The sequence below is a fragment of the Streptomyces sp. NPDC050548 genome, from assembly GCF_044457385.1.
In the GTDB taxonomy this organism is placed as follows: domain Bacteria; phylum Actinomycetota; class Actinomycetes; order Streptomycetales; family Streptomycetaceae; genus Streptomyces.
In genome coordinates, this window is record NZ_JBITGV010000011.1 from 1 (window position 1) to 111,824 (window position 111,824).

A 111,824-nucleotide genomic window follows, 5' to 3' on the forward strand; every position below is an offset into this window, starting at 1 on the left:
ATCACCGCGACGCCTGCGGAGAGGTCGAACTCCCCGCCGATCATCAGCAGCGCCACCGGCAGCGCCATGATCCCGATGGTCGACGAACCGTAGAGAATGTTCGCCATCGACGCGCCCTCGCGCACCGGCGGAGCAGCGATCAGGAAGAACACGTACACCGCTGCCGCACCGAGGAAGACACCGACCTCGGGGCGGGCCAACATCCGGATGGCCAGCGTGCGTTCGGCGGTCCGGCCGTCGGTGGGCTTGGGGCCGGGGGCCGGCGGTGAGGTCACCGCCGGCTCGGCGTGCTGGGTCATGCTCATCACCGGGTTCCGTTGGCGGCGTACTTGGCGACGGCTGCGACGTTGGTCTTGTCGACGAAGGCCGGGCCGGTCAGTACGGGCTGCTCACCACCGCCGCTGTAGTTGCCGTTGTTCTTGTAGAGCCACAGCGAGTCGACGGCCAAGTAGCCCTGGAGGTACGGCTGCTGGTCGACCGCGAACTGGATGGTGCCCTTGCTGATGGCGCCCGTCAGGTCCTTGTTGAGGTCGAAGGTGGCGATCTTCGCCTTGCTGCCCGCGTCGGTCACCGACTGCACGGCGGTCAGCGCGAACGGGGCGCCCAGCGCGACCACGTAGTCGATGGCCTTGTCCTGGGTGAGCTTGGCGGTGATCGTCGACTTCACGGACGGCATGTCGGTGCCGTTGACGTTCAGCGTCTCGACGCTGCCGCTGAACGTCTTCTTCACGCCGTCGCAGCGCTGGGTCAGGCCGATGTTGCCCTGCTCCTGGATGACACAGACGACCTTCTTGGCGCCTTCGGTGTTCAGCTTGTTGCCGAGTGCCTCGCCCGCGACCGTCTCGTCCTGGCCGAAGAACTCCAGCAGTCCGAGCTTCTTCCAGTCGCTGAGACCGGAGTTGAGGCCGACCACGGGTATGTTCGCGGACTTCGCCTTGCTGATGACGTCCTTGAGGGCGTCGGGCTTGGCGAGGGTGACCGCGATGCCGTCGACCTTCTGGTCGATCGCGTTCTGCACCAGGTTCGACTGGTTGCCCGCGTTCGGGTCGGCCGAGTAGACCAGCTTGATGTTGTCCTTGTCGGCGGCGGCCTGGGCGCCCTTGCGGACGATGTCCCAGAACGTGTCCCCGGGCGCCTGGTGCGTGACCAGGGCGACCGTCATACGGGGAGTGCTGGCCTTGCCCGCGGAGGCGCCGGAGGTGTCCTCCGTGGACTTCTTGCCGCCCGAGCTGCTGGAGCAGCCGGCGAGGGTCAGTGCCGCTGCCGCGGCGACCGCCACGAAGGGGGCCATTCTGCGCGTACGGGAGTGGGAAGAACGGTCCATCTTTCCTGCACCTCACTGTGCTTCTGGGGAAAGGGAGCAATGATCTCAGAGATCAGGGCTCGGGGCCTGCGCGGCCCCGGGTCGTAGCCGTGAAACACGGCTGTTGCGCTGGGACGGAATCCAATCCCCGGTCGCGCCCGCTGTCAATACTTTGTTAAGACATCATTTCACAAGCAGGTCCGAATGTAAGTACAAACTATTGACAGAGCGCCCCTCGGAGTCCTACACCTGGGAGTCGGCAGGCCCTCGGGACCCGCCCACCCCCCAGTAGCTCAGAGGAGTGCCGCGCATGGCCGAGTCAGCCCAGCCCTTCGATCTCATCACCATGGGTCGTATCGGGGTCGATCTCTACCCGTTGCAGTCCGGCGTGCCGCTGGCGCGGGTGGAGACCTTCGGGAAGTTCCTCGGAGGTTCGGCGAGCAACGTGGCCGTGGCCGCCGCCCGGCTCGGCCGGAACACCGCGGTGATCACCCGCACCGGCGACGATCCCTTCGGCGCGTACCTGCACGAGGCCCTCAAGGACTTCGGAGTGGACGACCGCTGGGTGACCCCGGTCGCGGACTACCCGACCCCCGTCACCTTCTGCGAGATCTTCCCGCCGGACGACTTCCCGCTGTACTTCTACCGGCAGCCCAAGGCCCCCGACCTGGAGATCCGCACCGACGAGCTGGACTACTTCGCGATCCGCGAGGCCCGGGTCTTCTGGATCACCGGCACCGGGCTGAGCGAGGAGCCGAGCCGCTCCGCCACGCTGGCCGCCCTCAAGTCGCGCGACAAGGCGGGCATCACGGTCTTCGACCTCGACTGGCGCCCGATGTTCTGGAAGAACCCGGACGAGGCTCGCCCGTACTACGAGGAGGCGCTGCGCCACACGACGGTCGCGGTGGGCAACCTCGACGAGTGCGAGGTCGCCACCGGCGTCCGCGAGCCCCGCGCCTGCGCCGAGGCGCTGCTGGAGGCGGGCGTGGAGCTGGCCGTCGTCAAGCAGGGCCCCAAGGGTGTGCTGGCCGTGCACCGCGACGGCACGACCGCCGAGGTGCCGCCGGTCCCGGTCGAGGTGCTCAACGGCCTCGGCGCGGGCGACGCGTTCGGCGGCTCGCTGTGCCACGGGCTGCTGTCCGGCTGGGAGTTGGAGAAGACCATGCGGTACGCCAACGCGGCCGGCGCCCTCGTCGCCTCCCGTCTCGCCTGTTCCACCGCGATGCCCACCGAGTCCGAGGTCGAGGACCTGCTCGCCGGCGCGCGCGTGGGCGGCTGACCCCGTGACCGCCCGAGCCACCCCTGAACGGAGTTTCTCTTGAGCATCAGCATCCCCGACCTGGTCACGGTCAGAGCCCGGCATCCCGAGGCGATCGCCGAGGCGGCGGCCCGCCGGGTGCGACGTCCGCTGCTCGGCGACAGCGGCCGTCTGATGATCGTGGCCGCCGACCACCCGGCGCGCGGCGCGCTCGGCGTCGGCGACCGCCGTACGGCCATGGCGAACCGCGCCGACCTGTTGGAACGCCTGTGCATCGCGCTGTCCCGGCCGGGTGTCGACGGGGTGCTCGCCACCGCCGACATACTGGAGGACCTGCTGCTCCTCGGGGTCCTGGACGGCAAGGTCGTGATGGGCTCGATGAACCGCGGCGGGCTGTCCGGCGCCGCGTTCGAGATGGACGACCGGTTCACCGGCCACCGCGCCGAGGACATCGCCCGGCTCCGCTTCGACGCGGGCAAGCTGCTGCTCCGCATCGACTACGGCGACCCGGGCTCGCTGACCACCCTGGAGTCGACGGCACGCGCCATAGACGACATGGCCGCACGCCAACTCCCCCTGTTCGTCGAGCCGTTCATCTCGCGTCGGATCGACGGGAAGGTCCGCAACGACCTGTCCGCCGAGGCCGTGACCCGCTCGATCGCCATCTCCTCGGGTCTGGGCGGTACTTCGGCCTACACCTGGCTGAAGCTGCCCGTCACCGACGACCCGGACGACATGGCCGAGGTCATGGAGACCTCGACGCTGCCCGCCGTGCTGCTCGGTGGTGAGGTCGGCGGCGACCAGGAGGGCGCGTACGAGAAGTGGCGCAAGGCGCTGCGGCTGCCGACCGTCCAGGGCCTGGTCGTGGGCCGTTCCCTGCTGTACCCCGCCGACGGCGGCGTGGAAGCGGCGGTGGACACCGCCGTGGGTCTGTTGTGAACCGGAGGCACACGATGACGAGCGCGTACCACCTCCCCGCCGGAAAGGCCCTGGGCGGCCCCTACGTCGTGGACGTCACCCCCGAGTCGGCGGCCTGGGGCTACTCCAGCCTGCGGGTCCTGGAACTGCCGCCGGGCGGCACGCACACCTTCGACACCGAGGACAGCGAGTGGATCGTCCTCCCACTCACGGGCGGCTGCACGGTCTCCGCATCCGACGACTTCGGCCACGACACCTTCGAACTCGACGGCCGCGAGAGCGTGTTCACCTCCGTGAGCGACTTCGCGTACGTCCCGAGGGACTCCCGTACGACGATCACGTCGGCCGGCGGCGGTCGCTTCGCCCTCAACGGCGCCCGTTGCACCCGCCGGCTGCCCGCCCGCTACGGCCCGGCCTCGTCGGTCCCGGTGGAGCTGCGCGGCACCGGCAACAGCAGCCGTCAGGTCAACAACTTCGGCGCGGCCGGCGTCTTCGAGTGCGACAAGCTCATCGCCGTGGAGGTGATCACGCCCGGCGGGAACTGGTCCTCCTTCCCGCCGCACAAGCACGACGAGCACCGGCCCGGTGAGGAGTCCGTCCTCGAAGAGGTCTACTACTTCGAGTTCGCCGACCACGAGGGCACACCCGGTCTCGGCTACCAGCGCGTGTCCCCGTCCGGGCAGGGCCGTAACACCGACGTCCTGGCCGAAGTCCGGGGCGGGGACGTCGTGTTGATCCCGGACGGCTGGCACGGGCCCTCCATGGCGGTGCCCGGCCACCACATGTACTACCTCAACGTCATGGCGGGTCCCGAGGACGACCGCTCCTGGCTGATCTGCGACCACCCCGATCACGCCTGGGTCCGCGGCACCTGGCCCGAACAGCCCGTCGACCCCCGCCTCCCCCTCTACACGGCACCGGAGAAGTCCTGATGACCACCCCAACCCGCCGCCTGACCGTCGCCCAGGCCCTGGTGCGGTTCCTGTCGGTCCAGTACACCGAACGCGACGGCGTACCGCACCGGTTGATCGCCGGCACCTGGGGCATCTTCGGCCATGGCAACGTTGCCGGACTCGGCCAAGCGTTGCTGGAGGCCGGTGAGGACACGATGCCGTTCCACCAGGGCCGCAACGAACAGGCCATGGTGCACGCGGCAGTCGGTTACGCCCGCCAGCTCGACCGTCTCTCCGCGCAGGCCGTCACCACGTCCATCGGACCGGGCGCCACCAACCTGGTCACGGGCGCCGCGCTCGCCACGATCAACCGCCTGCCGGTCCTGCTCCTCCCCGGCGACTACTTCGCGACCCGCGCCGCCGACCCGCTGCTCCAGCAGCTGGAGCACCCGGTCGAGGCCGACCTCTCGGTCAACGACACGCTGCGCCCGGTCTCCCGCTACTTCGACCGGATCACCCGCCCCGAGGCACTGATCCCGGCCGCCCTGAACGCGATGCGCGTACTGGCCGACCCGGCGGAGACCGGGGCCGTGACTCTGGCTCTCCCGCAGGACGTTCAGGCCGAGGCCTACGACTGGCCGGAGGAGTTCTTCGCCGACCGCGTGTGGCACGTACGGCGGCCCTCGCCGGACGCCTTCGAGCTGGCCGAGGCCGTCGAGGCGATCCGGTCCGCCGAGCGCCCACTGATCGTCGCGGGCGGCGGCATCCACCACAGCCGCGCCGAAGAGGCGCTCAAGGCCCTGGTCGACGCCACCGGCATCCCGGTCGCCTCCACGCAGGCGGGCAAGGGCTCGCTGCGCCACGACCACCCGGCCGACCTGGGCGGCATCGGCCACACCGGTACCGCGGTCAGCGACGACATCGCGCGCGCCGCCGACCTGATCATCGGCGTCGGCACCCGCTACACCGACTTCACGACGGCCTCCAACACGCTCTTCCAGAACCCGGTCGTCCGCTTCGTCAACCTCAACATCACCGCGTTCGACGCCCACAAGCTGGCCGCGAGCACGCTGGTGGCCGACGCGAAGTCCGGTCTGGAAGCGCTGACTTCGAGCCTCGAAGGCCACCGCGTGGACCCCGCCTACGAGGCCGAGTACCGCGCGGGCAAGGAGAGTTGGGAGCGGGTGGTCAGCGCCGCGTTCACCGCTCCCGACGAGAACGCCGTACCGACCCAGACCCAACTCCTCGGCGCCCTCGACGCGGTTGTGGGCGACGACGACGTGGTGATCAACGCGGCCGGTTCGCTCCCCGGCGACCTGCACAAGCTGTGGCGGGCGCGCTCGCCGCGCCAGTACCACCTCGAATACGGCTACTCCTGCATGGGCTACGAGATCCCGGCCGGCATCGGTGTCCAGCAGGCCGCGCCCGACATCGCCGTGTGGTCGCTGGTCGGCGACGGCACCTACCTGATGATGCCGACCGAGATCGTCACGGCCGTCCAGGAGGGCCTGCCGGTCAACCTGGTGCTGATCCAGAACCACGGCTACGCCTCCATCGGCGGCCTCTCCGAGTCGGTCGGCGGCGAGCGCTTCGGCACCGCCTACCGCTACCGGGCCGCCGACGGCACCTTCTCCGGCGACCCGCTCCCGGTCGACCTCGCCGCCAACGCGGCCAGCCTCGGCATGGACGTCCTCCGCCCCAAGACCGTGCGCGAACTGCGCGAGGCGCTGGCCACGGCCCGCGCCTCGGACCGGCCGACCTGCGTCTACGTCGAGACCGACATCGCCACCCCCACCGCTCCCCCGGCCGAGGCCTGGTGGGACGTACCGGTCGCCGAGACCGCCTCGCGCGCATCGGCCGTACAGGCCCGCCAGGAATACGACCGCCAGGTCGTCGACCGTCGCCGCCACCTCTGAACGCCCCTCCCCCGAAAGGCACTTGCACCATGAAGACGATCACCCACTGGATCGACGGCAAGCCCGTCGAGAGCACGTCCGGCCGCTTCGGCCCGGTCTACAACCCGGCGACCGGCGCGCAGGAGAAGCAGGTCGGTTTCGCGACCGTCGACGAGGTGGACGCCGCCGTCGCCTCCGCGAAGGCCGCGTTCGAGAGCTGGGGCACCTCCTCGCTCGCCAAGCGCACCGCGATCCTGTTCAAGTACCGCGAGCTGCTGGACGCGCACCGCGACGAGATCGCCGAACTGATCACCGCCGAGCACGGCAAGGTGCACTCGGACGCGCTCGGCGAGGTCGCGCGCGGCATGGAGATCGTCGAACTCGCCTGCGGCATCAGCGTGCAGCTGAAGGGCGAGCTGTCCACCCAGGTCTCGACCCGCGTGGACGTCGCCTCGATTCGCCAGCCCCTGGGCGTCGTCGCGGGCATCACGCCCTTCAACTTCCCGGCCATGGTGCCGATGTGGATGTTCCCCCTCGCCGTCGCGACCGGCAACACCTTCATCCTCAAGCCGAGCGAGAAGGACCCGTCGGCCTCCTACCGCCTCGCCGAACTCGCCTCCGAGGCGGGACTGCCGCAGGGCGTGCTGAACGTCGTGCAGGGCGACAAGGTGGCCGTCGACCGCATCCTGGAGCACCCGGACATCGAGGCCGTCTCCTTCGTCGGCTCGACGCCGATCGCAAAGTACATCCAGCTCAAGGCGGTTGAGCACGGCAAGCGCGTGCAGGCCCTCGGCGGCGCCAAGAACCACATGCTGGTCCTCCCGGACGCGGACCTGGACTTCGCGGCCGACCAGGCGATCAACGCGGCCTACGGCTCGGCCGGCGAGCGCTGCATGGCCGTCTCCGTCGTGGTCGCGGTCGGCGACACCGGCGACGAGCTGGTGAGCAAGATCGCCGAGCGCGCCGGCAACCTGCGCATCGGTCCCGGCAACGACCCGACCAGCGAGATGGGCCCGCTCATCACCCGCGAGCACCGCGACAAGGTCGCCTCCTACGTCGCTTCGGCCGCGGCCCAGGGCGCCGAGGTCGTCGTCGACGGCACCGGCTTCTCGGTCGAGGGCCACGAGGACGGCTTCTTCCTCGGCGTCTCCCTGCTCGACAAGGTGCCGCTGACGGCGGACGCGTACAAGGACGAGATCTTTGGACCGGTCCTGGTCGTCGTCCGCGCCGAGTCCTACGACGAGGCCATCACCCTGATCAACAGCTCCCGTTGGGGCAACGGCACCGCGATCTTCACCCGGGACGGCGGCGCCGCCCGTCGCTTCCAGATGGAGGTCAAGGCGGGCATGGTCGGCGTGAACGTGCCGATCCCCGTGCCTGTCGGCTATCACTCCTTCGGCGGCTGGAAGGACTCCCTCTTCGGGGACCTCCACATCTACGGCAACGACGGCATCGCCTTCTACACGCAGGGCAAGGTGATCACCACCCGCTGGCCGGACCCGGCCGACGGTGGCATCAACCTCGGCTTCCCCAGCAACTCCTGACGATCCGTCACCCCTTGTGAGGAGGTGCCTTCCGTGGCGAAGACCGGTGGCTACTCACGTGCCGTGACCGGATCCCCGCTCGACGGCCTGCATTTCGCCCTGGACCGCAACAGTCCGGTGCCGCTGTACTACCAGCTCGCGCAGCAGCTGGAGGCGGCGATCGAGCACGGCACCCTCGCGCCGGGCAACCTCCTGGGCAACGAGATCGACCTGTCGGTCCGCCTCGGTCTGTCCCGCCCCACCGTCCGCCAGGCCATCCAATCCCTTGTCGACAAGGGGCTGTTGGTCCGGCGGCGGGGGGTCGGCACCCAGGTGGTGCACAGCCAGGTCAAGAGACCGCTGGAACTCAGCAGCCTCTACGACGACCTGGAGTCGGCCGGGCAGGGACCGACCACGGAGGTGCTGCGCAACGAGGGCGTGCCCGCGACCGCGGATGTCGCGGCGGCCCTCGGGGTCGCGGAGGGCAGCGAGGTCACGCTCCTGGAACGGCTGCGCTCCACGCACGGTCAGCCGGTGGCGTTCCTGTGCAACTACCTTCCGGCCAATCTGCTCGAACTCGACACCGCCCGGCTGGAGTCGACGGGCCTGTACCGGATGCTGCGCACCGCCGGCATCACCCTGCACAGCGCCCACCAGACGATAGGCGCCCGCTCGGCCACCCCCGAGGAGGCTGCCCGGCTCGACGAGAAGGAGAACGCGGCACTGCTCACCATGCAGCGCACGGCGTACGACGACACGGGGCGGCCGGTCGAGTACGGGACGCACATCTACCGGGCGTCCCGGTACGCGTTCGACTTCCAGCTGCTGGTCAGGCCGTGACCTGGACGGCGGAGTCCAGGCGTGCGCGCTGCTCCGCCGTCAGCTCCAGGTCCACGGCCGCGAGGTTCTCCTCCAGTTGGCCGACCGAAGAGGCCCCCGCGAGCGGGACGATCGGCAGCGGACCGCCCAACTGCCAGGCCAGTACTACCTGGTTGACGCTCGCCCCGGTCTCCTTCGCCACCTCCCGCAGCGCGGCGAGGCGGGCGGGGGTGCCCGGGTGGTCGTAGTCGGCGGGCAGGGGTTTGTCCTCGCGGGTGTAGGCGCCGGCCAGCAGGGGTGAGTAGGCGACCAGGGTCAAGTCCGGCTCGGCGCGCAGATAGCCGAGCAGGTCCGGGCCCGCGCTGCCGAGGCTGCCGTCGGGGAAGAGTCCGGACGGTATGTCGGTCCGGGGGCGCAGATAGCTGTGCTGGTACTGAAGGACCTCGTATCCGGGCAGTCCGGCCGCGGCGGCGATCGTACGGGCCCGTTCCACCCGCCAGGCGGCGTGGTTGCTGACGCCGAGGAGGCCTACGGTGCCCTCGGCGACGAGTTCGGCGAATCCCTCGACGGTCTCCTGGAGTGGAACGCTCCGGTCCTCGATGTGGGCGTAGAGCAGGTCGAGTTTGTCGACGCCGAGGCGTTCGCGGCTGCGTTCGGCCGACTCGCGGATGACCTTCGCGGACAGGCCCTCCGGGTTGTCGACGAATCCCGTTCCGGGTGCCAGCGGGCGGGCGCCGAGCTTGGTGGCGATGACGATCTCGTCGCCGATGCCGCGGCTGCGCCGCCACCGGCCGAGCAGTTTCTCGCTCTGGCCGCCCTGGCTTCCGTCGTCCCAGAAGGCGTAGTTGTCGGACGTGTCGATGAAGTTCCCGCCGGCCTCGACATAGCGGTCGAGCACGGCGAAGGAGGTCGCCTCGTCGGTGCGGGAGCCGAACAGCATGGCGCCGAGCGCGAGCACGCTCACCTCGCGGCGGTGGGCCGGATCGGTGCCGATGGTGCGGTACTTCATGATGATCCCTCCCGTTCGCACCCGGTCCTCCGGGCACGAACGGGAGTCTTCCTGTTGAAGCGCACTTCAAGTCAAGGCCCTGCGCGCCTACTTGGCGAACGGCCCGTCCAGCGCCGCCCATTGGAGCAGCATGATGGTCTTGGCGTCGGCGATCTCCCCGGTGCGGATCATCTCCAGGGCGCTGCGGAAGGGCAGTTCGAGGATCTCGATGTCCTCGCCCTCCTCCTGGAGGCCCCCGCCCTCGTGGGTGCGGGTCGAGGGGCCGTAGGAGGCGGCGTAGAAGCCGATGCGTTCGGTGACCGAGCCGGGGCTCATGTAGACGTCGAAGACGTGCTCCACCTCTCCGACGGTGTGCCCGGTCTCCTCGACCACCTCGCGCCGAACGGCCTCCTCCGGGTGTTCGTCCTCGTCGTCGAGGAGGCCGCCCGGGGTCTCGACGAGCATGCCGTCGGGGTGGCCGTTGACGTACACGGGGAAGCGGAACTGGCGGGTGAGCAGGACCGTTTCGCGCTCGGCGTCGTAGAGGAGCAGGGTCGCGCCGTTGCCGCGGTCGTGGGTCTCGCGCTCCTGGGTGGTCCAGGTGCCGTCGGCGTGCCGGAAGTCGAAGGTGGTGGTGCGCTCGACGTACCAGTGGCTGGAGAGCAGTGTCACGTCGCGGACCCTGACCCGGGGGTTGCCGGTCAGGTCGAGGCCGGTGCGGTCCAGGCCGGTGCGGCCCCGGCGGTCGGGGGTGTCGGCGCCCGCGGTCATCGGGTGCCGGCCGAAGAGAAGGAGACGATCGAGTTGTTCATGCCCGACGTGTATCACCCCGGCGTGTGGAACGCATGGCCGAAACCGGTGAGCCGCAAGCCCAACCGATGTGCCGGTTGTGTTGATTCGTCGCCCGACGTCCCGTCCGCTGGGCATGCTGGGAGCATGTCTGAGCACGGTGATCAGGTTCCCGGATACCGGGTGATCAGGATGGAAGCACTGCAGGACGCCCCGGCGGCCGCCCTCGCGGACGTGGAGGCGTGGCAGGCCCGCGAGGCCTACCCGAACGTCCTGGCCGGCGGCGGCCCGGTGTTCGGCGTGGCCGAGGAACTGGATTCCGGTGGCTGGCAGGTCATCTCCCGGTTCGGCAACATGGCTCCGCAGAGCTCCCGCGACACCCTCGCGATGACCTTCCGCCAACGCGCGCGGGAAGCCGGCGACGCGGGCGACACCGCGACCCAGCAGGAGTGGCTGCGGGGGGCCGAGCGGCTGGACTGGGAGAAGGTGGACGAGCTCACGGTGCACGGCCGACGGTTCCGGGTCGTGCGGGCCGACCAGTTCATCCGGATGGGACCCACCGGACCGGAGCCGCCCCGGCCGTCCGACCCCGACCCGGCGAAGGTCGGACACGGCCATGAACTCCCCAGCCGCACCACGGGGTTCGTGATCGACCCGTTCACCGCGACGGGCATGTCCGAGGGCATCCTGCGGATGGAACTGCTGTCGCTGGTCCGCGCCCCGGGCACAGCCCCCGCCCCCGTACGCAAGGACTCGGTGCGCGCCCTGAAGACGCATCCCGGGGGTGTGCTGCTGCCCGCCGAGTTCACCGCGGCGGAGCACGTGGACGGCGGCTGGCAGCCGACGCAGATGACGAACCAGAGCCCGCAGGGGGCGCGGGACACGCTCACCACCTATCTGCGGGTGATGGCTCCGGCCATGGAGCAGCTCGACGAGGAGACACGGGCCGAGTACGCGCGGGCGGCCGACCGGATCGACGCCGAGCGCTGCGACGAGATCGTGATCGACGGGTGCCTGACCCGGATCGTGCGGGTCGAACGGCTCGTCCGCATCGGCCCCGACGGTCCCGAGGGCCCGCGCCCCTCCGACCACGACCCGGAACTGCCGACCGCCGTCCAGGAGGAACAGCTGCGCGCGGAGGGCCTGTTCGACGAGAACCGCGTGGTGAGCGAGGAGGAGGCCGAGCAGCAGCGGGTGGCGGCGGAGCAGGCGAAGGAGTTCCTGCGGCTGTTCGAGGAGCAGCGCCGGAAGCGGGAGGCGGCGGAGGGGTCCTGAGCCCGGGGGTGGGGCCGACCGCGCGGTCGGCCCCACCCTGTCTGTGGCCGGCGTCAGTTCTTGCCGAGCATCTTGTTCATCTGCGTGATCTCGGCACTCTGCGCCGTGATCACACCGGCCGCGAGCGCGGTGGCGGGGCCGTAACTACCGTCCGCCTTCTCGGTCTTGGCCATCGCCACGGCACCCTCGTGGTGCTCGACCATCATGTTGAGGAACATGGTGTCGAACATGGCACCGGAGGCCTTCTCCAGCTTGCCCATGTCCGCGTCGGTCATCATGCCGGGCGTCGAGGACGACATGTCGTGGCCCATGCCGGTCATGTCCTGGGGCACCTTCTCGCCCCACGCCGTGAGCCAGCCGGACATGGTCTTGATCTCGGGGTCCTGTGCGCCCTTGATCTTCGTGGCGAGGCTCTTGACCTGGGCCGAGGAGGCGTGGTCGGCGGCGAGTGAGGCCATCTCCACGGCCTGCCGGTGGTGCTGGATCATCTCCTTCGAGAAGGAGACGTCGGCGGCGTTGTGCCCGCCGGTCTTGGTCTCGCCGCTTCCCTTGCTGTCGCCGTCGTCGCCACAGGCGGCGAGCGTGAGGGCAGCCACCGAGGCGGTGACGGCGAGAGCGACGGTACGACGGGCGAACCCGCGTCGTGCGGTCATGGTGGTACTCCTGGAACTCGAACGGTTGTCTGTGCAGGGCGTGCCGAAGCGCGCGGGCCGCTCTAGATCCGCAGGAGTTGGAGTTCGGAGAGGGAGGGCGGGGCCCGGCCGCCGTCGGGGCCGGCACCGGTCAACGACCCGAGGGTGTCCGGCAGTTGGGCCCAGGCGGCGACATCGGGCACCAGCAGCGGAACCACGGCCGGAGCACCGGCGACGGAGGCCGAGGCGCAGGTCGCGTCCGCGTGGGTCATGTGGCTGCCGCAGTCGCCCGCGTCGTGATCGCACGGGTCCGGCGTCGACGCGCTCTCCCCCGTGGCCGTGGTCATGGCGGTCACGGCGTGCCCCGGCGCGGGATGGGCCAGGGGAACCGGCCCGAGTCCGTGCATGCCCAGCAGGCCGAGAAGCAGCGTGGCCACGAGCATCCCGTAGCGGGGGGGGGGGGGGGGGGGGGGGGCGGGGGGGGGGGGGGGGGGGGGGGGGGCGGCGCCGCCCGCCCCCCCCCCCGCCCCCCGGCCCCCCCCCCCCCCCCCCCCCCCCCCCCCCCCCCCCCCCCCCGCTACGGGATGTCCGGGACGGGCCATGCGGTCACCATACCCTCCCTGGGTATCGTGACCGCACAAGGGGGTCTGCCTACGGTCAGTTCCCCACTGCCGGTGCTTTCGCGCTGCGGTAGGTGGAGATACTCAGCGCGAGCAGCCAATAGCTGAGAATCGCGCCCATGAGAGCGGTGGTGCCCCAGCCGTTCGCCGCGTAGAAATTCGCGGGAGAGTTCCCGAAGAACAGGGACGGCACGAAGGCCAGATTGATGCCGGCCAGGACATAGGCCGACCTGCTGGTCCAGCGCGGCAGGAGTTCCGTGCGGGAAACGGCGAATCCCAGCGCGGTCAGAAAGAACGCGAGCATGAGCCGGGAGATCGACCCGTAGAGAATGTAAGTGCCGCTGACGTCGATCGTCGGGTCGATCGGATGGTCGGCGGCGATGACCGCACCGGCTTCCAGACCGCTGGAGACCAGCGTGACCGTCGTGTAGACCAGCCCGGCGGTGAAAGCCATGGAACCGGCCCACTCGTACGCGGGATTCACGCGTTTCACCAGTTCACGGAAGGCCGTCACGAACACCAGCAAAAACGCCAGCGCGACGATCCCGATCAGCAGCCGGGCCAGAACATTCGCGTCCGGCGGCGGTCCCGAATAGATGAAGTAGAGCGGCACTTCGACGATGAGAGCGACCGCGGCGGCGATTCCCGCACCGCCCGCAAGACGCCTGGCCGACATTTCGTTCATGGTGTCCCCCGGAATGTCCGTGTGGTGGATTCGGTACACCTTGAATCCTGCCGCCGACGGCACACACAGTCCCTGGGCCTGAGGACCGGATCGGGGGTGTTCCTGACGACACCCCCCACACACACCCGCCAATTGATCCCCGACACCACGCCCGGCCGACGCGACGTCAGCGGACCACGGCCTGGCCCGACGGCAAGGGCGGCCACTACCGGGAGAGTTTGATCCTGGGCGAAAGGACTCCGACCCTGAGAATGGTCAAGGGGCCGCTTCGGATTATTTCCGAAACGGCCCCTCACCTGCGACTCCATCGAGTCGGGACGACAGGATTTGAACCTGCGACCCCTTGACCCCCAGTCAAGTGCGCTACCAAGCTGCGCCACGTCCCGTTGCGCTGTCCTGCGGTGAACCGCGTGATCGCGCGAACAGCAGCCTACCCCACGGTCGGGGGTGCGCCGAAGCCGGTGCCGGGCGCGGGACAATCGTCGTATGAGCGACACATCCTCGGACGGTGCGGACGGTACGGGCGGTACGGGCGGTACGGGCGGTACGGGCGGGGTGCGGGACCGGGACGGTGCAGGGCGGGCGCGCAATGCCCGGCCCCGGGACGGGCTCGGGCGGCCGCTGCCCTACGGCGTGGACGGTGTCGCGCGGCAGCCCGAGGGTGTCGTGCGGGCGCCGGAGGAGACCGTCGTCGAGGCGCAGGCGTTGCTCGACGAGGGGAAACCGTTCCACGCGCACGAGGTCTTCGAGGACGCCTGGAAGTCGGGACCGGACGAGGAGCGTGCCCTGTGGCGCGGGCTCGCCCAGCTCGCGGTGGGGCTCACCCACGCGGCCCGGGGGAACGTCACCGGCGGCGCCCGGCTGCTGCGGCGCGGTGCCGGGGGCGTGGAGGAGTGGGCGTCCCTGACCGGGCGGGAGCGGCCGTACGGGATGGATCTCGCGGGGGTCGCCGCCTGGGCGCGCGGGCTCGGCGACGACGTGGAACGGGGCGGCGGGACCGTGGACGCACGGGCGCGGGCGCCCCGGCTGCGCGGGACGTCGTAGCCGGTCCATGCGGTGGGGATGCCATGTCGGTGCCGGTCGGTGTCGGTGCGGTGTACGGACTGTCAGTGGCGTGGGGCAGACTCGGGGGCGTGCGAAAGATTCATGTCATCGGTATCGGCGCGGGCGACCCCGAGCAGCTGACCCTCCAGGCGGTCAGGGTGCTGCGGAGCACCGACGTGTTCTTCATCCTCGACAAGGGTGAGGTGAAGTCCGACCTCACCGGGCTCCGCCGGGACATGCTCGACGCGCACATACCGGAGGGGACGTACCGCCTGATCGAGGCGCGCGACCCGGAGCGGGACCGGAAGGCCGGCGGTACCGCGTACTCCCCGGCGGTCGGCGACTGGCGCAGCGCCCGCGCGGACATCTACGAGCGGCTCATCGTCGAGGAGTTGGGCGAGGATGAGAGCGGCGCGTTCCTGGTGTGGGGGGATCCCTCGCTGTACGACAGCACGCTCGGGATCCTGGAGGAGATCCTGGAGCGGGGCGCGGTGGCCTTCGAGTACGACGTCGTGCCCGGCATCAGCAGTGTCTCTGCGCTCGTGGCCCGGCACCGCACGGGGCTGAACCGAGTGGCCAGGCCGGTGCAGATCACCACGGGGCGGCGGCTGTCCGAGGGGTTCCCGGAGGGGGTGGACGACGTGGTGGTGATGCTCGACGCGCGGCAGACCTTCCGGCAGTACGCCGACCAGGACATCGACATCTACTGGGGCGCCTACATCGGCACCCCGGACGAGATCCTCGCCTCCGGACCGATAGCCGAGGCCGCCCCGCGCATCGAGCGGCTGCGCGCGGAGGCCCGTGAGCGCAAGGGCTGGATCATGGACACGTATCTGCTGCGCCGGCACCCGGCGGCGGAGTAGCGCGCGAGGAAGCAACCCGAGCGGCCCCGCCCACTGTGCGCGGATGGTCCACCGGTGTGAAAGTGACCTCGTGACAGTCGCCGAGGAAACCTCGCTGCCTTCCGCGCAGCAGCCCCCCGTGCTGGACTCGCGCCGCCGCAACGTCGTCTTCGTGACGATCATGCTCGGCATGCTGCTGGCGGCCCTCGACCAGACCATCGTGGGCACGGCCCTGCCGACGATCGTGTCGGACCTGGGCGGTGCCGCGCACATGTCGTGGGTGGTCACCGCCTATCTGCTGGCGGAGACCGTGGCGACCGTGCTGGTCGGCAAGTTCGGTGACCTGTTCGGCCGCAAGGTGGTCTTCCAGGTCTCGGCGATCGTGTTCATCACGGGCTCGTTCCTGTGCGGTCTCGCCACCAACATGACGCTGCTGATCGCCTGGCGCGCGGTGCAGGGCATCGGCGCGGGCGGGCTGATGGTGACGGCGATGGCGCTGATCGCCGACGTCATCCCGCTGCGGGAGCGCGGCAAGTACCAGGGCGCGATCGGTGCGGTGTTCGGTGTGGCCACGGTCATCGGACCGCTGCTGGGCGGCCTGTTCACCGACCATCTGACCTGGCGCTGGGCGTTCTACGTCAACGTGCCCATCGCGATCGTCGTCGTCATCGCGGCGGCCCGCACCATCCCGGTGGTCAAGTCGGCCGTACGGCCCGTGATCGACTATCTCGGCATCGCGCTGGTCGCGGTCGGCGCCAGCTCACTGATCCTGGCGACGAGTTGGGGCGGCAACGAGTACGCGTGGGGTTCGGCGACCATCATCGGCCTGTTCGTGGGCGGCGTCATCGCGCTCGGCCTGTTCTGCTGGGTCGAGACGCGGGCCGCTCAACCCATGCTGCCCATGCGGCTGTTCGGCAACCCGGTGTTCGCGGTCTGCTCGATCCTCAGCTTCATCGTCGGCTTCGCGATGCTCGGCGCGCTGACGTATCTGCCGACCTATCTGCAGTACGTCGACGGCGACTCGGCCACGGTCTCCGGCGTACGGACACTGCCCATGGTGATCGGGCTGCTGATCGCGTCCGTCTTCAGCGGCAACGTGGTCAGCAAGACCGGCCAGTACCGGCTCTTCCCGATCATCGGCTCCGCGGTGATGGGCGTCGGGCTGTATCTGATGTCCCTCATGGGTCCGGGCACCGGCGCGTTCCTGGAGTCGGTGTACATGTTCGTGCTCGGCACCGGCATCGGGCTGTGCATGCAGGTGCTGACGATCGCCGTGCAGAACACCGTCGAGTACACCGACCTCGGTACCGCGACCTCCGGCGTCACCTTCTTCCGTACGCTGGGCAGTTCCTTCGGCACCGCCGTCTTCGGCACGATCTACGCCAACACCCTGGGACCGAACCTCAAGGACGGAATCGCGTCCGCCGCGAGGACGAGTGCGCTGAACCCCGTCGTCATCACCAAGGCGGCGACCAGCCCCGAGGGCCTGCACAAACTGCCGCACGCCGCCGCCGCGCCGATCATCGACGCGTACGCCGACACCATCCAGACGGTGTTCCGGTGGACGGTCCCGGTCGCAGTGATCGGTTTCGTGGTCGCTCTGTTCCTCAAGCAGGTCGAGCTGCGCGACAGCGCGCGGATGGGCTCCACCGACATGGGCGAGGGCTTCGCGTCACCGCGCGGCGCGGACTCGCAACGGCTCCTCGAAGCGGCCGTCGGCAAGGTCATCGGCAGCACGGACCTCGACACCGCCCGCCGGATCATCACGGACTCCGACACCCGCCTGGACATCGCCGGCGCCTGGGCCGTGATGCAGGTCGAACTGTTCGGCAGGATGGTCGGCCACGCCAGCCTCGGCCTGATCGCCGCCCGCCGGCACATGCCCCCGGAGGTGCTCCTCCCGGTCTTCGACCGCATGGTCGAGGAGGGCTACCTCACCCGCGCCGGCAACCTCCTCTCCCACACCGCGGCGGGCGAACGCGAGGCCGAGATCATCGGCAGGGCATGGGGCAACTGGCTGGAGGCCCGGGTCCAGCAGGACATCGGCCGCCCCTCGGGCGCCGACCTCCGCGCCGCGGTCGACACCATCGCCAAGCGCCTCCTGGTGGAGGACCTCAGCTCCGGACTCCCGCAGCGCCCGGCGGAGTTGGCGGAGAGCTCCACCTCCTGAAAACCGGGTGCCGGGCCGGCGGGACGGTGGTCATACTCACGGCATGTCCCCGGCTCCCGTGCGCTTCCACGACCCGCGCGCCACGCTCGCCGACTTCGCGTCGTCGACGCTGGTCCGGTGTCCGCGCTGCGAAGGGATCGCCCACTTCGAGCGGCGCCCGTGCACCCCTCGGGACGCCGACGGTGTGAGCCGTCCGCACACCCGCCTGATCTGCCGGTCCTGTGGCCTGTGCCGGATCAACAGGGGCCCCGGTCTGTGCTCCCGGCCGCCCCTCTGGCTGCAGACGGACACCAGGCACGGGGAGTTGTGGGCGTACAACCTCCAACACCTCGACCTGATCAGGCGGTTCGTCGCCGCCGACCTGCGCGAACGCGCGCCCTGGTACGACACCGGGCAGAAGATGACCCTGGTCGCCCGACTCCCCGCCTGGATCAAGAGCGCCAAGAACCGGGACGAGGTGCTGCGCGCGGTGGACCGTCTCCGGGCCACGGTCATCACCCCGGGCTGAACCCCAGCCGCCCCACCCACTTCAGCACCCCGGCGACATCAGGCACCGCGCGCACACCCTCCGGCAACGGCGGCCGTCCTACGACCACCACCGGGACGCCCGCCTCCCGCGCGGCCGTGAGTTTGGCCGCCGTCGCCGCTCCCCCGCTGTCCTTCGTCACGACCACGTCGATCCGGTGCCGACGCAGCAGCGCCGCCTCGTCGGCCACCGTGAAGGGTCCGCGCGCGAGCAGTACCTCCATGTCCGGTGGCATCGGGGGCTCGGGCGGCTCCACCGACCGTACGACGAAGTGCAGTCGGGACAGGTGGGCAAAGGCGGCGAGGCCCAGGCGGCCGGTGGTGAGGAGGATGCGGTGCCCGAGTCCGGGGAGCATCGCCGCGGCCTCGGGCAGTGAGGCGACCGGGTGCCAGCGGTCTCCGGGGACCGGCCGCCAGCCGGGTCTGCGCAGCACCACGACGGGCAGCCCGGTGTCCGCCGCGGCCCGCGCCGCGTTCGCGGTGATCGACTCGGCGAAGGGGTGCGTGGCGTCGACGACCGCGTCCACGCGCTGTTCCCGCAGCCACTCGGCCAGCCCTTCAGCGCCGCCGAACCCGCCGATCCGTACGTCCCCGGCCAGTGCCCCCGGCCGCGAGACCCGCCCGGCGAGCGAAGTCGTCACCCGGACCTCGGGACGCCGTACCGCCAGCTCGGCGGCCAGTTCGCGTGCCTCGGTGGTGCCACCGAGGATCAGGATGTGCGGGGGCATGGGGCGAGCGTACGAGGTCACGTCAGCGCAGGAGCAACTGCAGGCCGCCGATGATCGTCGCGGCGATCACGAGCTGCTCGAACAGTTTCTGGTTGATGCGGTTCACGGCCCATTTGCCGATCAGCGCACCGGGCACGACGAACGCCGCGAGTGCCGCGTCGAGCAGCAGCGAGTGGCCGTCGATCAGGCCGAGCCCGACGCTGAAGGGCACCTTGGTCACATTGACGATCAGGAAGAAGAAGGCCGAGGTACCGAGGAAGCCAAGCTTCCGGAACCCCGCGGAGAGCAGGTACATCGACATGACCGGGCCGCCGGCGTTGGCGACCATCGTCGTGAACCCGCCGAGCACGCCGTAGGAGCGGGCCTTCACCCGGCCGGACCGGGTGGCCACCGAGTCCGGCTCCTCGTCGGCCTCCGCCTTGCGGCGGCGCCACAAGGTCACTCCGGCCATGAGCAGCAGGATCGCGCCGATCGACGTCCGTACGACCGCGTCGTCGGCCCACACCAGGAACAGGGTCCCGATCACGACTCCCGCCGCGACCGCCGGGAACAGCCGCCACAACGTGGGCCAGTGGGCGTGCCGACGGTAGGTGAGGACGGCGAGGACGTCCCCGACGATCAGGATCGGGAGCAGTACGCCGGTGGAGGCGCGGGCGGGCAGGACGGCCGCGAAGATCGCCAGACTGACCGTGTTGGCCCCGCTCACGGCGGTCTTGGAGAAGCCGACGAGCAGGGCCGCGGCGGCGAGCGCGGCGAATTCCCAGCCGGATATGTGCCAGAGCGTCATCGTGTTCATGCGAGGACCGATCGTATGTCCTTACATCTCCCCGCGTAAGGAGTGTCTCGCCAGGTGGCCCCTGCCGCCGCCACGCCTCTGCGGATCATGACCTCCGCCCGGCGGTGTTAGTTTCTGGCTGTGGCCGACACCCGCGAGCATGTCCTCCCCGGTACCCGCAGCACGATCACCGCACACGAGTGGCCGCACGAGCGCCCGCGGTACGTCGCCCTCGTCGCGCACGGATACGGCGAACACATCGGCCGGTACGCCGGGTTGGCCGCCGTACTGGTGGCGCACGGCGCGGCCGTCCTCGGGCCCGACCACCAGGGTCACGGCGAGTCGGGCGGTGAGCGGGTGCTGATCGGCGACTTCGAGGACGTGGTCACGGACCTGCACTCCGTCGCCGACCTGGCCCGCGCCACGTACCCGGGAGTCCCCCTCGTCCTGATCGGCCACTCCATGGGCGGCCTGATCGCGTCCCGTTTCGCGCAGCGTTACGGCGACGAGCTCGGCGCGCTCGTGCTGTCCGGGCCGGTGATCGGTACCTGGGAGCTGCCGGAGCGGCTGCTCGCCCTCGACGAGATTCCGGACGTCCCGATCAACCCGGCCGCGCTCTCCCGTGACCCGGAGGTCGGTGCGGCCTACGCCGCGGATCCGCTGGTTTGGCACGGTCCAATGAAGCGGCCGACGCTGGAGGCCTTCGCCCGCACCCTGACGACGGTCGCCGACGCGGGTGACATCGGCCGGCTGCCGCTCCTCTGGCTGCACGGCGGTGACGACCGGCTCGTCCCGCTCTCCGGCAGTCGGGTGGGCGTGGAGCGGTTGAGCGGCGGGGAGTTGACCGAGCACGTGTATCCGGGTGCCCGGCACGAGGTGTTCCACGAGACGAACCGGGCGGAGGTCTTCGCAGACCTGATCCGTTTCCTGGACGGCGTGTTGATCGGCCGTACCGGGTCGGCATGAGCGTGCCAAACTGCTCGCACACCCCGTCGGGGTCGTCGTGGAACAGAGTCGAGCAGAGGAGTCTCGCGTGACCGGGACAGAGTCCGCCGCCCAGCGGATCGACACGTCGAAGCCGCATCCGGCCCGGGTGTACGACTGGTTCCTCGGCGGCAAGGACAACTACCCGGTCGACGAGCAACTGGGCCGTCACATCACGGCACTTGACCCGGGCGCCCCGCGCACCGCACGGGCCAACCGCTGGTTCATGCAGCGCGCGACACGGCTGCTCGTCCAGCAGTCGGGCATCCGGCAGTTCCTGGACGTCGGCACCGGGATACCGACCGCGCCCAACCTCCACCAGATCGCCCAGTCCACCGCGCCGGACGCGCGGATCGTGTACGTCGACAACGACCCGATCGTCCTCGCGCACGCGGCGGCGCTGCTGCGCGGCACGCCCGAGGGCGCGACGGAGTACCTCCAGGCCGACGCCCGCGAGCCGCTCAGGATCCTCGAACAGGCCGCCCGCGTCCTGGACTTCGACCGGCCCGTCGCCCTCTCGCTCATCGCCCTGCTGCACTTCATCGCGGACGAGGACGACGCCCACGAACTGGTCGACACGTTGATCGGCGCGCTGGCGCCGGGGAGTTGTCTGGTGTTGTCCGCGATGACCGCCGACTTCGAGCGGGAGAAGGTGGAGCGGGGCATCGCCGCCTACGCGGCGGGCGGGGTGACCCTGGTGGCCCGCTCGCACGCCGAAGTGAGCAGTTTCTTCAAGGGACTTGAGCCGATCGAGCCCGGGATCGTGTCCTTGGCCGACTGGCACTCGGAACTCGCGGAGGGCGAGACCCCGCTCGGCGAGGGACCGATCTCACTGTACGGCGGGATCGGCTTCAAGGCCTGACGGAACGCCCACCGGTACCGCCCCCTCATGACCGCCCCGCCGCAAACACCGCCCGCACCTCCCACCCGCCCCCCTTCACTTGGACCGGTCCGGAGTCACCGCCCCTCGACGAGTTCAGCGACGGCCTGGCAGCGGTCGGCCGCGTCCGGTCCGGTGTCGCGCAGCGCGCCGACCGTGCGCCGCATGGACGCCGGGGCCTCGGTCGTGGCGCGCTCGATGCCCGAGAGCACGGGGGCAAAGTCCGCGGGCCGGCTGGTCGCCATCACGCGGGCCGCCTGGGTCTGCACGAGGATGCCGGTGACGTGGTGGGCGCCGAAGTCGTGCAGGTCGGCGCCGATAGTCGACGACCAGGCCGCCGTACTCCTCGGCGTGGGTCTCCTGATCGCCCCGGTGATCGTGCCGGCCGCTGCGGCCGGGCGGCTCGGCGCTGCCCGCCGGGAACAGCGCCTCGCGGCACTGCGGCTCGCCGGGGCGGCTCCCCGGCGGATCCTCGCCATGACCGGCGTGTAGGCAGCGGCGGTGGGGGCGGCTGCGGCCGGTGATTCGCTGGTCTCGCCCTCGGTCACCGTCCGACTGCTCAGGCATCTCACCGACACGACGACGGCGGCACCCGAACCGGCCCCGCCCGCACCGGCGTTGCGCGAGCCGCTCACCGGCCGCGAGGCGGAGGTCGTCCGGCTGGTCGCGCTCGGCCGGACGAACGCCGAGATCGCCGCCGGGCTGTACGTCTCCCTGTCCACGGTGAAGACACACCTCTCCCGCGTCCAGCTGAAACCGGCCGCGCGGAACCGTGTCGGGATCGCGTCCTGGGCCTGGCAGCACGGTCAGGTGCGGCCCGGTCTCTGAAAGCCCTCAGGCCGAGACGTCCACGGCCGCTTCCGCGTGCGTGACGAAGTCGTCGACCAACCGGTGGAAGAGCGCCGCGAGTTGGCGCAGGTCCTCGGAGGACCAGTCCGCCAGCGCCATCTCCATGCCCTGGCGGCTCACGTCCCGGATGCGGTTGACCGCGGCCAGTCCGCTGTCGGTGAGCTGGATGCGCTGGGCGCGGCCGTCGTCGGGGTCCGGGATGCGGACGACATGGCCGAGTTGCTCCAACTGCCGTAGCTGGCGGGTGACATGGGAGGCCTCCACCGACATCCGGACCGCGAGGACCCCGGGGCGCAGCGGCTCGCTCTCGGCGATGTGGCGCAGGATCGCCACGGCGGCCCGGTCCAGGGGCAGCCCGACCAGTGCCATCAGACGCTCGTGCTGCCGGGCCCGCCCGGCGAGATAGGCGATCCGGGTCAGGACCCGCTCGATCTCGGCCACGTCCTCCGGGACGGGCGCTGTTGCGGGTGGCGGTGTGGACATACATCCACCGTAACAGGTACTTGCCTGAGTTAAGCAAGGTTGAAACGGTTACTTGACTTAAGTAATGCATTTATGGTTGCCTAACTCAAGCAAGTCCAGAGCTGGGGTCACCGAAGCGGAGGTGTCCCCGTCGCGCCGTACGCCGTGGGGACGGAGTATGGCGCCGTCACCGGTCCCGACGGTCGGAGCACTCCCCCCGTCCGCCGCCGGGGCCGGTGACACCCCTCACGCACATGGAAAGCGAGTCCCCTCATGGCCACGATGAAGTCCGTCCAGACCGGTGCCGTCGACAAGATCGACGTGGTGGACGTCGAGCGTCCGGTGCCCGGGCCCAAGGACGCCCTCATGAAGATCCGCGCCTGTGGGATCTGCGGTACCGACACCTTCTTCCTGCACATCGGCGGCGGCCCGTTCGGCGCGGGCGGCGCCATGGTGCCGGTCCCCCTCGGGCACGAGCCGGCCGGTGAGATCGTCGAGGTCGGTGCCGAGGTCGACGGTCTGAAGGCAGGGGACCGGGTGGTCGTCAACCCGCAGGGCTCGCCCTCCGGGATCATCGGCTGCGGCGGCAAGCACGGCGCCATGAGCGACTACCTCCTGCTGGAGGACTGCGAGGTCGGCAAGAGCGTCACCGCGTTCCCCGACACCGTGCCCTTCGACGTCGCCGCCCTCAACGAGCCGATGGCGGTGGCCCGGCACGCCGTGAACCGTTCGGAGGCGAAGCCCGGCGACAAGGTCGTCATCTTCGGTGCCGGCCCCATCGGTCTGGGCGCGGCGATCTGGCTGAAGCTGCGCGGGGTCGAGCACGTCGTCGTCGCCGACGTCATCGCCTCCCGCCTGGAGACCGCGCTCGCGGTCGGCGCGGACGCGGTCATCAACTCCGCCGAGGAGGACGTGACTTCACGCCTCACCGAGCTGCACGGGCAGGCCGCCAACGCGCTCGGCCAGCCGCGCGCCGGCACCGACATCTACATCGACGCCGCCGGTGTCGCCGCCGTCGTCAACACCACGGTCGACTCCGCGAAGTGGGGCGCCAAGCTGGTCATGGTCGCCGTACAGAAGAAGGGCGCCGACATCGACCTCGGCGGGATGCTCCGCAGCGAGCTGACGCTGATCGCCTCGCAGGGCTACCCCACCGAGATCTTCGAGGTCACCCAGGAGATCGTCGAGCACCACGAGCGGTTCGCCAAGCTGATCAGTCACCGGGTGCCCTTCGGCGAGGTCGAGCACGCCTTCGAGCTCGCGCTGACGCCGGGCGCGGCGGAGAAGATCGTCGTCACCTTCGACGAGTAGACGAGCAGCGGACGGCGCGCCGGCCCCACCGCCCCCGGCGGCCACCGGCGCGCGCCCGGCCGCCTCGGACAGGACCCCCACACCATGATCCACCGCCTGCAGCGGGTGCTGCGCCGCCATCCCCGTACCCTCGACCTGGTCCTCGCCGTCGCGCTCCTCGCCTGCGCCTTCCCCGGCAGCATGCTGACGATCCCGGGCCGCGACCTCGAAGTCCCTTGGTGGCCCGGCGTGTTGGTCTCGGGTCTGGCCTCCCTCGCCCTGCTGTGGCGGCGCACCCTGCCGCGCACCACCGTGGTGGTCACCCTCTGCTGCGCGATGGTGGTGGCCGGGATCGGCTACATCGTCACGGTCCTGGTGATCGGGCCGCTCATGGTCGCGCTGCACACGCTGGCCCTGCGTTCCGAGCGGACCACCGCGAACCTCTTCACCGCCGCCGGCATCACCCTGCTGGTGGGCACGGCTCTGATCGTGGGCCCCCACAACGAACCGCTGGTCCTGAAACTGCTCGGCCCGGTCTTCTGGCTGCTGCTGCCCACCTCGCTGGGCACCACGACCCGGCTCCGCGCGGCCTATCCGGAGGCGGTGCAGGCCCGCGCCGAGCACGCGGAACGCACCCGCGAGCAGGAGGCCCGCCACCGTGTCACCGAGGAACGGATGCGGATCGCCCGCGATCTGCACGACGTCGTCGCCCATCACCTCGTCCTGGCCAACCTCCAGGCCGGCACCGTCGTACGGCTGATGCGCAGCCGCCCCGAGGAGGCCGAGCGGATCGCCGGTGAACTCGCGGGCACCACGCTGTCGGCCGTACGCGAACTCAAGGCCACCGTGGGCCTGTTGCGGCACGCGGACGACTCGGAGACACCCTCGGGGCCCGCGCCGGGGCTGGCCCAACTCGCCGAGCTGGCCGCCTCGTTCGAGCCCGCCGGGCTCGTCGTCAGCGTCAGCACGGAGGGCAGGCCGCGGCCGCTGTCCGCCGGTACGGATCTCACGGCGTACCGCATCGTGCAGGAGGCGCTCACCAACGTCACCAAGCACGCGGGCACCGGTTCGGCCGAGGTGCGGCTCAGTTACTCGCGCGACCGGCTGGGCATCACCGTCACCGACCACGGCGGCACGGCACCGCCCTCCTCCCCCGCCACCGGTGGCGGCTACGGAGTCATCGGCATGCGGGAGCGCGCGCTCTCCGCCGGTGGCCGACTCCACGCAGGTCATCGCCCTGAGGGCGGCTTCGAGGTCGTCACCGAACTGCCGTTGCTCCCCCGTTCACCGGCCCACACCCAGAATGTACTTGCGTAACTCAATCAACCTCATTATGGTTGAGTGAGTCAAGCAAGTCAGCTCGTCCCTGATCGTCGCAGCTCGTTCCCGATGGAGGCTCCGCCATGTCCGACGCCCTTGCCCGACCCGCCGAGGCGGGTTCCTCCGCTCCGCCGAGGTCGAATGCCGTCGTCGCGGTGCTGGCCTTCGCGGGAATCGTCGTCTCGCTGATGCAGACGCTGGTCATCCCGATCATTCCGGAGCTGCCGAAGTACCTGAACGCCTCCGCGTCGAACACCGCGTGGGCGGTCACCGCCACCCTGCTGGCCGCAGCCGTGGCCACCCCGGTCGTGGGCCGCCTCGGCGACATGTTCGGCAAGCGCCGGATGCTGCTGACCAGCATCGTGCTGCTGGTGTCCGGCTCGATCGTGTGCGCCCTGGCCGACTCGCTGGTCCCGATGGTCATCGGCCGCGCGCTGCAGGGGCTGGCCGCCGCGGTCGTCCCGCTCGGCATCAGCATCATGCGGGACGTCCTGCCCAGCGACCGGCTGGCCGGCTCCACCGCCCTGATGAGCGCCTCGCTCGGCGTCGGCGGCGCCCTGGGGCTGCCCTCGGCCGCCTTCATCGCGGACCACTACAACTGGCACTCCCTCTTCTGGATCTCCGCCGTCCTCGGCGTCCTGTCCTTCCTGCTGGTCCTGGTGCTGGTGCCCGAGTCCAAGGTCCGCACCGGAGGCCGCTTCGACCTCGTCGGCTCGCTCGGACTCTCCGCCGGACTGGTCTCGCTGCTGCTCGCGATCTCCAAGGGTTCCGACTGGGGCTGGACCAGCGCGACCACCCTGGTCCTCGGTTCCGCAGCCGTCGTGATCCTGCTCTCCTGGGGCTGGTACGAGCTGCGCAGCCCGCAGCCGCTGGTCGACCTGCGCACGACCGCCAAGCCGCAGGTGCTCTTCACCAACCTGGCCTCGATCGCCCTCGGCTTCTCGATGTTCGCGATGTCCCTGGTCCTCCCCCAGCTGCTCCAGCTGCCCACGCAGACCGGCTACGGCCTGGGCAAGTCGATGCTGACGGTCGGCCTGGTGCTGGCCCCGCAGGGCCTGGTCATGATGGCCATGTCCGCGGTGTCTGCGGGCGTCACCAAGGCCAAGGGCCCCAAGGTCACCCTGATGATCGGCGCACTGATCGTGGCCTCCGGCTACGCCCTCAACATCCTGCTGATGTCCGAGGTCTGGCACCTCATCCTGGTCTCCTGCATCATCGGCGCGGGTGTCGGCTTCACCTACGGCGCCCTGCCCGCCCTGATCATGGGCGCGGTCGACCCGTCCCAGACCGGTGCCGCCAACAGCCTCAACACCCTGATGCGGTCCCTGGGCACCAGCTTCGCCAGCGCCATCGCCGGGGTGATCCTGGCCCAGATGACCACCGACTTCGGCGGCTACGCCCTTCCGTCGGAGAACGGCTTCAAGGTGGTCATGGCGATCGGTGCGGGGGCCGCACTGCTGGCCTTCTTCCTCGCGAGCCTGATCCCCAAGGCCCGTGCGGCCGTCGAGGCACCGGCCGACGAGGCGCCGGCCGACTCGGCGCCGGCCGACTCGGCGCCGGCCGACTCGGCGCCGGCCGACTCGGCGCCGACCTCGGCTCCGGAGGTCTCCGAGGCCAAGGCCTGAGGCATTCTGGTTCATCGAGCACACGGCGGTCGCCGCCCCGCACCCAGCGGGACGGCGACCGCCCTCGGCCTGCCCGCGCACCCCGTCGTTCCCCAGCGAGGAGTCCACGATGACGACCCCCAACTCCCGTGACAAAGACGCCGATTCAGCCACCGCACCCGTGGTGCGGCTCGCCGCAGGCGCGGTGCGCGGACGGCTGGAGGACGGGCTCGCGGTCTTCCGCGGCATCCCGTTCGCCGAACCGCCCGTCGGGGACGCGCGCTTCCAGGCACCGCGCCCGGTACGCGCCTGGGACGGTGTGCGCGAGGCCCTCGACTTCGGGCCGCCGCCCCCGCAGGAGTCCGGCATCCAGGGCCGCCGGGGCGTTGTCACGGGGCCGACGGGCGACGACTGGCTGACCGTCAACGTGTGGACGCCCGCGCCCGATCCGGCGGCGCGCCGCCCGGTCATGGTGTGGATCTACGGCGGCGCCTACAAGTTGGGGCACGCGGGCAGCCCCGGCTACGACGCCCAGCACATCGCGCGCGACGGCGATGTCGTGGTCGTGAGCCTCAACTACCGTGTCGGCATCGAGGGGTTCGCGCGCATCGAGGGGGCGCCCGCCAACCGAGGGCTGCTCGACCAGGTGGCCGCACTGGAGTGGGTGCGGGACAACATCACGGCGTTCGGCGGTGATCCCGAGCAGGTCACGGTCTTCGGCGAGTCGGCCGGCGGCGGGTCGGTGGCCTCGTTGCTGGTCATGCCGAGCGCGTCCGGGCTGTTCCGGCGGGCGATCGCGCAGAGCGTGCCCGGCACCTTCTTCTCCGACCCGCTGGCCAAGGACATCGGCGCCGCGCTCGCCGCCGAGGCGGGACTGCGCCCCACGGCCGCCGACCTCGCGACCGTGGACCCGCGTCAACTGCCCTCGCTGGGCGAGACCTTGGGCCCCAAGATGCCCCAGTACGAGGACCGCTGGGGCTCGGTCGTCCACACGGTGACGCCGTTCTCGCCGGTCGTGGACGGCGAGGTGCTGCCCGTCACGCCCTGGGAGGGGCTGGCGGCCGGTGCGGCCCGGGACGTGGAGCTGATGGTCGGTCACAACCGGGAGGAGTACCGGCTGTTCGTCGTACTCTCCGGGCAGGCCGGGAAGATCGGGCCGGCCGACGCGAGTACGGCGCTGCGGCGGTTCGGTCCCGGTCCGGACCCCGAATCGGCGTACCGCGACGCCTTCCCGGACGGCTCACCCGGGGAGTTGTACGAACGCGTCCAGACCGACTGGCTGTTCGGCATGCCTTCGCTGCACCTGGCCGAGGCGCAGCTCGCCGGCGGCGGTCGCGCCCACGTCTACGAACTCACCTGGCCCGCCCCGGGGTTGGGCGGTGGGCTGGGCGCCTGCCACGGCCTGGACATCCCGCTGTTGTTCGGCACCTTCACCGCCGACCTGGGCAATCTGCTGTTCGCCGATGTCGAGCCCTCCCCCGATGCCCTGGCGCTGTCGTCCCGATTCCGTTCGTCCTGGGCGGAGTTCGCGCGCACGGGCGACCCCGGCTGGCCCGCCTACGACACCGAGCGGCGGTCGGCGCAGATCCTCGACGCCCACCCCGTGGTCACCGCCTATCCCGAGGAGACCTCACGGCGGCTGTGGGAGGGGTACACCTTCCGCGCGCTGCCGCTGACCGAGTAGCCGGAGCCGCCCGCCGTCACGAGTTCTCCCCCTTCCCGGCGAGCAACCGCTCCAGCCGGTCGAAGCGTTCGTGCAGGGCGCGGACGGCCTCCGCGCCCAACTCCTGTGCGCCGTGGGCGAGATGGTGGCGGCGGCGCTGTTCGCGGCCGACGAACCAGGTCGCGAGGGCCGCGGTGACCAGGCCGTAGGTGGTGATGCCGACGACCATCACCACCGAGCCGACGACGCGGCCCCACAGGGTGACCGGGTAGAAGTCGCCGTATCCGACCGTCGTCGCCGTCTCGATCGACCACCACAGGGCTCTGGGGTAGGTCGTCAGGTTGGCGCCGCGGGCTCCGTGTTCGGCGGCGACCACTGCCCATGAGCCGACGAGCATCACCACGCCGAGGACCGCCGTCGCCCCGCCCGCCGCCTTCAGATGGAGCGAGCGGCCCTCGCGGCCGAGCAGCAACTCGACCGCCCTGGTGAGGAATCCGGGCAGCATGGCCACTCCTTCGCGTCACGGTGCCGGGGCCTGGGGCCAGTGTCGGGGTGGGCGGGGGCGCGGGCATGCCGGACGGGGCGTTCGAGTTGCCGTACGACCTGCGGCGTTGTGCGCTGGAGGGCCGGGCGGCCCGACCCGGCCGCCCACGAGACGGAGGACCGTGCCATGACGGCGGAGCCCCGAGCCGTTCCCGAGACCTTCGCGTTCACCTGCGGTGACTGCGGCCACTCCTGGGAGGCCACCTTCCAGGTCATGTTCTTCACCGACCCGACCGACGCGACCGGCCTGACCACGCAGGAGTACGTCGACGAGGAGGGCAGGGCCATGAGGTCGCCGCTCGCCGACGCGGTCTGCCCGAAGTGCGGCGGGCGCACGGTGCATGTGCTGGAGGCCGGGCTCGCCGAACGGGCCCGCCGCGCGGAACACGAACCCCGGCCGCACCACGAACACCGTCTGCATCTGCCGCACCGGCATTCCGGCCCGTCCGAGCCGCCGCCGGACGGTGGGCCCTGACACCACACCCCTCACCCGAACGGCCCCCTGCGCTGGAGGGCCCGGCGGCCCGATGGTGCCCTGAGGGCGACCGTCACTCCCCCTGGAGGCCCCGCCATGCACCGTCGCCCGTCCTCCCGCCCCGTCCGTGTCCTGGCCGCAGCCCTGGCGACGGGCACGCTGCTGACCTGCGCGGCCTGCTCCGGCGGCAGCGGTGGTGCGGGCGGCGACAGCGCCTCGGACGTCGCCGCCTCCCCACTGGCCGCCGAGTCCCCGCTCGCCTCGCCCCGTACCGGGAAGTCCGCCTCCCCCGCGCTCACCGAGGCGGGAGCCAGGGCCGCACTGATCACCGAGGCCGACCTGGAGGACAACTGGACCCAGGTCAAGGACGCCGCCACCTGGGCCGACAAGCTCGTCATCGGCAAGGTCGACGTCGGCGCCCTCCTCACCGCGAAGACGAACGCCGCCGACTGTCAGAAACTGCTCGACGCGCTCTACGGCGACGATCTCCTCGGCAAGCCGTCCGGCGCGTCCGCGCTGACCGGGTTCGAGCAGAGCGAGTCCCGGCTGGTCTACCAGGTCGCCGCCTACGACCGCGCCCGGCTCGGCGCTTCCCTGAACTGGCTGAAGACGCTGCCGGTGACGTGCGACCAGTTCACCGCGACCGACTCCAAGGGCGGCCGGCGCACGGTCCAGGTCATCGAGAACGAGGTGCCCGCCGTGGGCGACGCCCGGCAGGGTCTCCAGGTGACCGTCACGAGTACGGGCGCCGCCCAACCCACCACGCTCACCCTGGAGTTGGCCGTCGTCCGGGTCGGCACCGACGCGATCACCGTCACGTCGGGCGGCCTTGGGGGCACGGAGTCCGACACGACCGAGGCCGCCGTCCGGCAGGGCGCCTCGCATCTGAAGGACGTCCTGGCGGGCAGGACGCCGCCCGCCCAACCCGGCAACCTGGACTGAGAGTTCGCCATCACCGAAGAACATGTGCCCCGTCGTCGCGAACCCTTGGGCCGGGTGATCGACGGGCGGCACAATGGCGTCGACGGCGACGCGGGCGACAGGGAGTCAAGACGTGAGTGACAGCGACACCCCGGCAGAGGGACAGGCCCGGCTCGACACCGGTGTGGCGCACAACGCGCGCGTGTGGAACTACTGGATCGGCGGCGCGGACAACTACGAGATCGACCGGCAAGTCGGCGAGCACGTCGCCGGCATGTTCCCGGTGATCCGTGAAGTGGCCCGCGCCGACCGGGACTTCCTCGGCCGGGCGGTGCGGTTCCTGGCCGGCGAGCGCGGGGTACGGCAGTTCCTCGACCTCGGCACCGGACTGCCGAGCGTCGACAACACGCACGAGATCGCCCAGCGCGTCGCACCGGACGCGCGGATCGTGTACGTCGACAACGACCCGCTGGTGCTGGTCCACGCCCGCAAGCTGCTGACGAGCACCCCCGAGGGCGTCACCGCCTACATCGAGGCGGACGTGCACGACCCGGCGTCGATCGTCCAACAGGCCGCCGGCACCCTCGACTTCGACCGTCCCGTCGCGGTGATGATGCTGGGCATCCTGAACTTCGTCCTCGACACCGAGGAGGCCCGGAAGGTCGTGCGCGACGTCATGGCAGCGGTCCCGCCGGGCAGCTTCCTCGTCCTCACCCACCCCACCTTCGACGCGGATCTCGGCGGTGAGGGCAACGTACCGGCGATGGCGTTCTGGAACGAGAACGCCACTCCCCCGATCACCGCCCGCAGCCGCGCCGACATCGCCGCCTTCTTCGAGGGCCTCGACCTCCTCGAACCCGGTCTGGTGCCGTGCTCGCAGTGGCGCCCGGACTCCGCCTCCCCGGCCGCGGTACCGCAGTTCGGAGCGGTGGCCGTGAAACCCTGACGGCGCAGCCGACCAGGAAGCGACCGTGGAGGACGTATGACCACCCTTGCCGACCCACTGCCCGGCGGACGCCCCGGCGAGGTCGAGCGCGCCACCGCACTGGCCACGGAGCTGACCGGAAGGGGGGTGCACGGGATCGTCCTGGCCTACGTCGACACCGCCGGCGTAGGCCGGGTGAAGTCGGTACCGACCGCGAAGCTCGCCTCGGCCGCGGCCTGGGGCGTCGGCATGTCCCCGGTGTTCGACACCTTCCTGGCGAACGACTCCATCGTCACCACCGACGTCCTCGGCTCACCCGACGGCGACCTGCGCCTGTACCCCGACCTCGACCAGCTGGCCGTCCTGTCCGGGCAGCCCGGCTGGGCCTGGGCGCCGGTCGACCGGATCACCCAGGAGGGCGAGCGGCACCCCGGCTGCAGCCGCACGTTCCTGCGCCGGGTCGTCAAGGACGCGGAGCGGCTCCACGGGATCACCTTCCGGGCGGGCATCGAGATCGAGTGGGTCCTCGGCCTGGATACCGCACCCACCGGCGAGTTCGTACCCGCCACGACCGGCCCGGCCTACAGCGCGACCCGGCAGGTCGAACTGAGCGACTACGGTGCCGAGTTGTTGTCGGCCCTGGCGACGCAGGGCGTGGACGTGGACCAGTTCCACCCCGAGTACGCGGCCGGACAGTTCGAGCTGTCGGTGGGCGCGCTCGACCCGGTCGCGGCGGCCGACCGCAGTGTCCTGGTACGGCAGACCATCCGCGCGGTCTCCCAACGGCACGGCCTGCGCGCCTCGTTCACACCGGCCGTCCTCGCCCAGGGCGTCGGAAACGGCGGGCACATCCACCTCTCCGCCTGGCGCGACGGCGCGAACCTGCACACCGGGGGCGACCGGCGCTACGGCATGACGGCCGGGGCCGAGTCGTTCGCGGCCGGTGTCCTCGCCCATCTCCCGGCCCTCACCGCAGTCACCGCGCCGAGCCCGGCCAGCTACTTCCGCCTCCGACCCTCCCAGTGGGCCGGGGTGTTCACCGCCTGGGGCCGCGAGACCCGCGAGGCCGCGGTGCGTGTCGTCACCGGTACGGCCGGGCTGCGCGCCCAGGCGGCGAACCTGGAGGTGAAACCGGTCGACCTGGCCGCCAACCCCTATCTCGCCCTCGGCTGCCTGATCACCGCGGGACTCGACGGCCTCACCTCGTCGGCCGCCCTGCCCGAGGAGACCACCGGAGACCCCGCACACCTCGGCGCGCCGGAGGCAACGGCCCGCGGTGTACGGCGACTTCCGACCTCGCTCGCCGAGTCGGTCGCCGAGTTCCGCAAGGACGAGCTGCTGCGGGCCGCACTTGGACCGGTCCTGGCCGACGCGGTGATCGCCGTACGGCAGGGCGAGATCGCGGCCGTGGCCGACCTGGACGACGAGCGGATCGCGGCGGCCTACCGCTGGAAGTACTGACGATGGGCACTGGACCGGTCCACGAAGCGCTCGCCGCGCTGGAGTTGGTGGACCACCACTGCCACGGAGTGGTCACCGAGGACCTGGACCGGACGGCCTTCGAGTCGCTGCTCACCGAGGGTGACGTCTGGCCCGGCAGCGGGATCTCACCGTTCGACAGCCCGGTCGGGATCGCCGTACGCCGTTACTGCGCGCCCCTGTTGGACCTGGAGCGGCACGCGCCCGCCGACGAATACCTCGCCCGGCGCGCCGAGTTGGGGCCGGTCGAGGTCAACCGGCGCTTCCTCGCCGCTGCGGGAACGGGCGTGTTCTGTGTCGACACGGGGTTCGCCCCGCACGCCATCACCGCGCCCCCCGAACTCGCCGGGGCGGCGGGCGCGGTCGCCCATGAGGTCGTACGGCTCGAAACCGTCGCGGAGGGTGTGGCCGCGCGGGGTGTCGAGCCGGACGCGTATGCGGACGCCTTTCGGGCCGCCGCCCTGGACGCGGTGCGGCGGCCGGGGGTGGTGGGGGTGAAGTCGGTGGCCGCGTACCGGACCGGGTTCGACCTCGACCCCGCCCGGCCCTCGGAGGCGGAGGTGACCCGCGCTGCCCACGGCTGGCTGGCCCGGGGCGGACGGCTCGAAGACCCGGTGCTGATGCGGGAGTTGCTGTGGACCGCGGTCGACCTGGGGCTCCCGCTCCAGCTCCACACGGGCTTCGGCGACAACGACATCCGGCTGCACCGCACGGACCCGGCCCTCCTCACGGACTGGCTGCACCTGACCGCCGGCACGATCCCCGTGCTGCTCCTGCACTGCTGGCCGTACCAGCGCCAGGCCGGCTACCTGGCGGCCGTCTTCGAGCGGGTGTACCTGGATGTCGGGCTCACCCTGCATCATGTAGGTCCGCTCCGGGCTCGGGCGGTACTGGCTGAGGCGCTGGAGATCACCCCCTTCCGCAAACTGCTGTACAGCTCCGACGCCTATGGTCTGGCCGAGTTCTACGGGCTCGGCGCGCTGGCGTTCCGCAGGGGTCTGGGGGATCTTCTCCAGGACCGGGTGGACGCCGACGAACTGGGCCTGCCCGACGCGCTGCGACTGGCGCGCTGGGCCGGAGCGGACAACGCCCGCCGGGTCTACCGGCTATCCGACGGACACTGAAAGTATGATCAAGCAATGTCTGACATGACCGATACCACGCCCGGTTGGCTGTCCGCCGACGACCTCGAACAGGCACGCGCCCGCATGCCGATCCTGTACGTCGAGGCGGTGCCCGTCCGCGTCGACGACAGCGGCGAGGTGACCAGCATCGGCCTGCTGCTGCGCATCGGCCCCGACGGCACCGTCAACCGCACCCTCGTCTCGGGCCGCGTACTGCACCACGAGCGGGTCCGTGACGCCCTGCTGCGCCACCTGGAGAAGGACCTCGGCCCGGTCGCGCTGCCCCGCATCCCGGCCTCGCTGCAGCCGTTCACGGTCGCCGAGTACTTCCCGACGCACGGGGTCACCCCGTACCACGACCCCCGGCAGCACGCGGTGTCCCTCGCCTACGTCGTACCGGTCACCGGTGACTGCCGGCCCCGTCAGGACGCTCTCGACCTCGTGTGGTTCAGCCCGGAGGAGGCCGCCTCGGAGGCGCTGCGCAGCGAGATGCCGGGCGGGCACGGGGTGTTGCTCAAGCAGGCGCTGGCGCACGTGGGCTGCGTGTCCTGACCTGGACCGTCACCGTGGCTCAGGCAGTGTCGCCCGGGCTGCGCTGACTGGTGCCGGGTTCACCGTTGTCGCGCGACCACTCGACGACCAACTCGTCCTTGGTGCCGAAACGGACCAGATGCCGCCCCACCACGTCTTCCAGCCGATCGAGGAACTCGGGCTCCGCCTCCACCGCGAGCAGCAACGCCCCCTCGGTGGCGGTCAGCGATCCTGTGCCGTCCTGGAAGACGAGACGCCCCTCCCCGGTCTCCTCGTCCCAACTGGTCTCGCTGCGGCGGCCCAGGTGGGAGGCGAGCTGTTTGGCGTAGCGCTGCGGCCGGTCGGTGACGACGCGGGCTTCGGATCGGGACATGACGGCTCCAGGGTGACGGGGGTGCACGACGGGGGTGCGCAACGACTCGATGGTGCCGGAGAGTTGGACCGACCGCACGGACACGACACCCGGCACGGTCCGCAACGTATGGATGCCTTCCCGGTCGTCTTCGCCCGCCGGACGCGACCGATCCGTCGCCGGTGACCCCGAGGAGAGCATCGGATGACCAGCTCCGAGTCCCCTGCCGACAGCGGGATCTGGGACCCTTTCGGCACCCTGGGCAGCGCGCTGTGGATCGGCGGCGGCCAGTGGGCGGGCAAGTCGACCGTGGCCCGTCTGCTGGCCGTCCGATACGGGATCACTGCGTATCACTACGACTTCCACGACGCCCGCGGTCACAACGACCGCAGGATCGCCCGCCGTCTCGCCCTCGGTGAGCCGCTCACCGAGCCCGACCCGGACCAGGTGTGGGTCCACACCGCCCCGGAGGAAATGGCCGCCGAGACCCTGGCCCGGTTCCCGGCCCGGTTCGCATGGGCCCTGGACGACCTGCGCGCGCTCGTCTCGGGCCGCCCGATCCTCGCCGAGGGCTGGGGGCTGCGTCCCGAGCTCGTCGCGTCCGTCGTCGACTCGCCGCGTCGGATGGTCGTCATGGTGCCGACACCCGAGTTCCGCCTGCACCAACTGGACCGTCTGCCGAGAGCCGCCTCGCTGGGGCACCGGGTCAGCGACCCGGCCCGCGCGCAGGCCAACCGCCTCGCCCGCGACCGTCTCGTCACCGAGGACGCCGCCCGCTCCGCCCGGCGGCTCGGCATCCGCGTGATCGAGGTCGACGGTCGGCACGACGCCGACGCGGTCGCCGAGATCGTCGCCGACCACTTCGGCCCCTACCTCCCGCACCCGGACCGCGGGGCCTGATCCCGCTCCACGCCGCGGCCCCCGCCTCGAAGCCGGGGGCCGCGACCTCTCGACCGGCTTTCGCCGTACGTCAGTTCTTGCCCTTGGTGACGACCCACTGGCGGCCCACCCAGTTGCCGACCGTCTCGTAGCCGGAGCGGAAGGAACCGAGCCAGTTGAGCTTCAGCTTCGCCTCGGCGGTGGACTTGACGGGGGTGTAACTGCTCGCGTCGGTGTCCGGACCGCCCGTGGTGTTCTTCGCGTAGTACGGGAACGGGTAGACCGGGCGGGAGGCGGTGGTGTTGCCGCCGCTGTCGACCGACTTGGTCGTCAGACTCGCCGGGGCGTCGCCCTTGATGACCCAGTCGGTGATCGCGGTCAGCGCGTCGAAGGTGTTCGGGCCCTGGCCGCCGCCGCAGTGCGCGACGCCGGGGAGCAGGAACAGCCGGGCGAAGGACTCGGTGGCCGCTTCGCCGCCGACGGCCTTCTCAACCGCCTTGTAGTAGGCCATCGTTCCCACGGCCGGGATGTGCTGGTCGCCGAGACCGTGCCAGAGGACGATCTTGCCGCCCGCCTTCTTGAACGCGGTGAGGTCGGGGTCGGTGGCGTCGTACATGCCCTCGTTGGACCGCATCACCTTGTCGTAGTAGGCGGCCGTGAACTTGATGTCCTTGTAGGTCAGGGCCGGTTGGGGGCTGTCGAAGATCTGGTAGCGCAGGGTCTCCCGGACGAAGCTGATGTCGCCGCTGGCGCCGGTCGCGGTGGCCGGGGTGATGATGCCGGCCCAGTTCAGCTCGGAGCCGCGCAACTGGTAGCCGGGGTAGAGGAGTTGGCCGTGGTCGTCGGTGGGTCCGGCGTAGATGCGGCGCAGCGTGGTGACCTGGTCGGCGGTCAGGCAGTAGTCGTCGGACGTCGAGGTCTGACCGGCCGCGCACTGGCTGGTGCCGGGGTCCCAGGTGCAGCTCAACGGGTCGGCGATGATGCCGTCGGCGGGGGCGCCGCAGCCCTTGAGGACGGCCTTGTGGAGGTCGGCCAGGTCGGCGTTGGTGATCGTCGCCGGACCGCCGTTCAGGTACACGGACTGGGCGGTCCAGGCGTGCGAGAAGGTGTTCAGCGCGGTGAAGCTGTTGGCCGGGGCGCCGGCGACGATGCCGTCGAAGTCGGTCGGGTAGCGCTGGGCCTCGGTGAGGGCCTGGTGGCCGCCCTGGGAGCAGCCGTCGAAGTAGGAGCGGGTGGCCGCCTGGCCGTAGTACTGCTTGATGATCTCCTTGGCCGCCTGGACCAGTTCGTGGTCGGACTTGTAGCCGAAGTCGGCGCTCAGGGTGGGGTCGGTGGAGAAGAGGCCGCCGCCCTGGTAGTGGCCCTCGTCGCTGGAGGCGACGGCGAAGGCGCCGGTGGTCAGCGGGATGCAGCCGGCCGAGGCGGGGGCGCTGGTCACGTTGGTGCTGCCGCAGAGGCCGCCGCAGCCGAGCTGGAGGTAGTCGGCCTGCCAGCCGGTCTCGGGGAGCTTGATCTCGAAGTGGAGTTGCGGGGCGATGACGCCCTTGACGTCACAAGCCGCCCAGTTGCCAAGGGTGTTGGCGCTCGCGGCGAGTTCGGTGGCCGAGCCGATCTCGAAGGGCACACCGGGGACGGCGGCGGCGAGGTCGAGTTGGGCGACGCCGGAGCAGGACATGGCCGGTGCGATGCCCGAGGTTGCGGTGCTCGCCGACACGGCCTTCGCCGAGGCCGAGTTGGCGGCCTGCGCACCGCCGACGGCGCTGTTGGCCAGCACCAGGCTCGCCCCGATCACGAGGGCTACGGCCGCCGCCAGGGTGGCAAGGAAGGTCGCCGAATTCCACCGACACCTTCTGAGCAGCTTGGGCATGCTGGGTACTCCGTTCGCTCGCCGGATGGAGGTCGTGCGGCGGCACGGCGAGGAACGTAGCTCTCCCTTAATCCGCAGGCAATAGCGTCGACTCTATTGTTGACGATTTCGTCGAAGGCTTGGCTCGATACCGCTGACCAGGGCCGGAGCCGACGCCCGCCGCAACATCAGTTTTCTTTCTGCGCAACTCATTGATTGTACCGACCGTTAGGTCTAATTTATCGCCTCACTGGACCTTCGCCCCGCTCACTGACCGGAAGGCCGCCGATGTCCTCCCAGACCCAGCTCACTCCCCCACGGGACGACGAGAGATCCCCCTCGACGACCCGCAACGTCCTCGTCATCGTCGCTCTCGTATGGACCGTTCAACTGGTCGCGCTGATCGCCGCGTTGTCCGGCATCGCGCAGGCCGACATCGCGATCCACTTCAGGACCACCGAGATCGCGTGGTTCACCCTGATGACCCTGCTGACCGGCACGTTCTTCCTGCCGTTCGCGGTCAAGGCCGCGGCCATCTTCGGCAAGAAGCGCGTCCTGCTCGTCGCCACGGGGCTCGGCTTCACCGGTGACCTGATCGCCGCCGTCGCCACCGACTACCGCACCCTGCTGATCGGCCGCGGCATCGCGGGCATCTACACCGCCAGCGCCCCGCTCGCCTACGCCATCACCCGTGACGTCTTCCCGCGCAAGTGGGTCGGGGTGGCCAGCGGGATCCTGGCCGGCGGTGTCGGTCTCGTCGCCTTCGGTGGACCGTTCCTGTCCGGCTGGCTGCTGGACGACTACGGCTTCCGGGGCGTCCTGTGGTTCATGGCCATCAGCACGGCCGCCAGCTTCCTGCTGGTGCTGGCCTTCGTGCCGGAGAGCCCGATCCGCGCCGCGGCCGGCCGGATGGACTGGGCCGGCGGAATCCTCCTCGGCGGCGGGGTCACGGCGGTCATCTACGCCGTCGGCCAGGGCACGCACTGGGGCTGGGGCAGCGGCAGGTTCATCACCTGGGTCGTCGGGGCGGCGATCGCGCTCATCGCCTTCGTCTTCGTGGAGCGCAAGGTCGCCGAGCCCCTGTTCCCGCTCTCCATGACCCGCCGCCGCCCGGTGTGGACGGTCCTGCTGGCCACGTCCATCGCGGCCGGCTCACTGAGCGCCGTCGGCGTGGTGATCCAGCTGCTGATCCTGATGCCGAAGATCCCCACCGTCTCCGAGGGCCTGGGCTGGTCCGGCACCCACAACGCCATCGTCACCAGCCCGATCAGCGCCATGATCATCATCGGGGCCGTCGGTACCGGCCTGCTCTCCCGCCACGTGGACGCCCGCATCCTGCTGGGCACCGGAGCCGCGCTCGCGGTCCTCGGCTACGGCATCGGCACCCATCTGCACCACAGCGCCCCGCAGATCATCGAGATGGGCGTGATCGCGGGACTCGGCACGGGCATCGTGATGGCGATCGTGCCCATCATGATCATCCACGTGGTCACCCCCGAGGAACAGGCGCTGGCCAACGGCGTCCAGACCCTCGGCCAGGGCGTCGCCCAGATCGTGGTCTCCCAGCTGGCCTTCGTCGTGATGGCGCAGCACGGGGCGGTCCTCAAGGGCACCCAGTTCTATCTCGACGCCGGGTTCACCAACGGGCTCTGGCTGGTGGTCGGTTGCGTCGCCCTGGGCGCGGTGCTCGTCTCCCTGATCCCCAGGGGCAAGCGCCTCGACGAGGTGGAGGTCGGCCAGGCAGCCTGAAGTCAGCACGCCGCGAAGGCCGTTCTCCCGGCGACGGGCGAACGGCCTTCGGCGTACCGCAGGTTCAGGCTTCCTGGATGTATTCGGCCGCCGCGTCCAGCAGCCAGTCCGTCAGATACCCGGCGAAGGACGAACGCACCAACACCCAGAATCCGGACCCGGGTTCGTCCCGGGCGACCAGCACGACCTGGGTGCGGGCCACGGTGGACTGAGCGCAGCGCCCGGCGCCGAAGGCACGCGGGTGCAGGTCCAGGGGGCAGCCATGGGAGAGCAGGTCACGGGCCCGGGCGCCCGAGACGAGGAGGGTGGTGCGCTGGGCGGACACATCGGTGACGGCCACGTGCTCATCACCGCTCGCCGCCCGGATCCGGTCCTCCAGGTCCCGCTGGGTGTCCGGGGGCCCCACCACCAGCCACTCGTCCGGACCGAGCCACAGCACCCTCAACTCCCCGGACCGCACGACCGTGTTGGGCTCCAGAGGCAGGGACAGGTCCAGAGCGAGTCCTACGGCGTCCGCCGCCGCGCCCTTCGCGTCGAGCCGGACGTTCACCTGGGCCAGGAAGGGCAGTTCGGCCAGCCGGACCGCGCCGCCGGAGGAACGGGCCGCGGCGGCCAGCCGACCCGCGGCACCCGTGAGGGGGCTGCGGCGCGGCACGGAGAGGACGGTGTCAGCCATCGCGGCGGGCTCCTTCGGGGTCGTAGAGGACGGGGCTTGCGACGGTGACCGGGATCAACTCGTCGCCCACGGGGGCGTAGAGGCGTTCGCCGATGCGGTCCCGGCCGCCCTTGATCAGGGCGAGGGCGAAGGTGCGGCCGAGAGCGGCGCTGCGGTAGCTGGAGGTGACGTGGCCGAGCATCGGGACGGGCGGGGCCGGGAGCACGCTGTCGGCGATCAGCTGGGTGCCCTCGGGGAGGAAGGCGGCGGGGTCGTCCGGGAGCAGGCCGACCAGGTGCTTGCGGTCGGGGCGGACGGCGTCGGCGCGGACGTAGGAGCGCTTGCCGATGAAGTCGGGCTTCTTCTTCGACACGGCCCAACTCATGCCGAGATCCTGGGGAGTTACCGTGCCGTCGGTGTCCTGGCCGATGATCGGGTAGCCCTTCTCGGCGCGCAGGACGTGCATGGTCTCGGTGCCGTACGGGGTGATGCCGAAGGGGGCGCCGGCCTCGTACAGCGCCTCCCACAGGGCGAGCGCCTCCCACGGTGACACATTGATCTCGTAGGCGAGTTCGCCGGAGAAGCTGATCCGGCACACCCTTGCCTCGATGCCCGCGACGGTCGTGTCCCGCCAGGCCATGAAGGGGAAGTCGTCGTTGCCGACGGCCAGTTGGGGCGCGAGCGAGCCGAGCACCTCGCGTGAGCGGGGGCCGACCAGGGCGACCGTGGCCCACTGTTCGGTCACCGAGGCGCAGTGGACGCGGAGTTCGGGCCACTCGGTCTGGTGCCACTCCTCCATCCAGTCGAGTACGGCGGCGGCGTTGCCCGTGGTCGTGGTGACCAGGTAGCGGTCCGGGGCGAGGCGGATGGCCGTACCGTCGTCGAAGACCATGCCGTCCGGGCGGCACATGACGCCGTAGCGGATCATGCCGACCTTCAGGTTGCTCATCATGTTGGTGTAGAGCCGGTCGAGGAAGACGGGGGCGTCCGGGCCCTGTACGTCGATCTTGCCGAGCGTGGACCCGTCCATGAAAGCAACGCTCTCGCGGGCAGCCACGCACTCGCGCAGGACCGCGGTCTCCATGTCCTCGCCGCTCTGCGGGTAGTACCAAGGGCGCTTCCACTGGCCGACGTTCTCGAACAGGGCGCCCTGCATGACGTGCCAGTCATGCAGCGCGGTCGTACGGATCGGGTCGTGCAGGGCACCCCGGTCTCGGCCTGCGAGGGTGGCGAAGGAGACGGGGGTGTAGGGCGGGCGGAATGTTGTGGTGCCGAGGTCCGAGATGTCGACGCCGAGGAGTTCGGCGACCACCCCGCTCGCCAGGATGCCGGAGGTCTTGCCCTGGTCGTTGGCCGTGCCTGCCGTCGTGTAGCGCTTGGTGTGTTCGACCGAGTTGAGGCCGGCGGATGTGGCGCGGGTCAAGTCGCCTACGGTGACGTCTCGTTGGAGGTCCACGAAGCGGGGGGCGTCGGTGGTGGAGGGGACGAGGAAGACCTGCATGGCGGGGGTGGTGGCCGGTTCGGTGGGCGGCTGCGGCAGGTTCGGTGTCTCGGCGGTGTAGCCCTCGGCCTCGATCGCGCGGGTGCCTGCGGCCGCGCCCTGGGCGAGGGCTTCGGCCAGGTCCATCGCTCCGTTCGCGCTGCCCGCGACCTCGACCGCTTGCCGGCAGGTGTCGGGGACGAAGGAGCCGAGAGTGTCGTCGTAGCGGAGTTTGCCGCCGGCCTGGCTGTAGAGGTGGGCGACCGGGTTCCAGCCGCCGGAGACCAGGAGGAGGTCGGTCGCGAAGTGCCGTGTCGTGCCCGTGGTTTCGCCGTACGGGGCGACCGTCACGGCGGTGAGTCGTGGGGTGCCCTCGGTGGCGACGACTGCGTGACCGGTCAGTACTTCGATGCCGGCCTCGCGGGCTCGGCGCGCCCACTCGCCCGGTTCTGACGGGCGGGTGTCCACGATCGCCGCGATGTGGATTCCGGCCTTTGCGAGGTCCAACGCGGCTGCGTACGCACTGTCGTTGGTGGTGAAGACGACGGCCTGGCGGCCTGGTAGGACGCCGTGGCGGTTGACGTAGGCGCGGGCCGAGGCGGCGAGCATCACGCCGGGGCGGTCGTTGTCCGCGAAGGCGAGGGAGCGTTCGTGGGCGCCCGTTGCCAGGACGACCCTGCGGGCTCGGATGCGCCAGACGCGTTCGCGGGAGACGTGGGTGGGGGCCGCTGCGCCGAGGTGGTTCGTGCGGCGTTCCACGGCGAGGAGGTGGTTGTCGTCGTAGTGGCCGAAGACGGTGGTGCGGGGCAGTACGCGCACCTCGGGGGTGGTGGTGAGTTCCTCGTTCAACTCCGCCACCCAGTCGAGGAGTTGGGCCGTGTCCAGGAGGGTGCCGCCCAGTTCGGGGCGGTCGTCGGCCAGGATGACTCGGGCTCCGCTGCGGGCTGCGGCTGCGGCTGCCGCGAGGCCGGCGGGGCCTGCGCCTACGACCAGCAGGTCGCAGTGGGTGTGGACCGCGTCGTAGCGGGCGGGGTCCGGTTCCGTGGCGAGACGACCCTGGCCCGGGAGGCTGGTCGCCACCAGGCCGTCGTACAGCTCGACGGTCGTGGCCGGGAGCATCGGCTCGGGGAACGGGGCCTCGATCTGGATGACCGCGTTGGGTTCCTCGACGCCGGCGGTGAAGATGCCTCGGGGGCGGCCGAGTTTGATGCTGGTGCCGGTTTGGATGATGCCGTTGGCGAGGAGGGCGGAGGCGAGGGTGTCGCCTTTGTAGCCCGTGTATTCGGTGCCGTCGAAGGTGAAGGTGAGGGGGGTGTCTCGGTGGATTCGGCCGTGGGTGGGGTGGCGGAACGGATGGGTCTCGCCCCCGCCGCCCCTACCCGTCCCGTCCTCCAGGGGCTCTGCCCCTTCGACCCCACCAGGGGGCTCTGCCCCCTGGACCCCCGTCGGCCCTGAAGGGGCCTCGTCCTCAAACGCCGGACGGGCTGACTCTGCCTGACGGGGTTCGTATGTGGCCGGTCGCTCCTCCCCCGCCCGATACACCCTCAGGATCTCGTTCGTCGACGTGTCCCGTATCGCGTTGAACCAGCGGCGGCAGCCCGCCGCGTGGCTCCAGCGTTCCGCGAACGGGCCCTTGGGGTTGGCGCGGAAGAAGAGGTAGCGAGCCCATTCCTCGTCGGTCAGGTCGGCCGGGGTCTCCGGGTAGGCCACGTGGGCCTGGCCGCCGTAGTGGAACTCGGCTTCGTCGCGGGGCCCGCACCAGGGGCAGGGGATCAGCAGCATGGTTCGGGCTCCCTAGTGGGCCACCGCGGCGGCGCCGTGCTCGTCGACGAGCGCGCCGGTGGTGAAACGGTCGAGCGAGAAGGGGGCGTTGAGGTGGTGAGGCGTGTCGTGGGCGATGGTGTGGGCGTAGACCCAGCCGACGCCCGGGGTGGCCTTGAAACCGCCCGTTCCCCAACCGCAGTTCAAGTAGAGGTTGTCGACCGGGGTGAGGCCGACTATGGGGGAAGCGTCGGGGGTGACGTCCACGATGCCGCCCCACGTGCGCAGGACGTGCGCGCGGGCGAAGACCGGGAACAGCTCCAGCGCCGCCGCCATTTGCTCCTCGATGATGTGGAACGCGCCGCGCTGCGTGTACGAGTTGTACGAGTCGATGCCCGCGCCCATCACCAACTCGCCCTTGTGCGCCTGACTTACGTACACGTGGACCGCGTTGGACATGACGACCGTGGGATGGACCGGCTCCAGCAGTTCCGAGACCAGTGCCTGCAACGGGTGGCTCTGGAGGGGGAGTTCGATTCCCGCCATGGCCGCCAGGACCGATGTGTGGCCGGCTGAGCACAGGGCCACCTTGCCTGCCGCTATCGGGCCGAGCGTCGTCTGTACGCCCACCACCCGGCCACCCTCGATGTCGAGTCCCGTGACCTCGCAGTTCTGGATGATGTCGATGCCCGCGGCGTCCGCCGAGCGGGCCAGGCCCCATGCCACGTGGTCGTGCTTGGCTATGCCCGCGCGTGGTTGATACGTGGCCCCCATCACCGGATAGCGCACGTCCGGTGAGATGTTGACGATCGGGCAGACCTCCTTGACCTGTCGTTCGTCGAGCCATTCCGCGTCCACGCCGTTCAGGCGGTTCGCCTCGACCCGGCGCACGCTGTCGCGGACGTCCTGGAGGCTGTGGGCGAGGTTCAGCACTCCGCGCTGGGAGAAGAGGATCGGGTAGTCCAGCTCCTCCTCCAACCCCTCCCACAGCTTCAGCGCGTGCTCGTAGATGCCCGCGCTCTCGTCCCAGAGGTAGTTGGAGCGGATGATCGTGGTGTTGCGGGCCATGTTGCCGCCCGCGAGCCAGCCCTTCTCCAGCACCGCGACGTTCGTGATGCCGTGGTTCTTCGCCAAGTAGTGGGCGGTGGCCAGTCCGTGGCCTCCGCCGCCGACCACGATCACGTCGTACGAGCGCTTCGGCTCGGGTGTGCGCCAGAGCCAGTCGGGGTGTTCGGGGAGGTCGGCGCCCGGGGTGCGCGGGGTCATCGGGGGTCGTCCTCCTCGGACAGGTGCGGGTAGAGCGGGTGTTTCGCGGCGAGGGCTTCCGTGCGGGTGCGCAACTCGCCCATGTCCGGGTCCGGTTGGAGAGCCAGCGCGATCACGTCGGACACCTCCGCGAAGTCCTCCTCCGTGAAGCCGCGTGTCGCCAGTGCCGGGGTGCCGATGCGCAAGCCCGATGTGACCATGGGCGGGCGCGGGTCGAAGGGGACGGCGTTGCGGTTGACGGTGATGCCGATCTCGTGGAGGAGGTCTTCCGCCTGCCTGCCGTCCAGCTCCGAGTCGCGCAGGTCGACCAGGACCAGGTGGACGTCCGTGCCACCGGTGAGGACCTTCACCCCGGTGGCGGCCACGTCCGGCCGCGTGAGGCGTTCGGCGAGGATGCGGGAGCCGGCGAGCGTGCGGGCCTGGCGTTCGGCGAACTCGGGTGAGGCGGCGACCTTGAACGAGACCGCCTTCGCGGCGATGACGTGTTCCAGGGGGCCGCCCTGCATGCCGGGGAACACCGCCGAGTTGATCTTCTTGGCCAGGTCCGCCTCGTTGGTGAGGATGACTCCGCCGCGCGGGCCGCCGAGAGTTTTGTGTGTGGTCGTCGTGGTCACGTGTGCGTGCGGGACCGGGTTCGGGTGCAGGCCTGCGGCCACCAGGCCCGCGAAGTGCGCCATGTCGACCATCAGCAGGGCGCCCACCTCGTCGGCGATCCGCCGGAACTCCGCGAAGTCCAACTGCCTTGGGTACGCCGACCAGCCCGCGATGATCATCTTGGGGCCGTGTTCCTTGGCGAGGCGTTCCACCTCGTCCATGTCGACCAGGTTGTCGGTCTCGGAGACGTGGTACGGCACCACGTTCAGCATCTTGCCGCTGTAGTTGAGGCGCATGCCGTGGGTGAGGTGGCCGCCGTGCGCGAGGTCGAGGCCGAGGATCGTGTCGCCGGGCTTCAACAGGGCGAAGAAGACCGCCGTGTTGGCCTGCGCGCCCGAGTGCGGCTGGACGTTGGCGAAGCCCGCGCCGAACAGGGACTTGATCCGCTCGATCGCCAACCGCTCGGTGACGTCGACGTGTTCGCAGCCGCCGTAGTAGCGGCGGCCGGGGTAGCCCTCCGCGTACTTGTTGGTGAGGACCGAGCCCTGGGCCTCCAGTACGGCGGAGGGCGCGAAGTTCTCGGAGGCGATCATCTCCAACGTGGACTGCTGGCGGTGCAGTTCGGCGCGGAGCGCGGCGTGGACCTCGGGATCCAGTTCGGACAGGGGCGTGTTCAGCGCGTTCATTCGGCGTTCTCGTCCTTCCGGCTAGCCTCGGAGGCGGGACATCGTCGGGTCGAACAGCGGCTCCTGCGCTACGACCGCCTCGACTCGCTCGTCGAAGTAGCCGATGTGCAACTGGGTGCCAGGGGTGGTGAGTTCGGTCGGCAGCCAGGCGTAGGCGATGCCCTTGCCGATCGTGTAGCCGTAGGCGGCGCTGGTGACGTAGCCGACGGCGCGCTCGCCGTCGTAGACCGGCTCCTTGCCCATGACGACCGAGCTGGGGTCGTCGATGGTGAGGCAGGTCAACTGCCGTCGCACGTCGGCCTTTCGGCGTTCCAGGGCCGCCTTGCCGATGAAGTCGCCCTTGTCGAGTTTGACGGCGAAGCCGACGCCGGCCTCGTAGGGGTCGTGCTCGTAGGTCATGTCGGTGCCGAAGGAGCGGTAACCCTTCTCCAGGCGGAGGCTGTTGAAGGCGCCTCGGCCCGCGATGACACCGCCGAGGGGCTGGGCCGCCTGCCACAGGGTGTCCCAGAGTTTCTGGCCCTGGTCGGCTGTGGTGTACAGCTCCCAGCCGAGTTCGCCGACGTAGGAGAGGCGCATGGCGGTGACTGGGACCGTTCCAATGTAGGCCCGCTTGGCGCGGAAGTACTTGAGGCCGTCGTTGGTGAAGTCCTCGTCCGTCAGGGGCTGGAGGACCTTGCGGGCCAGGGGGCCCCACAGGCCGATGCAGCAGGTGCCGGGGGTGATGTCTCGGACCTGGACCGTTCCATCGGCGGGCAGGTGGCGGGTGAACCAGTCGAGGTCGAGGTTGCCGTTGGCGCCGACCTGGAACTGGTCGCGGGCCAGGCGGGCGACGGTGATGTCGCTGCGGATGCCGCCGTCCTCGTCCAGGAGGAGGGTGTACGTCACCGAGCCGACCGACTTGGCGACCTTGCCGGTGACCAGGCCCTCCAGGAAGTCGGCGGCGCCTGGACCGGTCACTTCGAGGCGCTTGAGGGCCGTCATGTCGTACATCGCGACGGTCTCGCGGGTGGCCTGGGCCTCGGCGCCGACGATGGGCGACCAGTACTGGGCCGCCCAGTCGTTGGGGGTCGGGATCGAACGGCCTTCCACCAGGCTGGAGTTGGCCTCGTACCACTGGGGGCGCTCCCAGCCGTTGGCCTCCAGGAAGAACGCGCCGTGTTCCTGCTGGCGGGTGTGGAAGGGGCTGGTGCGGATCGGGCGCGGCTTACCGGAGGGTTGGAGGGGGTGGAGGATGTCGTAGACCTCGACGAAGTTCTGGCAGTCGCGGGCCAGGACGTATTCCGGGGCGAGTTGGTGCTGCTCGAAGCGGTTGACGTCGCACTCGTGGAGGTCGAAGGACGAGCAGAAGCCGTCGACCAGCCACTCGGCCATCGCGCGGCCGACGCCCGCCGAGTGGGTGACCCAGACCGCCTCGGCGACCCAGAAGCCCTTGACGTCCGGGGACTCGCCGAGGAGGGGGAAGTTGTCGGTGGTGAAGGAGAAGAGGCCGTTGATGCCCTCCTCGACCTTCGCGTCCTTCGTCGCGGGGAGCAGGGACTGGGTCTCCGTCCACGCGGGCGCGAAGTCGTTCTCGGTGAACTTGAGGACGGACGGCATGTCGGCCGCCTCGTCGACGGAGAGGATGTCGTCGGCCGAGATGGGCATGGGGCGGTGGCCGTAGTAGCCGATGCCGATGGCGTCGAAGCGGTCGCGGTAGTAGAGGTCGGCGTCCTGGTGGCGCAGGATCGGGCGGACCGCCTCCTCCGTCTGGCCGGCGAGGGCGGGGACTGGACCGGTCCAGGCGAGCTGGTGGCCGAGCGGGGTCAGCGGGAGGTTCATGCCGACCATGCGGGCGATCTTCGGGCCCCAGATGCCGGCGCAGCACACGACGATGTCGGCGGGGATCTCGCCCTGGTCGGTGAGGACGCCGGTGACGCGGCCGTCGGCCCGCTGGACGTCCAGGACCTCGTGGCGGGCCAGGAAGGTCACGCCTCGGTCCGTGGCGCGGCGGATCTGGGCCTCCACCGCGAGGACTGCTTTCGCGAGGCCGTCGGTGGGGACCAGGAGGCCGCCGAGGACCTTGTCGGGGTCGAGGAGCGGGTGGTGCTCGACGCACTCCTCGGGGGTGAGCAGGCGGGCCTCGATGCCCCAGGCGGTGATCCAGCCGTGGCGGCGGTGGAGTTCGGCGACGCGCTCGGGGGTGGTGGCGACTTCGAGGCCGCCGACCTGGAGGAAGCAGGGCTTGCCGTCGACGTCGAGGGAGCAGAACTTCTCGACCGTGTAGCGGGCCAACTCGGTCATGGTCTTGGAGGAGTTGGTCTGGAAGACCAGTCCTGGGGCGTGCGAGGACGAACCCCCGGTGGCGGGCAGCGGGCCCTGGTCGACCACGGTCACTTCGGTCCAGCCTCGCGCGGAGATCTCGTCCGCCAGCGCCGCCCCCACGACGCCCGCTCCGATGATGACCACTCGGGGTCCCGCCATCGCCGCACCTCCGGCTAGAGAGCAATCCGGTTGCTGTCTGCGCAACATGCTTCAGGTTGCGCAACTCAATGTGCCCGGCGCGAGGAGCGGGTGTCAAGGGGTCCGGGACGCCGGGCGACGCCCCTGATCAACGGCCCGAACACGGCGATGCCCGGTGGGCGGTACGCACCTGCGCGCACCGCCCACCGGGCATGGTCAACCGGCTTTCCGCTACGGCTACTTGAGCCAGGCGTCCACCTTTGCCTGGTTCGCGTCGATCCACTTCTTCGCCGCCGCGTCGTCGGACAGCTTGTCCTGCGCGATGTACTTGGCGACGGTGTTCTGGTCCTCGTTCGTCCAGTTGAAGTTCTTCACCAGGTTGTAGGCGGGGCTGCCCGACTTGGCGAACTTCGCGCTGACGATCTTGTCCAGGTTGTAGACCGGGTAGTCGCAGGCGATCTTCGACGCGACGGCGTCACAGCCCGTCGTGTACGCGGGCAGCGACACCTTCTTGAGCGCGACCTCGGAGAGGAACCACTGCGGCTCGTAGAAGTAGCCGATGACCCACTGCTTGTTCTTCTCGGCGGTGCGGAAGGCCTGGATGAGCGCGGTCTCGCTGCCCGCGTACACCACCTTGAAGTCCAGCTTCAGGTTCTTCACCAGCGCGGCGTCGTTGGTGACGTACGACGGGTCGCCGTCGAGGAGTTGACCCTTGCCGCCCGACTCGGAGGTCTTGAACTTGGACGCGTACTTGTTGAGGTTCTTGTAGTTCAGGATGTCCGGGTGGGCCTTCGCGAGCCACGGCGGTACGTACCAGCCGATGATGCCTTTGTTGCCGGTCTGGCCGGCCTCGACGGCGGTCTTCTGGCCGGTGATGTACTTCTTCTTGAGGTCGTCGTGGCCCCAGTTCTCCAGGACGGCGTCGACCTCGCCGGTCCCGAAGCCCTGCCAGGCGATCTCCTCTTTGAGGTCCTTCTTCTCGACCGTACAACCGAGTTGGTGCTGGGCGACGTACGCGACGACCGCCGCGTCCGCCTCGTAGCCCACCCACGGGTTGACCGCGAGGTTGAAGGTCCCGCACTTGCCCGAGCTGCTGCTCGATCCCGAGGACGTGTCGCCGACCTTCGCCCCGCCGCAGGCGGTGAGGGTGAGGCCGAGGACGGCCAGACCGGCCGCGCCGGTTCGCCAGTGTCTTGCCATGGTGTCGAGCTCCTTAAGCGCTGGTTCGGCGCGCCGCCGCCTGCGTGATCCGGTCGAACATGACTCCGAGCAGTACGATGGCCAGCCCCGCCGCCAGGCCCTTTCCGAACAGCTCGCTCTGCGAGAATCCGGCTACGACGTCGTAGCCGAGGGCGCCGGCTCCCACCAGGCCGCCCACAACAACCATCGACAGCACGTAGATCAGGCCCTGGTTGGTCGCGAGAGTCAGGGCGCTGCGTGCCATCGGGAGTTGAACCTTGGTGATGATCTGCCAGGTGTTGCAGCCGGCCGCGGTCGCCGCCTCGACGGTGGTCTCGGGCACGTCCCGGATCCCGTCGGCGGTGATCTTGATGGCGACCGGCACGGCGTACACGACGGCGGCGACGATCGCGGTGAAGCGCGACGGGCCGAACAGCGCGAGGAACGGCACGAGATAGACGAAGGGCGGCATGACCTGTGCCGCGTCGAGTGAGGGCCGCAGCAGCCGGTCCACCATCATGCTGCGCCCCATCCACACGCCGAAGGCGATGCCGAACACCATCACCAGTACCGTCGCCACGATCGTCGAGGCCAGCGTCGTCATGGCGTCCGACCACATGCCGGTGCCCACCAGCAGGCCCACGCACACGGCCGTGGTGACGGAGACCTTCCACCCGCCGAGCACCACGGCGAGCCCGACCAGCACCGCGCCGACGAGCCACCACGGGGAGTCGGTGAGCAGCGACTGGAACGGGTTGAGCAGACCGTTGGTGATCGCGTTGCGGAAGGCGTTCGTGAGGCCCGACAGGTTGTCCTGCACCCAGGTCGTCACGCTGTCCGCCGCGCTCGCGATGTGGCTGCCGGTGGTGCCGTCGCCGGGGTACTGCGCCGCCCACAGATACGTGTGGGAGAGATAGACCAGCACGACGACGCCGATCGCGCCCGCACCGAGCAGCGGGCGGCGCCACTTCAGGAAGCGGCCCGTCGAGTTCCGGGCCTGCTCCGCACGCGTGCTGGACGCCGTCGTGACCCGGTCCAGCACGATCGCCATGACGACGATGGCCAGGCCCGCGTTGAAGGCCGTACCGACGTCGAGCGACTGCAGTGCCTGCATGACGGTCTTGCCGAGACCCGGTGCGTCGATCAGGGCGGCGATGGTCACCATGGCCAGGGCGGCCATGATGGTCTGGTTCACGCCCACCACCACGGTCCGCTTGGCCATCGGCAGCAGCACCTTCAGCAGCGACTGCCAGCGGGTCGAGCCCATCGAGTCGGCCGCCTCGACGGTCGTCTCGGGCACGTTGCGGATGCCGTGCGCGGTGATGCGGATCGCGGGCGGGGCCGCGTAGATCACCGTGGCGATCACGGCGGAGGCCGGACCGATGAGGAAGATCAGGGTGAGCGGGGCCAGGTAGACGAAGGTCGGCATCGTCTGCATGAAGTCGAGGAAGGGCGTGATGATCCGGTTGAACCGGTCGGACAGCCCCGCCCACACCCCCAGCGGGATCGCGAACACCAGCGCCACGAGCACGGCGGAGAGCGTCAGCGCCAGGGTGTCCATGCTCTCCTGCCACAGGCCTTGGAGCCCGAAGAAGGCGAAGCCGGCCATGGCGAGGAGCGCGACCCGCCAGTTGCCGACGGCCCAGGACACGAAGCCGGTGATGCCGACGACCCCGAGCCAGCCGATCTGCGGCAGCGGTCGGTCGCCGCTCGGCTGGGAGATCAGGTCCTGGACGAAGGTCACCAGGTTGTCGATGACCAGGCGGATCTCGTTGAAGAAGTAGAGGAAGAGCGGGTTGGAGTTGCGGTTGGCGCCGACCGAGTCGTTGAGGTCGTTGAACCACCGGTGCAGTCCGGTGAGGTCGGCCGCCGCGAGCGTCAGCGTCTGCTTTCCGCGCAGCACGGCGAACAGCACCAGCCACACGACGAGGATGGCACCGACCATCATGGGCCGGGTGACCTTGCGTCGCGGGCCCTTCAAGTCCGGTACGGCGTCCTCGACTTGCTGTGCGGGCTCCGGTTTCTCCACGGCGACGGCCATCACGCGTCGCCTTCCTGCCCGGCGACGACCGCGAGGATCTCCTCGTCGCCGACGATGCCGAGCAGCTTGCCGTTCTCGACGACCTTGACCGGCTTGTCGGCCGCGAGCACCGCGCGCGTGGCCTCGCGTACGACGACGTCCGGGCCCAACTCGGGGCCGTCCAGGGCGTCTCCGTCCACGGCGGGGCGCATGATCCAGCGCAGGGTGAGGACGTCTCCGCGCGGCACGTCCTTCACGAACTCACGCACGTAGTCGTCGGCGGGCGCGCCGACCAGCTCGTCGCCCGTCCCGCACTGCACCATCTTGCCGTCGCGCATGATGAGGATGCGGTCGCCCAACTTCAGCGCCTCGGACAGGTCGTGGGTGATGAACACCATGGTCTTGCCGACCTCGTGGTGCAGCCGGATGACCTCGTTCTGCATGTCACGGCGGATCAGCGGGTCGAGCGCGGAGAACGGTTCGTCGAAGAGGAGGACGTCCGGGTCACCCGCCAACGCCCGGGCGAGACCGACGCGTTGCTGCATACCGCCGGAGAGCTGGTCGGGGTAGGAGTTCTCGTATCCCGACAGGCCCACCAACTCGACGACTTCCAGGGCCCGTTTGGTGCGCTCGGCCTTGCTCATGCCGCGGATCTCCAGGCCGAAGGACACGTTGTCGACAACCCTGCGGTGCGGCAGCAGCCCGAAGTGCTGGAAGACCATGGAGAACTTACGGCGCCGCAGCTCGCGCAGCCGCTTGGCGTCCGCGTCCCGGATGTCCTCGCCCTCGAAGACGATCTCACCCGCGGTGGGTTCGATCAGCCGGGTCAGACATCGCACCAGGGTGGACTTCCCCGAGCCGGAAAGGCCCATGACGACGAAGACCTCGCCGGGCGAGACCTCGAAGTTCACATCGCGTACGGCGGCGGTGCAACCGGTGCGGTCCATCAGCTCACGCCGGGTGAGCCCGCACAGTTCCTCTGAGTCGGGTACCTGGTCCGCCTTCGGCCCGAACACCTTCCACAGCTTGCGCACGGAGATGACCGGGGTGGGGCCCGAGTCCTGGGGCGTGCCGCGCCGCTGCGGCACCTCGGTCTGTGCTGGGGTCACGATCGACCTCTTTTCGGCGTTCAGCCGCGGAACCAGTGCTGCGGCCGGGGTTGGATGTTCTGCCAGATGTGCTTGGGCTCTCGGTACTCGTTCAGGCCGGTCGGTCCCAACTCCCGTCCCACGCCCGAGTGTCCGAAGCCACCCCATTCCGCCTGCGGCACATAGGGGTGGTAGTCGTTGATCCACACCGTGCCGTGCCGCAGCCGCCGGGCGACCCGCTGGGCCTTGCCCGCGTCCTGGGTCCAGACGGCGCCGGCGAGTCCGTACTCGGTGTCGTTGGCGATGCGTACGGCGTCGTCCTCGTCGGTGAAGCGCTCGACGGTCAGGACCGGTCCAAAGGACTCCTCGTGCACCACCCGCATGTCCTGCGTGCAGCCGTCGAGGACGGTCGGCGGGTAGAAGTGCCCGTCGGCCAGGGCTGGTTCGGCCGGCCGCGCACCGCCGCACCGCAGTACGGCACCCTCCGCGATCCCGGCCGCGACATACGCCTCGACCTTCTCGCGGTGCTGTGCGGAGATCAGTGCCCCGGTCTCGGCCTCGGGGTCGAAGGGCCCGCCGAGCCTGATCTGCCGCGCGCGGCGCACCACTTCGTCCACGAAGCGGTCGTGCAGCGAGTCCTCGACGATCAACCGGGCACCGGCGGAGCAGACTTGGCCCGAGTGCAGGAAGACGGCCGTGAGCGCGAAGTCCACGGCCGTCTCGAAGTCGGCGTCGGCGAAGATGACGTTGGGGTTCTTGCCGCCCAGCTCCAGCGCCACCTTTTTCACGGTCGCGGCGGCGGTGGCCATGATGCGTTTGCCGGTCTCCAGGCCCCCGGTGAAGGAGACCATGTCGACGGCGGGGTCCTCGGAGAGCGGCGCGCCCACCTCGGGCCCGGTCCCGAGGACGAGGTTCGCGGCACCGGCCGGCAGCCCGGCCTCCTCCAGCGCCTTCATCAGCAGGATGGAGGTGGAGGGCGTCAGCTCACTGGGCTTGAGGACGATCGTGTTGCCCGCGAGGAGCGCCGGAGCGACCTTCCAACTGGCCTGCAACAGCGGGTAGTTCCAGGGGGTGATCAGCCCGCACACCCCAACGGGCTCATAGACGACCCGACTTACGGCGTCGTCGCGCCCGGTGTCGATGACCCGTCCGGCGTCGGTGCCGCCGATCCCGCCGTAGTAGCGGAAGCAGGAGACGACATCGGCGATGTCGTACTCGCTCTCCACCAGCCGCTTGCCGGAGTCCAGCGACTCGGCGCGGGCGAACTCCTTGGCGTCGCGCTCAAGGATGTCGGCGGTGCGCAGCAGCAGGGCGGCGCGTTCCCGCTCCGGGGTGCGCGGCCAGGGTCCTTCGTCGAAGGCGCGGCGGGCCGCGGCGATCGCGGCCTCGGTGTCGGAACGTGTTCCCTCGGACACGGTCGCGGTGAGCGTGCCGTCGGCGGGACAGCGGATCTCACGGTGACCGCCGGCCACCGCGTCGCGCCATTCTCCGTCCACATACAGGTCTGCCACGTGTGGAGCCCTTCGAGCGAATTCCGTTGCGCATTGTGCACCGTATTGCTTGTGGTGGAACACCCTCGCGAATGTGCAGACATACGTCAAGGGGTTGGCAGATGACGATTTCGCCATGCGGCCCATTGCCCGGCCGCCTCTTGACCGCGAGCGGCGCACGGCCCAACCATGTTGCGTATCGCTCACCATGTTGCGCAACACGCACCGACGGAGGCCGTTCATGTCCCCTCGACCGCACCCTGGCCGCGAATTCGTCCTCACCCTCTCGTGCCCGGACACCACCGGACTGGTCCACGCCGTGAGCGGCTTCCTCGTCCGGAACTCCGGCAACATCCTGGAGAGCCGGCAATTCGATGATCGGCTCAAGGGCCGCTTCTTCATGAGGGTCCACTTCGACGTTTCCGATCCAAACGCCGACCTGAAAACACTGCGTTACCGATTCGGCCCGGTCGCCGAGGCGTACCGCATCTCCTGGACCCTCCGGGACGCCTCGACGCCGACCAGGACCCTGATCATGGTGTCCAAGTTCGGCCACTGTCTGAACGACCTGCTCTTCCGCAAGCGCACCGGCGCCCTCAACATCGAGATCCCGGCGATCGTCTCCAACCACCGGGACTTCGAGGGCCTCGCGGACACCTACGGCATCCCCTTCCACCACATCCCGGTCACCAGGGACACGAAGGCGGACGCAGAGGCGCGTCTCCTTGAGCTGGTGCGCGAGCTGGACATCGACCTGGTGGTGCTGGCCCGCTACATGCAGGTCCTCTCCGACGACCTGTGCAAGGAGCTGGAGGGCCGCGCCATCAACATCCACCACTCCTTCCTCCCCAGTTTCAAGGGCGCCCGCCCCTACCAGCAGGCGTACGACCGAGGAGTGAAGCTCGTGGGCGCGACCGCGCACTATGTGACGCCGGAGCTGGACGAGGGCCAGATCATCGACCAGGACGTGGTCCGCGTCGACCACTCGCTCGACGCGGAGGAGCTGGTGACGGTGGGGCGGGACGTCGAGGCGCAGGTGCTGGCGCACGCGGTGAAGTGGCACAGCGAGAGCCGGGTGATGGTGGACGGGAATCGCACGGTGGTGTTCCGCTGAGCGGTTGCGGTCGTAGTCGTATACGGGTGTCGGCCGGTCAGCCGCCCAGCCGGTCCAGCGCCGCGCGACGCCAACGCTCGGTCTCCGCGAGCTGGTTGAAGGTGAAGACGTGCAGGCCGGCCACCCCCGCGGAGGGCGCGGTGAGCGCCCCCGCGGCGCGGGTGAGGAGCCGGTCCGGCGAATACCCACCGGGCGCCGCGAACCGCAGGAACCACGAGGCGTGCTTCGTGAGGAACCGCGTCGACTCCCCCACCCCGATCTTCGTCGCCATGGCCAGCAGCTTCGCGCGCTGCACCGGCCCCGCGACACCCACGTACAGCGGCAGCGTGACGTCGCGGCGCCGGATCCGGCCGACCCACTTCCCCAGCACGCGCGCGTCGAAGCACAGGTTGCTCACGATGTACGTGGCGTGGGTGCGCTTGTCCCACATGGCCTGGATGGTGAGGTCGTCGTGGATGAGGGGGTGGCTCTCGGGGTAGCCGGTGATGCCGACGCGGGCGAAGGGGCTGCCCAGCTCGCTCAGCCTGCGCAGCACCGGCAGCGCCCCGTCGTAGACCCCGGCCGGCGGATCGGCGTCGCCGGCGGGCACGAAGACGTCGTCGACACCCGTCTCCCGGAGCCGGTCGGCGACATCCTTGAGGTGCGCGTCGTCCCGCAGCAGCCGCGCGGGCACATGCGGGACCACGCGGTAACCGTGCGCCACCAACCGCTCGACGAGGTCGAGGGTCGGTTCCAGGCCCTTGACCGGCGACGCCGTCACGGTGACGACGACATCGCGCGGTACATGGGCGAGGACCTTCTCCTCGGTCGCCTTCGCGGGCAGCACCTCGTAACGGACGCTCGACAGCAGCGCCTTGAGACCGTCGCCGCCCAACCCGGGCTACCCGGCCTGCTTCTGGGCGTCGCGGTGGCGGTAGTACACGGCCTTGGAGGGAGCCAGCGGCTCCTTGCCGAGGATCAGGTCGGCCGCCTTCTCGGCGATCATCATGACGGGCGCGTAGATGTTGCCGTTGGTGACGTACGGCATGACCGACGCGTCGACGACCCGCAGTCCCTCGACTCCGTGCACCCGCATGCTGGTCGGGTCGACGACGGACATCTCGTCGGTGCCCATCTTGCAGGTGCAGGAGGGGTGCAGGGCGGTCTCGCCCTCCTTGGCGACCCAGGCGAGGATCTCCTCGTCGGTCTCGACGGAGGGGCCGGGCGAGATCTCGCCGTCGTTGTAGGGGGCCAGCGCGGGCTGGTTGAGGAGCTTGCGGGCGACCCGGATCGACTCGACCCACTCGCGCCGGTCCTGTTCCGTGGAGAGGTAGTTGAAGCGCAGCGCCGGGTGCTCCAGCGGGTCCTTGCTCTTGATCTTCACCGAGCCGATGGCGTCGGAGTACATGGGCCCGACGTGCACCTGGTAGCCGTGGCCACCGGCCGGCGACGAGCCGTCGTAGCGGACCGCGATCGGCAGGAAGTGGAACATCAGGTTGGGGTAGTCGACGTCCTCGTTGCTGCGGGCGAACCCACCGGCCTCGAAGTGGTTCGTGGCGGCCGGGCCCTTGCGGAAGAGCCATTGCAGGCCGATGAAGGGGGCGCGCCACTTCGCCATGTACGGCTGCATGGAGACGGGTTGCTTGCAGGCGTACTGGATGTACACCTCCAGGTGGTCCTGCATGTTCTCGCCGACGCCCGGCAGGTCGTGGACGACGTCGATGCCGAGCGCGCTCAGCTCCTCGGCGTTGCCGACGCCCGAAAGCTGAAGCAGCTGCGGGGAGTTGATGGCGCCGCCGCAGAGGATGACCTCGCGGGCGCGCACCTGGTGGAGCTTGCCGCGATGCTTGTACTCGACGCCGACGGCCTTCTTGCCCTCGAAGAGGACGCGGTTGACCATCGCGCGTGTGGTGACGGTGAGGTTGGGCCGCTTGCGTACGGGCTTCAGGTAGGCCTTGGATGCGGAGAGCCGGCGGCCCCTGCTGACGTTGCGGTCGAAGGGTGCGAAGCCCTCCTGCTGGTAGCCGTTGACGTCGTCGGTGCGCGGATAGCCCGCTTCCTGCACGGCGTCGAGGAAGGCGCCGAACAGCGGGTTGGTGGCGGGGCCGCGTTCGAGGACGAGCGGGCCGTCGTGGCCGCGGAACTCGTCGTCGGGCTCGGCCGCGAGGCAGTTCTCCATCCGCCGGAAGTAGGGCAGACAGTGCGCGTAGTCCCAGCTCTCCATGCCGGCGTCGGCGGCCCAGCGCTCGTAGTCCATGGGGTTGCCGCGCTGGAAGATCATGCCGTTGATGCTGCTGGAACCGCCCAGCACCTTGCCGCGCGCGTGGTAGACGCGCCGGTCGCCCATGTGCGGCTCAGGTTCCGACTCGTACTTCCAGTCGTAGAACCGGCTGCCGATCGGGTAGGTCAGCGCGGCGGGCATGTGGATGAAGACATCCCACGGGTAGTCGGGCCGGCCGGCCTCCAGGACGAGCACCTTGTTGCCCGGGTCCGCGGAGAGCCGGTTCGCCAGTGCGCTGCCGGCGGATCCACCGCCGACGATGACGAAGTCGTATTGCAGGGGAGCCATGATCTCTCGTCTCGCTCGCGCCGTAGATACGCGAGGCATGCTAATACGGGTATCGCCATACGCACCAGGTTGCGAGCAACGCAACTTGCAAGGTCCGGGTTTCGGGGTTGTTACAGGTGGTCGAGTGTGTCAGGGCCGGGGCGGGCAGCGCTCGGGCGCCCCGGACACCGGGGCGCGCGGCAGGTGGGGCGGGGTCATGGGGCGAGCGGGTGGACCGCGCCCATGGCCTGGTCGAGAAGCTGCGGCAGCGGCACCGTACCGTAGCGCTCGGCCCAGGTCTCGATGGCCGCGCCGAGGCAGCCGAGGGCGCCGGCGGTGAGAGCCGACGCGCCCGGGTCGTCTGGAGTGCGGCGGCGCTGTCCTTGCCCTGCCGCACGGCGGGCTCCAGGGCGTACCGCAGCGCCGGTCAGATCGGTTCGTCGTCCGGCCGCCGCTCAAGGGCGACCTGCGCCTCGACGGCCGGCCGTGTGCGCCCTCGCAGCGACAGCACCGGTTCGCCGGGAGAGACATCCATAAAGGTGGGGCTGCGATTCGGCCACGACCGGCATCCCCCTCGGCCCCGCAATTCGGGGGTGCGTGACCAGGGCACCCCGCAACCACGCGGCAAGGAAGCGACTCAAACACGCGTGTTCGAAACCAGCGGCGGGCTCGTTGTCCCGGTCATCATCAGTCGTCCCCAACCCGGCCTGTACGCAGCCCTGTTGGTGATCGTTCCGGTGGCCTCCGTGCACCGCCACCGGTCCACGCCCGTTCGCCCGCCTGATCGACCTCTGGAGGAACCATGAACCCCCACCCCACCCCCGCCGTCTGCGCCCCTCCCGTCCCCGGACGGCCCGAGGTCACTCGGGCGGCTGCCGGTGCCCGTACGACGTCCGGTGCCAGTGCCGCCGTATCGCCCGTCGCGGATATGTCACGTCCGACACCGAGGTGGGGGGCATGACCGACCCGAACCTCCTTCCTGCACCGCTCCGTTCATGGGCCGAGAGCACCCTGGGCCCGCTCACCGCCGTACGCCGACTCCCACCCGGCTCGTCGGCCGCGACCGTGTGGCATGTGGTCCGCGGGTCCGACAACGCCCGCTTCCACCTCAAGACCGCGCCGTCACCAGGGGCCTTCACCCGGGAGACGTTCGCCCACCGGCACGCCGTGCCCGCCCTCGGTCCCGGCAACGCGCCGCGTCTGGTGGCCACTTCGGCCCGGCACCTGGCCATGATCCTGACCGCTCTGCCCGGCGCGCCCCTGGCGCAGGTGCGGCTGACGGAGGCCGCGCTGCAGGCGGTGCACTGGCGGGCCGGGATGCTCGTCGCCGAGCTGCACCAGGCCGGACGGCCCACCACCACCGCGCGCCGCGAGGCAGCCGCGCTCCTGTCCCGCCTCGCCGACGCGGCGCCACGCCATGCCGAGGCGGCCGGCGACCGGCTGTCGGCGGAGGACCAGAAGTTCGTCATGCTGCTCGCCGACCACCTGTGCGTCCTGGACCGGCTGCCCCTGGGCTTCATCCACGGAGGCGGCATCGAAGCCGGCCTCCGCTGGTCCGGCGGCACGCGGCCCGCCCTCCAGGACTTCGACCGGGCGCGTTTCGCCCCGGTCGTCGTCGACTTCGTCCATCTCGCCTACGGGCTGTGGGCCGAACGGCCGCGCGTGCGCGCCGCGTTCTTCGACGGCTACGGCCGCACGCCGGGCGCCGATGAGCGGCAGGCCCTGCGCTGTCTGACGGGACTGCACGCGGTGCGGTCGCTGGCCGAGGGCCTGGTCCGCGCGGACCGGGCGGCAGTGGACACCGCCCGGGCGGTACTGGACCGGCTCAAGAGCGAGGTGGGCGTGTGAGCCCCGCTCCCCGGCCGACGGCGTCCGCAAGGGTGGTGGGGGCGGGGCGAGTCGCGCCCCCACCACCCGCCGAGCTGCGCTACGGCGGCAAGTACAGCAAGAACCCGCTGGAGGAGGCCGCGTTCGCGGCGATGGTGCGGCGGCTGCCGTCCGTGCTGACACGGACCGCGCGGACGGCCTGGGCCATCGACCGGCGGGCCGTACTGCTGCTGATCGGCTGCCAGTTGGCCGTCGGTGCCGGTGCCGCGGTCCAACTCACGGCCACCGCGCACGCGATGCGGGCGGTCTTCGGCACCGGCCCGGTGCCCGACCGCCTCCACCAGGCGCTGCCCGCCCTCCTCGTCATCACCCTGGCCGCGATCACCGGCAGGACGGCGACCGCGCTGTCGTCGTACGCCGATGGCCGGATCACACCGGTGCTGACCACGGAGGCGGACAGTTCGCTGGTGGCGGCGGTGTGCCGGATCGAGGCCGCCGCGCGCGCCGAGGACGGGTGCGCGGACCGGCAGGAGGCCGCCGAGATGGGCGTGGTCCGCAGCCACGTCATGGTCCAGGACGCCACCCGCCTCACCGCCGCCGTCATCCGGATGGCCGCCGCGAGCGGGGTGCTGACGGTGCTGCACCCACTGCTGCTGCCCCTGCTGCTGCTCGCCGTGGTCCCGGCCGGTGTCGGCGCCGTGCTGCACGCCCGGGTCACCTACGAGACGCACTACGCGAACGTCGGCGACCGCAACGTCCGCCAGAACCTGCGGGGTTGGGCCACCAGCGCGAAGTTCACCGACGAGATCCGCGCCAACACCATGACCGGCTATCTCGACTTCTGGTACCGCACGATCTCCGAGCGGATCGACGCCCGCACCCTGACCGCCACTCCCCGGATGCTGAGGATCGTGCTGGCCAGTTCGGCGATCGGCGGGATCTTCCTCATCGCGACCTGGGCGGCGCTCGCGTGGCTGGTGAGCACCGGGAGGATCGAGCCGGCGATCGCCGGGACCGCGGTCGTCGCCGTGCAGACCACCCTCGGCGCACTCTCCCAGGTCGTGATCTATGGCGCGGCCATGTTCCACACCTCGCTCTATCTCGCCGACATGGACTCCTTCCTCGACTACGCCGACCAACACGCGCCCAAACGCGGCGAGTTGACGCTGACAGGACCGGTCACGGAGATCCGGATGGAGGAGGCCGCCTACCGGTATCCGGGCAAGGAGGCCCCGGCCGTCGCCGGGGTGTCGCTGACCGTGCGGCAGGGCGAGATCCTCGCGCTGGTCGGCGAGAACGGGTCGGGAAAGTCCACCCTGGTCCGGCTGCTCGCCGCCATCTTCCTGGCCGACAAGGGCACGGTCTCCTGGAACGGCCAGGACGTCGCCCGTCTCGACCCCGACAGCCTGTGGGTCAGGTCCGGTCTTGTCCCCCAGTCCTTCGCGCAGTGGCCGCTGTCGGTACGGGACAACGTCACCCTCGGCCAGCCGCGCGAGGACGGCGACGCCCTGGTCCGGGAGGCGATCGACGCGGTCGGCCTGACCGAGGCCGTCCACCAACTCCCCGCCGGACTGGACACGTTGCTGGCCCGGGACGTGTGGGGCGGCAGCGAGTTCTCCGGCGGACAGTGGCAGCGCCTGGCCTGCGCACGCGCCCTCTACCGCAGAGCGGGACTGCTCATCCTGGACGAACCGACCTCGGAGATGGACGCCCGCGGCGAACACACCATCCTCCGGAGGATCAAGGCACTCTCCGCCGACTGCATCACGATCGTGGTGACCCACCAGCTCGTCAACACCAAGATCGCCGACCGGATCCTCGTCATGGACCACGGCCGGATCGCGGAACAGGGCACCTACGACCAACTCGCCGCCGGAGGAGGCCTGTTCGCCGACCTCCTCGCCCTGTCCACCGACCGCTGAGAGGACGCGCCGGACGGTCCCGTTTGACCTTGACACGGTGACAAGGTTTTCACTGCTTCCCAAGGAGGTGGTCCCGATGACCATGACGAGACCGGATTCGGATGCGATACGGGCGCTCCAGGGGCTGGCGGACAGGCGTCCGTCCGTGCGGCTGCGGGCGGCGCTGGCGGTCGGGACGGCGCCCGACCCGCGCTTCGTCGACAAGCTCGTCGAGCGATGCGCGATCGAGCCCGAGTTCTTCGTCCGGGACATGCTGACCTGGGCGCTCACCCGCCACCCGCTGTCCCTGACGCTTCCCGGACTGTTCCGCGAGGTCCGTTCGGAGCGTGCGCAGGCACGCAGTCAGGCGCTGCACACACTGTCCAAGATCGGGGACCGGCAGGCGTGGCCGGCGATCACACGGGCACTGCTGTCCGACGCCGACGACGAGGTGGCGAGGAGCGCCTGGCGGGCCGCGGTCGTGCTGGTGCCGGAAGGCGAGGAGTCCGCCTTGGCCACGGTGCTGGCGACGCAGCTCGGGCGCGGTGAGCGGGGGACACAGCTGAGTCTGAGCCAGGCGCTGGTCGCGCTGGGTGAGGTGATCGTCCCGGCTCTGCGTGTCGCGACGACGGTCCCCGACCCGCGGGTGCGGGCGCACGCGCTCGCCACCCAGAGGCTGCTGCGCGACCCGGACGCCGGCTTCGAGTCGGCGATCGAGGAGGCCAAGCGCGTCGCCGCCCTCACCGGGGCGCCCAGGACGGACGATGAGAACCGTGCTGATCGGTGAGGTGTCGAGACGGTCCGGGGTCAGTGCCCGCATGCTCCGGCACTACGAATCCCTCGGCCTGGTGCGGCCTTCGGGCCGTACGGGATCCGGTTATCGGGAGTACTCCGCGGAGGACATTCGGCGGATCTTCCACATCGAGAGCCTGCGGTCGCTGGGCCTGTCGCTGCGGGAGATCGGGCGCGCGCTCGACGATCCCGGTTTCACGCCCTCGGCGCTCATCGGCGACCTCATCCGTCGGACACGCGATCGCATCGCGGCCGAGACCGAACTGCTCACGCAGCTCGGCCGGATCCATGCCGCGGACCCCGGCGGCTGGGAGGACGTGCTCCAGATCGTCGCGCTCCTCCAGGCACTGGGGTCCAAGAGCGCCGACGCCCGCCAGCGCGCGGTCCTCTCCTCGGGCGACGAGGTACCGGTGGAGGCCCTGGTCGAGGCGGCGCTCAGCGAGACGGAGCCGAACGTCGCGGGCGCCCTGCGCTGGGCGCTCGCGCGGTCGGAGGACGGCGGCGCCCCGGCGCTGCTGGCGGAGGGCCTCGGCTCACCTGTGGCCGCGGTGCGGGAACGTGCCGTTCAGGCCCTCGTCGAGCTGCCCGGCGACGAAGCCGCCGCGCGGCTGCGGGACGCCCTTGCCGACCCCGACGCCGTGGTCCGTGGGTACGCGGCACTGGCGCTCGGTACCCGTGGTGTGCCCGACGCGGTCCCGGCGCTCGTCGACATGATCGTGGCGGGACGGAACGACACCGACGCGGCCGATGCGCTGAGCGCCCTGGCGAGCGACACCGCGACAGCGGATCGGATCGCGGCCGGACTCGTCGACCGCCTTGCCGACGACACCACCCGGGCACCCGCACGCGGGCGGCTGACCCAGGCACTGGCGGACATTCCGGGGACGACGGCATCACATGCCCTCGTCGAGCTGTCGCACGACGAGGACCGCGCCGTCGCGCTGACTGCCGCATACCTTCTTCAGCTGCGCGAGGCGCGCTGACAACACCTACGCCCCGCGCGGCTCCGTCCCGTCGCCCCTGTCGTACGCCCCGGGGCTGACCAGGCCCGTCTCGTACGCGACGACGACTGCCTGGGCGCGGTCGCGGAGGGTGAGTTTGCCGAGGATGTGGGAGACGTGGGTCTTCACCGTGGCCTCGGACAGGTGGAGTCCGGTGGCGAGTTCGGCGTTGCTCAGGCCCTGGGCGAGGAGGCGCAGGACGTCCAGTTCGCGGGGTGTGAGGGCGGCCAGGTCACGGTGCAGGGACGGTCGTTCCGTACTGCGGCGGGCGAATCGCTCGACCAGACGGCGGGTGATGGCGGGGGCGAGCAGCGCGTCGCCGGCCCGGACCATGCGGACGGCGGCCACGAGGTGTTCCGGCGTGACGTCCTTGAGGAGGAAGCCGCTGGCTCCGGCGGCGAGCGCCGCGTAGACGTAGTGGTCGAGGTCGAACGTGGTGAGCATGACCACGCGCGGTGCGTCCACAGCGCCGGCCAGGATGCGCCGGGTCGCCTCCAGACCGTCCATGTCGGGCATCCGGATGTCCATCAGCACCACGTCGGGCCGGGTGCGCCGGACCGCCTCGACGGCTTCGGCGCCGTCGGTCGCCTCGGCGACGACCTCGATGCCGTCGGCGTCGAGGATCAGCCGGAAGCCGGTGCGTACGAGGGCCTGGTCGTCCGCGACCACGACGCGCGGCGCGCGGTTCACTGGTCCTCCAGGGGGAGTACCGGGACTGCCGGGATCAAGGCCTGTACCCGGTAGCCGCCGAGCGGGCGGGGGCCGTTGCGCAGGGTGCCGCCGTAGACGGCGAGGCGTTCGCGCAGGCCGATCAGTCCGCGGCCGTTGCCGGTGGCCGCGGCGCGGCCGGGCCTGCCGCCGGTGTCCGTGACCTCGACGTGGAGTTCGTCGTCGCCGTACGACACCCGGACCCTGGCGTCGGCCCCGGAGGCGTGCTTCACCGTGTTGGTCAGGGCCTCCTGGACCACGCGGTACGCGGCCAGTTCGACTCCCGGGGACAGCGGGCGGGGGGTTCCGGAGACGGTCAGTTCGACCGGCACTCCGGCGTCGCGTACCCGGCCGACCAGCACCTCCAGCCGGTCCAGGCCCGGTTGCGGGGCCAGACTCTCCAACTCCGCGCGCTCGAAGCCCTGTTGTGCACCGGGAGCTGTGCCCATTCCTGCATCTGTGTCCATCGTGAGCAGGCCCATCACGTTCCGCAGCTCCCCCATCGCCGCCCGGCCGCCCGCCTCGACCGCGAGCAGCGCCTCGCGCGCCCCGTCGGGGGACTTGTCCATGATCTTGCGGGCGGCACCGGCCTGGATGACCATCACGCTGACGTTGTGCGTGACGACGTCGTGCAACTCCCGGGCGATCCGGGCGCGTTCGTGTTCCACGGCCCGGTGCAGCTCCTCGGTCCTGGCGTTCTCCACCGCCGTCAGCCGGGTGCGGGTCTCCGCCGCCCGCAGTTTCCAGGTCCTGAGGCCGATGGCGGCCACGACGAGCGGCGCCGAGATGAAGAGGGCGACGTACTGGGTGGGCACGGTGGGTGCGACGTAGACGTACGGGTTGGGCGGACCCGCGGCGCCCGACCTGCTGATGAGGACGATCGTCACCGTGAGGCTCGCCAGGGTGGGCAGCCGGTGGGGGCTGTAGGCCGCCGCGCTGTAGGCGGCGATGACGCAGGAGTAGAAGGTGAGTCGGGCCACGTCGTCCGGGGTGAGTGCCATCGCGACCGTCACGATCCACAGCACGGCGAGCGGGTAGCGGCGCCGCCACGCCAGCGAGGCCGAGGCCAGGAACACGACGGCCACCAGGCCGGTCATACGGTGCCGGTGGGCCTCGTCGTAGCCGTCGCCCCACGCGTACTGCATCGCCACGAAGGTCAGCACGAGCGCCAACGCGGCGTCGACGAGCCGCTGTTGCCCGGTGGGGCGCGGCAGCAGGCCACCGGGGCGCAGCAGCGCCCGGGCCGCTCGGTGCAGCCGGGCCGGAACTTCCTCTCCCACCGTCACCGGCCCATTGTCCCGGGCGACGGCACCGCCCGGAATCCCTCCGGGGGACGGGCCACCTACATCCCGCGGCTACATCCCAGGGATGAGATCCCTGGCCATCGGCCCCGGATGGACACGCAACCCTCTCGCAACCTTGCGTGTGCTGCGATGGGGCATCGCATCCGGCTTTCTCGGGACGGCAGACATGGACGACAACACCCCGCGCGTCGAACTCACCCCCGCCGCGCAGGACCTGCTGCGCCAACTGCACGCCCAGCACGGCCCACTGATGTTCCATCAGTCGGGCGGCTGCTGCGACGGCAGTGCGCCCATGTGCTACCCGGAGGGCGAGTTCCGCACCGGCGGCTCGGACGTGCTGCTCGCCGAGCTGGCCGTCGAGGGCGTGCCGGAACCCGTGACGTTCTGGATCTCGCGCAGTCAGTACGAGGTCTGGAGTCACACGCGGCTGATCGTGGACGTCGTAGCGGGTCGCGGCAGCGGTTTCTCGCTGGAAGCACCCGAGGGGGTGCGTTTTCTCACCCGTTCCCGTGTAGTCGGCGCCTAGGAGCCCCGTCGGCCATCGTCTTCTGATGCACTTCCCCTGAGTCCTGGGAGAGTTGACGAGACATCAGGGGGCACTGTGACGCACCGTCAGAAGCGTTCCGGAGCAGCACGTTTCAGAGCCGACCGTTTAAGAACGGGCAAGCCGGCACTCGCGTTTCTCACGGCATTCGGCGCGCTGGCCGGTGCGGCCCTGGTGGGGGCGGCACCGGCCGGTGCCGTGCCGGGCACCACACGGCTCGCGCCGGGCGTCACCTACCGGCAGTTCGACATCCGGGCGGCCAGGGGCGTGACCCACGCCCATGTGGTCGTGGTGGACCTGCGCAACACCCATGTGCGGGTCAACCTGCTGTACCCGGGCGTGGTGGCGGCCCGGGAGCCCGTCTCCGAGCTGGCCGACTCGGCGGGCGCCGTCGCGGGCGTCAACGGCGACTTCTTCAACATCAGCGAGACCCAGCACCCGGGCGTCGCGGCCACGGGTGCCACCGACGGACCGGCCGTCGCGAGCGGTGTCGCGCTCAAGGGGTCGGTGCCGGACGGCCAGCGCTTCGGACCGGCGCTCCCGCCCGGCACGAACACGCGGAACGTGCTCGGTGTGGGCATCGACCGCGTGGCCCGGCTGGACAGCCTCACCCTCAAGGGGACGGTCGGTACCCCGGAGGGTCGGATGCCGCTCGGCGGGTTCAATCAGTACGCGCTGCCGGTCGACTCCATCGGTGCGTTCACCAGACAGTGGGGCAACGTCTCCCGGGTGCGTGCCACCTGTGGCACGGACACCGACCGGGCCGCCGCGTGCAGCACGGACACGTACGAAGTCACCGTTCGGCACGCGCGGGTCGTGTCGGTGTCCCACACTCCCGGCAGTGGTGCCATCGCCGCGGGCACCACCGTCCTCGTCGGCCGTGAGGCGGGCGCGCAGCAGCTGCGGAAGCTGTCCGTCGGCGAGCGGGTGCAGGTGCTGCACCGGCTGGTGGCGTCGCGGTCCGGGGTCCCGTACCGCTTCGCCCTGGGCGGCTATCCGGTGCTGCGGGGCGGCCGGCCGCTGTCCGGCCTCGACAACACGACCTCGGCGGTGCGCACGGCCGTGGGGATCGCGCAGAACGGCCACCGTCTGCTGTTGTTCGCGACGGACGGCGCGGTCGCGTACCGCAGCGGTCTGACGATCGCCGAAGTCGCCGCCGAGATGAAGAAGTTGGGCTCGGTCGACGCCTTCAGTCTGGACGGCGGCGGCTCGACGACCCTGGTCGCCCGCGCGCCCGGCGCGAGCGCCGTCACGGTACGGAACCACCCCAGCGGAGGCGCCGAGCGACCCGTACCGAACGGCGTCGGAGTCTTCTCAACCCGCTGACCTCGGATGACCCGCTGACCTCATGGATGCAGTCCGCTCACCAGATCCGCGGTGGCCGTGAGGCCGCTGTGGATCGTGGGCGCCATGCTGGTACTGGCCATGAAGAACCCGAGCAGTGCGCAGACCAGCGCATGGGAGAGCTTGAGCCCGCCGCTGCGCATGAAGATCACCGCAAGGATCAGGAGCAGCAGCACCACAGAGATGGAAATCGCCATCGTCACCCTCCTCCGCCACGCCGTCATGTCTGGTTCGCGGCGTTCGGCCGCAAGTGTGGCGTAGCGGAGGGTTCATCCGGGCTACCGACGTGTCCCCCGAACGTGTGGTGTCACGCCGAGCGGTGGGCGTCCAGGAAGGCTTCCAGTCCTGCGAGGTCGTCGGTGTTGAGGAAGTCCACACCGGCGGCGAACAGTTCCTCCCACAGCGCGTCACGGGCGGGCCCCGCCAGGTCCGGGGTGTTCCAGAACCGCACGGTCTGCCCGGCCGTGTGCGCCTGCCGCACGATGTCGCGCAGCTTCTGCCGCTCGGCGTCGGGGAAGACGCCGTCGCCGAGCCAGGTGAAGTTGTTCTGCCAGTTGTCGCTGATGAGCGAGATGAAGGAGGCGTGCGCCGAGGTGCCGAGGTCGGTGAGCCGGCCGTCGTAGAAGGCGCGGCGCACGGTCTGCGACTCCATGGGGATACGGGCCGCGCGGTCGCCGGAGATGACGTTGGTGACCGCGCCCTGGTGGACGCGTCCGTGGGCGTAGGTGGTGAACAGGTGCTTGTAGCGCAGGAGATGACGGTCGAGTTCGAGGTACGTGGAGGAGCCCTCGGTCTTGATGTCGATCAGGAGCTGGAGCGGCTTGCGCCAACCCCGGTACACGGAGCCGTGGTTGGCCTTCACGAGGGCGGAGAGCGGGTCCAGGTAGAGGGATTCGAGGGTGCGGCTCGGGTCGAGTTCGGACGCGTCGTGTCCGATGAGGAGTTGGTCGCCGACGAGGAAGATGTCGGCCTCGACGCTGCCGAAACGGTGGTCGAGGGCGTCGAAGAGGGGCCGGGGGTGCTCGTAGTCGTTGTGGGCGTGGGCGCGCCACAACGGGCGTCGGCGGTGCCCCTGTTCGGCGGCGAACGCGCTGCCGGCGGGCGGGGCGAGCACGACCGCGAGGGTGGCGCCGAACGCGGTGAGGGCTCTGCGACGGGTGATGAGGGCCATGGTGTTCCTCCCTGTGGGGCGGGTTCGAACCACAGGGAGTATGGGGCTGTACGGCCCCCAATGAACCTGTACATGCCAGGAGTTGGCCGGACCGTCCTTGCTTGTTCACTCCTTCGGCGGGAGCGCACGGAAAAGCCCGCCCCAGGTGGGACGGGCTTCACCGGATGGTCGAACGGCGGTCAGGGAGCGCGCAGATCGACCAGTTCCGCCAGCGCCTCACGATGGGCGCCCGCCGTGCCGTAGGCGATCGAGTCGGCTTTGGCCCGCTTCAGGTAGAGGTGGGCCGGGTGCTCCCACGTCATGCCGATGCCGCCGTGCAACTGCACTGCCTCCTCGGCCGCGTGGACGGCGACGGACGCCGCGTAGGCCTGCGCGACGGCGACCGCGATGCCGGTGTCCTCACCGGTGGTGAGCGCGTCGGCCGCGTTCCGTGCGGCGGCCCGCAGGCTGACGACCTCCAGCCACAGCTGTGCGAGCCGGTGCTTGAGCGCCTGGAATCCGCCGACGGGCCGGTTGAACTGCTTGCGCTCCTTCAGGTACCGGACCGTCTCGGTCAACGTCCAGTCGGCGAGCCCGAGTTGCTCGGACGCGAGCAGCCCGGCCCCGGCCCGCAGCGCACGCCGTACGGCAGGAGCCGCGTCGCCGATCCGGCGCCCCGCGGCCCCGTCGAACACGACACGCGCCAGCGGCCGGGTCAGGTCCAGGGACACCTGCGGTACGACGGTCACGGCGCTCGCCTCGACGGCGTACAGCCCGCCGTCCTCGCCCGGCACCAGCAGCACATCGGCGGCGCCCGCGTCCGCGATCCCGGTCAACTCGCCGTGCAGGGAACCGTTTTCGAGCCGTACGGTCTTGTGGGCGGCGCCCGGAGCGACGCTGAGGGAGACGGCGAGGACGCCGATCCCGCGCCCGGACGCCAGCTCGGCGAGGAGGTCATCGGCCCCGCACTCAAGGAGTGCCTCGGTGGCGACGACCGCGCTCGTGAGGTACGGGACGGGGGCGACCGCGCGGCCCAACTCCTCCAGTACGACGGCGACTTCGCGGTGGGTGGCGCCCTGGCCGCCCCGCGCCTCGGGCACCAGGAGGCCGACGAGGCCGATGCCCTCGGCGAGGGACTTCCACAGGGACAGGTCGTGCGGGGCGTCCGACTCGGTGCGCGCGATGACGCCCGTCGCGTCGCAGTGGTCCGTGAGCAGGTCCCGGACGACGGCGCGCAGCGCCTCTTCCTCCTCCGAGTAGAGCAGGTCGGTCATCGGGCGAGGTCCTTCCAGGCGACGTCCTTGTCGGTGCGCGGCTCGGCCGGCAGGCCCAGGACGCGTTCGGCGACGATGTTCAGCAGGACCTCGCTGGTCCCGCCCTCGATGCTGTTGCCCTTGGAGCGGAGGTAGCGGTAGCCGGCGTCGCGGCCGGTGAAGTCCACGAGTTCCGGGCGGCGCATGGTCCAGTCGTCGTACAACAGGCCTTCCTCGCCCCGGAGTTCGACCTCCAGGCCGCTGATCTCCTGGTTGAGGCGGGCGAAGGAGAGCTTCATGCCGGAGCCCTCGTGACCGGGCTGGCCCGCCACGAGCTGCTGGCGCAGCCGCTCGCCGGAGAGCCGGGCGACCTCGGCCTCCACCCAGAGCTTGAGGAGGCGCTGGTGGAGGTCGTGGGTGCGCAACTCCGGGCGCTCGCGCCAGGTTTGGCTGATCGGGCCGATCATGCCGCCCTCGCGCGGGATGCGCATTCCGCCGATGGAGACGCGCTCGTTCATCAGCGTGGTCTGCGCGACCCGCCAGCCGTCGCCGACCTCGCCGAGGCGGTGGGCGTCGGGGATGCGGACGTCGGTGAGGAAGACCTCGTTGAACTCGGCCTCGCCGGTGATCTGGCGCAGCGGCCGGACGTCGACGCCGGGGTCGGTCATGTCGCAGACGAAGTAGGTGATGCCCGCGTGCTTGGGCACGTCCGGGTCGGTGCGCGCGATGAGGATGGCCCAGCGGGCGAGGTGGGCGCTGGACGTCCACACCTTCTGCCCGTTGACGATCCAGCCGTCGCCCTCACGCACCGCTCGCGTGCCGAGCGCGGCCAGGTCGGACCCGGCGCCCGGTTCGCTGAACAGCTGGCACCAGACCTCCTCGCCGACCCAAAGGGGCCGCAGGAACTGCTGCTTCTGTTCCTCCGTGCCGTACTTGAGGATCGTCGGGGCGGCCATGCCGAGGCCGATGCCGATCCGGCGCGGGTCGTTGTCGGGGGCGCCCGCGGCCGCCAACTCGGCGTCCACGACGGCCTGGAGGGCGCGCGGGGCGCCGAGGCCGCCGAGACCCTCGGGGTAGTGGATCCAGGCGAGTCCGGCGTCGAAGCGCGCCTTGAGGAAGGCTGTTCTGTCGGTCTCCAGGGGTGGGTGCGCGGTCAGCAACTCGGCCGTACGACGCCTGAGTTCCGCTGCATCGATGGTCATGCGGCGGCTCCGTTCTCCAACGACGGCAGGATGGTGACCCGGCCGGTCGTGACACCGTCGGCGACCCTCTGCACGGCGGCCGCCGCGCCGCTCAGCGGCACGCGCTCGCTCACCAGGGGCTTGATGACACCCCGGGCAGCCAGGTCGGTGAGCTGCTCGTGGCAGTGGAGGATCAGCTTCGGGTTCTTGGTGGCGTACAGACCCCAATGCAGGCCCAGGATCGAGTAGTTCTTCACCAGGGCGTGGTTGAGCGACGGGCTCGGGATGGTGCCGCTCGCGAAGCCGACGACGACGATCCGGCCCTCGAAGGCGACGACCTTCGTGGACTGCGTGTAGGCGTCGCCGCCGACCGGGTCGTAGATCACGTCGGCACCGCGCCCGCCGGTGGCCTCCTTGACGGCCGCGACGACGTCCTCGGTGCGCCGGTCGATCACGACGTCGCAGCCCAACTCCCGCGCCACGGCGGCCTTGTCGGCTCCTCCGACGACACCGATGACGGTGGCGCCGGCGGCCTTGCCGAGCTGCACGGCCGCGCTGCCGACCCCGCCGGCGGCGGCGTGCACGAGCAGGGTCTCGCCGGCCTCCAGATGGGCGCGCCGGTGGAGGCCGAACCAGCCCGTCTGGTAGCCGATGTGCAGCGCGGCGGTCTCCGCGTCGTCCAGCGACTCGGGCGCGGGCAGCAGGCCGACGGCGTCCGCGACGGCGTACTCGGCGAATCCGCCGTACGGCAGCGCGGGGTTGGCGATCACGCGGCGGCCGTCCTCGGTCTCGCCGCAGATCTCCACGCCGGGGGTGAACGGGAGTGGAGGCCGTACCTGGTAGTGGCCGCGGCACATCAGGACGTCCGGGAAGTTGATGTTCGCTGCGCGTACCTTGAGCAGGACCTGGCCTTCGCCCGGCGTGGGTCGTTCCACCTCCGCCAGGCGCATCGCCTCACTCGGCTCGCCGTTCTCGTGCACTTGCCATGCCTGCATGCGGGGCCTCCACGGGACTGCTCTGTCTGACCGGGGTCGGTTGCATACTAAGCGGTCGCTTGCCGATCAGGGAACCGTCGGGTTCGTCACGGTCGGGTGGGTGCGTGCAGTTCTTTGACCGCGGGTCGGTGGGGGCTGGGCGCGCAGTTCCCCGCGCCCCTTTCGGGGCGCTTCTACTGAGCCTTCTTGGGACGTGCCCGTACATGCATACGTTCCCCCTGCGGGCCGAACAGGCTCAAGAACTCCACCGGGCCCTCGCCCGTCGAGCCGAACCAGTGCGGGACTCGGGTGTCGAACTCGGCCGCCTCCCCCGGGCCGAGCACCACGTCGTGCTCGCCCAACAGGAGCCGCAGGCGGCCGGACATCACATACAGCCACTCGTAGCCCTCATGCGTCCGCAGATCAGGCTCGACCTTCCGCTGCGGTTCCAGGACCTTGTACGCCTGGAGGCCGCCGGGCTGGCGGGTCAGGGGCCAGTGGGTGCGGCCGCCCCGGACGATCGGCTCGGCGCGTACTCGTGGGTCGCGGACCGTCGGCGCTCCCACGAGTTCGTCCAACGGCACCTGGTGGGCCCGCGCGATCGGCAGCAGCAGTTCCAGGCTGGGCTTGCGGAGGCCGGACTCCAGCCTGGACAGCGTGCTCACCGAGATCCCGGTCGTCTCCGAGAGCCCGGCGAGGGTCGCGCCCCGCTCCTTCCGGATCCGCCGCAGTCGCGGGCCGACCTCCGCCAGGACCTCGTCCGTGTCGTCGCTCATGACCGTCATTGCAGTTTCGGCAAACGCGTTTGTCAATACGGTCGGATCGGGGCGACCTTCTGAGTGGAGGTGGTCACCGTGACCGACGCATACGAAGTGATCGTCATCGGCGGCGGCGCCGCCGGTCTGTCCGCCGCACTGGTCCTGGGCCGGTCCCGGCGCCGCACGCTCGTCGTCGACGCGGGCGAGCCGCGCAACGCGCCCGCCGCGCACATGCAGGGCTATCTGACCCGGGACGGCATGTCCCCCGCCGAGTTCCTGGCCCTGGGCCGCGAGGAGATCGCGCGCTACGGCGTCGAGCTGGTCCAGGACCGGGTCATCGGCATCGCCGGAGGCTTCACCGTCACGCTGGCCGGCGGGAGGACCGTCCGCGCACGCCGACTCGTCATCGCCACCGGCCTCAAGGACGAGCTGCCGAACATCCCCGGAGTCGCCGAGCGCTTCGGCCGTGACGTGATCCACTGCCCGTACTGCCATGGCTGGGAGGTCCGCGACCAGGCCTTCGGTGTGCTCGCGACGACGCCGATGAGCGTGCACCAGGCGCTGATGGTCTCGCAGTGGTCCAAGGACGTGACCCTGTTCCTGCACACCGTCGCCGAGTCCGAGCTGACCGACGAGGACCTGCGCAGGCTGGCGGCTGCCGGGGTCGCCGTGGTGCCGGGGGAAGTCGCCGAACTGACCGTCGAGGACGACCGGCTCACCCGCGTCCGTCTCACGGACGGGACCGCGTACCCCCGCGAGGCCGTGTTCGTCGCACCCCGCCCGATCCCGCAGACCGGCCTGCTGGAGCAACTGGGCGCCGAAATGCAGGAGACCCCCTTCGGCAGGTACCCCGTGGTCGACCCGACGGGCCTGACGACCGTGCCCGGGGTGTGGGCGGTCGGCAACGCGATGGGCTTCGGCGAGCAGGTCGTCAACGCGGCCTCCGCCGGCTACCGCGCGGGCGCCACGATCAACGGGGAACTACTCATGACCGACCTCGACACCGCCCCCTAGGGGCGCGGGGAACTGCGCGACCAGCCACAACGCACCCGCAGACAAAAAAACGACCGTTCGTCGGCGTGAAAAACAGCGGAGCGCGCCGCACGATGGCTGCATGCTGCTGACCCGGCTCGCGCATGTGTCCCAGGAGGTCGCCGCCACCTCGGCGCGGTCCCGGAAGATCGCTCTGCTCGCGGAACTCTTCCGGGACGCGGAGGCCGACGACGTCCCGATCGTCATCCCGTACCTGGCGGGCCGCCTGCCGCAGGGCCGGCTCGGCATCGGCTGGAAGGTGCTGAGCCGGCCGGTCGCACCGGCCTCGGAACCCACCCTCACCGTGCGCGAGGTGGATGCCCGTCTCACCGCTCTCGGCAAGGTGTCGGGCGCCGGTTCGCAGGCCGAACGGGCGCGCCTGGTGGGCGAGTTGATGGGTGCGGCCACCGCCGACGAGCAGCACTTCCTGTTCGGTCTGATCACGGGCGAGGTCCGGCAGGGCGCGCTGGACGCGGTCGCGGTGGAGGGCCTGGCGGAGGCGACCGGCACACGTCCGGCGGATGTGCGGAGGGCGGTGATGCTGGCGGGTTCCCTCCAGACCGTCGCCGAGGCCCTGCTCACCGACGGCCCCGCCTCCCTCGACCGCTTCCGCCTGACCGTGGGCCGCCCGGTCCTGCCGATGCTCGCGCACACCGCCTCCTCGGTCGCCGAGGCGGTCGAGAAGCTGGGCGAGTGCGCGGTCGAGGAGAAACTCGACGGCATCCGCGTCCAGGTCCACCGCGACGGCGATGTCGTACGGCTCTACACCCGCACCCTCGACGACATCACCGACCGCCTCCCCGAACTCACCGCCGCGGCCCTGGAGTTGAGAGGCGAGCGGTTCATCCTGGACGGCGAGGTCATCTCCTTCGACGAGGACGGGCGGCCCCGTTCCTTCCAGGAGACGGCGGGCCGGGTCGGCTCCCGGGTGGACGTGGCCACGGCCGCCGAGACCGTCCCCGTCTCCCCCGTGTTCTTCGACGCCCTGTCCGTCGACGGCCGCGACCTGCTCGACCTCCCCTTCGCCGAACGGCACGCGGAACTGGCCCAGTTGGTGCCGGAACCGATGCGCGTCCGCCGCACACTCGTCTCCGGCCCGGAGGACATCCCCGCCGCCGAGGCCTTCCTCGCCGAGACCCTGAAGCGCGGCCACGAGGGAGTCGTCGTCAAGGGCCTCGACGCCCCCTACAGCGCGGGCCGCCGGGGCGCCTCCTGGCTGAAGGTGAAACCCGTCCACACCCTCGACCTGGTCGTGCTGGCCGCCGAGTGGGGCCACGGCCGCCGCACCGGCAAGCTCTCCAACCTCCACCTCGGAGCCCGCAACCCCGACGGCTCCTTCGCGATGCTCGGCAAGACCTTCAAGGGCATGACCGACGCCGTGCTGACCTGGCAGACCGAGCGCCTCCAGGGGCTGGCCGTGGAGAGCGACGGCCACGTGGTGACCGTACGGCCCGAACTCGTCGTAGAGATCGCGTACGACGGACTGCAGAAGTCCACGCGGTACCCGGCCGGTGTCACGCTCCGCTTCGCGCGGGTCGTGCGCTATCGCGAGGACAAGCGGCCGGAGGAGGCCGACACGGTGGAGACGTTGCTGGCCGCGCATCCGGAGGTGAAGCCGTGAGCGGGACGGGGAAGCGGAGCGCCGGGCTGCTGTTGTTCCGGCACACCGATCACGGTCTGGAGGTGTTGCTCGGGCATATGGGCGGCCCGTTCTTCGCACGCCGGGACGTGGGGGCGTGGAGTGTGCCCAAGGGTGAGTACGAGCCCGACGAAACCGCATGGCACGCGGCCCGACGCGAGTTCCAGGAGGAGCTGGGGCTCGCGCCGCCCGAGGGCGAGGCGATCGAGCTGGGCGAGGTGCGGCAGACCAACGGGAAGGTCGTCACCGCGTGGGCGATCGAGGCCGATCTCGACCCGGCGACCGTGGTCCCCGGCACCTTCCGCATGGAGTGGCCGCCGAAGTCCGGGCAGGTCCAGGAGTTCCCCGAGCTGGACCGGGTCGAGTGGATGGGCCTCGAACGGGCGCGGGCCGTCGTCGTCAAGGCGCAGGCCACGTTTCTCGACCGGCTGGCGGAGCACTCGGGCTGAGCGACCACGCAGGCGCGGGCGCCCTCGCACCGAGCGGGGGCGTACGCGTTGCGGCCGTCCCCACCACGCGGGAAGGTCGAAGCACAGTCCGCTCCAGGAGGTCAGCCATGCCCATCGCGACGGTCAACCCGGCCAACGGAGAGACGCTCAAGACGTACGAGGCCATGGGTGACGAGGAGATCGAGCGCAGGCTCCGGCTCGCGGAGGCCACGTTCCGCACCTACCGCATGTCCGCCTTCGCCGAGCGCGCCCGGCTCATGCACCGGGCCGCCGACCTGCTCGACGAGGACCAGCGGGACATCGGCCGGATCATGACCACCGAGATGGGCAAGCCGGTCAAGCAGGCCCGCGCGGAGGCCGCCAAGTGCGCGAAGTCGATGCGCTGGTACGCCGACCACGCACAGGAGTTGCTCGCCGACGAGGAGCCCGCCGCCTCCGACGTGAAGGACTCCGGCGCCTCCCGGGCGCTGGTCCGCTACCGGCCGCTCGGCCCGGTGCTCGCGGTGATGCCGTGGAACTTCCCGCTGTGGCAGGTGATCCGCTTCGCCGCGCCCGCGCTGATGGCGGGCAACGTCGGCCTGCTCAAGCACGCCTCGAACGTCCCGCAGACCGCGCTCTACCTGGAGGACCTGTTCCACCGCGCGGGCTTCCCCGAGGGCGCCTTCCAGACCCTCCTGATCGGCTCCGGCGCGGTCGCGGAGATCCTGCGCGACGAGCGGGTCAGGGCGGCCACCCTCACCGGCAGCGAACCCGCCGGGCGGGCGGTCGCCTCCGTCGCCGGGGACATGGTCAAGAAGACGGTGCTGGAGCTGGGCGGCAGCGACCCGTACGTCGTCATGCCGTCCGCCGACATCGACCGGGCCGCGCGGATCGCGGTGACTGCGCGGGTGCAGAACAACGGGCAGTCGTGCATCGCCGCCAAGCGGTTCATCGTGCACACGGATGTCTTCGACGCGTTCGCCGAACGGTTCGTGGCCGGCACGAAGGCGCTCACTGTCGGTGATCCACTGGCGGAGGAGACCGAGGTGGGACCGCTCGCAAGCGAACAGGGGCGGGATGACCTGGAAGAACTCGTCTCCGACGCCGTGCGGAGCGGCGCGACCGTGCTGTGCGGCGGGGAGCGGCCGGACGGGCCCGGCTGGTACTACCCGCCGACCGTCCTCGGCGACATCACCCGCAAGATGCGCATCCACCGCGAGGAGACGTTCGGGCCCGTCGCCACGCTGTACCGGGTGGCCGACCTCGACGAGGCGGTCCTCGTCGCCAACGACACGCCGTTCGGGCTGAGTTCCAACGTGTGGACGCGGGACGAGGCCGAGGTCGACCGGTTCGTACGGGATCTGGAGGCCGGCGGGGTGTTCTTCAACGGCATGACCGCGTCCCATCCGGCGTTCCCGTTCGGCGGGGTGAAGCGGTCCGGGTACGGGCGGGAGTTGTCGGGGCACGGAATCCGGGAGTTCTGCAACATCACCACGGTATGGCACGGAGCGTGAGCGTTCCGCGGCTACGATCCCCTGTGTGAACCGCGAAGTGACTCTGCCTCTGATCGTCGACGACCGCGGGACCTTGCAGGTGGCTGCCGCCGATGTGAGCAAGCTTTTGCGTACCGTGGGTGGGCGGTGGCTGCATCTTGTCGAGGCCGGGGAAGAGGGGCTTGATGAGGACACGGTGGCTGCGTTGACGATCGAGCTTGCGAAGCTGGCGGATCGTATTGACGTTGCGTGTATTGCGCACAGCAGTGGGGGGTCGTCGTAGTCGGGCGGGTGCGGGTGTGTGGGGGCTGGGCGCGCAGTTCCCCGCGCCCCTAGGTGAGATCGCTGAGCGTGGACCAGAAGCTCGCCTCGTAGGCCTTGAGCAGAGTGCTGTACGTGTTCACCAACCCCTTGTTCGCCCCGCTCGCCCTCAACGCCTTCTCATCCAATTCCGGCGACGGCTCCGCGAAGAGATCGAAGAAGCCGCAAGCCTCGTCGGTGAAGCAGTACTGGGACCGCAGCGCGCCCGCGATCGTCGCGCAATAGCCGCCCCATTCCGCGAAGTTGGACGTCAGGGCCGCCACCACGTCCGTCGGATCGGCGTTCAGGGCCAACCACGCGACGTAGGCCGGATAGGCCTGGCAGCCCGGCAGCGGCTCGTACGTGCTCAACCGTGCCTCGTCCACCCCGCACGCCTCCGCGAAGGCGATGAGCCGCTCCCCCGCCATCGCCTCGCCCTCCGCCAGGAACGCGAAGAAGTCGGCTGCTTCCGGAGTGGCCGTTTCGCGTTGCGCCAGATGCAGGAAGGCGCGGCGGTCGGCCGGGATCACGCGGTGCTGTTCCAGGGCGAGGGTTGCGAGGGTTTCGATGGGGGCCGTGCCGGTCTCGATCCGGGCTACCAGAGGGTTCGTGGTCATCGCGTCCTTCTTCAGGCGGGGTCCGGATACTGATCCGACCTTTACACAGGGTCCCTGAATTGGAGTAGTCCACCGAGAGATCGTCGCCCTCAAGGGTGATCGTGGGTGCACCACCCTCTGAGGTGAACCACCTTCTGACCGGCGGGCGAAGGCCTTCCGGAAGGCGAAAGCAGGGACGGTTCATGGCGACTTTGTGCAAGCCCTCGGTGTCGGTTCCCGAGCACGTGATCACGATGGAGGAGACGCTGGAGCTGGCGCGCTCCCGTCACGCGGACCACCCCAACCTGCCGCTGGCCCTCCGGCTGATCGAGAACACCGGTGTGCGCACCCGGCACATCGTGCAGCCCATCGAGGAGACCCTGAAGCACCCCGGGTTCGAGGACCGCAACAAGATCTACACGGCCGAGGCGAAGGCCCGGGTCCCGGCGGTCGTGCAGCGCGCGCTCGACGAGGCCGAGCTGCTCACCACCGACATCGACGTGATCATCTACGTCTCGTGCACGGGCTTCATGATGCCCTCGCTCACGGCCTGGCTGATCAACGAGATGGCCTTCGAGTCCACCACCCGCCAGATCCCCATCGCCCAGCTGGGCTGCGCGGCCGGCGGCGCGGCGATCAACCGGGCGCACGACTTCTGCACGGCGTACCCGGACGCCAACGCGCTCATCGTGGCCTGCGAGTTCTGCTCGCTGTGCTACCAGCCGACCGACCTCGGCATCGGCTCGCTCCTGTCCAACGGGCTGTTCGGCGACGGCATCGCCGCGGCCGTGGTGCGCGGGCGGGGCGGCACGGGCATCCAGCTGGAGCGCAACGGGTCGTACCTGATCCCCAAGACCGAAGAGTGGATCATGTACGACGTCCGGGCCACCGGGTTCCACTTCCTGCTGGACAAGCGGGTGCCGGCCACCATGGAGCCCCTCGCCCCGGCGCTCCAGGACCTCGCGGGACTGCACGGCTGGGACGCGGCCGACCTGGACTTCTACATAGTCCACGCGGGCGGGCCCCGAATACTCGACGACCTGAGCAAGTTCCTGCAGGTCGACCCGCACGCGTTCCGGTTCAGCCGGGCCACCCTCACCGAGTACGGCAACATCGCCAGCGCCGTCGTCCTGGACGCGCTGCGCCGGCTCTTCGACGAGGGCGGCGCCGAACACCGGGCACGTGGACTGCTCGCCGGGTTCGGACCCGGCATCACCGCCGAGATGGCCCTGGGCCGCTGGCACAACGACGACCGAGAGACGGCTTGAGTACGGCATGACTGAAGAGACGATCACCGAGACACTGCCCCCGGTCAGGCCCTGGCCGGCCCTGGACCTGACCGGGGTGGACTTCGACCCCGTCCTCGCCAAGCTGATGCGGGAGGGTCCGGTCAACCGGATCAAACTGCCCAACGGCGAGGGCTGGGCGTGGCTGGTCACCCGGCACGACGACGTGCGGATGGTCACCAACGACCCCCGGTTCAGCCGCGAGGCGGTGATGGACCAGCCGGTGACCCGGCTCGCCCCGCACTTCATCCCGGCCCGCGGCGCGGTCGGCTTCCTCGATCCGCCGGACCACACCCGGCTACGGCGCTCGGTCGCCCCGGCGTTCACGGCGCGCGGGGTGGAGCGGGTGCGGGAGCAGTCCCGGCTGCTGCTCGACGAGTTGGTCGACGAGCTGCTCCAGGACGGGCCGCCCACCGATCTCACCGAGACCGTGCTGAGCCCCTTCCCGATCGCGGTGATCTGCGAGCTGATGGGGGTGCCGGCGGCCGACCGGCACGGTATGCACACCTGGACCCAGCTCATCCTGTCCTCCTCGCACGGCGCCGAGGTCAGCGAGAAGGCCAAGGAGGAGATGGGCGCCTACTTCGGCGATCTCATCGGTCTGCGGGAGGGCAGCGACGGCGAGGACGTCGCCTCGCTGCTCGGTGCCGCGGTGAGCCGGGAGGAGATGACCCTGGAGGAGGCGGTCGGGCTCGCGGTGCTGCTGCAGATCGGCGGCGAGGCGGTCACCAACAACAGCGGGCAGATGTTCTACCTGCTGCTGACCCGCCCCGATCTCGTCGAACGGCTGCGCGCCGAGCCCGAGTTGAGGCCCCAGGCCATCGACGAGCTGCTGCGGTACATCCCGCACCGCAACGCGGTCGGGCTGTCCCGGATCACCATGGAGGACGTGGAGATCCGCGGGGTACGGATGCGGGCGGGCGACCCGGTGTACGTGTCGTACCTGGCCGCCAACCGCGACCCGGACGTCTTCCCCGACCCCGAGAAGATCGACTTCTCGCGCAGTCCGAACCCGCACGTCTCCTTCGGTTTCGGCCCGCACTTCTGTCCCGGCAACATGCTGGCGCGGATGGAGTCCGAGCTGCTGGTGGACGCGCTGCTCGACCGGTTGCCGGGGCTGCGGCTCGCGGTGCCGGCCGATCAAGTGCCGTTCAAGAAGGGCGCGTTGATCCGTGGTCCCGAGGCACTGCCCGTGACGTGGTGAGGTGCCGATGACGGCGACGGAGGGGCTGCTCGTGCCGCCAGGGCACGGCCGGATCGTACAGACACCCGCGCAGCACGTGACGTTCAAGGTGACCGGCTCGCACTCGCGGACGGCGTCCACCTTCGAGGTGGTCGTACCGCCGGGGTTCGACGTCGGGGCCCATGTGCACACGCGCAGCGAGGAGTTGTTCTACGTCCTCGAAGGCGAGCTGGACGTGCTCGCCTTCGAGCCGCGGATCCGGACACCGGACAACTGGCAGCGCTGGGAGTCGAGTTCGGGCAACCGGGCGGTACGGGCGACACCGGGCACGGTGATCGTCGTACCGCCCGGTTGCCCGCACGCGTTCGCGAACCCCACGGAGACGCCCGCGAAGATGTTCTTCCAGGCGTCTCCGCCGCCCGATCACGAACGGTATTTCGAGGAGCTGTTGGAGATTCTCGGGGGTGGGGGGCCGCCGGATCATGCGGCTATCGAGGAACTGCGGGCGCGTTATGACATCGAGCAGTTGACGCCGCTCAAGCACCGGTAGATCGCGTAGTTCGTTGGCTGCGGGCCGGTGGGGGCTGAGCGCGCAGTTCCCCGCGCCCCTTAAAAGCACGTGCAGTTGACGGTCTTTTAGGGGCGCGGGGAACTGCTCAACGAATCGGCATCCCGGACAACGTCCGCGCGATCACCAGCCGCTGAATCTCGCTCGTGCCCTCGAAGATCGTGTAGATCGCCGCATCCCGGTGCATCCGCTCGACCGGATACTCACGCGTGTACCCGTTCCCGCCGAGTATCTGGATCGCCTGCGCCGTCACCTTCTTCGCCGTCTCGCTGGCGAACAGCTTCGACATCGACCCCTCGGCCGCCGTGAACTGCTTGCCGTTGACCGCCATCCAGGACGCCCGCCACACCAGCAGCCGCGCCGCGTCGATGGACGTACGCATGTCGGCGATCTGGAAGGCGACGCCCTGGTTGTCGATGATCGGGCGGCCGAACTGCTCGCGGGTCTTCGCGTAGTCGAGGGCGACCTCGTACGCGGCTCGCGCGGTACCGACCGCCATGGCGCCCACCGCGGGGCGGCTCGCCTCGAACGTGGCCATCGCCGCGTTCTTCACGCGCTCGCCGCCGCCGGCCTTCGCGCGCTCACGGGCGCGGGCGAGGCGCTCGTCCAGCTTCTCCTTGCCGCCGAGCAGGCAGGAACCGGGGACGCGCGCGTTCTCCAGGACGACCTCGGCGGTGTGCGAGGCGCGGATGCCGTGCTTCTTGAACTTCTGTCCCTGGGACAGACCAGGCGTGCCGGCCGGGACGATGAAGGAGGCGTGGCCCTTGGAGCCGAGGTCCGCGTCGACGACCGCGACGACGACGTGGACGTTGGCGATACCACCGTTGGTCGCCCAGGTCTTGGTCCCGTTGAGGATCCACTCGTCCTTGGCCTCGTCGTAGACGGCGCGCGTGCGCATGGAGGCGACGTCGGAACCGGCGTCGGGCTCGGAGGAGCAGAAGGCGGCGACCTTGACGTCGTTGGCGTCGCCGTACATCTGGGGGATCCAGGTGCCGATCTGCTCCTCGGTGCCGTTGGCGAGGACGCCGACCGCGGCCAGACCGGTGCCGACTATGGAGAGGGCTATGCCCGCGTCGCCCCAGAACAGCTCCTCCATCGCCATCGGGATGCCGAGGCCGGTGGGGTCGAAGTACTGCTGGGCGTAGAAGTCCAGGGAGTAGATGCCGACCTTCGCGGCCTCCTGGATGACCGGCCAGGGAGTCTCCTCACGCTCGTCCCATTCGGCGGCGGCGGGGCGGATGACATCGGCGGCGAAGCCGTGCAGCCAGTCCCGCACCTCCTTCTGTTCGTCGTTGAGTTCCATGGTGAACTCGGCCATGACTCCTCCAGCAGCGCATTAGCATGTTACTTGCGGTAACGACAGAGTCTGTTACCGACGGGTAGGAAAAGTCAACTCCCGATGACCTCTCGGCAGCCCGTTCGAGGTGTGTGGCACGTTGAGTGTTAGTTTGCGCAGGCGTTACCGATTCAGCACGGGTGGGGAGAGACCATGGACACCACGCAGCGGACCGATCAGCAACGGTCCGCCGACCGCCGACGGCGCGAGCTGTTGGAGGCCGCGGACAGGGTGGTGCTGCGTGACGGCCCGCAGGCCTCGATGAACGCGATCGCGGCCGAGGCCGGCATCACCAAGCCCATCCTGTACCGGCACTTCGGTGACAAGGGCGGACTGTACGCGGCGCTCGCCAAACGGCACACGGACGCGTTGCTGTCCTCGCTGCGGGCCGCGCTGGACGCTCCCGCCGAGCGTCGGGAGCGGGTTGAGGCCACGCTCGACACCTACCTCGCCGCGATCGAGGCGCTGCCTCAGGTGTACCGGTTCCTGATGCATCCCGTCGAGGGTGGGCAGACCGCGGACCACGGGTTCGACACGGGGAATCACTCGGTCCCGCTGCTTCGGCGGATGGGGGAGGAACTCGCTCAGGTCATCGAGGAGCGGGTGGATCTCGGGCCGAACAGTCAGCAGTTGGCGCGCGTGTGGGGGCATGGGATTGTCGGGATGATGCACGCGGCCGGGGACTGGTGGTTGGGGGAACGGCCTTGTTCTCGGGCGGAGTTGGTGCGGAGTTTGGCTGATCTGTTGTGGGGGCGGTTGGCTGCCGCCGGGGACAAGGTGGGTGGGCCTGGGTTTTAGGGGTCGTTATTCGGCTGACGGCCGGTGGGGGCTGGTCGCGCAGTTCCCCGCGCCCCTAAAGAAACCTAAGCCTGCCGCGACCATGAAGCTCGGGCCGCTTGTCGCAGCAAGCGGCTTCGGCGCCAGCCCGTCACGCGGTCCGCGTACACCTTGCCCTCCACGTGGTCGCACTCGTGCTGCAAGCACCTCGCGAACCAACCCGTGCCCTCCACAGTGATCGGTTCACCGGTCACCGTGAAACCCTCCACGACCGCGTGGTCGTAGCGTTCCGTTCCCGCTTCCAGACCCGGCAGGGACAGGCAGCCTTCAGGGCCACGCAGCACCAGCCCGTCCGCCTCGACCAGGCGTGGGTTCACCACATGACCCAGGTGGCGGGTCTCCTCGTCGTCGGGGCAGTCATAGACGAACACCCGCAAGGATTCGCCGACTTGGTTCGCGGCGAGGCCCACGCCCTGGGCCGCGTACATCGTCGCGAACAAGTCCTCTACGAGGCGGGCGAGTTCGGGGCCGAAGTTCGTCACCTCCTCGCACGGGGCATGCAGGAGGGGGTCGCCGAGCACGGTGAGGGGACGGACTCGCCCGTGGGCGCCCGGGATGGAGCCGTATCGCATGGGCGCAAGGGTACGGTTCTCTACGGCGCACGCCCGCCGCGAGGCGTTCGCGGTGCCGCGGTTCGGGCACTGATAAGGATCTCGATAGGCTGAGGTCCACACCACGTTGCCGGAGGCAGAGGCGCGGCGCGTACGCAAGGAGGATCGAGAACTGATGGCAGGCAACTCGGACCCGCTCACGCCGCGGGCCAAGCTCGCCGTGACGGCGGGCAAGGCGGTCGCGGCGGCATCGCGTGCCGCGGGGCGGGGCAGCGGATCGGTGATCGGCGGCCGAGTGGCACTCAAACTCGACCCCGACCTCCTCGCCCGGCTCGCGCAGAGTCTGGATGTGACCCTGGTCTCGGCCACCAACGGCAAGACCACGACCACGCGGCTCATCGCCGAAGCGCTGGGGGCCGCCGGTCCCGTCGTCTCGAACGCGCTCGGTGCCAACATGCCCGCCGGTATCACCTCGGCGCTGGCCGGTGGCTCGGACGCGAAGTTCGGTGTCATCGAGGTCGACGAGAAGTACCTCGCCGGCGTCGCCCGGGACACCGACCCCAAGTGCATCGCCCTGCTCAACCTCTCCCGCGACCAGCTGGACCGCGCGGCCGAGACCCGCATGCTCGCGGAGAACTGGCGTGAGGGGCTTGCCGGTTCGAAGGCCGTCGTGGTCGCCAACGCGGACGACCCGCTGGTCGTGTGGGCCGCGTCCTCCTCCCCCAACGTGATCTGGGTCGCCGCCGGGCAGATGTGGAAGGACGACGCCTGGTCCTGCCCGTCCTGCGGTGGCGTGATGCAGCGGCCCGGTGACGACTGGTTCTGCGGCGAGTGCGGGTTCCGGCGGCCGACGCCGAGTTGGTCGTTGTCCGGGGATCACGTGCTCGATCCGCACGGGTCCGCCTGGCCCATTCACCTTCAGCTGCCAGGTCGCGCCAACAAGGCCAACGCCGCGTCCTCCGCCGCGGTCGCCGCGGTCTTCGGAGTGCCGCCGCAGGTCGCCCTGGAGCGCATGTACCGGGTGCAGGCCGTCGCAGGGCGCTATGACGTCGTCCAGTTCATGCAGCGCGACCTGCGGCTGCTGCTGGCGAAGAACCCGGCGGGCTGGCTCGAAACGTTCAGCCTGATCGATCCGCCGCCGACCCCGGTGATCCTCTCGGTGAACGCGCGCGGCGCCGACGGCACCGACACCTCGTGGCTCTGGGACGTCGACTACACGCGACTGACCGGCCACCCCATCTTCGTCGTGGGCGACCGCAAGCTGGACCTCGCGGTCCGACTGGAAGTGGCCAACCAGCACTTCCAGGTCTGCGACAACCTCGACCAGGCCGTGCAGCAGGCCCCGCCCGGCCGCATCGAGGTCATCGCGAACTACACCGCGTTCCAGGACCTGCGCCGCCGCGTCGGCAACTGAGACCCAGAACCCCCAGAGGACGAATGACCATGAGCGACAACCAGCTCCGTCTGGTGTGGATCTACCCCGACCTGCTGAGCACCTACGGCGACCAGGGCAACGCCCTTGTCGTGGAACGCCGGGCGCGGCAGCGCGGCCTCGACGTGGCCCGCCTGGACGTACGCAGTGACCAGCCGATCCCGACCTCGGGCGACATCTATCTCATCGGCGGCGGCGAGGACCGCCCGCAGCGGCTCGCGGCCGAGCGGCTGCGCCGGGACGGCGGCCTGCACCGGGCGATCGGCAACGGCGCGATCGTCTTCTCGGTCTGCGCCGGCTACCAGATCCTCGGCCACGAGTTCATCAACGACCTCGGCCAGCGCGAGCCCGGCCTCGGTCTGCTCGACGTGGTGTCGGTGCGCGGCGAGGGCGAGCGCTGCGTCGGCGACGTCCTCGGGGACATCGACCCGCGCCTGGGCCTGCCTCCGCTGACCGGTTTCGAGAACCATCAGGGCGTCACCCATCTCGGCCCCTCCGCGCGCCCGTTCGCACAAGTGCGGCTCGGCAAGGGCAACGGCACGGGCGACGGCACCGAGGGCGCGTACAACGACACGGTGTTCGGCACGTACATGCACGGGCCCGTGCTCGCCCGCAACCCGCTGATCGCGGACCTGCTGCTGAAGCTGGCCCTCGATGTCAACGCGCTGCCGCCCATCGACGACCGCTGGTACGAGGCGCTCCGCAACGAGCGCATCGCCGCAGCTCAGCAGCCTGCCTGAACCCGCGGTACACCTCCTCTTCGGATGCCGGAAACCAGCCCGTCTGACGGCTTGTCCGCGCAGGTGAGCGGGGTCGTCCAGCAGGCGGACGCACGCTACGACCCCGCCCCCTCCTGCCGTTAGGGTGGCGGGGATCGTGCCGGACAAAGTGGTCCGGTCCCGCCCACGTTGAGAAGGTTCTTTCGGGCTATGCGCATTGGTGTGCTCACGTCCGGCGGCGACTGCCCCGGCCTGAACGCCGTCATCCGGTCCGTCGTGCACCGCGCCGTCGTGGACCACGGCGACGAGGTCATCGGCTTCCGGGACGGCTGGAAGGGCCTCCTGGAGTGCGACTACCTCAAGCTCGACCTCGACGCGGTGAGCGGCATCCTTGCTCGCGGCGGCACCATCCTCGGTTCCTCCCGGGTCCAGCCCTCCCATCTGCGGGACGGCGTGGAGCGGGCCCGGGGCCATGTCGAGGAACTCGGCCTCGACGCGATCATCCCGATAGGCGGTGAGGGCACCCTCAAGGCCGCCAAGCTGATGTACGACGCCGGGCTCCCGATCGTCGGCGTCCCCAAGACCATCGACAACGACATCGCCGTCACGGACGTCACCTTCGGCTTCGACACGGCCGTCGGTGTCGCGACCGAGGCGCTCGACCGGCTCAAGACGACCGCCGAGTCCCACCAGCGCGTCCTCGTCGTCGAGGTCATGGGCCGGCACACCGGCTGGATCGCGCTGCACTCCGGCATGGCGGCCGGCGCGCACGCCATCGTCGTACCTGAACGCCCCTTCGACATCGAGGAGTTGGCCGCGCGCGTCGGCGAACGCTTCGAGGCGGGCAAGCGGTTCGCGATCGTGGTGGCGGCGGAGGGCGCGAAGCCGCGCGCGGGCTCCATGGAGTTCGACGAGGGCAAGAAGGACGTCTACGGCCATGAGCGCTTCGCGGGGATCGCGCGGCAGCTGTCCATCGAGCTGGAGGAACGGCTCGGCAAGGAGGCGCGGCCGGTGATCCTCGGGCATGTGCAGCGTGGGGGTACGCCTACCGCGTACGACCGTGTGCTTGCGACTCGGTTCGGGTGGCATGCGGTGGAGGCCGCGCACCGTGGGGAGTTCGGGAAGATGACCGCGCTTCAGGGGACGGACATCTTGATGGTGCCGTTGGCTGACGCGGTGGAGACGTTGAAGACCGTTCCCGCTGATCGGTATGAAGAGGCTGAGTGCGTGCTCTGAGCGTGCCTCGGTGATGCGTCGGGTGCGGGTGCGTCGGGGCTGGGCGCGCAGTTCCCCGCGCCCCTAGGTAGGGACACTTGGCCCCGGTCGCAGAAGTGACCGGGGGCGGTTCTACCCTGGTGCGGACAGACGACGCACAACCCCACGAATCAGGAGCCGTCCGATGGATCACGGCGGGCACGGCATGACCATGGATCTGCCGCCGTTCACGTTGGGGCGCGGGCTTGAGTGGTCGGCCGACCCGTTCTTCCTCACCGCCTGCCTGCTGGGGCTCGGGCTGTACGGGTGGGGGGTCGTGCGGTTGCGGCGGCGTGGGGACTCGTGGCCCGTGGGGCGGACGATCTCGTACGTCATCGGTGTGCTGACCGTCGGGCTCGTGATGTGCACCAAGTTGAACGACTACGGCATGGTCATGTTCAGCGTGCACATGGTGCAGCACATGATCATCAGCATGCTGTCGCCGATCCTGCTGCTGCTCGGCGCCCCGGTCACGCTCGCGCTGCGGGCGCTGCCGCCGGCGGCCAGGGGCCGTAAGGGGCCGCGCGAGCTGCTGTTGATGTTCCTGCACAGCCGGTACATGAAGATCATCACGCATCCGGCGTTCACGATCCCGCTGTTCATCGCGAGCCTGTACGCCCTGTACTTCACGCCGATCTTCGACTTCCTGATGGGCTCGAAGACCGGGCACATCGCGATGATGGTGCACTTCCTCGCCGTGGGTGTGGTGTTCTTCTGGCCGATCATGGGCGTGGACCCGGGGCCGAGCCGGCCCGGTTATCTGATGCGGATGCTGGAGCTGTTCGCGGGGATGCCGTTCCACGCGTTCTTCGGCATCGCGCTGATGATGGCGTCGGAGCCGATGGTCGAGACGTTCAAGCACCCGCCCGCCTCGCTCGGCATCGACGCCCTCTCCGACCAGAACGCGGCCGGGGGTATCGCCTGGGCGTTCAGCGAGATCCCGTCCGTGCTGGTGCTGATCGCCCTGCTGTTCCAGTGGTACGGCTCGGAGCAGCGGCAGGCCAAGCGGCAGGACCGGGCCGCCGACCGGGACGGCGACAAGGAACTTGAGGCGTACAACGCCTATTTGGCCTCATTGAACACACGAGGCAATTGAACGCACGCGGCTCACTGAACGGAAATTTCGTTCAGTAGCATAAAGCGCGATGGGGGAACCGCGACCGGGGGGTGCGGTAATGACATTTCGCGCGGTTGTGCAAAGGACCGGAATTTCGGTGATCCGCAGGATCGCCGTGCTGCTCGTCTGTGTCCTGGTCGTGAGTGGCTGCGGCGGGGGCGCACATATGTTCGCCGTAAAGGCGGTCGCCGCCGGAGTTCCGTCGCTCGCGCCTTTCTTCGACGAGAAACAGGGGCTGGGGCACGACGCCCAGGTCCGTTCGCTGCCGGTGCGGGGCACCTTGCAGCAGGGCGACACACCCGGCCTGTACGGGGGCACCAGGCAGCCGACCATCTGTGACGTGGCGAAGCTCAAGAGGTTCCTGACCGATCCCGCGAACCACCGGAAGGCGGTGGCGTGGTCGTCCGTGCTCGGTATCACCACGGACGGGATCCCGGCCTATCTCGACCGGCTCACACCCGTACTCCTGCGTCACGACACTCTCGTACAGAACCACGACTACAAAAAGGGAAAGGCCACGCCCTACAACTCCCTTCTGCAGGCGGGAATCGCGATTCTCGTCGACGAGCAGGGGGAACCGGCCGCGAAGTGCTCGTGCGGAAATCCGCTGCGCCCGTTCAAGGGCGACGCGGGGAGGATTTCCGTCAAGTTCGCGGACGGCAACAAGAAGTGGCACGGATATGAGCCGTCCTCGGTGGTGGCCGTGCGTCCGGCGCCGCAGAAGATGGAAGGGCTCGCCCTCGTGGACGTCGACGATCCCGATGTCGGCATCACGCGTCCGGTCGGTACGACGGGCAAGCGCGACGCCACCTTCGACACCCGGCGGCAGCACGCGGTGCCGAACCTGGCCGGAGTGACCTTCGGGCAGGCCCGGCGGCAACTGGTGAGCAGTGGGCTGGCCGTCGGCTACGGCGGGAGTGCGGCGCCGTCCGACGCCGCGCGGGTCACCGCGTCCGATCCGCCGGCGGGGACCGAGCTGCGGTTCGGGCAGTACGTGATGCTGACGGTGTCCGGCGGGACGAGCGGTGGAGCGACCGGGGCGACATCCACTCCCCCGGCTCCGACGACCTCCGGACCGACGGTGGGTCCGCCGACCTCCACGGCACCGCCCTCCACGTCCCCGACACCACCGCCCACGACCTCCTCGCCGCCCGCCTCACCGCCCTCGTCGCCACCCCCGTCCTCGCCCAGGAGCGTGCCGCCGCCTTCGAGCAGTTCGCCGCCGAGCAGCTCTCCTACGACCGGTTCGCCCTCGGTGGTGAGCAGTTCGCCCGCGACAAGCGCACCGGTCACCACCAGCGCGGCGCCCGCGACGAGCAGCGTGCCGGTCACCACCGAACCGGTCACCAGAGACCCCGTGACCAGCACCCCCACCACGACCGAGACATGACGCGGACCCGGGAGGGGGACTCCGGATGCCACAGGGATCGCCGACATCGGGCGTGGGCCGGGTCATCGCCGGCCGTTATCTGCTGCTGAACCGGCTGGGCAGTGGCGGTATGGGACATGTGTGGCTCGCACATGACCAGCGACTGGCCTGTGAAGTCGCGCTCAAGGAGATCGTGTTCAGCAACCCGGCCTTCGCCGACGCCGAGCGCGAGGCCCGGGTCGCCCGCGCCCAGGCGGAGGCCCGGCACGCGGCGGGGCTGCGCGGTCACCCCCATGTGGTGACCGTCCACGACGTGCTGGAGCACGACGGGCTGCCGTGGATCGTCATGGAGTACGTGGCGGACGCCGTCGACCTCCGCGACCTGGTCGGCCGGCAGGGCCCGCTCGCCCCGGCGGAGTGCGCCCGCGTCGGGCTCGCCGTGCTCGACGCGCTGACCGCCGGGCACGAACGGGGCGTGATGCACCGCGACGTGAAACCGGCGAACATCCTGCTCGCGCCGGACCGCACCGGTTCGCCGTACGCCCGGGTCCTGCTCGCCGACTACGGCATCTCGGTGCAGCCGGACGCCGGGGAGACGCGGTACACGCTGACGTCCGTGCTCGTCGGCACGGCGGGCTATCTGGCGCCGGAGCGGGCCACGGGCGGGCCGCCGACGGCCGCCGCCGACCTGTTCTCGCTGGGCTGCACGCTGTACCACGCCGTCGAGGGCCACGGCCCCTTCGCCCGCGAGTCGCCGCTCGCCGAGGTCACCGCGGTGGTCATGGAGGACCCGCTGCCACCGGCCCGCGCGGGCGCCCTGGCACCGGTGCTCCACGCGATGCTGGAGAAGGATCCGCTACGGCGGATTCCGGCGGCGGAGGCGGAGGCGGCGCTGTCGCGGATCGTGACGCCGCAGACGGAGGCGGAGGCTTACGCCCGGACGCAGACGGATCTCGGTTCGCCGTCGCCCTGGGAGGGCCAGGCCGGGCCGGTGCCGGCACCTGTGGCGGTGCCGACGCAGGCCTCGCCGCCGTACGGATACGGGGTCCCGGCGTCCCAGCCCTCCCCCGCCGGTCGGCGCCGACGGCCCCGGCCCCGGATCCTGCAGTCCGTCCTGGCGGGGCTGCTCGGGCTCGCGCTCGCCCTGGGCGGTGTCTGGTACGCGATGGCCCATCAGCCGCCCGGCAAGGGCACGAGCAAGAACAGCCCGCCGTACGGCACGGCCGTCGGGCTCTCCGCGCCCCTCAAGGACGGCGACTGTGTCACCGCCGACTGGCAGGGCGGGCACCTCTTCCAGGGGACGCCGCGGCTCGCCGTGGACGCCGGTTGCCGGACCACGGTGCCGGACGGGCAGGTGATGGCGTTCGTGTCCACCGCGTCCGCCGGCGAGGCGCGGAAGGTCGGGGCGGACCGGTGTGCGCAGCGGACGCAGGAGATCCGGGAGAAGCTCGCGGACGTGCGGGGCTACGCCGTCGTACCGACCGACTCGGGTTTCGACGCGGCCGGACACCGCACCGCCTGTCTGGTGCTGGGTGCGCACGGGCCGGTCTACGGGCCGCTCGGCAGCCATCGCGCCCTCGGTTCGGCGTTCGCGGACACGTCGACCATGCAGAAGCGGGACTGTCTGGACGTGCCCTCGAACCGGGCGGCGAGCCTGGTCTCCTGCGCCGGCAAGCACGATCAGGTAGTGGTCGGGTTCACCCGGTTGGGCGCGGACGTCACGCTGGCCCAAGCCCGCACGCGCTCGGACGCGGCGTGCGCGCGGGACGTGCCGCCGGCCGACTACGGCTTCGATCCCTCGGTCTACGAGGCCGCTTCCTGGACCAGTGAGGGACCGTGGAAGTCCGGCACTCATTTCGTCGTGTGCGCCGTGCGGAAGCAGAACGGGGGCACCATGGAGGGGGACGAACCATGAGGAGGGTGTCGCGATGCCCGGTTCCACGAAGACCATGGGGGTGATCACCGTCGGCGGTCTGGTGGTGGTGACGGCCTACACGGTGGCGCTCGGCAGCAACGGCTGGCTGTGGTTCGGCTGGGTCGTGCTGGGATTGATCACTCTGGGGATGGTGGCCACGCGCAGCACCTGAGGGCTCATCCCTGCTCGCTGCGGCGGCTCGCCGAGTGCACGCCCGGCTGGTACTTCGGCAGCCGGGCGGTGATCTTCATGCCCGCTCCTACGGCGGTCTCGATGACGAGGCCGTAGTCGTCGCCGTAGACCTGGCGGAGCCGGTCGTCGACGTTGGACAGGCCGATGCCGCCCGAGGGGCTGACCTCGCCCGCGAGGATGCGGCGCAGCAGGTCGGGGTCCATGCCGGCGCCGTCGTCCTCGATGACGACGAGTGCCTCGGCGCCGGCGTCCTGCGCGGTGATGCTGATGCGGCTCTTGCCCGCGGCATTCACAGCCTTGCCCTCCAGGCCGTGTTTCACGGCGTTCTCCACGAGCGGTTGCAGACACAGGAACGGGAGCGCGACCGGGAGTACCTCGGGGGCGATCTGGAGCGTGACCGAGAGGCGTTCGCCGAAGCGCGCCCTGACCAGTGCCAAGTAGTGGTCGATGGCGTGGAGTTCGTCCGCGAGGGTGGTGAAGTCGCCGTGCCTGCGGAACGAGTAGCGGGTGAAGTCGGCGAATTCGAGGAGCAGTTCGCGGGCGCGCTCGGGGTCGGTGCGGACGAACGAGGCGATCACCGCGAGGGAGTTGAAGATGAAGTGCGGGGAGATCTGGGCCCGAAGTGCCTTGATCTCGGCCTCGATCAGCCGGGTGCGGGACTGGTCCAGATCCGCCAACTCCAGTTGGACGGAGACCCAGCGGGCGACCTCTCCGCCGGCCCGGACCAGGACGGCGGACTCGCGCGGCGCGCAGGCGACCAGCGCGCCGTGGACGCGGTCGTCGACGGTGAGCGGAGCGACCACCGCCCAGCGCAACGGGCAGTCGGGAGCATCGCAGTTGAGCCGGAACGCCTCGCCGCGACCGGTCTCCAGCGGGCCCGCGAGGCGTTCCATGATCTCGGCCCGGTGATGGTCGCCGACGCCGTCCCAGGCGAGTACCTGCTTCTGGTCGGTCAGGCAGAGCGCGTCGGTGCCGAGCAGGGTGCGCAGTCTGCGGGCCGAGCGACGGGCCGTCTCCCCGGTGAGGCCCGCGCGCAGCGGAGGTGCGGCGAGGGAGGCGGTGTGCAGGGTCTGGAAGGTGGCGTGCTCGACAGGGGTGCCGAGCCCGCCGAGGCTCTCGGGGCGCGCGGTGCGCCGCCCGAGCCAGAAACCGGCGGCGAGCAGCGGGAGTACGGCGACACAGAGGCCGGCCAGGAATCCGCTCATGCGCCCACTCCCATGACGTGGCGTGCTCTCACGCCTTCACCTCCGCCCGCAGCTCCTCCGGCAGATGGAAGCGCGCCAGGATCGCCGCCGTGCCCGTCGGTACCCGACCTGGGGTGGCCAGGGACACCAGCACCATCGTGAGGAAGCCCAGCGGCACGGACCAGAGCGCGGGCCAGGCGAGCAGGGCGTGCAGTGAGCCCGTGCCCGGGAAGCCGGCCATGGTCGCGGCCACGGCGACGAACGCCGAGCCGCCGCCGACGAGCATCCCGGCCGCCGCACCGGGCGGGGTGAGCCGCGTCCACCAGATCCCTAGGACCAGCAACGGGCAGAAGGAGGAGGCCGATACGGCGAACGCGAGGCCCACCGCGTCGGCGACGGGCAGCCCGCCGACCAGGACGCTCGCCACCAAGGGGACGAGCATGGCGAGGACCGTGCCGAGCCTGAAGTGCCGTACCCCGCGCGACGGGAGGACGTCCTGAGTGAGAACTCCGGCGACGGCCATGGTGAGTCCCGACGCTGTGGACAGGAACGCGGCGAAGGCGCCGCCCGCGACCAGCGCGCCGAGCAGATCTCCGCCGACCCCGCCGATGATGCGGTCGGGCAGCAGGAGTACGGCCGCGTCGGCGTCGCCGGTGATGGTGAGTTCGGGGGTGTAGAGGCGGCCGAGGGCGCCGTAGACGGGCGGCAGGAGGTAGAAGGCGCCGATCAGTCCGAGGACGGCGACCGTGGTGCGGCGGGCGGCGACTCCGTGCGGGCTGGTGTAGAAGCGGACGACGACGTGCGGCAGGCCCATGGTGCCGAGGAAGGTGGCGAGGATGAGGCCGTACGTGGCGTACAGCGGGCGCTCCTCGCGGCTGGCGGCCAAGGACGTCGACATGCCGCCGTTGGTGCCGCGGTCGGCGACCGGGACGGTGGCGCCCTTGGCGAAGGTGAGGCGGGTGCCGGCTCCGATGTGGTGGGTGCCGGTGGGGAGTTGGAGCCGTTCGGCACGGTGGCGGCGACCGTCGACCGTGCCGTTCACCGTGACCGTGAGGGGGTGGTCGAGTTTGAGGTCGAGGGTGTCGTCGACGCGGACGACGCGCTGTTCGCGGAAGGCGGCCGGTTCCTCGAAGGCGTGCCGGGGTGCTCCGTCGCTCTGCCAGGCGAGGACCAGGAAGAGGGCGGGGACGAGCAGCGCGGTGAGCTTCAGCCAGTACTGGAAGGCCTGGACGAAGGTGATGCTGCGCATGCCGCCCGCGGCGACGGTCGCGACGACCACGACGGCGACGATCAACCCGCCGAGCGAGTCGGGAGCGCCGGTGAGGACGGTCAACGTGAGCCCCGCGCCCTGGAGTTGGGGCAGGAGGTACAGCCAGCCGACCCCGACGACGAAGGCCCCCGCGAGGCGTCGTACGGCGTGCGAGGCGAGCCGGGCCTCGGCGAAGTCGGGGAGGGTGTAGGCGCCGGAACGGCGCAGCGGGGCGGCGACGAACAGCAGCAGGACCAGGTATCCGGCGGTGTAGCCGACCGGGTACCAGAGCATGTCGGGGCCCTGGACGAGGACCAGTCCCGCGATGCCGAGGAAGGAGGCGGCGGAGAGGTATTCGCCGCTGATGGCGGCGGCGTTGAGGCGGGGGCCGACGGTGCGGGAGGCGACGTAGAAGTCGGAGGTGGTGCGGGATATGCGCAGGCCGAAGGCGCCGACGAGGACGGTCGCCACGACGACGAGGGCGACCGCCGGTACGGCGTAGCTGGAGTTCATCGCTCCTCGTTCATCGGTCCTCGACGAGGCGCACGAAGTCGCGTTCGTTGCGTTCGGCGCGGCGCACGTACCAGAGGGCGAGCAGGACGAGCGGGGCGTAGAGGCAGAAGCCGAGGACCAGCCATTCGAGGCGGCGGGAGTCCGGGGTGGCCGCGAACACCAGGGGCAGTGGGCCGACCAGGAGGACGAGGATCGCGAACACCGTGAGGGCGGCGCGGAGTTGGGTGCGCATGAGGGAGCGGACGTAGGTGTGGCCGAGGGTGGTCTGTTCGTCGATCTCGGTGCGCGGGCGGGAGTAGCCGGAGGCGCGGCGCGTGCGGCGGGGCGGGCCGGTGACGACGACCCTTCGCTCGGTGGGTTCTTGAGGCACCGTCAGGACCTCCGCATCAGCAGGTCGCGCAGTTCGCGGGTGTGGCGGCGGCTGACCTGGAGTTCCTCGCCGCCGACCAGGACGCTCACCGTGCCCGCGTCCAGGCGGAGTTCGCCTATGTGGCGCAGGGCGACGAGGTGGCGGCGGTGGATGCGGACGAAGCCGCGAGAGCGCCAGCGGTCCTCCAGGGTGGAGACCGGGATGCGGACGAGGTGGCTGCCGCGGTCGGTGTGGAGGCGGGCGTAGTCGCCCTGTGCCTCGACGTGGGTGATGTCGTCGACGGCCACGAAGCGGGTGACACCGCCGAGTTCGACGGCGATGTGGTCGGGGTCGGGTTCGTGCACGGGTATCCGCGGTGCGGCGCCGCCGAGTTCGGCGGCGCGGCGCACGGCTTCGGCGAGCCGTTCCTTGCGGACGGGCTTGAGGACGTAGTCGACTGCCTTGAGATCGAAGGCCTGTACGGCGAAGTCCTCGTGCGCGGTGACGAAGACGACGAGCGGCGGCTGCGCGAACCCCGTCAACAGCCGTGCCAGGTCCAGTCCGTCGAGTCCGGGCATCTGGATGTCGAGGAACACGACGTCGATGGCCTCGGGTCCGGCCGGGCCCGACTCCAGGGCGCGGTTGATGCGGCGCAGCGCCTCGGTCGCGTCGCCCGCGCCCTCCGCGCTGCCGATGCGTGGATCGGCGTTCAGCAGATAGAGCAACTCCTCCAGTGAGGGGCGTTCGTCGTCGACGGCGAGGGCGCGCAGCATGAAGGTGGAGTGTAGGAGGAATTCGTACGCCTGGACATGTACCCGGCGTGGACGTCCCCGCTGGATACAGTGCGGACATGAACAGCAGGACCACGCCGTTCGACGAGCTCGACCGGAAGATCATCACCGCGCTGATGGCGAACGCCAGGACCAGCTTCGCCGAGATCGGCGCGGCGATCGGGCTGTCCGCGACGGCCGTGAAACGGCGGGTGGACCGGCTGCGGGAGACGGGTGTGATCACCGGGTTCACGGCGACCGTACGGCCGTCCGCGCTCGGGTGGCGCACGGAGGCGTACGTGGAGGTGTACTGCGAGGGCGCCGCGCCCCCCAGACGGCTCGCGGAGGTGGTGCGCAACCATCCGGAGATCACCGCGGCGATGACGGTGACCGGTGGCGCGGACGCGCTGCTGCACGTGCGGGCCACCGATGTGGATCATTTCGAGGAGGTGCTGGAGCGGATCCGGCAGGAGCCGTTCATCCGGAAGACGATCAGCGTGATGGTGCTGTCCCACCTCCTCCCGGAAAGCCCGGAAGCGGGTGCCACCCACCCCGCGCCGGGCGACGCATCAGACCTGCGCTGACCCTGCCGAAGACGCAGCATTCCTGCGCGGACACGCAGCTTTTATCGCTTGTCGCGCGTATTGGTCTCTTCCTACCTTGGTGTCAACCCCAGTCGACACCACAGGAAGCGGAGGGACCCCTCTGTGCCCGACACCCGTGTGCGGCGCCGGCGGCGCTTTCTCGTCTGTGAACCCAGACACTTCGCCGTGCAGTACGCGATCAACCCCTGGATGCATCCCGACACCCAGGTGGACGTCGATCTCGCCCAGGAGCAGTGGCGGACGCTGATCGACACCTACCGCGAGCACGGCCACAGCGTGGAGACCGTGCCCCCGGCGCCCGGCCTCCCGGACATGGTCTTCGCCGCGAACTCGGCGGTCGTCGTCGACGGCCGCGTCTTCGGCTCGCTCTTCCACGCGCCCGAGCGGCGTCCCGAGTCCGACCACTACGACATGTGGTTCAAGGCGGCCGGCTACGACGTCTACCGCCCCGAGTCGGTGAGCGAGGGCGAGGGCGATCTGATCCCGACCGGGCGCTATGTGCTGGCCGGCACCGGGTTCCGTACGACCCGCGAGGCGCATCACGAGGTGCAGGAGTTCTTCGGCGTCCCGGTGATCAGCCTGACGCTGGTGGATCCGTACTTCTACCACCTCGACACGGCGCTGTTCGTCCTCGACGAGGACAACATCTGCTACTACCCGGAGGCGTTCTCCCCGGGCAGCCGCGAGGTGCTCGCCCGGCTGTTCCCGGACGCGGTGCTCGCGACCCGCGAGGACGCGATGACGTTCGGCCTCAACTCCGTCTCCGACGGCCTGCACGTCTTCATCGCGCCCCAGGCCGAGGCGCTGGCCTCGCGCCTCGCCGCACACGGCTACGTCCCCGTCCCCGTCGACCTGTCGGAGTTCCACAAGGCCGGCGGCGGCATCAAGTGCTGCACCCAGGAGATCCGCTCATGACCGCACCCGCCAGTGCCCGGACGTCCGCCGACCTCATCCGTGCCGAGGAGCCGGTCCTCGCGCACAACTACCACCCGCTGCCCGTGGTCGTCGCCCGCGCCGAGGGCACCTGGGTGGAGGACGTCGAGGGCCGCCGCTACCTCGACATGCTCGCGGGCTACTCGGCCCTCAACTTCGGTCACCGCCACCCCGCGTTGATCGAGGCGGCCCACCGCCAGCTCGACCAGCTGACGCTCACCTCCCGCGCCTTCCACAACGACCGCCTCGCCGAATTCGCCGAACGGCTCGCGGAGTTGACCGGCCTCGACATGGTGCTCCCGATGAACACGGGCGCGGAGGCGGTCGAGAGCGGCATCAAGGTGGCCCGCAAATGGGCCTACGACGTGAAGGGCGTCCCCGCCGACCAAGCCACCATCGTCGTCGCGGCGGAGAACTTCCACGGCCGTACGACGACGATCGTCAGCTTCTCCACCGACGAGACGGCTCGGGCTGGCTTCGGTCCCTTCACGCCGGGCTTCCGGATCGTGCCGTACAACGACCTGGCCGCGCTGGAGGCGGCGGTCGACGAGACGACGGCGGCGGTGCTGATCGAGCCCATCCAGGGCGAGGCCGGCGTGATCATCCCGGACGCCGGCTATCTGGCCGGGGTGCGTGAACTCACCACCCGCAAGGGCTGCTTGTTCATCGCGGACGAGATCCAGTCGGGCCTCGGCCGCACCGGCCGCACCCTCGCCGTCGAGCACGAGGGTGTCGTCCCGGACGTGCTCCTGCTCGGCAAAGCACTCGGCGGCGGCATCGTGCCGGTGTCGGCGGTGGTCGCGCGGCGCGAGGTGCTGGGGGTGCTGCACCCGGGCGAGCACGGGTCGACCTTCGGCGGGAACCCGCTCGCCGCGGCGGTCGGCACGGCGGTCGTCGAACTGCTGGAGACCGGTGAATTCCAGCGCAGGGCCGCCGAGTTGGGCGTGGTCCTGCGGGACGGTCTGACCGAGCTGGTGGGCAAGGGTGTCGTCGGGTTCCGCTCCCGCGGCCTCTGGGCGGGCGTCGACGTCGACCCGGCCATCGGCACCGGCCGTGAGATCAGTGAACGCCTCATGCGCGAGGGCGTGTTGGCCAAGGACACCCACGGCTCCACGATCCGGCTGGCCCCGCCGCTGACCATCACGGCGGACGAACTCCGGTCCGCCGTGGGCGCGTTGGAGAGGGTGCTGACGCAAGGGGCGTGAGGTGACGGGTGGTCGGACCGGCGCGGGGACGTCGGTCCGACCGCCGGTCCCGACCACTGGAGGCCTCTGGGGGTGACGGTGCCGACCCGGGCCGTGCGCGCGAGCGACCGCCCGGCAAGGTCACGGGCCTCGGCCGGGATCGCATGGACACGCCCGACTCCCCCACAGAATCGGCTAGTTGTCCACCGCGGACCGCTCCGCCGAACCACCGGCGTCCGCCAGGGCGGCCTGCGCCAGGAGACGGCGGGCCAGGTCGCGGGCCTCGGCCACCGTCAGCGAGGCCCAGAGTCCGGGCTCGCCGCGCACGACCGGGCCCACGTCGAGGGTGACCCGGGTGATCGGCCGCTCGGGGAGCGCCAGCAGCAGCCGCTTCACCGCGACCTGCCGACCGCAGGTGGTCACCAACGGCGCTTCACCCGACGGCGGGAGCGGCTCCTGCCCTGACCGAATCATCTCGTCCACGACCCTTCTCTGAATACCCGGCGAGGTACCAGGAGCAGCGCGGAACGGGCCCGGGTTGTTCCCGACCTGGGTGAGGCGGCCGTAGCGCACCGTATGCGGCCGTACGGCGGACCGTGGTGCTCGTGGACAGTCGGGTGAACCCCGGGCGAATTCTCGCCCGCCCTCCGGTCAGGACAGGGTCAAGGGGCGCGGTGGGGGCCGTGGCGCCCTCATAAGATCGCTGGTACCGCTACCTTTCGTACGACTCCCCCTGGAGGCCCGGCGTGCCCGGAACCGCGCGCGGCGCCGAAGCCGAAGCAGAGCCCGGCCGGACGGAGCCCGCTCCCGCCGCCGGACATCGCCGTACCTTCCTGCTCGCCGCCGGTGCCCTCGTCGCCGTGGCGGCCGTGGCGGCCGGTGTGCTGGCCGCCCGTGGCTCCGGCTCGGGAGGCAAGGCCGCTGCCGCCGCCGACGGGCTGCCGCACACCACCGTCGAGGTCGCGACCTCCGGCTGCGGGAGCGGGTGGACGCATCCGCAGGCCGGACACCAGGTCTTCGAACTGCACAACACGTCGAGCACGGCGGCCGAGGTCTATCTGACCGACCCGACGACCGGCGCGGTCTACGGCGAGGTCGAGGGGCTGGCGCCGGGGACGGTACGGCCGCTCGGGGTGACCCTGGGGAACGGTTCGTACGCCTTCAAGTGTCTGCCCGACGACGCCGACGCCGTGACCGGGCCCACCGTGCGGATCACCGGCTCGAAGGTGAAGAGCGGACCGGCGGCCGTGCCGATCACCCAGCAGGAATTGATCCCGCCGACGCTCGCCTACCAGAAGTGGATCCAGGGCCGGACCGTCGAACTGGCCCAGAAGACCGACGTGTTGAGGGCCGCCGTCGATCGTGGCGATCTCGCCGCGGCCCGCAAGGCCTGGCTGCCCGCGCATCTCGTCTACGAGCGAATGGGCGCCGCCTACGGCACGTTCGGTGACTCCGACGGGGCGATCAACGGCACCACGGCCGGGCTGAACGGCGGAGTGCGCGACGCCGGGTTCGCCGGGTTCCACCGGGTCGAGTACGGGCTGTGGCACGGCGAGTCGGCGAGCGAGTTGCGCGGTCCCGCCGATCAACTCGCCAAGGACGTCCACGCGTTGGAGAGCATCTGGCCCAGTCAGCGGATGGATCCGGCCGACACCGGTCTGCGCGCGCACGAAATCCTGGAGAACACCGTGCAGTTCGAGCTGACCGGCCGCACCGACTACGGCAGCGGCACCAACCTGGCCACCGCCCGCGCCAACCTCGACGGCACCCGCGTACTGCTCGGATATCTGCGCCCGCTGCTGAAGACCCGGGACGCGGGCTACACCGAACTCGGCGACTGGATGGACCGGGCCCAGCACACCCTGGACGGCTTCGACCACTCCGGGAAGTGGACGCCGTTGGCTCAACTGACCCGTCCGCAAAGGGAGAAGGTCGACTCCGACCTCGGCGGACTGGTGGAGCGGCTGGCCGATGTGGCCGCCCTCACGGATGTACGGAGGACCGCGTGAAGCACGGATACGAGGTGGGCCGCCGGGGATTCCTGGCGAGTGCGGCGGCCGTGGCCGGTGCGGGCCTGGTGGCCGCCGACCGGGGTACGGCGTCGGCCGCTGCTGATACGGCCGCGCGCGTGCCCTTCCACGGGCTCCACCAGGCGGGCATCATCACCCCCGCGCAACGCGCGACAGCCTTCGTCTCCTTCGACACGACCGCCGAGAACCGCGCCGAACTCGCCGACCTGCTGCGGACGTTGACCAACCGGGCGCGTTTCCTGACCTCCGGCGGCAGCCCGGAGGACCTGGGCATCACCGCGCCGCCCGCCGACTCCGGCACCCTGGGCCCGGACCTCCCTGCCGACCGGCTGAGTGTCACGGTCGGCGTCGGCGCCTCGCTCTTCGACGACCGCTACGGGCTCGCCAAGCGCGTGCCCCGCCGGCTGACCGCGATGCCCGCCTTCCCCGACGACGATCTCAACGCCGACTGGTGCCACGGTGATCTGAGCGTGCAGTTCTGCGCCGACACCTCCGACACCGTGCTGCACGCCCTGCGCGATGTCACCCGGCACACGCGTGGGGGCATGCAGGTGCGCTGGCGGACGGACGGTTTCATCAGCCCGCCGCGCCCCTCGGGCACCCCGCGCAACCACCTCGGTTTCAAGGACGGCATCGCCAACCCTGAGGTGACCGACGCCCGTGCGATGAACGACCTCGTGTGGGTGGGGGCCGACAGCGGCGAACCGGCGTGGACGACCGGCGGCAGCTATCAAGTCGTGCGCCTGATCAGGATGTTGGTCGAGTTCTGGGACCGGGTCTCCCTCACCGAGCAGGAGCGGATGTTCGGCCGCGCCCGGGACACCGGCGCCCCGCTGGACGGACGGCACGAGAAGGACACACCGAACTTCGCGCAGGACCCGCAGGGCGATGTGATCCCGCTCGACAGCCACATCCGGCTCGCCAACCCGCGCACCACACAGAGCGCCGACCAGCGCATCCTGCGCCGGGGCTACAACTACGACCGGGGCATGGACAGCAACGGCAACCTCGACATGGGGCTGCTGTTCTGCTGCTACCAGCAGGACCTGGCCCGGCAGTTCGAAACCGTGCAGAAGCGCCTGGCCGGTGAACCGCTGGTCGACTACGTCTCGCCGTACGGCGGGGGCTACTTCTTCGCGCTGCCCGGGGTACGCGACAGCGCCGACTGGCTGGGCCGAACCCTGCTGACCTGAGAGCGGGGTCAAGAACAGGCCAACAGACCATGAGGAATTCCTGACCGGGCGTTCGCTCTCGCGTCATTGCCGCTCCCCCGCCCCGCCGTCACCATTGCCGAGGCTACGGCCGTAGGCGTCACGGCCTTGGGTGGCGTGGCAGCGAGAACAGTGCTCCCGGAAGGCGAGACAGCATGATCGGCACAGGAAGAATTCCAGGCGCGCGGCGGGGCCTGACCCGCGTGGGCGCCCTGCTCGGCGCGGCGGCGCTGGCCACGGCGGGCGGGGTCGTCCCGGCGGCGGCGAACTCCGGCGGCCACCAGCCCTCCGGCAGCAACCGCACGGCCACCCCGATCAAGCATGTGGTGGTGCTCTACGACGAGAACATCTCGTTCGACCACTACTTCGCCACCTACCCGCAGGCCGCCAACATGGACGGCACGAAGTTCAAGGCCGCGGCGCACACACCGAAGGCCGACAACCTGCTCAACGCCGGGCTGCTGACCACGAACCCGAACCTGTACACGCCCAAGCGGCTGAGCAGTTCGCAGGCCATGACCTGCGACCAGAACCACTCCTACGGCCCCGAGCAGTACGCGGCCGACGGCGGCAAGGCCGACAAGTACGTCGAGAACACCGAGGTCAACAAGTGCACCGGCCTGTTCGGTGAACCCGGTCTGGTGATGGACTACTACGACGGCAACACCGTCACGGGCCTGTGGAACTACGCCCAGCAGTTCGCGCTGAACGACCACTCCTTCAGCTCGAACTTCGGCCCCTCCACACCCGGCGCCCTGAACCTGGTCTCCGGCCAGACGCACGGCGTGATCTCGGTCGACCCGGCCTCCGGCACCGAGAACCCGAAGCAGACGACGACCCCGGACTCGTACGCCGTGGTCTCCCCGAACGCCAAGGGCGTCGGCACGGTCGTCAACGACCCCGACCCGGCCTACGACGACTGCTCGGACAAGGACCACACCTCGACCAGCGCGCTCGCCGAGATGCAGGGCAAGAACATCGGTGACCTGCTCAACAACAAGGGTGTGACCTGGGGCTGGTTCCAGGGCGGCTTCCGGCCGAGCACCGCGTGGGACGGCAAGAGCGGCGACTACGCCAAGTGCGCGGGCACCACGCACACCAACGTGGGCGGCGCGGCCTCCGAGGACTACAGCCCGCACCACTCGCCGTTCGAGTACTACAAGTCGACGTCCAACCCGCACCACCTGGCGCCGAAGTCGGTCGCCGAGATCGGCCACAACGGCCGGGCGAACCACAACTACGACCTGACGGACTTCGACGCGGCGCTGAAGGCGAACAACCTTCCCGCGGTGAGCTTCCTGAAGGCGGCCGAGTACCAGGACGGCCACGCCGGCTACTCGGACCCGGCCGACGAGCAGAACTTCCTGATCAAGGAGATCAACGCGATCCAGAAGTCGCCGGAGTGGAAGTCCACGGCGGTCGTGATCGCCTACGACGACTCCGACGGCTGGTACGACCACGTCACCTCCAAGGTGCTCAACGGCTCCACGGACTCCACCGTCGGCTCCAACGGCAAGGCCACCGACAGCCCGGCCTGCCAGTCCGGTCCGGCGGCGAAGGGCGGCTACGCGGACCGCTGCGGCCCCGGCACCCGGCAGCCGCTGCTGGTCATCTCGCCGTACAGCAAGGTCAACAAGATCGACCACACGCCCACCGAGCAGGCGTCGATCACCCAGTTCATCGAGGACAACTGGCACACCGGCCGGATCGGTGACGCGTCCTTCGACCAGCGGGCGGGCACCCTGGGCGGCATGTTCGACTTCAAGCACCCGAACGACAAGCAGGTGCTGCTGAACACGAACGGCTCCGTGCAGTCGGTCAAGCGGATCCCGCACTACTCCCAGACCTCGTCGACGGCCACCACGGCCCCGTACCCGGCGTACGTCCAGGACCTGAAGGCGCAGAACGTCGCCGCCAGCCAGGCCGCCTCCGACACGCCCGCGATCGCGATCGGCGCGGGGCTCGTCACCGCCGCGGGCGCGACGACCGCGTTCGCGCTGTACCGCCGCAGGGCGCGCACCGCGTCCGTGTGACTCCCGGCGGACCGGGGGTAGTTGTTCCGTCCCGAGGGCGGCGAGGAGGTCCTTCTCGCCGCCCTCGGCCGTGTCGGCGGCGGGCTGATCGCGACCGGTTCCACGCGAGGGCGCGTGCCTCTACACTGGCAGCCACGAGATGCCGGGTGACCTGCGAGAACAGATCGGTCGAGCCGACCCGCCGGAGTGAGGAGCGACCCCCCTTGTTCTACTACCTCCTGAAATACGTCATTCTGGGTCCCTTGCTCAGACTCGTCTTCCGGCCCCGTATCGAGGGCCTTGAGCACATACCGGAGACGGGCCCGGCGATCGTCGCCGGCAACCATCTCTCCTTCTCGGACCACTTCCTGATGCCCGCGGTCCTCAAGCGCCGGATCACCTTCCTCGCCAAGGCCGAGTACTTCACCGGCCCCGGCATCAGGGGCCGTCTGACGGCGACCTTCTTCCGCAGCGCGGGCCAGATCCCGGTCGACCGCTCCGGCAAGGAGGCGGGCCAGGCGGCGATTCGCGAGGGCCTCGGCGTCCTGAGCAAGGGCGAGCTGCTCGGCATCTACCCGGAGGGCACCCGCTCCCACGACGGCCGCCTCTACAAGGGCAAGGTCGGCGTCGCGGTGATGGCCCTGAAGGCTCAGGTTCCCGTCATCCCCTGCGCGATGATCGGCACCTTCGAGGCCCAGCCTCCCGGCAAGGTCATCCCGAACATCCACCCGGTGGCCATCCGCTTCGGCAAGCCCCTCGACTTCTCCCGCTACGCCGGCATGGAGAACGAGAAGGCGATCCTGCGCGCCATCACCGACGAGATCATGTACGCGATCCTGAAGCTCTCCGAGCAGGAGTACGTCGACCAGTACGCGGCTGTCGCCAAGGCCGAACAGGCGGCTGCCGCGAAGGAACGCAAGTTCCCGCGCCTGCCGCTGAGTTGAGGGTCTGTACGCGGAAGACATGACTCGGGGCGGCCGGTTGAGAACCGGCCGCCCCGAGTCATGTACGACTGCTGCTCGTTACGGCACCGGCGTCGCGTGCGGGGTGCACGTCACGTCGGCGGCGTCCAGCTTCCCGGTCAACAGGTAGGTGTCCACACGGGAGTTGATGCACGGGTTGACCAGACCGGTCACACCGTGGGAGCCCGCGTCCTTCTCGGTGATCAGGCGGGAGCCCTTGAAGCGCTGGTGCAGGACGACGGCGCCCTCGTACGGCGTCGCGGCGTCACGCTGCGACTGCACGATGAGAACCGGCGGCAGACCCTTGCCGGTCTTGACCTCGACCGGGGACTGCTGCTTGACGGGCCAGGTGGCGCACGGCAGGTTCATCCAGGCGTTGGCCCAGGTCAGGAACGGGTACTTCTTGTTGAGCGCCGTGTTGTCCTTGTCCCACTTCGCCCAGCTGGTGGGCCACTTGGCGTCGGTGCACTCGACGGCCGTGTAGACGGCGTTGCCGTTCTCCGAGGTGATGTTGCCCGCGGTGTCCGACATGTCGGGCGAGGCCGCGTCGATCAGCGGCTGGGGGTCACCGGCGAAGTACTTGCTGAACGCGGTGGCGACCGGCACCCACGAGGAGTCGTAGTACGGGGCGCCCTGGAAGAAGCCGAGCAGTTCGGCCGGACCGACGACCCCGCCGAGCGGGCTCTTCTTGGCGGTGGCGCGCAGCTGCAGCCACTTCGCCTGGACGGCGTCGCGGGTGGTGCCGAGGTGGAAGGCCGCGTCGTTCTTCGCGACCCAGTCCTCCCAGTCCTTCCAGCGGCCCTCGAAGGCGACGTCCTGGCCGAGGTTCGCCTCGTACCAGATGTTGTCGCGCGCCGGGTTGACGACGCTGTCGACGATCATCCGGCGGACGTGCGACGGGAACAGGGTGCCGTAGACGGCGCCGAGGTAGGTGCCGTAGGAGACGCCCAGGTAGTTAAGCTTCTTCTCGCCGAGGGCGGCGCGGATGACGTCCAGGTCGCGCGCGGTGTTCGGCGTGGTCATCTGCGCGAGCATGGTGCGGCCGGTGCGCTCGGCGCAGCCGTCCGCGTACTCACGGGCCAGCTTGCGCTGCGCGTTCTTGTCGGCCGTGGAGTCCGGTACCGGGTCCGCCTTGGGCGCCTTCACGAACTCCTGCGGGTCGATGCAGGAGATGGGCGCCGAGTGGCCGACACCGCGCGGGTCGAAGCCCACGAAGTCGTACGCCTTGGACGTGTTGACCCACAGCGGGTTCTTCGTGGTGACCCGGAGCGGGAAGCGCATGCCGGAGGCGCCGGGACCGCCGGGGTTGTAGACCAGCGCGCCCTGGCGCTCCGCCGCGGTGCCGGTGCTGACCGCGCGGTCGACGGCGAGCTTGATCTTCTTGCCGTTGGGCTTGGTGTAGTCGATCGGCACGGTCACCCAGCCGCACTGGACCGGCTTCGCGAAGCCCCAGCTCGTGGGACAGTCCTGCCAGTCGATCCCGGCCTTCGCGGCACGGGCGGCGGCGAGCGCGGCACCCTTGGCCGCGCTGTCCTGTCCATGGCTCGCCGCCTGGTTGGTCTGCGCGTTGGCCGTGGGCGCCGCCACGGCGCCGGCTATCAGAGCCGCCGCGGCGAACCCGGCCGAGCCGAACGCCGTGACGCGGCTCCTCGGTCTGATGAACCTCAAGTGGTCCCCTCCCCGTACATAGTTGCGAAATGGTCTCGGGGGATCCTCCCGGCTGTGAGGCGTCTGAGGACAGGGGCTGTTGACCTTCTTTACCAATCCGATAAGCGGAAACTCACGTACCGCTCAGCGGATACTCATCCCAGCGCCACCAGCGCCTCGTCCAGCACCCGCCGCAGCCGCAGCCCGTCGGCCGCGACAGCCGTCACCAGCACGGCCGGCCCGGCCAACGGCGCCAGCGCAGCACACTCCCCCAGCATCCGCGCCACAGGCGGCTCCTGGGTGAACTCCGGCCGTACGACGACGAGTTGGCCCACCGCGCGATGTCCCGCGAGGACGGCGGGCCCGTCCCAGCCGCCCGGCGCTCCGGGACCGCAGGCCAACTCCTGGTCCAGCACGGTCCGTCCGCCGATCCGCAGCGTGAGGCGGCTGGTGAGCCGCCCGGGCTCCTCACCGGCCCGCCCGAGCACCTGCTCCTCGCGCAGCACCAGCCGGGCGGAGGCGGCGAGGTCGACCCGCGTGGTGACCCGCAGATCGCTGCCGCACACGGAGATCAACTGCTCGGGCAGCCAGTGCAGTTCACCGTCCTCGTCGACCCTGAGCCGTACGTCGTACCGCGACTCCCCTTTCGCCTGCCCCGGCAGCGCGATGGTGGCGGCGGCCGACCCGACCCGCAGTCTGGCCCCCCTCTCGACCCCGGCCTCGACGCCGAAGTGATCCCCTCCCAACGGCCCGCTCATCGCCCCGACGAGCATGACCCGGGCCTCGGAACCGGTGGCGCGGATCCGGCGCAGCGCGAGCGGCCCATCGCCCTCCAGCACGGGCAGCGCGGTGCCGCCGCGTCCGTCTTCCCGGGCCACGATCCGCGCGGTGGCCCGAACACCGGTCGCGATCACGCCGCCCACGCGGCGAGTTGCCGCCGCACCCAGCGGGCGACATCGCCGACCCCCGCCTCGGTCCGCAACGACTGGAAGACAACGGGCAGTTCGGCCCGCTGAGCCTTCGCGTCGGCGGCCATCCGCCCGAGATCGGACCCCACGTACGGCGCGAGGTCGGTCTTGTTGACGACCAGCAGATCGGCGGTCGTGACCCCGGGCCCGCCCTTGCGCGGGATGTCGTCCCCGCCGGCGACGTCGATCACGAAGATCTGCGCGTCGACGAGCCCCTTGGAGAAGGTCGCGGTGAGATTGTCCCCACCGGACTCGACGAGGATGAGATCCAGCGGCCCGACCTCGTCCTCCAGGTCTTCCACGGCTTCGAGGTTGGCGGAGATGTCGTCCCGGATCGCGGTGTGCGGACAGGCCCCCGTCTCCACGGCGGTGATCCGCTCGGGTGGCAACACGGCCTCCCGGAGCAGGAATTCGGCGTCCTCGCGGGTGTAGATGTCGTTGGTGACGACGGCGAGGGAGAGTTCGTCGCGCAGGGCCCGGCAGAGCGCGGCGACGGTGGCGGTCTTACCGGAGCCGACGGGACCGCCGAGCCCGATACGCAGAGCACGCCGGTTCCCGTCGGGCCGGTGAGCGTCGGCACTGACGGCGGCGGGGCCGTCGTGGGTGTGGTCGAGGTGCATGGGGCGGCTCCTTCTGGTTTCCTGCGGGGCTTTACGGGGTCTTGTAACGCGGGCCGGCGCCATCCAGCCCGTCCGGCGTTTGAGGACGAGGCCGTCCAGGCCGACCGGGGGTCCAGGGGGCGGAGCCCCCTGGCGGGGTCGAAGGGGCAGAGCCCCTGGTGACGGGACGGGTAGGGGCGGCGGGGGCGAGAAACCCCCCCTACGACGCGAACAACCGAACAGCCCAAGCGGCATGCGCCTCCGCCCCGATCTCCAGCAACGGCGCAGACGCACAAGGCAGTTCATCGACACCGCGGTCGACCACACGCCCGGCCGCCTCCACCGCCCGATCGACGACAAGGTCCAACTCCGGCGCCAACCGCGCCAGCACGGCCGTAGCGTCGAACGGATCGAGACTCAGCAACCGCACCGTCGCGGACGCGGGCCCACTCACACTCTCGTAGGCCGCGCAGTACGCCGCGTCCTCCGCCCCGAGCCCGGCCGCCCGAGCGACCAGCCCCAGCACGACCGGCTGATGCGCGCCCTTCGGGAACTCCCGCGCCAGCGCGTCGAGTTCGGCGGACGGCCAGGTCGCCCGCGCGGCCCGCATCAACTGCCGCCCGAGCTTCCGCGCAGCGGTCCGCAACGCGGGCGACGGCGTCCGCGCGTCGGCAGCCGCGTCCAACTCCACGGGATCGACGCCGAGTACGGCCGCAGCCGCCAGCGAGGCGGACACGACCCCGGCCGTGTACAGCCGCCCCCGGCAGAAGTCGCCGAGGCTCGCCGCCCCGGTGACCCGCCCGGCCTTGACGGCGGCTTCCGCCCCACCGGAGTGCGCGTGCCCACCGGCGGGAAAGCGCCCGTCGGCGAGGACCAACAACGCTCCCCTGGACATCAGAAGAGGAAGTACCGCTGGGCCATGGGCAGTTCGGCGGCCGGAGTCGCCTCGACCAGCTCCCCGTCGATGTGCACGGCGAAGCTGTCGGGGTCGACCTGGACGCGCGGCCGGGCGTCGTTCTCCCGCATGTCCGCCTTGGTCACCCCACGTGTGGACTCGATGGCCACGAACTTCTTGCCGAGGTCGAGCCGTTCGGGCAGCCCGTCGTCGATCGCCAACTGGGCCACGAAGTTGAAGGAGTTGGCGGCCGGGGCCCGTCCGATCGCCCCGAACATCGGGCGCGGGAGGATCGGTTGCGGGGTCGGGATGGACGCGTTGGCGTCGCCCATCTGCGCGTAGGCGATCTGCCCGCCCTTGATGACGAGGTGCGGCTTGACGCCGAAGAACGCCGGTTCCCACAGCACGAGGTCGGCGAGCTTGCCGCTCTCGACGGAGCCGATCTCGCGGGCGAGGCCCTGTGCGAGGGCGGGGTTGATCGTGTACTTGGCGACATAGCGCCGTACCCGATGGTTGTCCGCGCGTCCGTCACCCGGCAGCGCGCCCCGCCGCCCCTTCATCACATGGGCCGTCTGCCAGGTCCGCATGATGACCTCACCGACCCGCCCCATCGCCTGCGCGTCCGAGGAGATGATCGAGATGGCGCCGAGGTCGTGGAGGATGTCCTCCGCGCCGATCGTCGAGGGGCGGATGCGGGACTCGGCGAAGGCCAGGTCCTCGGGGACGGCCGGGTTGAGGTGGTGGCAGACCATCAGCATGTCGAGGTGTTCCTCGGCGGTGTTGACGGTGTAGGGCCGGGTCGGGTTGGTGGAGCTGGGCAGTACGTGCGGCTCGGAGACCACGGTCATGATGTCCGGCGCGTGCCCGCCGCCCGCACCCTCGGTGTGGTACGCGTGGATGCCGCGTCCGGCGATGGCGGCGAGGGTGTCGCCGACGAACCCGGCCTCGTTCAACGTGTCGGTGTGGATGGCGACTTGGATGCCCGTACGGTCGGCGACGGTGAGCGAGGCGTCGATGACGGCGGGCGTCGAGCCCCAGTCCTCGTGCAGCTTCAGTCCCAGCGCTCCCCCACGGATCTGGGACAGCATCGCGTCGTGCGAGACGGTGTTGCCCTTGCCGAGGAAGCCGATGTTGAGCGGGTACTGCTCCATCGCCGCCATCATCCGGGCCAGATGCCAGGGGCCGGGGGTGACCGTGGTCGCCTTGGAGCCCTCGGCAGGGCCGGTGCCGCCGCCGACCACCGTGGTGACCCCGGCGGAGAGCGCCTCGTCGGCGATCTGGGGGCAGATGAAGTGGACGTGCGCGTCGACGGCACCGGCCGTGAGGATGCGGCCGTTGCCCGCGATGACCTCGGTCTCGGGGCCGATCACCAGGTCGGGGTGGATGCCGTCCATGGTGTCGGGGTTGCCGGCCTTGCCGATGCCGGTGATCCGGCCGTCGCGGATGCCGACGTCGGCCTTGACGATGCCCCAGTGGTCGACGATGACGGCGCCGGTGATGACGGTGTCGGGGGTGCCTTCTGCGCGCGTAGCACGTGCCTGGCCCATCGACTCGCGGATGACCTTGCCGCCGCCGAACACGGCCTCGTCACCGGCGAGTCCGGGACCGCCGCTGCGGTCCTCCTCGATCTCGATCAGCAGATCGGTGTCGGCGAGCCGGATGCGGTCGCCGGTGGTCGGCCCGAACAGGTCCGCGTACGCGGCGCGGGAGATCTCAGGCATCGAGGGCACCTCCGGTCTCCCCGCGCAGTCCGGGCACCACACGGGCGCCGGCCAGCCGGACGAGTTCGACATCGACGGGGATCCCCGGCTCGAAGCGTACGGCCGTGCCGGCGGCGACGTTGAGCCGCTTGCCGCGCGCGGCGGCGCGATCGAACTCAAGGCCGGGGTTGGCCTCGGCGAAGTGGTAGTGGGAGCCGACCTGGACGGGCCGGTCGGCGGCGTTGAGGACGGTCATCCGTGTGACCTCGCGGCCCGCGTTGTAGACGATCGGGTCGTCCGCGAACAGGATCTCGCCGGGAATCATCGAGGCCTCCTACACGATCGGGTCGTGGACGGTGACGAGCTTGGTGCCGTCCGGGAAGGTCGCCTCGACCTGCACGTCGTGGATCATCTCGGGGATGCCCTCCATGACGTCGTCCCTGGTGAGCAGCTTGCGCCCGGAGGACATCAGCTCGGCGACGGTACGGCCGTCACGGGCGCCTTCGAGGATGTGCGACGTGATGAGGGCGACCGCCTCGGGGTGGTTGAGCCTCAGTCCACGGGCCCGGCGCTTCTCGGCCACGTCGGCCGCCACATGGATCAGCAGCCTCTCTTGCTCGTGCGGGGTCAGTTGCACGCTCCCACCTCACAGTCCTCGCTCCGGACCGTGCGGGGTCCGGCTGCCGCTTGAACGCTCCGCTCGGAGTGCGGGACGTCGTCCGAAGGCCCGTCGTGGCTGGTCGCGCAGTTCCCCGCGCCCCTTCGGGGCACTGCCGAACCGCAGCGGACTTCACCGGACCCGCTCAGCCCCCGGGGAAAAATCCCTGGTGGCATGGATCGGCAGGCTAGTTGGACCGAGTTTCAAGCAAGTTAACCGAGCTGTGATCAGGACAATCAGATCTACGCCCGTAGAGCCCCTCCTCGACCGGTCACCTAGGAGGGGTTCGGCCCCCGGTGCTCGGCCGCGATGCCGAAGCGCTGGTGTTCGCGGGGAGCGGACGCGACCTCGCGGACGTGCGAGACGGCACTGATCACCTGTTCGTCGGCGTTCGCGTCCAGCTTGTCGAGTTCGTCGAGTCGTTCCAGGTCGGCGGCGGAGACCAGCGCGACGAGGGGCTTGCCGTGCCGTGTCACGACGACGCGCTCACCGCCGTACACCACCCGGTTGATCA

The 111,824-nt window shown here is 70.4% G+C and carries 104 protein-coding genes, 1 tRNA gene and 2 pseudogenes (1 of these 107 running past the window's edge); 57 read left to right on the forward strand and 50 right to left on the reverse strand.

The genetic code is table 11. The features are described 5' to 3' along the window. Positions 1-305 (reverse strand): annotated as a pseudogene (locus ACIBJH_RS28020) (ABC transporter permease); the annotation flags it as partial. Continuing rightward, the gene (locus ACIBJH_RS28025) at positions 305-1,324 is read right to left on the reverse strand and encodes a sugar ABC transporter substrate-binding protein (RefSeq protein WP_399119651.1); all 1,020 of its coding nucleotides are present in this window, start codon (positions 1,322-1,324) and stop codon (positions 305-307) included. The pseudogene ACIBJH_RS28020 and the gene ACIBJH_RS28025, both read right to left, overlap by 1 nt. A gap of 289 nt (positions 1,325-1,613) precedes the next feature. On the opposite strand from ACIBJH_RS28025, the gene iolC reads away from it, so the two are divergent. The 6 genes from iolC to ACIBJH_RS28055 are packed head-to-tail and all read left to right on the forward strand — an operon-like array spanning position 1,614 to position 8,630. Further along, positions 1,614-2,582, forward strand: a complete 969-nt coding sequence (gene iolC, locus ACIBJH_RS28030) for a 5-dehydro-2-deoxygluconokinase (protein WP_399119652.1) — start codon at positions 1,614-1,616, stop codon at positions 2,580-2,582. A gap of 39 nt (positions 2,583-2,621) precedes the next feature. Further along, a complete protein-coding gene (locus ACIBJH_RS28035) occupies positions 2,622-3,500 on the forward strand; it encodes a deoxyribose-phosphate aldolase (protein WP_399119653.1) in 879 nt (292 codons plus the stop codon). A gap of 14 nt (positions 3,501-3,514) precedes the next feature. Continuing rightward, positions 3,515-4,411: a 5-deoxy-glucuronate isomerase gene (gene iolB, locus ACIBJH_RS28040; protein ID WP_399119654.1), complete on the forward strand. Its 897-nt coding sequence runs from the start codon at positions 3,515-3,517 to the stop codon at positions 4,409-4,411. Further along, on the forward strand, positions 4,411-6,288 hold the full coding sequence (iolD, locus tag ACIBJH_RS28045; RefSeq protein ID WP_399119655.1) for a 3D-(3,5/4)-trihydroxycyclohexane-1,2-dione acylhydrolase (decyclizing): 1,878 nt from the start codon (positions 4,411-4,413) through the stop codon (positions 6,286-6,288). The genes iolB and iolD overlap by 1 nt, the downstream gene beginning before the upstream one ends. Positions 6,289-6,317: 29 nt before the next feature. Then, a complete protein-coding gene (locus ACIBJH_RS28050) occupies positions 6,318-7,811 on the forward strand; it encodes a CoA-acylating methylmalonate-semialdehyde dehydrogenase (protein ID WP_399119656.1) in 1,494 nt (497 codons plus the stop codon). 33 nt (positions 7,812-7,844) lie between these two features. Further along, positions 7,845-8,630 (forward strand): GntR family transcriptional regulator, encoded by a 786-nt coding sequence (locus ACIBJH_RS28055; protein WP_019070837.1) that lies wholly within the window; start codon positions 7,845-7,847, stop codon positions 8,628-8,630. Here ACIBJH_RS28055 and ACIBJH_RS28060 read toward each other — a convergent pair. After that, the gene (locus ACIBJH_RS28060) at positions 8,620-9,618 is read right to left on the reverse strand and encodes an aldo/keto reductase (protein WP_399119657.1); all 999 of its coding nucleotides are present in this window, start codon (positions 9,616-9,618) and stop codon (positions 8,620-8,622) included. The genes ACIBJH_RS28055 and ACIBJH_RS28060 overlap by 11 nt on opposite strands. 87 nt (positions 9,619-9,705) lie before the next feature. Further along, entirely contained in the window at positions 9,706-10,368 is a 663-nt protein-coding gene (locus tag ACIBJH_RS28065; RefSeq protein WP_019070839.1) for an NUDIX domain-containing protein, read from the reverse strand. A gap of 165 nt (positions 10,369-10,533) precedes the next feature. Here ACIBJH_RS28065 and ACIBJH_RS28070 point away from each other — a divergent pair, with 165 nt between their 5' ends. After that, positions 10,534-11,661, forward strand: a complete 1,128-nt coding sequence (locus ACIBJH_RS28070; protein WP_399119658.1) for a DUF5954 family protein — start codon at positions 10,534-10,536, stop codon at positions 11,659-11,661. Between the two features lie 53 nt (positions 11,662-11,714). Here ACIBJH_RS28070 and ACIBJH_RS28075 read toward each other — a convergent pair whose 3' ends face one another. From ACIBJH_RS28075 to ACIBJH_RS28090, 4 genes are all read right to left on the reverse strand, one after another. Then, positions 11,715-12,314 carry a DUF305 domain-containing protein gene (locus ACIBJH_RS28075; RefSeq protein WP_399119660.1) on the reverse strand — a complete coding sequence of 200 codons (600 nt, stop codon included), beginning with the start codon at positions 12,312-12,314 and terminating at the stop codon, positions 11,715-11,717. A gap of 62 nt (positions 12,315-12,376) precedes the next feature. Then, positions 12,377-12,736, reverse strand: coding sequence for a DUF6153 family protein (locus tag ACIBJH_RS28080; RefSeq protein WP_399119661.1), 360 nt, complete (start codon positions 12,734-12,736; stop codon positions 12,377-12,379). Positions 12,737-12,950: 214 nt separating this feature from the next. Continuing rightward, positions 12,951-13,598: a hypothetical protein gene (locus tag ACIBJH_RS28085; protein WP_399119662.1), complete on the reverse strand. Its 648-nt coding sequence runs from the start codon at positions 13,596-13,598 to the stop codon at positions 12,951-12,953. 312 nt (positions 13,599-13,910) lie between these two features. Then, positions 13,911-13,984 (reverse strand) — tRNA-Pro (locus ACIBJH_RS28090). 100 nt (positions 13,985-14,084) lie between these two features. Here ACIBJH_RS28090 and ACIBJH_RS28095 point away from each other — a divergent pair. The 4 genes from ACIBJH_RS28095 to ACIBJH_RS28110 all read left to right on the forward strand — a co-directional run bounded on the left by ACIBJH_RS28095 (position 14,085) and on the right by ACIBJH_RS28110 (position 18,162). Next, positions 14,085-14,642 carry a DUF309 domain-containing protein gene (locus ACIBJH_RS28095; RefSeq protein ID WP_399119663.1) on the forward strand — a complete coding sequence of 186 codons (558 nt, stop codon included), beginning with the start codon at positions 14,085-14,087 and terminating at the stop codon, positions 14,640-14,642. A gap of 89 nt (positions 14,643-14,731) precedes the next feature. Continuing rightward, on the forward strand, positions 14,732-15,505 hold the full coding sequence (cobF, locus tag ACIBJH_RS28100; RefSeq protein ID WP_399119664.1) for a precorrin-6A synthase (deacetylating): 774 nt from the start codon (positions 14,732-14,734) through the stop codon (positions 15,503-15,505). A gap of 70 nt (positions 15,506-15,575) precedes the next feature. Beyond that, positions 15,576-17,654 carry an MDR family MFS transporter gene (locus ACIBJH_RS28105; RefSeq protein ID WP_399119665.1) on the forward strand — a complete coding sequence of 693 codons (2,079 nt, stop codon included), beginning with the start codon at positions 15,576-15,578 and terminating at the stop codon, positions 17,652-17,654. A gap of 43 nt (positions 17,655-17,697) precedes the next feature. Then, the gene (locus ACIBJH_RS28110; protein ID WP_399119667.1) at positions 17,698-18,162 is read left to right on the forward strand and encodes a hypothetical protein; all 465 of its coding nucleotides are present in this window, start codon (positions 17,698-17,700) and stop codon (positions 18,160-18,162) included. Here the strand turns inward: ACIBJH_RS28110 and ACIBJH_RS28115 are convergent. Beyond that, complete coding sequence (locus ACIBJH_RS28115) at positions 18,149-18,907, reverse strand: cobalt-precorrin-6A reductase (RefSeq protein ID WP_399119668.1); 759 nt, start codon at positions 18,905-18,907, stop codon at positions 18,149-18,151. The genes ACIBJH_RS28110 and ACIBJH_RS28115 overlap by 14 nt on opposite strands. Before the next feature lie 22 nt (positions 18,908-18,929). Beyond that, positions 18,930-19,703 (reverse strand): sulfite exporter TauE/SafE family protein, encoded by a 774-nt coding sequence (locus tag ACIBJH_RS28120; protein ID WP_399119669.1) that lies wholly within the window; start codon positions 19,701-19,703, stop codon positions 18,930-18,932. A 120-nt stretch (positions 19,704-19,823) separates the two neighbouring features. On the opposite strand from ACIBJH_RS28120, the gene ACIBJH_RS28125 reads away from it, so the two are divergent. Then, entirely contained in the window at positions 19,824-20,648 is an 825-nt protein-coding gene (locus ACIBJH_RS28125) for a lysophospholipase (protein WP_399119670.1), read from the forward strand. A gap of 67 nt (positions 20,649-20,715) precedes the next feature. Beyond that, on the forward strand, positions 20,716-21,528 hold the full coding sequence (locus ACIBJH_RS28130) for an SAM-dependent methyltransferase (RefSeq protein ID WP_399119671.1): 813 nt from the start codon (positions 20,716-20,718) through the stop codon (positions 21,526-21,528). 95 nt (positions 21,529-21,623) lie between these two features. On the opposite strand, the gene ACIBJH_RS28135 is transcribed toward ACIBJH_RS28130, so the two are convergent. Beyond that, positions 21,624-21,815, reverse strand: a complete 192-nt coding sequence (locus ACIBJH_RS28135; RefSeq protein WP_399119897.1) for a hypothetical protein — start codon at positions 21,813-21,815, stop codon at positions 21,624-21,626. Here ACIBJH_RS28135 and ACIBJH_RS28140 point away from each other — a divergent pair. Together ACIBJH_RS28140 and ACIBJH_RS28145 are read left to right on the forward strand one after the other, a co-directional pair. Beyond that, complete coding sequence (locus ACIBJH_RS28140) at positions 21,745-22,038, forward strand: hypothetical protein (RefSeq protein ID WP_399119909.1); 294 nt, start codon at positions 21,745-21,747, stop codon at positions 22,036-22,038. The genes ACIBJH_RS28135 and ACIBJH_RS28140 overlap by 71 nt on opposite strands. Continuing rightward, positions 22,039-22,374: pseudogene (locus ACIBJH_RS28145) on the forward strand (response regulator transcription factor); the annotation flags it as partial. 6 nt (positions 22,375-22,380) lie between these two features. Here ACIBJH_RS28145 and ACIBJH_RS28150 read toward each other — a convergent pair. Continuing rightward, on the reverse strand, positions 22,381-22,878 hold the full coding sequence (locus ACIBJH_RS28150) for a MarR family winged helix-turn-helix transcriptional regulator (RefSeq protein WP_399119672.1): 498 nt from the start codon (positions 22,876-22,878) through the stop codon (positions 22,381-22,383). Between the two features lie 252 nt (positions 22,879-23,130). Between ACIBJH_RS28150 and ACIBJH_RS28155 the strand changes: the two genes are divergently transcribed. From ACIBJH_RS28155 to ACIBJH_RS28170, 4 genes are all read left to right on the forward strand, one after another. Next, a complete protein-coding gene (locus ACIBJH_RS28155) occupies positions 23,131-24,168 on the forward strand; it encodes a zinc-binding dehydrogenase (protein WP_399119673.1) in 1,038 nt (345 codons plus the stop codon). A gap of 84 nt (positions 24,169-24,252) precedes the next feature. Continuing rightward, positions 24,253-25,464: a sensor histidine kinase gene (locus tag ACIBJH_RS28160; RefSeq protein ID WP_399119674.1), complete on the forward strand. Its 1,212-nt coding sequence runs from the start codon at positions 24,253-24,255 to the stop codon at positions 25,462-25,464. An 86-nt stretch (positions 25,465-25,550) separates the two neighbouring features. Then, the gene (locus tag ACIBJH_RS28165; protein WP_399119675.1) at positions 25,551-27,092 is read left to right on the forward strand and encodes an MFS transporter; all 1,542 of its coding nucleotides are present in this window, start codon (positions 25,551-25,553) and stop codon (positions 27,090-27,092) included. Positions 27,093-27,201: 109 nt separating this feature from the next. After that, positions 27,202-28,755 (forward strand): carboxylesterase/lipase family protein, encoded by a 1,554-nt coding sequence (locus ACIBJH_RS28170; protein WP_399119676.1) that lies wholly within the window; start codon positions 27,202-27,204, stop codon positions 28,753-28,755. 16 nt (positions 28,756-28,771) lie between these two features. Here the strand turns inward: ACIBJH_RS28170 and ACIBJH_RS28175 are convergent, their stop codons facing one another. Beyond that, entirely contained in the window at positions 28,772-29,239 is a 468-nt protein-coding gene (locus tag ACIBJH_RS28175) for a potassium channel family protein (protein ID WP_399119677.1), read from the reverse strand. A 165-nt stretch (positions 29,240-29,404) separates the two neighbouring features. Here ACIBJH_RS28175 and ACIBJH_RS28180 point away from each other — a divergent pair, with 165 nt between their 5' ends. The 6 genes from ACIBJH_RS28180 (at position 29,405) to ACIBJH_RS28205 (ending at position 34,753) form a co-directional block, all read left to right on the forward strand. Next, complete coding sequence (locus ACIBJH_RS28180; RefSeq protein ID WP_399119678.1) at positions 29,405-29,752, forward strand: hypothetical protein; 348 nt, start codon at positions 29,405-29,407, stop codon at positions 29,750-29,752. A 96-nt stretch (positions 29,753-29,848) separates the two neighbouring features. Next, positions 29,849-30,694 carry a hypothetical protein gene (locus ACIBJH_RS28185; RefSeq protein WP_399119679.1) on the forward strand — a complete coding sequence of 282 codons (846 nt, stop codon included), beginning with the start codon at positions 29,849-29,851 and terminating at the stop codon, positions 30,692-30,694. A gap of 112 nt (positions 30,695-30,806) precedes the next feature. After that, positions 30,807-31,619: an SAM-dependent methyltransferase gene (locus ACIBJH_RS28190; RefSeq protein ID WP_399119680.1), complete on the forward strand. Its 813-nt coding sequence runs from the start codon at positions 30,807-30,809 to the stop codon at positions 31,617-31,619. Positions 31,620-31,655: 36 nt separating this feature from the next. Beyond that, on the forward strand, positions 31,656-33,059 hold the full coding sequence (locus ACIBJH_RS28195) for a glutamine synthetase family protein (protein WP_399119681.1): 1,404 nt from the start codon (positions 31,656-31,658) through the stop codon (positions 33,057-33,059). Between the two features lie 2 nt (positions 33,060-33,061). Continuing rightward, positions 33,062-34,201 carry an amidohydrolase family protein gene (locus ACIBJH_RS28200; RefSeq protein WP_399119682.1) on the forward strand — a complete coding sequence of 380 codons (1,140 nt, stop codon included), beginning with the start codon at positions 33,062-33,064 and terminating at the stop codon, positions 34,199-34,201. A 15-nt stretch (positions 34,202-34,216) separates the two neighbouring features. Next, positions 34,217-34,753: an NUDIX hydrolase family protein gene (locus tag ACIBJH_RS28205; protein ID WP_200711346.1), complete on the forward strand. Its 537-nt coding sequence runs from the start codon at positions 34,217-34,219 to the stop codon at positions 34,751-34,753. Positions 34,754-34,772: 19 nt separating this feature from the next. Here the strand turns inward: ACIBJH_RS28205 and ACIBJH_RS28210 are convergent, their stop codons facing one another. Beyond that, complete coding sequence (locus ACIBJH_RS28210) at positions 34,773-35,105, reverse strand: DUF2218 domain-containing protein (protein WP_399119683.1); 333 nt, start codon at positions 35,103-35,105, stop codon at positions 34,773-34,775. A 183-nt stretch (positions 35,106-35,288) separates the two neighbouring features. Here ACIBJH_RS28210 and ACIBJH_RS28215 point away from each other — a divergent pair, with 183 nt between their 5' ends. Beyond that, positions 35,289-35,984, forward strand: coding sequence for a hypothetical protein (locus ACIBJH_RS28215; RefSeq protein WP_399119684.1), 696 nt, complete (start codon positions 35,289-35,291; stop codon positions 35,982-35,984). Positions 35,985-36,054: 70 nt separating this feature from the next. On the opposite strand, the gene ACIBJH_RS28220 is transcribed toward ACIBJH_RS28215, so the two are convergent. Then, entirely contained in the window at positions 36,055-37,830 is a 1,776-nt protein-coding gene (locus ACIBJH_RS28220; RefSeq protein ID WP_399119685.1) for a tannase/feruloyl esterase family alpha/beta hydrolase, read from the reverse strand. Between the two features lie 267 nt (positions 37,831-38,097). Here ACIBJH_RS28220 and ACIBJH_RS28225 point away from each other — a divergent pair, with 267 nt between their 5' ends. Next, positions 38,098-39,558, forward strand: a complete 1,461-nt coding sequence (locus ACIBJH_RS28225; protein ID WP_399119686.1) for an MFS transporter — start codon at positions 38,098-38,100, stop codon at positions 39,556-39,558. A gap of 64 nt (positions 39,559-39,622) precedes the next feature. On the opposite strand, the gene ACIBJH_RS28230 is transcribed toward ACIBJH_RS28225, so the two are convergent. From ACIBJH_RS28230 to ACIBJH_RS28270, 9 genes are all read right to left on the reverse strand, one after another. Continuing rightward, on the reverse strand, positions 39,623-40,234 hold the full coding sequence (locus ACIBJH_RS28230) for a sarcosine oxidase subunit gamma (protein ID WP_399119687.1): 612 nt from the start codon (positions 40,232-40,234) through the stop codon (positions 39,623-39,625). Then, complete coding sequence (locus ACIBJH_RS28235; protein ID WP_399119688.1) at positions 40,227-43,475, reverse strand: sarcosine oxidase subunit alpha family protein; 3,249 nt, start codon at positions 43,473-43,475, stop codon at positions 40,227-40,229. Before ACIBJH_RS28235 ends, ACIBJH_RS28230 begins: the two co-directional genes overlap by 8 nt. A 12-nt stretch (positions 43,476-43,487) precedes the next feature. Continuing rightward, complete coding sequence (locus tag ACIBJH_RS28240; RefSeq protein WP_399119689.1) at positions 43,488-44,720, reverse strand: sarcosine oxidase subunit beta family protein; 1,233 nt, start codon at positions 44,718-44,720, stop codon at positions 43,488-43,490. Next, positions 44,717-46,000, reverse strand: coding sequence for a serine hydroxymethyltransferase (gene glyA, locus ACIBJH_RS28245; protein WP_399119690.1), 1,284 nt, complete (start codon positions 45,998-46,000; stop codon positions 44,717-44,719). Before glyA ends, ACIBJH_RS28240 begins: the two co-directional genes overlap by 4 nt. Positions 46,001-46,021: 21 nt before the next feature. Next, positions 46,022-48,460 carry an FAD-dependent oxidoreductase gene (locus ACIBJH_RS28250; RefSeq protein ID WP_399119691.1) on the reverse strand — a complete coding sequence of 813 codons (2,439 nt, stop codon included), beginning with the start codon at positions 48,458-48,460 and terminating at the stop codon, positions 46,022-46,024. A gap of 216 nt (positions 48,461-48,676) precedes the next feature. Beyond that, complete coding sequence (locus ACIBJH_RS28255) at positions 48,677-49,639, reverse strand: ABC transporter substrate-binding protein (protein WP_399119692.1); 963 nt, start codon at positions 49,637-49,639, stop codon at positions 48,677-48,679. A 13-nt stretch (positions 49,640-49,652) separates the two neighbouring features. Then, on the reverse strand, positions 49,653-51,659 hold the full coding sequence (locus ACIBJH_RS28260; RefSeq protein ID WP_399119898.1) for an ABC transporter permease: 2,007 nt from the start codon (positions 51,657-51,659) through the stop codon (positions 49,653-49,655). Then, positions 51,659-52,747, reverse strand: a complete 1,089-nt coding sequence (locus ACIBJH_RS28265; RefSeq protein ID WP_399119693.1) for a glycine betaine/L-proline ABC transporter ATP-binding protein — start codon at positions 52,745-52,747, stop codon at positions 51,659-51,661. Before ACIBJH_RS28265 ends, ACIBJH_RS28260 begins: the two co-directional genes overlap by 1 nt. Before the next feature lie 20 nt (positions 52,748-52,767). Further along, positions 52,768-54,237 carry an aldehyde dehydrogenase family protein gene (locus tag ACIBJH_RS28270; RefSeq protein WP_399119694.1) on the reverse strand — a complete coding sequence of 490 codons (1,470 nt, stop codon included), beginning with the start codon at positions 54,235-54,237 and terminating at the stop codon, positions 52,768-52,770. Positions 54,238-54,457: 220 nt separating this feature from the next. Between ACIBJH_RS28270 and purU the strand changes: the two genes are divergently transcribed. Further along, on the forward strand, positions 54,458-55,330 hold the full coding sequence (purU, locus tag ACIBJH_RS28275) for a formyltetrahydrofolate deformylase (protein WP_399119695.1): 873 nt from the start codon (positions 54,458-54,460) through the stop codon (positions 55,328-55,330). 37 nt (positions 55,331-55,367) lie between these two features. Here purU and ACIBJH_RS28280 read toward each other — a convergent pair whose 3' ends face one another. Together ACIBJH_RS28280 and betA are read right to left on the reverse strand one after the other, a co-directional pair. Continuing rightward, positions 55,368-56,204, reverse strand: a complete 837-nt coding sequence (locus ACIBJH_RS28280) for a 5,10-methylenetetrahydrofolate reductase (RefSeq protein ID WP_399119696.1) — start codon at positions 56,202-56,204, stop codon at positions 55,368-55,370. A gap of 6 nt (positions 56,205-56,210) precedes the next feature. Further along, the gene (gene betA, locus ACIBJH_RS28285) at positions 56,211-57,878 is read right to left on the reverse strand and encodes a choline dehydrogenase (RefSeq protein WP_399119697.1); all 1,668 of its coding nucleotides are present in this window, start codon (positions 57,876-57,878) and stop codon (positions 56,211-56,213) included. A 936-nt stretch (positions 57,879-58,814) separates the two neighbouring features. Here betA and ACIBJH_RS28290 point away from each other — a divergent pair. The 4 genes from ACIBJH_RS28290 (at position 58,815) to ACIBJH_RS28305 (ending at position 63,360) form a co-directional block, all read left to right on the forward strand. Continuing rightward, entirely contained in the window at positions 58,815-59,705 is an 891-nt protein-coding gene (locus ACIBJH_RS28290; protein WP_399119698.1) for a phosphotransferase, read from the forward strand. Next, positions 59,702-61,606: an ATP-binding cassette domain-containing protein gene (locus ACIBJH_RS28295; RefSeq protein WP_399119699.1), complete on the forward strand. Its 1,905-nt coding sequence runs from the start codon at positions 59,702-59,704 to the stop codon at positions 61,604-61,606. The genes ACIBJH_RS28290 and ACIBJH_RS28295 overlap by 4 nt, the downstream gene beginning before the upstream one ends. A gap of 76 nt (positions 61,607-61,682) precedes the next feature. Next, a complete protein-coding gene (locus tag ACIBJH_RS28300; protein WP_399119700.1) occupies positions 61,683-62,372 on the forward strand; it encodes a HEAT repeat domain-containing protein in 690 nt (229 codons plus the stop codon). Further along, positions 62,359-63,360, forward strand: coding sequence for a MerR family transcriptional regulator (locus ACIBJH_RS28305; RefSeq protein ID WP_399119899.1), 1,002 nt, complete (start codon positions 62,359-62,361; stop codon positions 63,358-63,360). Before ACIBJH_RS28300 ends, ACIBJH_RS28305 begins: the two co-directional genes overlap by 14 nt. Before the next feature lie 6 nt (positions 63,361-63,366). Here ACIBJH_RS28305 and ACIBJH_RS28310 read toward each other — a convergent pair whose 3' ends face one another. Beyond that, entirely contained in the window at positions 63,367-64,068 is a 702-nt protein-coding gene (locus ACIBJH_RS28310) for a response regulator (RefSeq protein ID WP_399119701.1), read from the reverse strand. Beyond that, the gene (locus ACIBJH_RS28315; protein WP_399119702.1) at positions 64,065-65,372 is read right to left on the reverse strand and encodes a sensor histidine kinase; all 1,308 of its coding nucleotides are present in this window, start codon (positions 65,370-65,372) and stop codon (positions 64,065-64,067) included. The genes ACIBJH_RS28310 and ACIBJH_RS28315 overlap by 4 nt, the downstream gene beginning before the upstream one ends. Positions 65,373-65,556: 184 nt before the next feature. On the opposite strand from ACIBJH_RS28315, the gene ACIBJH_RS28320 reads away from it, so the two are divergent. Together ACIBJH_RS28320 and ACIBJH_RS28325 are read left to right on the forward strand one after the other, a co-directional pair. Continuing rightward, positions 65,557-65,916 (forward strand): DUF779 domain-containing protein, encoded by a 360-nt coding sequence (locus tag ACIBJH_RS28320; RefSeq protein ID WP_399119703.1) that lies wholly within the window; start codon positions 65,557-65,559, stop codon positions 65,914-65,916. 192 nt (positions 65,917-66,108) lie between these two features. Next, positions 66,109-67,260, forward strand: a complete 1,152-nt coding sequence (locus tag ACIBJH_RS28325; RefSeq protein WP_399119900.1) for a phosphodiester glycosidase family protein — start codon at positions 66,109-66,111, stop codon at positions 67,258-67,260. Between the two features lie 20 nt (positions 67,261-67,280). On the opposite strand, the gene ACIBJH_RS28330 is transcribed toward ACIBJH_RS28325, so the two are convergent. The 6 genes from ACIBJH_RS28330 to ACIBJH_RS28355 form a co-directional block, all read right to left on the reverse strand. Beyond that, positions 67,281-67,475, reverse strand: a complete 195-nt coding sequence (locus tag ACIBJH_RS28330) for a hypothetical protein (RefSeq protein ID WP_026150825.1) — start codon at positions 67,473-67,475, stop codon at positions 67,281-67,283. A 110-nt stretch (positions 67,476-67,585) separates the two neighbouring features. Further along, complete coding sequence (locus ACIBJH_RS28335) at positions 67,586-68,449, reverse strand: phosphatidylinositol-specific phospholipase C/glycerophosphodiester phosphodiesterase family protein (protein WP_399119704.1); 864 nt, start codon at positions 68,447-68,449, stop codon at positions 67,586-67,588. 179 nt (positions 68,450-68,628) lie between these two features. Beyond that, a complete protein-coding gene (locus ACIBJH_RS28340; protein ID WP_399119705.1) occupies positions 68,629-69,702 on the reverse strand; it encodes an acyl-CoA dehydrogenase family protein in 1,074 nt (357 codons plus the stop codon). Further along, positions 69,699-70,883 carry an acyl-CoA dehydrogenase family protein gene (locus ACIBJH_RS28345; protein WP_399119706.1) on the reverse strand — a complete coding sequence of 395 codons (1,185 nt, stop codon included), beginning with the start codon at positions 70,881-70,883 and terminating at the stop codon, positions 69,699-69,701. Before ACIBJH_RS28345 ends, ACIBJH_RS28340 begins: the two co-directional genes overlap by 4 nt. Continuing rightward, on the reverse strand, positions 70,880-71,857 hold the full coding sequence (locus ACIBJH_RS28350; RefSeq protein ID WP_399119707.1) for an NADPH:quinone oxidoreductase family protein: 978 nt from the start codon (positions 71,855-71,857) through the stop codon (positions 70,880-70,882). Before ACIBJH_RS28350 ends, ACIBJH_RS28345 begins: the two co-directional genes overlap by 4 nt. Before the next feature lie 173 nt (positions 71,858-72,030). Further along, the gene (locus ACIBJH_RS28355; protein ID WP_399119708.1) at positions 72,031-72,612 is read right to left on the reverse strand and encodes a helix-turn-helix domain-containing protein; all 582 of its coding nucleotides are present in this window, start codon (positions 72,610-72,612) and stop codon (positions 72,031-72,033) included. Positions 72,613-72,690: 78 nt separating this feature from the next. On the opposite strand from ACIBJH_RS28355, the gene ACIBJH_RS28360 reads away from it, so the two are divergent. The 5 genes from ACIBJH_RS28360 to ACIBJH_RS28380 all read left to right on the forward strand — a co-directional run bounded on the left by ACIBJH_RS28360 (position 72,691) and on the right by ACIBJH_RS28380 (position 77,469). Further along, positions 72,691-73,608, forward strand: coding sequence for an NAD(P)/FAD-dependent oxidoreductase (locus tag ACIBJH_RS28360; protein ID WP_399119709.1), 918 nt, complete (start codon positions 72,691-72,693; stop codon positions 73,606-73,608). Positions 73,609-73,708: 100 nt separating this feature from the next. After that, positions 73,709-75,247, forward strand: a complete 1,539-nt coding sequence (locus tag ACIBJH_RS28365) for an ATP-dependent DNA ligase (protein WP_399119710.1) — start codon at positions 73,709-73,711, stop codon at positions 75,245-75,247. Beyond that, on the forward strand, positions 75,244-75,714 hold the full coding sequence (locus ACIBJH_RS28370) for an NUDIX domain-containing protein (RefSeq protein ID WP_399119711.1): 471 nt from the start codon (positions 75,244-75,246) through the stop codon (positions 75,712-75,714). The genes ACIBJH_RS28365 and ACIBJH_RS28370 overlap by 4 nt, the downstream gene beginning before the upstream one ends. A gap of 107 nt (positions 75,715-75,821) precedes the next feature. Then, positions 75,822-77,207 carry an NADP-dependent succinic semialdehyde dehydrogenase gene (locus ACIBJH_RS28375; protein ID WP_399119712.1) on the forward strand — a complete coding sequence of 462 codons (1,386 nt, stop codon included), beginning with the start codon at positions 75,822-75,824 and terminating at the stop codon, positions 77,205-77,207. A gap of 25 nt (positions 77,208-77,232) precedes the next feature. Beyond that, positions 77,233-77,469, forward strand: coding sequence for a DUF6213 family protein (locus tag ACIBJH_RS28380; RefSeq protein ID WP_317880821.1), 237 nt, complete (start codon positions 77,233-77,235; stop codon positions 77,467-77,469). A gap of 49 nt (positions 77,470-77,518) precedes the next feature. Here ACIBJH_RS28380 and ACIBJH_RS28385 read toward each other — a convergent pair whose 3' ends face one another. After that, the gene (locus ACIBJH_RS28385; RefSeq protein WP_399119713.1) at positions 77,519-78,103 is read right to left on the reverse strand and encodes a transcriptional regulator; all 585 of its coding nucleotides are present in this window, start codon (positions 78,101-78,103) and stop codon (positions 77,519-77,521) included. Between the two features lie 182 nt (positions 78,104-78,285). On the opposite strand from ACIBJH_RS28385, the gene ACIBJH_RS28390 reads away from it, so the two are divergent. From ACIBJH_RS28390 to ACIBJH_RS28400, 3 genes are read left to right on the forward strand one after another with little or no spacing between them, the layout of a single operon-like run. Continuing rightward, positions 78,286-79,350, forward strand: coding sequence for a type III polyketide synthase (locus tag ACIBJH_RS28390; protein ID WP_329245056.1), 1,065 nt, complete (start codon positions 78,286-78,288; stop codon positions 79,348-79,350). Positions 79,351-79,357: 7 nt separating this feature from the next. Then, positions 79,358-80,572 carry a cytochrome P450 gene (locus ACIBJH_RS28395; protein ID WP_399119714.1) on the forward strand — a complete coding sequence of 405 codons (1,215 nt, stop codon included), beginning with the start codon at positions 79,358-79,360 and terminating at the stop codon, positions 80,570-80,572. A gap of 7 nt (positions 80,573-80,579) precedes the next feature. Then, positions 80,580-81,101, forward strand: a complete 522-nt coding sequence (locus tag ACIBJH_RS28400; protein ID WP_399119715.1) for a cupin domain-containing protein — start codon at positions 80,580-80,582, stop codon at positions 81,099-81,101. Positions 81,102-81,207: 106 nt separating this feature from the next. On the opposite strand, the gene ACIBJH_RS28405 is transcribed toward ACIBJH_RS28400, so the two are convergent. Next, positions 81,208-82,437: an acyl-CoA dehydrogenase family protein gene (locus ACIBJH_RS28405; protein WP_359610369.1), complete on the reverse strand. Its 1,230-nt coding sequence runs from the start codon at positions 82,435-82,437 to the stop codon at positions 81,208-81,210. A gap of 171 nt (positions 82,438-82,608) precedes the next feature. Between ACIBJH_RS28405 and ACIBJH_RS28410 the strand changes: the two genes are divergently transcribed. Continuing rightward, entirely contained in the window at positions 82,609-83,253 is a 645-nt protein-coding gene (locus ACIBJH_RS28410) for a TetR family transcriptional regulator (protein WP_399119716.1), read from the forward strand. 65 nt (positions 83,254-83,318) lie between these two features. Here ACIBJH_RS28410 and def read toward each other — a convergent pair whose 3' ends face one another. Beyond that, positions 83,319-83,864 carry a peptide deformylase gene (def, locus tag ACIBJH_RS28415; protein WP_399119717.1) on the reverse strand — a complete coding sequence of 182 codons (546 nt, stop codon included), beginning with the start codon at positions 83,862-83,864 and terminating at the stop codon, positions 83,319-83,321. Positions 83,865-84,018: 154 nt separating this feature from the next. On the opposite strand from def, the gene ACIBJH_RS28420 reads away from it, so the two are divergent. The 7 genes from ACIBJH_RS28420 (at position 84,019) to ACIBJH_RS28450 (ending at position 91,821) form a co-directional block, all read left to right on the forward strand. Then, positions 84,019-85,257, forward strand: a complete 1,239-nt coding sequence (locus tag ACIBJH_RS28420; protein WP_399119718.1) for a MurT ligase domain-containing protein — start codon at positions 84,019-84,021, stop codon at positions 85,255-85,257. A gap of 29 nt (positions 85,258-85,286) precedes the next feature. After that, positions 85,287-86,015, forward strand: coding sequence for a type 1 glutamine amidotransferase (locus ACIBJH_RS28425; protein WP_019070919.1), 729 nt, complete (start codon positions 85,287-85,289; stop codon positions 86,013-86,015). Between the two features lie 189 nt (positions 86,016-86,204). After that, entirely contained in the window at positions 86,205-87,230 is a 1,026-nt protein-coding gene (locus tag ACIBJH_RS28430; protein ID WP_043668541.1) for a 6-phosphofructokinase, read from the forward strand. A gap of 163 nt (positions 87,231-87,393) precedes the next feature. Continuing rightward, positions 87,394-88,344 (forward strand): cytochrome c oxidase assembly protein, encoded by a 951-nt coding sequence (locus tag ACIBJH_RS28435; RefSeq protein ID WP_200713098.1) that lies wholly within the window; start codon positions 87,394-87,396, stop codon positions 88,342-88,344. A gap of 118 nt (positions 88,345-88,462) precedes the next feature. Next, positions 88,463-89,755 (forward strand): DUF6777 domain-containing protein, encoded by a 1,293-nt coding sequence (locus ACIBJH_RS28440; RefSeq protein ID WP_399119719.1) that lies wholly within the window; start codon positions 88,463-88,465, stop codon positions 89,753-89,755. Between the two features lie 25 nt (positions 89,756-89,780). Further along, the gene (locus ACIBJH_RS28445; RefSeq protein WP_399119720.1) at positions 89,781-91,649 is read left to right on the forward strand and encodes a septum formation family protein; all 1,869 of its coding nucleotides are present in this window, start codon (positions 89,781-89,783) and stop codon (positions 91,647-91,649) included. Positions 91,650-91,662: 13 nt separating this feature from the next. Further along, entirely contained in the window at positions 91,663-91,821 is a 159-nt protein-coding gene (locus ACIBJH_RS28450) for a hypothetical protein (protein ID WP_019070924.1), read from the forward strand. 4 nt (positions 91,822-91,825) lie between these two features. On the opposite strand, the gene ACIBJH_RS28455 is transcribed toward ACIBJH_RS28450, so the two are convergent. From ACIBJH_RS28455 to ACIBJH_RS28470, 4 genes are read right to left on the reverse strand one after another with little or no spacing between them, the layout of a single operon-like run. Next, the gene (locus ACIBJH_RS28455) at positions 91,826-93,046 is read right to left on the reverse strand and encodes a histidine kinase (RefSeq protein WP_399119721.1); all 1,221 of its coding nucleotides are present in this window, start codon (positions 93,044-93,046) and stop codon (positions 91,826-91,828) included. A gap of 28 nt (positions 93,047-93,074) precedes the next feature. After that, positions 93,075-94,787: a cation acetate symporter gene (locus ACIBJH_RS28460; protein WP_399119722.1), complete on the reverse strand. Its 1,713-nt coding sequence runs from the start codon at positions 94,785-94,787 to the stop codon at positions 93,075-93,077. Positions 94,788-94,797: 10 nt separating this feature from the next. Further along, positions 94,798-95,157, reverse strand: coding sequence for a hypothetical protein (locus tag ACIBJH_RS28465; protein ID WP_200713093.1), 360 nt, complete (start codon positions 95,155-95,157; stop codon positions 94,798-94,800). 2 nt (positions 95,158-95,159) lie between these two features. Beyond that, complete coding sequence (locus tag ACIBJH_RS28470) at positions 95,160-95,909, reverse strand: LytTR family DNA-binding domain-containing protein (RefSeq protein WP_262059630.1); 750 nt, start codon at positions 95,907-95,909, stop codon at positions 95,160-95,162. A 77-nt stretch (positions 95,910-95,986) separates the two neighbouring features. On the opposite strand from ACIBJH_RS28470, the gene ACIBJH_RS28475 reads away from it, so the two are divergent. The 3 genes from ACIBJH_RS28475 to rocD all read left to right on the forward strand — a co-directional run bounded on the left by ACIBJH_RS28475 (position 95,987) and on the right by rocD (position 98,649). Continuing rightward, a complete protein-coding gene (locus tag ACIBJH_RS28475; RefSeq protein WP_399119723.1) occupies positions 95,987-96,490 on the forward strand; it encodes an Lrp/AsnC family transcriptional regulator in 504 nt (167 codons plus the stop codon). Between the two features lie 123 nt (positions 96,491-96,613). Beyond that, the gene (gene ddaH / locus ACIBJH_RS28480) at positions 96,614-97,426 is read left to right on the forward strand and encodes a dimethylargininase (protein WP_399119724.1); all 813 of its coding nucleotides are present in this window, start codon (positions 96,614-96,616) and stop codon (positions 97,424-97,426) included. Then, positions 97,423-98,649 (forward strand): ornithine--oxo-acid transaminase, encoded by a 1,227-nt coding sequence (rocD, locus tag ACIBJH_RS28485; protein WP_399119725.1) that lies wholly within the window; start codon positions 97,423-97,425, stop codon positions 98,647-98,649. The genes ddaH and rocD overlap by 4 nt, the downstream gene beginning before the upstream one ends. Positions 98,650-98,823: 174 nt before the next feature. On the opposite strand, the gene ACIBJH_RS28490 is transcribed toward rocD, so the two are convergent. Continuing rightward, the gene (locus tag ACIBJH_RS28490) at positions 98,824-99,102 is read right to left on the reverse strand and encodes a hypothetical protein (RefSeq protein ID WP_399119901.1); all 279 of its coding nucleotides are present in this window, start codon (positions 99,100-99,102) and stop codon (positions 98,824-98,826) included. 272 nt (positions 99,103-99,374) lie between these two features. On the opposite strand from ACIBJH_RS28490, the gene ACIBJH_RS28495 reads away from it, so the two are divergent. From ACIBJH_RS28495 to ACIBJH_RS28510, 4 genes are all read left to right on the forward strand, one after another. After that, a complete protein-coding gene (locus tag ACIBJH_RS28495; RefSeq protein ID WP_399119726.1) occupies positions 99,375-100,637 on the forward strand; it encodes an EfeM/EfeO family lipoprotein in 1,263 nt (420 codons plus the stop codon). Further along, positions 100,634-101,851, forward strand: coding sequence for an iron uptake transporter deferrochelatase/peroxidase subunit (efeB, locus tag ACIBJH_RS28500; RefSeq protein ID WP_399119727.1), 1,218 nt, complete (start codon positions 100,634-100,636; stop codon positions 101,849-101,851). The genes ACIBJH_RS28495 and efeB overlap by 4 nt, the downstream gene beginning before the upstream one ends. 173 nt (positions 101,852-102,024) lie before the next feature. After that, positions 102,025-103,902 carry a phospholipase C gene (locus ACIBJH_RS28505; protein WP_399119728.1) on the forward strand — a complete coding sequence of 626 codons (1,878 nt, stop codon included), beginning with the start codon at positions 102,025-102,027 and terminating at the stop codon, positions 103,900-103,902. Between the two features lie 203 nt (positions 103,903-104,105). Beyond that, positions 104,106-104,825 (forward strand): lysophospholipid acyltransferase family protein, encoded by a 720-nt coding sequence (locus ACIBJH_RS28510; protein ID WP_399119729.1) that lies wholly within the window; start codon positions 104,106-104,108, stop codon positions 104,823-104,825. A gap of 78 nt (positions 104,826-104,903) precedes the next feature. Here ACIBJH_RS28510 and ACIBJH_RS28515 read toward each other — a convergent pair whose 3' ends face one another. The 8 genes from ACIBJH_RS28515 to ACIBJH_RS28550 all read right to left on the reverse strand — a co-directional run. After that, positions 104,904-106,511: an alpha/beta hydrolase gene (locus ACIBJH_RS28515; RefSeq protein ID WP_399119730.1), complete on the reverse strand. Its 1,608-nt coding sequence runs from the start codon at positions 106,509-106,511 to the stop codon at positions 104,904-104,906. A gap of 134 nt (positions 106,512-106,645) precedes the next feature. Then, entirely contained in the window at positions 106,646-107,413 is a 768-nt protein-coding gene (locus ACIBJH_RS28520) for an urease accessory protein UreD (protein ID WP_399119731.1), read from the reverse strand. After that, entirely contained in the window at positions 107,401-108,078 is a 678-nt protein-coding gene (gene ureG, locus ACIBJH_RS28525) for an urease accessory protein UreG (protein ID WP_399119732.1), read from the reverse strand. Before ureG ends, ACIBJH_RS28520 begins: the two co-directional genes overlap by 13 nt. A 199-nt stretch (positions 108,079-108,277) precedes the next feature. Then, positions 108,278-108,952, reverse strand: coding sequence for an urease accessory protein UreF (locus ACIBJH_RS28530; protein WP_399119734.1), 675 nt, complete (start codon positions 108,950-108,952; stop codon positions 108,278-108,280). Next, positions 108,952-110,673, reverse strand: coding sequence for an urease subunit alpha (locus ACIBJH_RS28535; protein ID WP_399119735.1), 1,722 nt, complete (start codon positions 110,671-110,673; stop codon positions 108,952-108,954). The genes ACIBJH_RS28530 and ACIBJH_RS28535 overlap by 1 nt, the downstream gene beginning before the upstream one ends. Continuing rightward, complete coding sequence (locus tag ACIBJH_RS28540) at positions 110,666-110,977, reverse strand: urease subunit beta (RefSeq protein WP_399119736.1); 312 nt, start codon at positions 110,975-110,977, stop codon at positions 110,666-110,668. The genes ACIBJH_RS28535 and ACIBJH_RS28540 overlap by 8 nt, the downstream gene beginning before the upstream one ends. A gap of 9 nt (positions 110,978-110,986) precedes the next feature. Next, positions 110,987-111,289, reverse strand: coding sequence for an urease subunit gamma (locus tag ACIBJH_RS28545; protein ID WP_028808600.1), 303 nt, complete (start codon positions 111,287-111,289; stop codon positions 110,987-110,989). 296 nt (positions 111,290-111,585) lie between these two features. After that, positions 111,586-111,824 carry the 3' portion of a type II toxin-antitoxin system Phd/YefM family antitoxin gene (locus ACIBJH_RS28550; protein ID WP_019070944.1) on the reverse strand. The gene runs 49 nt beyond the window's last position, so only the last 239 of its 288 coding nucleotides appear in the window; its start codon lies beyond the right edge, outside the window; its stop codon occupies positions 111,586-111,588.

What these genes read in the sequence shown, in the direction of transcription:
- ACIBJH_RS28025 (WP_399119651.1), bottom strand. Translation starts at nt 1,324, where the DNA reads ATGGACCGTTCTTCCCACTCCCGTACGCGCAGAATGGCCCCCTTCGTG.
- iolC (WP_399119652.1), top strand. Translation starts at nt 1,614, where the DNA reads ATGGCCGAGTCAGCCCAGCCCTTCGATCTCATCACCATGGGTCGTATC.
- iolB (WP_399119654.1), top strand. Translation starts at nt 3,515, where the DNA reads ATGACGAGCGCGTACCACCTCCCCGCCGGAAAGGCCCTGGGCGGCCCC.
- iolD (WP_399119655.1), top strand. Translation starts at nt 4,411, where the DNA reads ATGACCACCCCAACCCGCCGCCTGACCGTCGCCCAGGCCCTGGTGCGG.
- ACIBJH_RS28050 (WP_399119656.1), top strand. Translation starts at nt 6,318, where the DNA reads ATGAAGACGATCACCCACTGGATCGACGGCAAGCCCGTCGAGAGCACG.
- ACIBJH_RS28060 (WP_399119657.1), bottom strand. Translation starts at nt 9,618, where the DNA reads ATGAAGTACCGCACCATCGGCACCGATCCGGCCCACCGCCGCGAGGTG.
- ACIBJH_RS28065 (WP_019070839.1), bottom strand. Translation starts at nt 10,368, where the DNA reads ATGACCGCGGGCGCCGACACCCCCGACCGCCGGGGCCGCACCGGCCTG.
- ACIBJH_RS28070 (WP_399119658.1), top strand. Translation starts at nt 10,534, where the DNA reads ATGTCTGAGCACGGTGATCAGGTTCCCGGATACCGGGTGATCAGGATG.
- ACIBJH_RS28075 (WP_399119660.1), bottom strand. Translation starts at nt 12,314, where the DNA reads ATGACCGCACGACGCGGGTTCGCCCGTCGTACCGTCGCTCTCGCCGTC.
- ACIBJH_RS28080 (WP_399119661.1), bottom strand. Translation starts at nt 12,736, where the DNA reads ATGCTCGTGGCCACGCTGCTTCTCGGCCTGCTGGGCATGCACGGACTC.
- ACIBJH_RS28085 (WP_399119662.1), bottom strand. Translation starts at nt 13,598, where the DNA reads ATGAACGAAATGTCGGCCAGGCGTCTTGCGGGCGGTGCGGGAATCGCC.
- ACIBJH_RS28095 (WP_399119663.1), top strand. Translation starts at nt 14,085, where the DNA reads ATGAGCGACACATCCTCGGACGGTGCGGACGGTACGGGCGGTACGGGC.
- ACIBJH_RS28110 (WP_399119667.1), top strand. Translation starts at nt 17,698, where the DNA reads ATGTCCCCGGCTCCCGTGCGCTTCCACGACCCGCGCGCCACGCTCGCC.
- ACIBJH_RS28115 (WP_399119668.1), bottom strand. Translation starts at nt 18,907, where the DNA reads ATGCCCCCGCACATCCTGATCCTCGGTGGCACCACCGAGGCACGCGAA.
- ACIBJH_RS28120 (WP_399119669.1), bottom strand. Translation starts at nt 19,703, where the DNA reads ATGAACACGATGACGCTCTGGCACATATCCGGCTGGGAATTCGCCGCG.
- ACIBJH_RS28140 (WP_399119909.1), top strand. Translation starts at nt 21,745, where the DNA reads ATGCCCGAGAGCACGGGGGCAAAGTCCGCGGGCCGGCTGGTCGCCATC.
- ACIBJH_RS28150 (WP_399119672.1), bottom strand. Translation starts at nt 22,878, where the DNA reads ATGTCCACACCGCCACCCGCAACAGCGCCCGTCCCGGAGGACGTGGCC.
- ACIBJH_RS28155 (WP_399119673.1), top strand. Translation starts at nt 23,131, where the DNA reads ATGGCCACGATGAAGTCCGTCCAGACCGGTGCCGTCGACAAGATCGAC.
- ACIBJH_RS28160 (WP_399119674.1), top strand. Translation starts at nt 24,253, where the DNA reads ATGATCCACCGCCTGCAGCGGGTGCTGCGCCGCCATCCCCGTACCCTC.
- ACIBJH_RS28165 (WP_399119675.1), top strand. Translation starts at nt 25,551, where the DNA reads ATGTCCGACGCCCTTGCCCGACCCGCCGAGGCGGGTTCCTCCGCTCCG.
- ACIBJH_RS28170 (WP_399119676.1), top strand. Translation starts at nt 27,202, where the DNA reads ATGACGACCCCCAACTCCCGTGACAAAGACGCCGATTCAGCCACCGCA.
- ACIBJH_RS28175 (WP_399119677.1), bottom strand. Translation starts at nt 29,239, where the DNA reads ATGCTGCCCGGATTCCTCACCAGGGCGGTCGAGTTGCTGCTCGGCCGC.
- ACIBJH_RS28180 (WP_399119678.1), top strand. Translation starts at nt 29,405, where the DNA reads ATGACGGCGGAGCCCCGAGCCGTTCCCGAGACCTTCGCGTTCACCTGC.
- ACIBJH_RS28185 (WP_399119679.1), top strand. Translation starts at nt 29,849, where the DNA reads ATGCACCGTCGCCCGTCCTCCCGCCCCGTCCGTGTCCTGGCCGCAGCC.
- ACIBJH_RS28195 (WP_399119681.1), top strand. Translation starts at nt 31,656, where the DNA reads ATGACCACCCTTGCCGACCCACTGCCCGGCGGACGCCCCGGCGAGGTC.
- ACIBJH_RS28200 (WP_399119682.1), top strand. Translation starts at nt 33,062, where the DNA reads ATGGGCACTGGACCGGTCCACGAAGCGCTCGCCGCGCTGGAGTTGGTG.
- ACIBJH_RS28205 (WP_200711346.1), top strand. Translation starts at nt 34,217, where the DNA reads ATGTCTGACATGACCGATACCACGCCCGGTTGGCTGTCCGCCGACGAC.
- ACIBJH_RS28210 (WP_399119683.1), bottom strand. Translation starts at nt 35,105, where the DNA reads ATGTCCCGATCCGAAGCCCGCGTCGTCACCGACCGGCCGCAGCGCTAC.
- ACIBJH_RS28215 (WP_399119684.1), top strand. Translation starts at nt 35,289, where the DNA reads ATGACCAGCTCCGAGTCCCCTGCCGACAGCGGGATCTGGGACCCTTTC.
- ACIBJH_RS28220 (WP_399119685.1), bottom strand. Translation starts at nt 37,830, where the DNA reads ATGCCCAAGCTGCTCAGAAGGTGTCGGTGGAATTCGGCGACCTTCCTT.
- ACIBJH_RS28225 (WP_399119686.1), top strand. Translation starts at nt 38,098, where the DNA reads ATGTCCTCCCAGACCCAGCTCACTCCCCCACGGGACGACGAGAGATCC.
- ACIBJH_RS28230 (WP_399119687.1), bottom strand. Translation starts at nt 40,234, where the DNA reads ATGGCTGACACCGTCCTCTCCGTGCCGCGCCGCAGCCCCCTCACGGGT.
- ACIBJH_RS28235 (WP_399119688.1), bottom strand. Translation starts at nt 43,475, where the DNA reads ATGCTGCTGATCCCCTGCCCCTGGTGCGGGCCCCGCGACGAAGCCGAG.
- ACIBJH_RS28240 (WP_399119689.1), bottom strand. Translation starts at nt 44,720, where the DNA reads ATGACCCCGCGCACCCCGGGCGCCGACCTCCCCGAACACCCCGACTGG.
- glyA (WP_399119690.1), bottom strand. Translation starts at nt 46,000, where the DNA reads ATGAACGCGCTGAACACGCCCCTGTCCGAACTGGATCCCGAGGTCCAC.
- ACIBJH_RS28250 (WP_399119691.1), bottom strand. Translation starts at nt 48,460, where the DNA reads ATGGCGGGACCCCGAGTGGTCATCATCGGAGCGGGCGTCGTGGGGGCG.
- ACIBJH_RS28255 (WP_399119692.1), bottom strand. Translation starts at nt 49,639, where the DNA reads ATGGCAAGACACTGGCGAACCGGCGCGGCCGGTCTGGCCGTCCTCGGC.
- ACIBJH_RS28260 (WP_399119898.1), bottom strand. Translation starts at nt 51,659, where the DNA reads ATGGCCGTCGCCGTGGAGAAACCGGAGCCCGCACAGCAAGTCGAGGAC.
- purU (WP_399119695.1), top strand. Translation starts at nt 54,458, where the DNA reads ATGTCCCCTCGACCGCACCCTGGCCGCGAATTCGTCCTCACCCTCTCG.
- betA (WP_399119697.1), bottom strand. Translation starts at nt 57,878, where the DNA reads ATGGCTCCCCTGCAATACGACTTCGTCATCGTCGGCGGTGGATCCGCC.
- ACIBJH_RS28290 (WP_399119698.1), top strand. Translation starts at nt 58,815, where the DNA reads ATGACCGACCCGAACCTCCTTCCTGCACCGCTCCGTTCATGGGCCGAG.
- ACIBJH_RS28300 (WP_399119700.1), top strand. Translation starts at nt 61,683, where the DNA reads ATGACCATGACGAGACCGGATTCGGATGCGATACGGGCGCTCCAGGGG.
- ACIBJH_RS28320 (WP_399119703.1), top strand. Translation starts at nt 65,557, where the DNA reads ATGGACGACAACACCCCGCGCGTCGAACTCACCCCCGCCGCGCAGGAC.
- ACIBJH_RS28330 (WP_026150825.1), bottom strand. Translation starts at nt 67,475, where the DNA reads ATGGCGATTTCCATCTCTGTGGTGCTGCTGCTCCTGATCCTTGCGGTG.
- ACIBJH_RS28335 (WP_399119704.1), bottom strand. Translation starts at nt 68,449, where the DNA reads ATGGCCCTCATCACCCGTCGCAGAGCCCTCACCGCGTTCGGCGCCACC.
- ACIBJH_RS28340 (WP_399119705.1), bottom strand. Translation starts at nt 69,702, where the DNA reads ATGACCGACCTGCTCTACTCGGAGGAGGAAGAGGCGCTGCGCGCCGTC.
- ACIBJH_RS28345 (WP_399119706.1), bottom strand. Translation starts at nt 70,883, where the DNA reads ATGACCATCGATGCAGCGGAACTCAGGCGTCGTACGGCCGAGTTGCTG.
- ACIBJH_RS28350 (WP_399119707.1), bottom strand. Translation starts at nt 71,857, where the DNA reads ATGCAGGCATGGCAAGTGCACGAGAACGGCGAGCCGAGTGAGGCGATG.
- ACIBJH_RS28355 (WP_399119708.1), bottom strand. Translation starts at nt 72,612, where the DNA reads ATGAGCGACGACACGGACGAGGTCCTGGCGGAGGTCGGCCCGCGACTG.
- ACIBJH_RS28365 (WP_399119710.1), top strand. Translation starts at nt 73,709, where the DNA reads ATGCTGCTGACCCGGCTCGCGCATGTGTCCCAGGAGGTCGCCGCCACC.
- ACIBJH_RS28375 (WP_399119712.1), top strand. Translation starts at nt 75,822, where the DNA reads ATGCCCATCGCGACGGTCAACCCGGCCAACGGAGAGACGCTCAAGACG.
- ACIBJH_RS28385 (WP_399119713.1), bottom strand. Translation starts at nt 78,103, where the DNA reads ATGACCACGAACCCTCTGGTAGCCCGGATCGAGACCGGCACGGCCCCC.
- ACIBJH_RS28390 (WP_329245056.1), top strand. Translation starts at nt 78,286, where the DNA reads ATGGCGACTTTGTGCAAGCCCTCGGTGTCGGTTCCCGAGCACGTGATC.
- ACIBJH_RS28395 (WP_399119714.1), top strand. Translation starts at nt 79,358, where the DNA reads ATGACTGAAGAGACGATCACCGAGACACTGCCCCCGGTCAGGCCCTGG.
- ACIBJH_RS28400 (WP_399119715.1), top strand. Translation starts at nt 80,580, where the DNA reads ATGACGGCGACGGAGGGGCTGCTCGTGCCGCCAGGGCACGGCCGGATC.
- ACIBJH_RS28405 (WP_359610369.1), bottom strand. Translation starts at nt 82,437, where the DNA reads ATGGCCGAGTTCACCATGGAACTCAACGACGAACAGAAGGAGGTGCGG.
- ACIBJH_RS28410 (WP_399119716.1), top strand. Translation starts at nt 82,609, where the DNA reads ATGGACACCACGCAGCGGACCGATCAGCAACGGTCCGCCGACCGCCGA.
- def (WP_399119717.1), bottom strand. Translation starts at nt 83,864, where the DNA reads ATGCGATACGGCTCCATCCCGGGCGCCCACGGGCGAGTCCGTCCCCTC.
- ACIBJH_RS28420 (WP_399119718.1), top strand. Translation starts at nt 84,019, where the DNA reads ATGGCAGGCAACTCGGACCCGCTCACGCCGCGGGCCAAGCTCGCCGTG.
- ACIBJH_RS28425 (WP_019070919.1), top strand. Translation starts at nt 85,287, where the DNA reads ATGAGCGACAACCAGCTCCGTCTGGTGTGGATCTACCCCGACCTGCTG.
- ACIBJH_RS28430 (WP_043668541.1), top strand. Translation starts at nt 86,205, where the DNA reads ATGCGCATTGGTGTGCTCACGTCCGGCGGCGACTGCCCCGGCCTGAAC.
- ACIBJH_RS28435 (WP_200713098.1), top strand. Translation starts at nt 87,394, where the DNA reads ATGGATCACGGCGGGCACGGCATGACCATGGATCTGCCGCCGTTCACG.
- ACIBJH_RS28445 (WP_399119720.1), top strand. Translation starts at nt 89,781, where the DNA reads ATGCCACAGGGATCGCCGACATCGGGCGTGGGCCGGGTCATCGCCGGC.
- ACIBJH_RS28450 (WP_019070924.1), top strand. Translation starts at nt 91,663, where the DNA reads ATGCCCGGTTCCACGAAGACCATGGGGGTGATCACCGTCGGCGGTCTG.
- ACIBJH_RS28455 (WP_399119721.1), bottom strand. Translation starts at nt 93,046, where the DNA reads ATGAGCGGATTCCTGGCCGGCCTCTGTGTCGCCGTACTCCCGCTGCTC.
- ACIBJH_RS28460 (WP_399119722.1), bottom strand. Translation starts at nt 94,787, where the DNA reads ATGAACTCCAGCTACGCCGTACCGGCGGTCGCCCTCGTCGTCGTGGCG.
- ACIBJH_RS28470 (WP_262059630.1), bottom strand. Translation starts at nt 95,909, where the DNA reads ATGCTGCGCGCCCTCGCCGTCGACGACGAACGCCCCTCACTGGAGGAG.
- ACIBJH_RS28475 (WP_399119723.1), top strand. Translation starts at nt 95,987, where the DNA reads ATGAACAGCAGGACCACGCCGTTCGACGAGCTCGACCGGAAGATCATC.
- rocD (WP_399119725.1), top strand. Translation starts at nt 97,423, where the DNA reads ATGACCGCACCCGCCAGTGCCCGGACGTCCGCCGACCTCATCCGTGCC.
- ACIBJH_RS28490 (WP_399119901.1), bottom strand. Translation starts at nt 99,102, where the DNA reads ATGATTCGGTCAGGGCAGGAGCCGCTCCCGCCGTCGGGTGAAGCGCCG.
- ACIBJH_RS28505 (WP_399119728.1), top strand. Translation starts at nt 102,025, where the DNA reads ATGATCGGCACAGGAAGAATTCCAGGCGCGCGGCGGGGCCTGACCCGC.
- ureG (WP_399119732.1), bottom strand. Translation starts at nt 108,078, where the DNA reads ATGCACCTCGACCACACCCACGACGGCCCCGCCGCCGTCAGTGCCGAC.
- ACIBJH_RS28530 (WP_399119734.1), bottom strand. Translation starts at nt 108,952, where the DNA reads ATGTCCAGGGGAGCGTTGTTGGTCCTCGCCGACGGGCGCTTTCCCGCC.
- ACIBJH_RS28535 (WP_399119735.1), bottom strand. Translation starts at nt 110,673, where the DNA reads ATGCCTGAGATCTCCCGCGCCGCGTACGCGGACCTGTTCGGGCCGACC.
- ACIBJH_RS28540 (WP_399119736.1), bottom strand. Translation starts at nt 110,977, where the DNA reads ATGATTCCCGGCGAGATCCTGTTCGCGGACGACCCGATCGTCTACAAC.